This is a genomic window from Campylobacter felis (genome assembly GCF_030250085.1).
In the GTDB taxonomy this organism is placed as follows: Bacteria; Campylobacterota; Campylobacteria; order Campylobacterales; family Campylobacteraceae; genus Campylobacter_D; species Campylobacter_D upsaliensis.
Map to the genome: position 1 here is coordinate 56,845 of NZ_JANURX010000004.1, position 85,851 is coordinate 142,695.

The 85,851-nt window shown below is 35.0% G+C and carries 79 protein-coding genes and 2 pseudogenes (1 of these 81 only partly in view); 45 read left to right on the top strand and 36 right to left on the bottom strand.

Going from position 1 to position 85,851, the window contains the following annotated elements; all coding sequences use genetic code 11:
* From NYG92_RS03425 to NYG92_RS03490, 14 genes are all read right to left on the bottom strand, one after another.
* A protein-coding gene (locus NYG92_RS03425; RefSeq protein ID WP_004274889.1) for an amino acid ABC transporter permease crosses the window boundary here: on the bottom strand, window positions 1-150 show its start. The gene continues 510 nt to the left of window position 1, outside the view; the window shows 150 of its 660 coding nt (coding positions 1-150); its start codon is at window positions 148-150; its stop codon lies beyond the left edge, outside the window.
* Between the two features lie 2 nt (window positions 151-152).
* Window positions 153-905: an amino acid ABC transporter permease gene (locus tag NYG92_RS03430; protein ID WP_004276970.1), complete on the bottom strand. Its 753-nt coding sequence runs from the start codon at window positions 903-905 to the stop codon at window positions 153-155.
* A gap of 1 nt (window position 906) precedes the next feature.
* Complete coding sequence (locus NYG92_RS03435; RefSeq protein WP_270984784.1) at window positions 907-1,680, bottom strand: transporter substrate-binding domain-containing protein; 774 nt, start codon at window positions 1,678-1,680, stop codon at window positions 907-909.
* A 22-nt stretch (window positions 1,681-1,702) separates the two neighbouring features.
* Window positions 1,703-2,431 carry an amino acid ABC transporter ATP-binding protein gene (locus NYG92_RS03440; protein ID WP_027304105.1) on the bottom strand — a complete coding sequence of 243 codons (729 nt, stop codon included), beginning with the start codon at window positions 2,429-2,431 and terminating at the stop codon, window positions 1,703-1,705.
* 114 nt (window positions 2,432-2,545) lie between these two features.
* The gene (locus NYG92_RS03445; protein ID WP_289233532.1) at window positions 2,546-3,343 is read right to left on the bottom strand and encodes a CheR family methyltransferase; all 798 of its coding nucleotides are present in this window, start codon (window positions 3,341-3,343) and stop codon (window positions 2,546-2,548) included.
* Window positions 3,343-3,897 (bottom strand): CheB methylesterase domain-containing protein, encoded by a 555-nt coding sequence (locus tag NYG92_RS03450; protein WP_289233533.1) that lies wholly within the window; start codon window positions 3,895-3,897, stop codon window positions 3,343-3,345. Before NYG92_RS03450 ends, NYG92_RS03445 begins: the two co-directional genes overlap by 1 nt.
* 88 nt (window positions 3,898-3,985) lie before the next feature.
* Complete coding sequence (gene dnaK / locus NYG92_RS03455; protein ID WP_082200341.1) at window positions 3,986-5,848, bottom strand: molecular chaperone DnaK; 1,863 nt, start codon at window positions 5,846-5,848, stop codon at window positions 3,986-3,988.
* Window positions 5,849-5,869: 21 nt separating this feature from the next.
* Window positions 5,870-6,367, bottom strand: coding sequence for a nucleotide exchange factor GrpE (gene grpE / locus NYG92_RS03460; protein ID WP_289233534.1), 498 nt, complete (start codon window positions 6,365-6,367; stop codon window positions 5,870-5,872).
* Window positions 6,364-7,149, bottom strand: a complete 786-nt coding sequence (locus NYG92_RS03465; RefSeq protein ID WP_289233535.1) for an HrcA family transcriptional regulator — start codon at window positions 7,147-7,149, stop codon at window positions 6,364-6,366. The genes grpE and NYG92_RS03465 overlap by 4 nt, the downstream gene beginning before the upstream one ends.
* Before the next feature lie 160 nt (window positions 7,150-7,309).
* Window positions 7,310-7,942 carry a leucyl/phenylalanyl-tRNA--protein transferase gene (aat, locus tag NYG92_RS03470; protein WP_027304110.1) on the bottom strand — a complete coding sequence of 211 codons (633 nt, stop codon included), beginning with the start codon at window positions 7,940-7,942 and terminating at the stop codon, window positions 7,310-7,312.
* A gap of 9 nt (window positions 7,943-7,951) precedes the next feature.
* Window positions 7,952-9,790 (bottom strand): primosomal protein N', encoded by a 1,839-nt coding sequence (locus NYG92_RS03475; RefSeq protein ID WP_289233536.1) that lies wholly within the window; start codon window positions 9,788-9,790, stop codon window positions 7,952-7,954.
* Entirely contained in the window at window positions 9,787-10,215 is a 429-nt protein-coding gene (locus NYG92_RS03480; RefSeq protein ID WP_289233537.1) for a type II secretion system protein, read from the bottom strand. The genes NYG92_RS03475 and NYG92_RS03480 overlap by 4 nt, the downstream gene beginning before the upstream one ends.
* Window positions 10,205-10,465, bottom strand: coding sequence for a hypothetical protein (locus NYG92_RS03485; RefSeq protein ID WP_082200335.1), 261 nt, complete (start codon window positions 10,463-10,465; stop codon window positions 10,205-10,207). Before NYG92_RS03485 ends, NYG92_RS03480 begins: the two co-directional genes overlap by 11 nt.
* A complete protein-coding gene (locus tag NYG92_RS03490) occupies window positions 10,455-10,685 on the bottom strand; it encodes a hypothetical protein (protein WP_082200334.1) in 231 nt (76 codons plus the stop codon). The genes NYG92_RS03485 and NYG92_RS03490 overlap by 11 nt, the downstream gene beginning before the upstream one ends.
* A 115-nt stretch (window positions 10,686-10,800) precedes the next feature.
* Here NYG92_RS03490 and uvrB point away from each other — a divergent pair, with 115 nt between their 5' ends.
* The 4 genes from uvrB to NYG92_RS03510 are packed head-to-tail and all read left to right on the top strand — an operon-like array spanning window position 10,801 to window position 16,601.
* On the top strand, window positions 10,801-12,771 hold the full coding sequence (gene uvrB / locus NYG92_RS03495) for an excinuclease ABC subunit UvrB (RefSeq protein ID WP_289233538.1): 1,971 nt from the start codon (window positions 10,801-10,803) through the stop codon (window positions 12,769-12,771).
* A gap of 50 nt (window positions 12,772-12,821) precedes the next feature.
* Window positions 12,822-14,768 (top strand): LTA synthase family protein, encoded by a 1,947-nt coding sequence (locus NYG92_RS03500; protein WP_289233539.1) that lies wholly within the window; start codon window positions 12,822-12,824, stop codon window positions 14,766-14,768.
* 48 nt (window positions 14,769-14,816) lie between these two features.
* Window positions 14,817-16,244: an anaerobic C4-dicarboxylate transporter gene (locus tag NYG92_RS03505; protein ID WP_270977036.1), complete on the top strand. Its 1,428-nt coding sequence runs from the start codon at window positions 14,817-14,819 to the stop codon at window positions 16,242-16,244.
* Between the two features lie 9 nt (window positions 16,245-16,253).
* The gene (locus NYG92_RS03510) at window positions 16,254-16,601 is read left to right on the top strand and encodes a histidine triad nucleotide-binding protein (protein ID WP_270977034.1); all 348 of its coding nucleotides are present in this window, start codon (window positions 16,254-16,256) and stop codon (window positions 16,599-16,601) included.
* Here the strand turns inward: NYG92_RS03510 and argH are convergent.
* The 6 genes from argH to surE all read right to left on the bottom strand — a co-directional run bounded on the left by argH (window position 16,598) and on the right by surE (window position 24,259).
* Window positions 16,598-17,986: an argininosuccinate lyase gene (argH, locus tag NYG92_RS03515; RefSeq protein ID WP_289233540.1), complete on the bottom strand. Its 1,389-nt coding sequence runs from the start codon at window positions 17,984-17,986 to the stop codon at window positions 16,598-16,600. The two genes, NYG92_RS03510 and argH, sit on opposite strands and share 4 nt — an antisense overlap.
* Window positions 17,983-19,560 carry a phosphoenolpyruvate carboxykinase (ATP) gene (gene pckA / locus NYG92_RS03520; RefSeq protein WP_289233541.1) on the bottom strand — a complete coding sequence of 526 codons (1,578 nt, stop codon included), beginning with the start codon at window positions 19,558-19,560 and terminating at the stop codon, window positions 17,983-17,985. The genes argH and pckA overlap by 4 nt, the downstream gene beginning before the upstream one ends.
* A gap of 10 nt (window positions 19,561-19,570) precedes the next feature.
* On the bottom strand, window positions 19,571-21,337 hold the full coding sequence (locus NYG92_RS03525; protein WP_289233542.1) for a biotin/lipoyl-containing protein: 1,767 nt from the start codon (window positions 21,335-21,337) through the stop codon (window positions 19,571-19,573).
* A 77-nt stretch (window positions 21,338-21,414) separates the two neighbouring features.
* Window positions 21,415-22,746 carry a sodium-dependent transporter gene (locus NYG92_RS03530; protein ID WP_027304122.1) on the bottom strand — a complete coding sequence of 444 codons (1,332 nt, stop codon included), beginning with the start codon at window positions 22,744-22,746 and terminating at the stop codon, window positions 21,415-21,417.
* An 87-nt stretch (window positions 22,747-22,833) separates the two neighbouring features.
* Window positions 22,834-23,487 carry a tRNA threonylcarbamoyladenosine dehydratase gene (locus tag NYG92_RS03535; RefSeq protein WP_289233543.1) on the bottom strand — a complete coding sequence of 218 codons (654 nt, stop codon included), beginning with the start codon at window positions 23,485-23,487 and terminating at the stop codon, window positions 22,834-22,836.
* A gap of 1 nt (window position 23,488) precedes the next feature.
* Window positions 23,489-24,259, bottom strand: coding sequence for a 5'/3'-nucleotidase SurE (gene surE / locus NYG92_RS03540; protein ID WP_289233544.1), 771 nt, complete (start codon window positions 24,257-24,259; stop codon window positions 23,489-23,491).
* 102 nt (window positions 24,260-24,361) lie between these two features.
* Here surE and NYG92_RS03545 point away from each other — a divergent pair, with 102 nt between their 5' ends.
* The 15 genes from NYG92_RS03545 (at window position 24,362) to lysA (ending at window position 41,039) form a co-directional block, all read left to right on the top strand.
* Window positions 24,362-25,105 (top strand): Asp23/Gls24 family envelope stress response protein, encoded by a 744-nt coding sequence (locus tag NYG92_RS03545; RefSeq protein WP_289233545.1) that lies wholly within the window; start codon window positions 24,362-24,364, stop codon window positions 25,103-25,105.
* 63 nt (window positions 25,106-25,168) lie between these two features.
* A complete protein-coding gene (locus NYG92_RS03550; protein ID WP_289233546.1) occupies window positions 25,169-28,042 on the top strand; it encodes a restriction endonuclease in 2,874 nt (957 codons plus the stop codon).
* Entirely contained in the window at window positions 28,032-29,930 is a 1,899-nt protein-coding gene (locus NYG92_RS03555) for a site-specific DNA-methyltransferase (protein WP_289233547.1), read from the top strand. The genes NYG92_RS03550 and NYG92_RS03555 overlap by 11 nt, the downstream gene beginning before the upstream one ends.
* Window positions 29,927-31,036 (top strand): lipid-A-disaccharide synthase, encoded by a 1,110-nt coding sequence (gene lpxB, locus NYG92_RS03560; protein WP_289233548.1) that lies wholly within the window; start codon window positions 29,927-29,929, stop codon window positions 31,034-31,036. The genes NYG92_RS03555 and lpxB overlap by 4 nt, the downstream gene beginning before the upstream one ends.
* A gap of 9 nt (window positions 31,037-31,045) precedes the next feature.
* Window positions 31,046-31,531 carry a transcription elongation factor GreA gene (gene greA / locus NYG92_RS03565; RefSeq protein WP_289233549.1) on the top strand — a complete coding sequence of 162 codons (486 nt, stop codon included), beginning with the start codon at window positions 31,046-31,048 and terminating at the stop codon, window positions 31,529-31,531.
* Entirely contained in the window at window positions 31,531-32,271 is a 741-nt protein-coding gene (locus NYG92_RS03570) for a metallophosphoesterase (protein ID WP_349252764.1), read from the top strand. Before greA ends, NYG92_RS03570 begins: the two co-directional genes overlap by 1 nt.
* Window positions 32,264-33,214, top strand: a complete 951-nt coding sequence (locus tag NYG92_RS03575) for a chemotaxis protein (protein ID WP_289233550.1) — start codon at window positions 32,264-32,266, stop codon at window positions 33,212-33,214. Before NYG92_RS03570 ends, NYG92_RS03575 begins: the two co-directional genes overlap by 8 nt.
* A gap of 3 nt (window positions 33,215-33,217) precedes the next feature.
* Window positions 33,218-35,509 (top strand): hybrid sensor histidine kinase/response regulator, encoded by a 2,292-nt coding sequence (locus tag NYG92_RS03580; protein ID WP_289233551.1) that lies wholly within the window; start codon window positions 33,218-33,220, stop codon window positions 35,507-35,509.
* 4 nt (window positions 35,510-35,513) lie between these two features.
* The gene (locus NYG92_RS03585) at window positions 35,514-36,035 is read left to right on the top strand and encodes a chemotaxis protein CheW (RefSeq protein ID WP_270977006.1); all 522 of its coding nucleotides are present in this window, start codon (window positions 35,514-35,516) and stop codon (window positions 36,033-36,035) included.
* Window positions 36,035-36,658: a phosphoserine phosphatase SerB gene (gene serB / locus NYG92_RS03590; RefSeq protein WP_289233552.1), complete on the top strand. Its 624-nt coding sequence runs from the start codon at window positions 36,035-36,037 to the stop codon at window positions 36,656-36,658. The genes NYG92_RS03585 and serB overlap by 1 nt, the downstream gene beginning before the upstream one ends.
* On the top strand, window positions 36,658-37,629 hold the full coding sequence (locus NYG92_RS03595; RefSeq protein ID WP_289233553.1) for a transaldolase: 972 nt from the start codon (window positions 36,658-36,660) through the stop codon (window positions 37,627-37,629). Before serB ends, NYG92_RS03595 begins: the two co-directional genes overlap by 1 nt.
* A 57-nt stretch (window positions 37,630-37,686) precedes the next feature.
* Window positions 37,687-38,223 carry a 50S ribosomal protein L25/general stress protein Ctc gene (locus tag NYG92_RS03600; RefSeq protein ID WP_289233554.1) on the top strand — a complete coding sequence of 179 codons (537 nt, stop codon included), beginning with the start codon at window positions 37,687-37,689 and terminating at the stop codon, window positions 38,221-38,223.
* Entirely contained in the window at window positions 38,220-38,765 is a 546-nt protein-coding gene (gene pth, locus NYG92_RS03605) for an aminoacyl-tRNA hydrolase (protein ID WP_289233555.1), read from the top strand. The genes NYG92_RS03600 and pth overlap by 4 nt, the downstream gene beginning before the upstream one ends.
* A 2-nt stretch (window positions 38,766-38,767) precedes the next feature.
* On the top strand, window positions 38,768-39,820 hold the full coding sequence (locus tag NYG92_RS03610) for an LptF/LptG family permease (RefSeq protein WP_270976997.1): 1,053 nt from the start codon (window positions 38,768-38,770) through the stop codon (window positions 39,818-39,820).
* 10 nt (window positions 39,821-39,830) lie between these two features.
* Entirely contained in the window at window positions 39,831-41,039 is a 1,209-nt protein-coding gene (gene lysA / locus NYG92_RS03615) for a diaminopimelate decarboxylase (protein WP_289233556.1), read from the top strand.
* Window positions 41,040-41,066: 27 nt separating this feature from the next.
* Here lysA and ftsA read toward each other — a convergent pair whose 3' ends face one another.
* Complete coding sequence (ftsA, locus tag NYG92_RS03620) at window positions 41,067-42,446, bottom strand: cell division protein FtsA (RefSeq protein WP_214141179.1); 1,380 nt, start codon at window positions 42,444-42,446, stop codon at window positions 41,067-41,069.
* A gap of 10 nt (window positions 42,447-42,456) precedes the next feature.
* A complete protein-coding gene (locus NYG92_RS03625) occupies window positions 42,457-43,962 on the bottom strand; it encodes a peptidylprolyl isomerase (RefSeq protein WP_270976993.1) in 1,506 nt (501 codons plus the stop codon).
* A 243-nt stretch (window positions 43,963-44,205) separates the two neighbouring features.
* Here NYG92_RS03625 and rsmH point away from each other — a divergent pair, with 243 nt between their 5' ends.
* Both rsmH and NYG92_RS03635 read left to right on the top strand, forming a co-directional pair.
* A complete protein-coding gene (gene rsmH / locus NYG92_RS03630; protein ID WP_289233557.1) occupies window positions 44,206-45,120 on the top strand; it encodes a 16S rRNA (cytosine(1402)-N(4))-methyltransferase RsmH in 915 nt (304 codons plus the stop codon).
* A gap of 6 nt (window positions 45,121-45,126) precedes the next feature.
* Window positions 45,127-46,014 (top strand): hypothetical protein, encoded by an 888-nt coding sequence (locus NYG92_RS03635; protein ID WP_270966015.1) that lies wholly within the window; start codon window positions 45,127-45,129, stop codon window positions 46,012-46,014.
* Here the strand turns inward: NYG92_RS03635 and NYG92_RS03640 are convergent.
* On the bottom strand, window positions 46,002-46,499 hold the full coding sequence (locus tag NYG92_RS03640) for a hypothetical protein (protein WP_289233558.1): 498 nt from the start codon (window positions 46,497-46,499) through the stop codon (window positions 46,002-46,004). The genes NYG92_RS03635 and NYG92_RS03640 overlap by 13 nt on opposite strands.
* Before the next feature lie 75 nt (window positions 46,500-46,574).
* Between NYG92_RS03640 and NYG92_RS03645 the strand changes: the two genes are divergently transcribed.
* On the top strand, window positions 46,575-47,438 hold the full coding sequence (locus NYG92_RS03645; RefSeq protein ID WP_289233559.1) for a D-amino acid aminotransferase: 864 nt from the start codon (window positions 46,575-46,577) through the stop codon (window positions 47,436-47,438).
* Here NYG92_RS03645 and NYG92_RS03650 read toward each other — a convergent pair.
* On the bottom strand, window positions 47,413-48,750 hold the full coding sequence (locus NYG92_RS03650; RefSeq protein ID WP_027304144.1) for an SH3 domain-containing C40 family peptidase: 1,338 nt from the start codon (window positions 48,748-48,750) through the stop codon (window positions 47,413-47,415). The two genes, NYG92_RS03645 and NYG92_RS03650, sit on opposite strands and share 26 nt — an antisense overlap.
* Window positions 48,751-48,799: 49 nt before the next feature.
* Here NYG92_RS03650 and NYG92_RS03655 point away from each other — a divergent pair, with 49 nt between their 5' ends.
* Window positions 48,800-50,122 (top strand): ATP-dependent DNA helicase, encoded by a 1,323-nt coding sequence (locus NYG92_RS03655; protein WP_270965405.1) that lies wholly within the window; start codon window positions 48,800-48,802, stop codon window positions 50,120-50,122.
* Between the two features lie 13 nt (window positions 50,123-50,135).
* Complete coding sequence (locus NYG92_RS03660; protein ID WP_289233560.1) at window positions 50,136-50,819, top strand: hypothetical protein; 684 nt, start codon at window positions 50,136-50,138, stop codon at window positions 50,817-50,819.
* On the opposite strand, the gene lolA is transcribed toward NYG92_RS03660, so the two are convergent.
* Window positions 50,816-51,322, bottom strand: a complete 507-nt coding sequence (gene lolA / locus NYG92_RS03665) for a LolA-like outer membrane lipoprotein chaperone (RefSeq protein ID WP_289233561.1) — start codon at window positions 51,320-51,322, stop codon at window positions 50,816-50,818. The two genes, NYG92_RS03660 and lolA, sit on opposite strands and share 4 nt — an antisense overlap.
* Before the next feature lie 160 nt (window positions 51,323-51,482).
* On the opposite strand from lolA, the gene secA reads away from it, so the two are divergent.
* The 7 genes from secA to NYG92_RS03700 all read left to right on the top strand — a co-directional run bounded on the left by secA (window position 51,483) and on the right by NYG92_RS03700 (window position 59,711).
* On the top strand, window positions 51,483-54,086 hold the full coding sequence (gene secA, locus NYG92_RS03670; RefSeq protein ID WP_289233562.1) for a preprotein translocase subunit SecA: 2,604 nt from the start codon (window positions 51,483-51,485) through the stop codon (window positions 54,084-54,086).
* Between the two features lie 31 nt (window positions 54,087-54,117).
* Window positions 54,118-54,600, top strand: coding sequence for a hypothetical protein (locus tag NYG92_RS03675; protein WP_289233563.1), 483 nt, complete (start codon window positions 54,118-54,120; stop codon window positions 54,598-54,600).
* Window positions 54,601-54,776: 176 nt separating this feature from the next.
* Window positions 54,777-55,253, top strand: a complete 477-nt coding sequence (locus NYG92_RS03680; RefSeq protein ID WP_233705519.1) for a hypothetical protein — start codon at window positions 54,777-54,779, stop codon at window positions 55,251-55,253.
* Entirely contained in the window at window positions 55,243-56,499 is a 1,257-nt protein-coding gene (locus tag NYG92_RS03685) for a DNA cytosine methyltransferase (RefSeq protein ID WP_289233564.1), read from the top strand. Before NYG92_RS03680 ends, NYG92_RS03685 begins: the two co-directional genes overlap by 11 nt.
* A gap of 96 nt (window positions 56,500-56,595) precedes the next feature.
* Window positions 56,596-57,783: an ABC transporter permease gene (locus tag NYG92_RS03690; protein ID WP_289233565.1), complete on the top strand. Its 1,188-nt coding sequence runs from the start codon at window positions 56,596-56,598 to the stop codon at window positions 57,781-57,783.
* 18 nt (window positions 57,784-57,801) lie between these two features.
* Window positions 57,802-58,824: a uroporphyrinogen decarboxylase gene (gene hemE, locus NYG92_RS03695; protein ID WP_289233566.1), complete on the top strand. Its 1,023-nt coding sequence runs from the start codon at window positions 57,802-57,804 to the stop codon at window positions 58,822-58,824.
* On the top strand, window positions 58,821-59,711 hold the full coding sequence (locus NYG92_RS03700; RefSeq protein WP_289233567.1) for a radical SAM protein: 891 nt from the start codon (window positions 58,821-58,823) through the stop codon (window positions 59,709-59,711). Before hemE ends, NYG92_RS03700 begins: the two co-directional genes overlap by 4 nt.
* On the opposite strand, the gene NYG92_RS03705 is transcribed toward NYG92_RS03700, so the two are convergent.
* Genes NYG92_RS03705 through NYG92_RS03750 form a run of 10 tightly spaced genes read right to left on the bottom strand, consistent with a single transcriptional unit; the run spans window position 59,677 to window position 69,883 of the window.
* Window positions 59,677-60,321, bottom strand: a complete 645-nt coding sequence (locus tag NYG92_RS03705) for a uroporphyrinogen-III synthase (RefSeq protein WP_027304154.1) — start codon at window positions 60,319-60,321, stop codon at window positions 59,677-59,679. The two genes, NYG92_RS03700 and NYG92_RS03705, sit on opposite strands and share 35 nt — an antisense overlap.
* A complete protein-coding gene (thiE, locus tag NYG92_RS03710) occupies window positions 60,299-60,922 on the bottom strand; it encodes a thiamine phosphate synthase (RefSeq protein ID WP_270966025.1) in 624 nt (207 codons plus the stop codon). Before thiE ends, NYG92_RS03705 begins: the two co-directional genes overlap by 23 nt.
* On the bottom strand, window positions 60,915-61,721 hold the full coding sequence (gene thiD, locus NYG92_RS03715; RefSeq protein WP_289233568.1) for a bifunctional hydroxymethylpyrimidine kinase/phosphomethylpyrimidine kinase: 807 nt from the start codon (window positions 61,719-61,721) through the stop codon (window positions 60,915-60,917). Before thiD ends, thiE begins: the two co-directional genes overlap by 8 nt.
* 10 nt (window positions 61,722-61,731) lie before the next feature.
* Window positions 61,732-63,324: an ATP-dependent metallopeptidase FtsH/Yme1/Tma family protein gene (locus tag NYG92_RS03720; protein ID WP_270987993.1), complete on the bottom strand. Its 1,593-nt coding sequence runs from the start codon at window positions 63,322-63,324 to the stop codon at window positions 61,732-61,734.
* Entirely contained in the window at window positions 63,324-64,565 is a 1,242-nt protein-coding gene (gene mtaB, locus NYG92_RS03725; RefSeq protein WP_416346620.1) for a tRNA (N(6)-L-threonylcarbamoyladenosine(37)-C(2))-methylthiotransferase MtaB, read from the bottom strand. The genes NYG92_RS03720 and mtaB overlap by 1 nt, the downstream gene beginning before the upstream one ends.
* Window positions 64,558-66,114, bottom strand: a complete 1,557-nt coding sequence (locus NYG92_RS03730) for a mechanosensitive ion channel domain-containing protein (protein ID WP_289233569.1) — start codon at window positions 66,112-66,114, stop codon at window positions 64,558-64,560. The genes mtaB and NYG92_RS03730 overlap by 8 nt, the downstream gene beginning before the upstream one ends.
* The gene (aroB, locus tag NYG92_RS03735) at window positions 66,111-67,163 is read right to left on the bottom strand and encodes a 3-dehydroquinate synthase (RefSeq protein WP_270967362.1); all 1,053 of its coding nucleotides are present in this window, start codon (window positions 67,161-67,163) and stop codon (window positions 66,111-66,113) included. The genes NYG92_RS03730 and aroB overlap by 4 nt, the downstream gene beginning before the upstream one ends.
* Before the next feature lie 36 nt (window positions 67,164-67,199).
* Window positions 67,200-68,072, bottom strand: coding sequence for a DMT family transporter (locus tag NYG92_RS03740; RefSeq protein WP_289233570.1), 873 nt, complete (start codon window positions 68,070-68,072; stop codon window positions 67,200-67,202).
* A gap of 37 nt (window positions 68,073-68,109) precedes the next feature.
* Window positions 68,110-69,804, bottom strand: a complete 1,695-nt coding sequence (locus tag NYG92_RS03745) for a DUF2972 domain-containing protein (protein ID WP_489752803.1) — start codon at window positions 69,802-69,804, stop codon at window positions 68,110-68,112.
* A complete protein-coding gene (locus tag NYG92_RS03750) occupies window positions 69,764-69,883 on the bottom strand; it encodes a DUF8374 domain-containing protein (RefSeq protein ID WP_039882932.1) in 120 nt (39 codons plus the stop codon). The genes NYG92_RS03745 and NYG92_RS03750 overlap by 41 nt, the downstream gene beginning before the upstream one ends.
* A gap of 288 nt (window positions 69,884-70,171) precedes the next feature.
* On the opposite strand from NYG92_RS03750, the gene NYG92_RS03755 reads away from it, so the two are divergent.
* The 14 genes and pseudogenes from NYG92_RS03755 to NYG92_RS03820 all read left to right on the top strand — a co-directional run.
* On the top strand, window positions 70,172-70,666 hold the full coding sequence (locus NYG92_RS03755) for a ferritin (protein ID WP_289233572.1): 495 nt from the start codon (window positions 70,172-70,174) through the stop codon (window positions 70,664-70,666).
* 33 nt (window positions 70,667-70,699) lie between these two features.
* On the top strand, window positions 70,700-72,073 hold the full coding sequence (locus NYG92_RS03760) for an MBOAT family O-acyltransferase (RefSeq protein WP_289233573.1): 1,374 nt from the start codon (window positions 70,700-70,702) through the stop codon (window positions 72,071-72,073).
* Complete coding sequence (locus tag NYG92_RS03765) at window positions 72,073-73,044, top strand: SGNH/GDSL hydrolase family protein (RefSeq protein ID WP_289233574.1); 972 nt, start codon at window positions 72,073-72,075, stop codon at window positions 73,042-73,044. Before NYG92_RS03760 ends, NYG92_RS03765 begins: the two co-directional genes overlap by 1 nt.
* Window positions 73,031-74,188 (top strand): GDSL-type esterase/lipase family protein, encoded by a 1,158-nt coding sequence (locus NYG92_RS03770; protein ID WP_270977952.1) that lies wholly within the window; start codon window positions 73,031-73,033, stop codon window positions 74,186-74,188. The genes NYG92_RS03765 and NYG92_RS03770 overlap by 14 nt, the downstream gene beginning before the upstream one ends.
* A 23-nt stretch (window positions 74,189-74,211) precedes the next feature.
* Window positions 74,212-75,399: a M48 family metallopeptidase gene (locus tag NYG92_RS03775; protein ID WP_289233575.1), complete on the top strand. Its 1,188-nt coding sequence runs from the start codon at window positions 74,212-74,214 to the stop codon at window positions 75,397-75,399.
* Window positions 75,396-76,202 (top strand): HemK/PrmC family methyltransferase, encoded by an 807-nt coding sequence (locus NYG92_RS03780; protein WP_289233576.1) that lies wholly within the window; start codon window positions 75,396-75,398, stop codon window positions 76,200-76,202. Before NYG92_RS03775 ends, NYG92_RS03780 begins: the two co-directional genes overlap by 4 nt.
* A 27-nt stretch (window positions 76,203-76,229) precedes the next feature.
* A complete protein-coding gene (panD, locus tag NYG92_RS03785) occupies window positions 76,230-76,610 on the top strand; it encodes an aspartate 1-decarboxylase (protein ID WP_289233577.1) in 381 nt (126 codons plus the stop codon).
* Between the two features lie 53 nt (window positions 76,611-76,663).
* Window positions 76,664-77,827, top strand: a complete 1,164-nt coding sequence (locus tag NYG92_RS03790; protein WP_289233578.1) for an efflux RND transporter periplasmic adaptor subunit — start codon at window positions 76,664-76,666, stop codon at window positions 77,825-77,827.
* On the top strand, window positions 77,827-79,752 hold the full coding sequence (locus NYG92_RS03795) for an ABC transporter permease (protein WP_289233579.1): 1,926 nt from the start codon (window positions 77,827-77,829) through the stop codon (window positions 79,750-79,752). Before NYG92_RS03790 ends, NYG92_RS03795 begins: the two co-directional genes overlap by 1 nt.
* Window position 79,753: 1 nt before the next feature.
* Window positions 79,754-81,112, top strand: a complete 1,359-nt coding sequence (locus NYG92_RS03800) for a TolC family protein (protein WP_289233580.1) — start codon at window positions 79,754-79,756, stop codon at window positions 81,110-81,112.
* Window positions 81,102-81,706, top strand: a pseudogene (locus NYG92_RS03805) (NAD(P)H-dependent oxidoreductase). The gene NYG92_RS03800 and the pseudogene NYG92_RS03805 overlap by 11 nt, the downstream one beginning before the upstream one ends.
* Window positions 81,703-82,305, top strand: a complete 603-nt coding sequence (locus NYG92_RS03810) for a nitroreductase family protein (protein WP_289233581.1) — start codon at window positions 81,703-81,705, stop codon at window positions 82,303-82,305. Before NYG92_RS03805 ends, NYG92_RS03810 begins: the two are co-directional and overlap by 4 nt.
* 71 nt (window positions 82,306-82,376) lie before the next feature.
* Window positions 82,377-83,318 (top strand): NAD(P)-binding domain-containing protein, encoded by a 942-nt coding sequence (locus tag NYG92_RS03815; protein WP_289233582.1) that lies wholly within the window; start codon window positions 82,377-82,379, stop codon window positions 83,316-83,318.
* 157 nt (window positions 83,319-83,475) lie between these two features.
* Window positions 83,476-83,748: pseudogene (locus tag NYG92_RS03820) on the top strand (Cj0814 family flagellar-dependent secreted protein); the annotation flags it as partial.
* A gap of 102 nt (window positions 83,749-83,850) precedes the next feature.
* Here NYG92_RS03820 and NYG92_RS03825 read toward each other — a convergent pair.
* Window positions 83,851-85,851, bottom strand: a 2,001-nt coding sequence (locus NYG92_RS03825; protein WP_432264798.1) for a hypothetical protein, incomplete at its 5' end; no start/stop codon positions are given.

Genomic DNA, 85,851 nt, shown 5'->3' on the forward strand with positions numbered 1-85,851 from the left:
GCGACTAAAACGATCGCCATAATTTTTTGTGATAGCTAAAAAAGTGCCAAAAAGTATAGAAATCACACAAGTCGCAAGGGCAATTTTAAGCGTAAGGGCTAAACCCTGCATTAAAAAATTGATATTTTGAGCGTTAAAAACTTCGTTCATTTTTACCTCGCTAGATGAGCTTTTTTAAGCTTTTCTTCATAAAATTTTGCAAAATATGCCAAAGGATAACATACAATAAAATATAAAAATGCCGCAAAAATATACGCGGGTGCATAGTTTCCATAATCAGCCGCATAGCTATCTGCTGTGCTCATAAGCTCCACACCACCCACAATTAAAAGCACAGAAGTGTTTTTGATGAGATTTATCATTTGATTACTCATAGGAGGAAGAATAATTTTGATTGTTTGTGGCACGATGATATAACGCATTTGCTGCGTGTAAGTAAAGCCTTGTGAGGCGGAGGCTTCAAATTGCCCTTTTGGAACGGCTAAAATTCCACTTCTTACAACTTCGCTTACATAAGCACCGTGGTAAGCTCCTATGCCCAAAACACCTATTGTAAAAAGATCTAAATTTATTCCTAAATGTGGCAAACCATAATATAAAAAGAAAATTTGTATAACTAAAGGAGTATTTTGAAAAATTTCTACATAAATTCTAGTGTAAGCCCTAAGCACGGCTATTTTGCTTGTCGCCATAACGCCACCTATGGTGCCAAAAACAACTGCTATCAATAAAGCCAAAACACTTACTTGCAGTGTATAGATAAAACCATCCATAAAAGTTTGTGTTTGCTCTAGTGTGTCTAGGAATTTCCATAGGGCAAAAGGACTTATGCTTTCCTCATCATAAAGTCCAAGGGAGTTAAAAAACTCCCTTAGCCAAGCTACAAAGCCTACACTATCATTCATATTATAAGCCCCATTTTTTCGCTAAGTCGTCTATTTGTGCTTTGTTTTGTCCTACAAATTTGTCAATAAAAGCGGCAAATTCTACATCATCTTTTTTGCTCACAATACCATAATCTTGCGGTTCGAAAGAATCTGGCAAAATTTCGCTTTTTTCATCAACATAACCTAGCAAAATAGACTTATCCACAGAGAATACATCAACTCTTTTAGCATCAAGAGCTGCTTTTATGCTGGGATAATCTGGGAATTCACTAAAACTTACACTTACTCCGGCTTTTTTTGCTGCTTCGCCTATGACTCTTTTGGTTGTGGCAGCTTGTGCTACTCCTATTTTAGCACCTTTCATATCAGCCAAAGACTTATAGCCTTTTTCTTTTAAGACTAACAAACCGATAGCATCTTGGTAATAAGGCTGAGAAAAATTATAAATTTTCTTTCTTTCAGGCGTGATTGTAAAAGTGGCAATGACTACATCTAAAGTGCCATTGTCAAGTAGAGGTCCTCTTGTTTTGGCACTAACAGCGACAAGTTTGATTTTGTTTTCATCGCCTAAAATTTCCTTAGCTAATTTTTTAGCAACATCGATTTCAAAACCTTTAATTTCGCCTGTTTTTTGGTCAAGTAAAGCATAATGTGGGACATCATTTTTAACGCCCACGACTAAAGTGCCTTTAGCCTTAATGTCTTCTAATTTTCCAGCATTTGCTGAAGTGAAAGCAAGAGCTGCTCCTAAGGCAAGAGTTGCCAACTTAAGTAAAGAATTTCTTAAAACCATTTTTTCTCCTTTCAAATTTGGTTTAATGTTGCAAAATTTTCCCTAAAAAGAGTTTGGCTCTTTCTGTTTTGGGATTTTTAAAAAATTCGGCAGGGATATTTTCCTCGACTATGGCACCATCTTCCATAAAGATAATGCGATCTGCCACTTCCCTCGCAAAGCCCATTTCGTGGGTTACCACAACCATAGTTGTATTACTTTGATGAGAAATTTCTTTCATTACATCTAAAACTTCTTGTATGGTTTCAGGATCAAGTGCTGAGGTTGGCTCGTCAAATAAAATATAAGGCTTTTTCGTGCAAAGACTTCTTGCTATGGCAACTCTTTGCTGCTGTCCTCCTGAAAGTGTGGCAGGATAAACCTTAGCCTTATCGACAAGTCCTACTACTTTAAGATAATGATATGCTGTTTCCTCCGCTTCTTTTCTGCTCTTTTTTTGCAATTTCATCGGAGCAAGGGTTAAATTTTCTAAAACGCTCATATGTGGATAAAGGTTAAAATGCTGAAAAACCATAGCACAATATTTTCTGCAAATCTCAGTTTTATTTTTGTGCGTTAAAACGAGATTATTAACAATGACTTCGCCAGAGCTTACCTCTTCAAGTCCGTTCATACAGCGTATCGTTGTGCTTTTGCCACTTCCACTTGGTCCTATAATGACAAGTTTTTCGCCCTCTTTTATGGTAAGATTAATATCTTTTAAAACATGATGTTTGCCATAATATTTATTAACATTTTTTAATTCAATCAAGTTTTTCCTTTTTGAAACATTTACTTAAGAAATTCTAATATTTTTCTTTACAAAAAAAGCTGAATTTGGTAACTTTAAATTTTACAATGTAACTTTTTGAAACAAATTTAAAAATTAAATTTTTTCATAATAAGTCCCTCTAGCAGAAAAGACTTTTTTAAAATAAACATTTTCTGGGATCAAATCCGCACTTCCTATATAAAGCCTACCTTCATCGCTTAAGAGACTATAAAAGCGTTCTAAAAGCTTAAGTTTGGAGTCGTAATCAAAATAAATAATCATATTTCTTGACATAATAATATCAAATTTTCCAAGCTGCATAAAAGCATTATCAAAAACATTGCAAAGAGTGAATTTGCAGGGGCAAAGCTCACTTTTGTTGATGGTATAAATTCCATTGTCTTCTTTGAAAAATTTTCTTTTTTCGTGCTCACTTAAATTTTGTAAGGTTCTGCCTTGATATTTTCCAAGCTTTGCTTTTTCTATCACTTTGGAATTAATATCCACGCCCACCACATACATATCTTTAATGCAATGTTGCGCTCCTAGCATCGCTATAGAATACACTTCCTCCCCACTACTGCAAGGCACACTTAAAACGCTCGTTCTTTTATCTAAACTTTTAATGTAAAAAGCGATGTCTTTAAGTTGTGCCAATTCCCTATGAAAATATGTTTCCCCTATGGTAACAAAGTCTAAGGTTTCCTGCCTTAGAATTCTATTGACTTTAATTTTTGCTAAAAATTCAGCAAAATTTTTAATTTTCATAGTTTGAAGAAAGCTTGGGAGTTTTAATGATAGGGTTGTTTTTTTATCTTGTATATCCATACCGCTAAGTTCATTGATGATTTTGATAAATTCATTAAGCTCTAGGTCGCTAAAATGTATTTTTTCTTCTTTGTTTATTTGCATTAATCTTCCTCTATGAAGCGAGTAATTTCGCTTTTGATTTCTTTTAAGCTCATCGGTCTTAGGTTAGGATTTAAATCCTTTGCCCTTTTTGGCATACCATAAACGATACTATCTGTTTCATTTTCGCATAGACACCTTACTCCGGCTTTATAAAGCTCGAGTAGTCCTTTGGCTCCATCATCTCCCATTCCTGTTAATACAACGGCTAGAATTTTATTAGTTTTGGCTAAATCTACGGCTGAGCGGAAGAGCAAATCAACACTAGGTTTAAAGGCGCTTTCAACATCTTGCCATAAAGCGACTAGGGAGAGATTTCCTGTAAGGATAGTATTTTTTTTACAAATGTAAATTTTATTCCCCAAAAGTTCCTTGTCTTCAAGCAAACAAACTTCACTGACACTTTCTTCGTTAAATTTATTGACAAAAGAGGATAGGTAATTGCTACTCATATGTTGAGCGATTACGACGCAAGTGTTTTTGATGTTTAAATCTTTTAGTAAAAACTTAAGTTGATTTGGTCCCCCTGTCGAAGAACCTATAAGAAGAAGTTTCATCTCTTTCCTTAATAATTTAAAGGATTAATTCTAACATAGAAAATTTAAAATTTGGTAGAAAAGCCCTAATCATTTTAGGGCTTTAAGCTTACTCGACTTCAGCGTCGATGACATCATCATCTTTTTTCTTTGTATCTGCACCCTCATCTTTTTTATACATATTTTCGGCTAATTTATGAGAGACTTCGCTTAAAGCTTTCATCTTGCTTTCAATTTCCTCTTTACTTGCATTTTCATTTTTAAGCGTCTCGCGTAAATCATCAAGAGCTTTTTGGATATTAGCTTTATCTTCCTCCGCCACTTTTTCGCCAAGTTCATTAAGGGATTTTTCTACTTGATGTGCTAAAGAATCAGCTTGATTTCTCATTTCTACCGCTTCTTTACGTTTTTTATCCTCTTCTTTGTGAAGTTCGGCGTCTTTAACCATATTATTAATTTCTTCTTCACTTAAGCCACTTGAGCCTGTGATTTTAATTTCTTGCGCCTTACCTGTAGCCTTATCTTTTGCCGAAACGGTTAAAATTCCATTAGCGTCAATGTCAAAAGTAACTTCGATTTGAGGCATACCGCGTGGAGCCGGTGGAATTCCTTCAAGATTGAAATTTCCTAAGCTTTTATTATCGCGGCTAAATTCCCTCTCACCTTGCAAGACATTGATGGTAACGGCATTTTGATTATCCTCTGCTGTGGAGAAAACCTGTTCTTTTTTAGTTGGTATGGTTGTGCCTTTTTCGATGATTTTAGTCATCACACCACCAAGTGTTTCTATGCCTAAAGAAAGAGGTGTTACATCAAGCAAAAGCACATCTTTAACATCGCCTTTAATAACCGCACCTTGAATTGCTGCTCCTATGGCTACGACTTCATCAGGATTGACTGATTTATTTAAATCTTTACCAAAGGCTTTTTTCACTTCATCTTGCACCAAAGGCACACGCGTAGAGCCACCGACCATAACGATTTCTTTGATTTCATCTTTTTTAAGCCCTGCATCGCTAACGACTTCATTAATTTTAGTGATGGTTTCGCTAACGAGTTTTTCTATCATACTTTCAAATTTAGCTCTTGTGATTTTTTTCACTAAATGCTTAGGACCTGAGGCGTCTGCTGTGATGAAAGGTAAGTTTATCTCTGTTTCATTAGCCGAGCTTAGTTCTTTTTTAGCGTTTTCTGCCGCTTCTTTAAGGCGTTGTAAAGCCATCACATCATTTTTTAAATCAATGCCATTTTCGCTTTTAAATTCCTCCGCTAAAAAGTCGATGAGCTTATTATCAAAATCATCGCCCCCTAAAAAGGCATTACCACCTGTAGCTAAAACTTCTACGACATTATCCCCAGTTTCAAGCACGGTAACATCAAAAGTCCCTCCACCTAAATCATACACGACAATCTTTTCACTATCTTTTTTATCAAGCCCGTAAGCTAAAGCTGCTGAGGTAGGCTCGTTGATAATCCTTAGCACATTAAGCCCTGCTATTGTCCCTGCTTCTTTTGTTGCCTTTCTTTGAGCATCATTAAAATACGCAGGCACGGTAATGACCGCATCCACCACCGCTTCACCTAAAAAGGCTTCTGCATCTTCTTTAAGCTTCATCAAAACCTTAGCTGAAATTTCTTGCGGAGTGTAAATTTTACCAGCGATTTCAATCGCGCACGCCCCATTTCTTTCGGTAATGTGATAAGGCAGACGATTTTTTGCTTCTTTAGCTGCGTCCTCATTTATCATTAAACCCATAATTCTTTTAATAGAATAAATTGTTTTTTCAGGGTTTGTTACCGCTTGACGCTTAGCACTATCACCGACTAAAACTTCGCCTTTATCGGTAAAGGCAACGACCGAAGGAGTAGTATTTTTACCCTCTTTATTAGGGATAACTTTACTTTCCCCTCTCTCATACACAGCGACACAAGAATTTGTCGTTCCTAAATCTATACCTATAACTTTTGCCATTTTTTATCCTTTTAATTAAATTTATTTTGCAACACTAACTTTTGTAGGGCGTATTACTCTTTCACCAAGTTTATAACCCTTTTGAAGCACCTGCACCACAGCTCCGCTTTGATGTTCGGCACTTTCTATATGAAACATAGCTTCGTGTAAATTTGGATCAAACTCACAAGCCGCCTCTATCTCTTTAACTCCGTGCTTTTCAAGCTTTTTCAAAAATAAATCTAAAGTATTTTGCACTCCTTCTTTGATTTTTAAACTTACTTCATCATTTGCTTCGACTTTAACCGCCGCTTCTAAAGCATCTAAAACATCTAGCAAATCTTTAGCAAAACCTTCGTTTGCATAAGCCATAGCGTTGATTTTTTCTTTTTCAAGACGCTTTTTGATGTTTTCAAATTCGGCATTTGCTCTTAAATATTGGTCTTTTAAAGCGTTGTATTCTGCTTCATAGTCTTTTTCTTCCGTTTCGTTTTCAAGCTCTTCTTTTGCTTGTTCTTCTATTTTTTCTTCTTCGCTCACGCTACCTCCTTGATTTGTTTTAGGATTTTTTTATAATTGGTATAAACACTGCCAGCGACGATAAGATTGGCTTGTTTTCCTAAAAAATTTGTATCGATTTTAAGCCCCATAAAGCCTTCTTTAAATAAAGGCTCAAACTGCAAATTTTCACTAAAATAGTGATGAATCTCACAGTCTAAAAGCTTAACAAATTCATCGTTTTGATAAATTTGATAAGCTTTTTTTTCGTTTGTTCTATAACAAGTTAAACTTTTTTTAAGAGTGGAAATTTTTTTTACCAACTCATAAAAATGCACTTTTATGGCTATATTTTCTATATCAAAAATATTAAGCCCTACAAGACTTTTAAGAAAACCATAGCTTTCTTTTTGATACTTTAAAGCTAACTCATTTGCTCCAAAATCCAAAACAATAAAGCGGTCATTTAAGTTACAAATTTCTTTTAAAATCAATTCACGCCCCTCATAAGCAAGGCAATAAATTTCAAATTCCTCACTCAAAGTGCGTAAAAAATCCGTATTTTTTATTTGCAATTCCTCGCTAATATTTAGCTCATTTTGCCAATAAGTTTGCATTGTTTTTACAGCTGGAATGCGACCGCTACTGATATGAATTTGAGTGATTAAGCCCTCATCACTTAGTCTTTTAAGATAAACTCTTATTGTCGAAGCGGGAATGCAAAGATTTGAATTGAGTTCGTTTGAACCTATGGGCGTATTATCTAACAAATAGGCTTCAATAATGGACTCAAGTATCAAGTCTCTTTTACTTTGGCTTCTCATCGCTTTTATCCTTTAAATTAGCACTCTTATTTTTGATTGCTAAGAGTATTATATAACATTTAGTGTTATTTTGTCAAGTATAATATAAAAAAAATTATTTAATTTAATTTAGTCTATAAGACTAAAGATTAGTTAGTCAAAATATATAAAGATTTAAAATTTAAGTAAGCAAATCTTTAAAAGCATTAAAGCCACTGGGATTGTGGCATTTTTCATCAAGTATATTTAAAAATTCTTTTCTGCTGATATTTTTTGCTCCCATAAATTCTAAGTGCTTATTATGCACTTGGCAGTCGATTAAAAAATCATAAGGTTCCAAAAGCTGACAAAGTTTTATCATAGCGATTTTAGAAGCGTTTTTTCTAAGACTTACCATACTTTCTCCAAAAAACATTTTGCCGATAATTAGTCCATAAATACCGCCAACAAGCTCATTTCCTTCATAAAGTTCGAGGCTGTGTGCATAGCCTCTTTTAAAAAGATTATGATAAATTTGTATAAATTCCTCATCGATCCAGCTTCTAACTCTTGCATTTTTACAAAGTGTGATTAAGCTTAAAAAATCGAAATCCAGTCTTATCTCATAAAGATTTAGAGCTTTTTTCATATTTTTTTGAATATGAATTTGGTAAGGTTCTAGCACACATCTAGGATCGGGACACCACCAATTAACAGGCTTAGTCGTCCAAGGAAAAAGCCCTGCCATATAAGCTTTTAGGAGAAATTCTTCTTCAAGCTTAGGACTTAAAAAAACAGGAGCGTCTTTGGGAGCATTTAAAAGTTCGTTAAGCAAATTGGTCCTTTAGGAAAAGTCTATGGGGTCAATATCGGCACTTATAGTAGGAAAATTTAGAGCGTATTCTTGGATTTTAATAAGATTTTTATGCGTATGGCTCCTTAAAAGGATATAAAAGCGGAATTTAAGATGAAGCATTTCAATCGCACAAGCGCCGTAACCTACAAGCTCCACGCTTTTAAGCTCTTTAAATTCTAAGGCGAGACTTTCGCAAAGCCTTCTTGCTTTTGTCTCGCTTTCATCTTCTATAATGAGTCTTAAAAGCCTTTTAAATGGTGGGTAAAGCTCCTTTCTAAATTCTAGTTCATCTTGCAAAAAGGTATCGTAATTATCAATGTATCTTTCAAAAAAAGCCTTATTTTTACTTTGAAGTAAAACCCTAGCTTCACCCTTTCTACCAGCTCTTCCAGCCACTTGCATCGCTAAAGCCAAACACTCTTCGCTCGCTCTAAAGCTAGGTCGCATTAAAAATTCATCTAAGCCCATAATGACGCTTAAATCCACACTATGATAATCGTGTCCCTTCGCAAGCATAGAAGTGCCGACTAAGATGTCGATTTGATGGTCATTAAAGTCTTTTAAAAGGGCGTTGAGTTTTTTAACGCTTGTAATTTCATCTCTATCAAATTTGGCTATTTTTGCTTCGCTAAAAGTATTTTGTAAAAGCTCACATAGCTCGCTTGTGCCCATTTTTTTAGCTTCTAACATAGTGCCATTGCAGTTTGGGCAGGAGAAATTGATGATGGTGCTAAAATTACAATAATGACATTTAAGCATTTTTTTCTTTTTATGCAAACTCATCGCTATGGAGCAAAAAGGACACCTTATGCTAGAACCACAATCTTTACAAAGAATTTGCCTAAAATTTGCGCGGTTAGGTAAAAAGATTATGGCTTGTTTGTGATTGTTTAAACTTTTTTCAAGCTCATTTAAAAGCATAGGTGTGAGAGCTAAATCATTTTCATCATACAAAAAGTGCTTTTTACTTTCAAAAAATGTGCCTTTTAATCTAAAATGTTTTTGTTTATAAAAGCTTGTAAGGCTCGGTGTAGCAGAGCCTAGAACGACATTAATATTTAATTTTGCTCCCAAAAAAAGAGCCAAATCTCTTGCATTATAATAAGGCTTATTAGAAGCCTTATAAGAATTATCGTGCTCTTCATCAACGATTATAAGCCCTAAATTTCTAAAAGGTAAAAAAAGAGCCGAACGCGCCCCAGCGACTAAAAGAACTTTACCTTCATTAAATTTTTCAAGGCTTTCCTTCTTTTTTTTCTTAGAAATTTTAGAATGCCACATAAAAAAATCTTCACCAAAATAAAGACTAAGGCGTTTTTGCATTTGCGGAGTGAGTGAAATTTCTGGCATTAAAAGTAACACTTGACGCCCTTTTTCTAAACTCTCTTTGATGAGAGTGATGTAAATTTCTGTTTTGCCACTCCCTGTATCTGCAAAAAGTAGGGCGGATTGTTGTGTTTTTAAGAAATTTAAGGCTTCTTGTTGTTTCGGGCTTAGGGTAGGGGAGTCTTTGGCTTTAAAAATTTCGCATTGGTAGGGTTTTGAGCTTTCAAAAAGAGAAAGAGTGAAGCCGAGTTTAGAAGAGTGGTAATGGCTTATAAACTCCGCTAAGATAAATTGCTCTTTGCTTAAACTAAGGGGCGTGATTTCTTTAATGTCTTTTGTGGTAAAGTTTGGTTTTTCGCATTGTTTTAGCACTATAGCTTTGCAATTTTTACGCGTTTTTAAATCAACAATAACCTCACTTAAAGGAGAAATTTCACTTTCACTTTGAAAGATAAGATTATCTAAATATAAGCCCTTAATGGCTAATTCATAGTATTTCATAAAAGCTCTTTGCAATTTTTAAGGCATTTTAAAAGCCCATTTTCATAGATAAATTCCACACTTTTTTGAGGGTTGAGAAAAAAGCGGTATTGATTAATCCCACTTTTTATCCAGCCTGTTTTGCTAGAGTAAATAGGGCTACTTAAAAGACTAAAAGAGCAGTTTTGACAATAAAACAAACTTTCATTTTCTTTTAAAATTTGTGCCTTGTCTAGTTCATTGATATAGCTTAAATTTTTCAAATCCGCCTCATTTCGCATTAAGCTTAGAGCAGAATTTAGCATTTCATAGTCCATTTTAAGTTTTAAAAGTTTAGCTTCTTCTTTATTTTGGTTGAGGTAGGGCAGAGCGATTCCTGTTAAAATGGCGATGATAATGATGACAAAAACAAGCTCGAGGAGACTAAAGGCTTTTTTAAGGCTCATTTTTCAAGGGAGTGGTGTTTAAATTTTCATTCATTGTTTTGATGAGTTTTTGCAATTTTTTTTGCAAAGTATAGTTTTGATAGCTTTTTTTTACAAAGGCATCAACAAAACTTTTAAGTTCCATTTTCTTTGTGCCATTGGAAAGTAGGGCAATATCATCTTCTAAAAAATCCGCAAATTCATCACTGCATTTAATAACAAAATCCTTTGCGGAAATGTTGATGATAACTTGTTTGAGATTATTTGCCAAGAACAGCCTCTATTTTTTTATAAATATCTTCGCTTTCTATATTGCGAGATTTAAGCTCTTCTTCTAGGCGTAGAATTTGATTACTTTTGGCTTCATTTTGTGCCTTGACGCTTACGAGTTCATTTCTTAAATTTTCATTGATTTCACAGACTTCGTTGTATTTTTCGATTAATTCATTAACCTTGTCTGTCATTGTGTTAATAATTTTTTCATCAAACATAATTTTGCCTTCTTGTAATTTTAAATGATTTTGCCATTTTAGCAAATTAAATTTAATGATTTATTTTTATTTTAGTTTTTTTTTCTACAATTTTGCTTTATTTTTAGGGTGTGAGATGTTTCAACTGCAAAGCGAATTTAAGCCAAGTTTTGACCAAAAAGAAGCGATTGAAGGTATAATTAAAAGTATTAAAGCTGGGCATAAATATCAAACCTTACTCGGCGTTACGGGTAGTGGTAAGACCTTTACAATGGCAAATGTGATTAAAGAACTTGCTATGCCTACTTTAATTATGAGTCATAATAAAAGCCTTTGCGCTCAACTTTATAGCGAATTTAAAAGTTTTTTCCCACACAATCATATAGAATATTTCATCTCTTATTATGATTATTATCAGCCAGAAGCTTATATCCCACGCACTGATGTTTTTATCGAAAAAGATAGCTCGACTAATGAAGACTTAGAGCGTTTAAGGCTAAGTGCCACAGCTTCGCTTTTAAGCTATGAAGATGTAGTTTGTATCGCTTCTGTTTCGGCAAATTATGGCTTAGGAAATCCTAGTGAATATGAGGGGATGGTTTTGATTTTTGAGGAAAATATGCAAATTTCTCAAAAAGATTTGCTTAAAAAGCTTGTAGATATGGGCTATAAACGCAATGATAATTTTTTTGATAGGGCAGATTTTCGTGTTAATGGTGATATAGTCGATATTTACCCTGCTTATTATGAGGATGAGGTGGTAAGGCTTGAGTTTTTTGGCGATGATTTGGAGAGAATTTATCATTATAATGTTTTAGAGAATAAAAAAACAAAAGATTTAAAACGCTTTATTTTATATCCTACAAGTCAATTTAGCGTAGGTGAGGCAAGACTTAAAGAGGCGATAAAAGAGATAAAAGAAGAGCTAAATTCTCGCCTTGCTTATTTTGAAAATGAAAACAAGCTTGTGGAGTATCAACGCCTTAAGCAAAGGGTGGAATTTGACCTTGAAATGTTGCAAAGCACGGGTATGTGTAAGGGCGTGGAAAATTACGCAAGACATTTAACAGGACTTAAAGAAGGACAAACTCCTTACACGCTTTTTGATTATTATGCGATTAAAAAACGCCCTTTTTTAGTCATCGTTGATGAAAGTCATGTGTCTTTACCCCAGTTTCGTGGAATGTTTGCTGGGGATAGAAGTAGAAAGCAAACTTTGGTTGATTATGGCTTTCGTTTGCCCTCCGCCCTTGATAATCGTCCCTTAATGTTTGATGAATTTATTCACAAAAATTGTCAATTTCTTTTCGTCTCTGCCACTCCAGCACCTTTAGAGCTTGAGCTAAGTGGGAAAAATATCTTTCATCAAATTATGCGTCCTACGGGTTTGCTTGACCCTATCATTGAGTTAAAAGATAGTGGTAATCAAGTGGAAATTCTTTATGATGAAGCTAAAAAAGTCATAGCAAGAAATGAGCGAATTTTAGTTACGGTGCTTACAAAAAAGTTAGCTGAAGAGCTAAGTCGCTATTATTTAGAGCTTGGGCTTAGGGTCAAATATATGCACTCAGACATTGATGCGATTGAGCGTAATGAGCTTATCCGTGGGCTTAGGAGCGGGGAATTTGATATGCTTATAGGCATTAATTTACTAAGAGAGGGGCTTGACCTGCCCGAAGTTTCACTTATAGCTGTAATGGATGCGGATAAAGAGGGCTTTTTGCGTAGCACCACAAGCCTGATACAGACGATGGGAAGAGCTGCTAGAAATGTTAATGGTAAGGTTTTGCTTTTTTGTCAAAAAATCACAAAATCAATGCAAGAGGCAATGGATATTACAAATGAGCGTAGAAAACTTCAAGAAGAATACAATAAAAAGCATAAAATCACCCCCACTTCAGTCAAAAGAAATTTAGAACAAAGTCTTAAAAATGAAGATATGGGTGAGATTTACCGAAAAAGTGCGAAGCTAGAAAAAATGCCAGCAAGTGAAAGAGCAAAAATAGTAAAAGAACTGCGTAAAGAAATGCTTGAAGCGGCTAAAAATTTGGAATTTGAGAAGGCTGCAGCTTTAAGAGATGAGATTAAAAAGCTTAAGGATTTGTAATTTAGTTTTTTGCTATACTGCGAATCTTATTTTCATTATGAGGAAAGCAAATGAGAAAAGTTTTACTTCAAATTCTTATTTTTAGTGCAATTTTTATTGTCATTTCTAATCTTACGCGTGTTTTAATGCATCTTGCTTTTATCCCACAAAGTGCCGATAAAATAGAACTTTTAAAAATGTATCTTTTTGGAAGCTATCACGATGTGCGTTTTTTAAGTGCGGCGTTTTTACCCTTACTTTTGTGCGGATTTTTGAGCTATTTTGCCCCATTATTAAAAATTAAGGGGGGGGGGGGGGTAAGGGTTCAAATTGTTAAATTTTACTCCATCTTTTCTTCATTTTATATCGCTTTGATAGCTTTGCTTTGTGTGGCTTTTTCTTTTATTAAGTATTATTATTATGAAATGTATAAAAGCAAGATTGATCTTTTTATCTTTAGTGTTTTAAATGAGAATTTAGGAACAATTTTTAGCATCATTTATAAGGATTATCCGCTTTTTAGTGGAATTTTTGCTTTGATTTTGATAAGTATTTTTTGCTTTTTACTTAATAATCGAATTCTTAAAAGCCCTTTTAAACCCCTAAAATTAAAACCTATAAGTTTTATTTTTGTTAATTTGCTTTTAATAGGTATTTACATTATAGCTTTAAGAGGAGTTAATCATCATGTTTTTATGAACGAAAGAAATTATCGCTTTGCAAATTTGGAGGTGATTAACGATATCGCACTTAATCCTATTATGGCTTTTTCTTGGGCAAGAAAAGCCTCAAAAGAGCTTCAAGAACTTCCTTATATTAGCGAGGAAGAGGGGCAAGTTTTACAAAAAGAACTTTTTTCTCTTTTTGCCACAACGCCTTATAATCCCCAAAATAAACCGCATATTTTTGTTAATCTTATGGAAAGTTTTGCGAATAATGCTTTAGAATTTCATAGCTTAGAGCTTAATCTTTTAGGAGAGCTTGAGAAGCATTTTAAGGAGGATTTTGTTTTTGAGCGTTTTTTAAGCAGTGGAAATTGGACTGCACCATCATTTTTTTATCTCTATTTTAATAGTCCTATCATTTTAACAAAAAGCAAATATTTTAAAACAAATTTAACGCAAAATCCAACCGAGCCTTTTACAAAGCAGGGCTATGAGGTCATTTTTCTTACTTCAGGGAATAGAACTTGGTATGAATTTGGTGCCTTTTTAGAAAAGCAAGATATTGAAGTCATTGACGCTATCAGTCTTCTTAAAGACTATCCAAACGCCCAAAAAACAGCTTATGGAATTTTAGATGAGTATATGTATTATAAGGCTTATGAGCTTTTTAAAGGGGCAGAAAAACCTCTGCTTATCATCGCCCTTAGCACGAGTAATCACCCTCCTTACCCTAAAGTTTATGAAAGCATTTCTAAGGCAAATTTAAGCGGAAAAATTAATGAAAAACTTCCTAAAAATACCTATGAAAATCTTAATAATTATGCTTACGCTAATAGTGAATTTGGCAAATTTGTAAGTAAAATAAAAGCAAGTGATTTAAAAGATAAAATCATCATCGCCGCTACTGGAGACCACAGAGTAAGAGATATGAAAATAGACTTTGAGAAAGAAAAAGCCTTTGCTTATAGTGTTCCATTTTATCTTTATGTGCCTCAAAATTATCAAAAAAATCTTTATTATGATAAATACCGCCTTGCCTCTCACAAGGACATTTTTCCTACGCTTTATGAGTTAAGTTTAAGCGAGACGACTTATTATAGTTTAGGTGGTCGAAATTTATTAGCCGCTCCTAGCGATGAAAAACTTGAATTTGCTTTTAATGAAGTCGTTTGGGCGGATAATTTTGGCGTGTATCCTTTAGAAAATACTAAGGGTTATTTTTATGAAAATAATACCACCTTAAAAGATACAAATGAGGCTTTTGAGCTTGATGATTATCATAAAAAATTCGCAAAGTCTTATCACTCTTTGATGTTTTATCAGCTTAGCTTAAGATTAAAAGATGATATTTAATAAAAATTTAGATATAATTAAAAGTTTATTTCATTAAAAGGAGTTTTTATGGACTTTTTAACAAGTCTTAATGAGAGCACTCAGTTTCTCATACAAATCATCGTTGTATTGATTTGTCTATTTTACGGAGCAAAAAAAGGCGGCATCGCTCTTGGTTTGCTCGGTGGTATAGGCATTTTAATGCTAGTTTTTGCTTTTCATATAAAGCCAGGGAAACCTGCCATTGATGTAATGCTAACCATTTTAGCCGTAGTTGTAGCAAGTGCAACTTTGCAAGCAAGTGGCGGACTTGATGTTATGCTTCAAATTGCCGAACGCATTTTAAGGCGTAATCCTAAATTCCTAACGATTTTAGCACCTTTTGTAACTTGCTTTTTAACCATACTTTGCGGAACGGGACATGTCGTTTATACTATAATGCCTATTATTTATGACATTGCTATTAAAAATGGAATTCGCCCAGAACGCCCTATGGCAGCTGCTTCTATAAGTTCTCAAATGGGTATTATTGCTTCGCCTGTGAGTGTAGCGGTTGTGAGTTTAACTGCCTTGCTTTTAAATGCGGACAATAAACTAGCCGGCTTTGATGGCTATATCAATCTTCTTCAAATCACTATCCCTAGCACCTTAGCTGGAGTTTTGTGTATAGGAATTTTTTCTTGGTTTAGGGGTAAGGATTTGGATAAAGATGAGGAATTTCAAAACAAACTTAAAGACCCTGAATTTAAACAATATGTCTATGGAGATAGCAAAACCCTATTAGGCGTTAAACTTGCTAACAGCCAGTGGGTAGCGATGTGGATCTTTTTAGGTGCTATTGCTTTAGTGGCTTTGCTTGGCGTGTTTGATAATCTAAGACCAAATTGGGGTCAAGTGGTAAAAAATGGCGTCCCACAAACAGACGCTTTGGGTAATCCTAAGCTTGACACGCTTTCAATGGTTGCCGTGATTCAAATGTTTATGCTAATTGCCGGTTCTTTGATTATCATCTTTACTAAAACAGAGGCGAAGAAAATTGCGTCAAATGAAATTTTTAAATCGGGTATGATAGCGCTTGTGGCGGTATTTGGAATTTCTTGGATGGCGGATACTATGTTTGCCGTGCATACGCCGATGATGAAGGCTGCACTTGGCGATGTGGTAAAAGAGCATTCTTGGACTTATGCAATTATGCTTTTATTAATCTCTAAATTTGTTAATTCTCAAGCTGCGGCAATCGCTGCTTTTGTGCCTTTGGCTTTAGGTATTGGCGTGGAGCCTGGTATTATTGTCGCCTTTGCGGCTGCTTGTTATGGTTATTATATTTTACCAACTTATCCAAGCGATTTGGCAACCATACAATTTGACCGCTCAGGGACAACTAGAATAGGCAAATTTGTTATTAACCATAGCTTTATTATACCGGGGCTTATCGGCGTTTCTAGCTCTTGTGTGTTTGGCTATCTTTTAGTTTTAGTCGCTGGTTATATTAAATAAGGAGTTTATATGCGAGAAAAGAGTGTTTTTGAACTTATTGTTGAAGGTAAGGTGCCTTGTAATAAAGTCCTAGAGGATAATGATTTTCTCGCTTTTGAGGATATCAATCCACGAGCACCTATTCATATTTTAGTAATCCCTAAAAAGCATTTTAGGGATTTTCAAGAATTTGAGCCCGAGCTTATGGCTAAAATGACGCGTTTTATTCAAGAATTAGCCGTGCTTTTGGGCTTAGATAAAAGAGGCTACCGTCTAGTGAGTAATTGCGGTAAAAATAGCGGTCAAGAAGTTTTTCATTTGCATTTTCACATTTTAAGCGGTTTTGAAAAAACTAGCAAAACTTCAACACTTTTTTAAAGGCTTTTTGCCTTTAAAAAATCTTCTAAATTTTGAATTTGTTTCTCTACGCTTGAAATGGAGCTTGAGCCTTGACTTTGTTTAGCGTTGAGCGAGTGTTTAAAGTCTAAAATTTGCATCGCTTCTTCGTCAAAAATGCTATCAATTTGAGCCAAATTTGAAATTTCGCTAAGATCAATGCCCTCATTTTCGGCATAAGCGACAACCTTACCCACGATAAAATGTGCCTCTCTAAAAGGGATATTTTTCTTTCTCACTAAATAATCTGCTAAATCAGTCGCTAACAAATGACCATTTTTACAAGCTTTAAGCATATTTTCTTTTTTGATTTTAATTTCTTTAAGCATAGCATTGAGGATAATGAGTGAATTTTGAGCTGTTTTAACGCTATCAAAAACGCCTTCTTTATCTTCTTGCATATCTTTATTATAAGCTAGGGGCAAAGCTTTCATCGTGGTAAAAAGGGCGATTAAATTTCCATACACGCGTCCTGTTTTACCGCGTATAAGCTCACATACATCAGGATTTTTCTTTTGAGGCATAATGGAGCTTCCCGTAGAAAAACTATCGCTTATAGAGATAAAATTAAATTCCGCACTTGAAAAAAGAATAAGCTCCTCGCAAAGTCTTGAAGTATGAGTAAAAATCACACTGATATTATAAAGTAAATCTAGAGCAAAGTCCCTATCACTCACCCCGTCCATAGCATTTTGCATAGGATTTTTAAAGCCAAGCATTTTAGCACTTAAAGCTCTATTTGTAGGATAGCTAGTCCCCGCACAAGCACAACTTCCAAGCGGACATTCATCGACTAATTCAAGGGCATTTTCAAGCCTTAAAATATCTCTTTTAAACATAAAAGCATAGCTTAAAATCCAAAAAGAAAAGCTTATAGGCTGGGCGTGTTGAAGATGTGTAAAAGAAGGCATAATGCTTTCTTTATGTTTTTTAGCGTGTGCGATGAGAGTTATGATGAGCTCTTTAAGTAAAAGCATAAGTTCCCCTGTTTTTTCTTTGACAAAGAGTTTAAAGTCTGTCGCAACTTGATCGTTTCTACTTCTTGCCGTGTGAAGTTTGCCGCCTATTTCTTTGCCTATAATTTCACTTAAGCGTTTTTCCACAGCCATATGAATATCTTCATCGTCAATGTTAAAAATAAAATCGTTATTTTGAATTTCGCTTTCTATCTGTTTTAAGCCTTTTAAAATAGCATCAAGCTCGTCTTTTTTTAAAATTCCACAACTCTCAAGCATAGTTGCGTGTGCTATGGAACCTCTTATATCTTGCTTGAAAAGCTCTTTATCGACATTTAAGCTAGCATTAAATTCCTTTAAAAGCGTATCGCTAGCAGTGCTAAAACGCCCAGACCACATTTGATTTTTCATAAAAGTTCAGGTCCAAATTTGCTAAATTCAACGCCTTCTTTGACATCTTCATAACGCTTGAAATTTTCTATAAACATTTTAGCTAGTTTATCGCGTGTGCTTAGATAAGCGTTTTGATCTTCCCAAGTATTGATAGGATTTAAAAGTTTTGTTTCTACACCTTCTAAGGATTTTGGCACGGCAAGATTGAAAATCTCTAAATTTTCAAATTCACATTGTTCTATACTGCCACTTAAAATCGCATTAATGCAAGCCCTAGTCGCCTTAATGCTCATTCTCTTTCCCACCCCATAGCTTCCGCCACTCCAGCCTGTATTGACAAGATAGACATTAACTTGATGTTTTTGAATTTTCTCACCCAACAAACGCGCGTAAATCGTAGGATGTAAAGGCATAAAAGGCTCACCAAAACACGCTGAAAAAGTTGCTTGAGGCTCTGTGATGCCGCGTTCAGTTCCTGCAACTTTAGCCGTGTAACCACTTAAAAAATAATACATCGCTTGCTCGGGACTTAATTTGCTAACGGGAGGTAAAACTCCAAAAGCATCGGCACTTAAAAAGATGATGTTTTGTGGATGTCCAGCTTTTAGGCTTGGCTCGTGATTAATAATATGCTCAATAGGATAAGAAACTCTTGTATTTTCAGTCTTAGAAGCATCATTATAATCGACACTTTTATCTGCCCTTAAAACGACATTTTCTAAAAGGGCATTTTTCTTAATGGCTGCGTAAATTTCAGGCTCGTTATTAGGGTCTAAATTGATGGTTTTAGCATAACAACCACCCTCAAAATTAAACACGCCCTCATCGTCCCAGCCGTGCTCATCATCGCCAATAAGTTTGCGTTTAGGGTCTGTTGAAAGGGTTGTTTTACCTGTCCCACTTAAGCCGAAAAATAAAGCCACATCGCCCTTTTCGCCGACATTAGCACTGCAATGCATCGAAAGTTTATTTTCTAAAGGTAGCCAATAATTCATCATAGAAAAAATTCCCTTTTTCATCTCACCACCATACCAAGTGCCTCCAATTACGGCGACATTTTCTTCTATATTAAAAATCACAAAAACTTCTGAATTTAATCCGTCTTTTTTATAATCATCATTAACGCATTTGCAAGCATTATAAACGATAAAATCGGGCTTAAAATTTGCCAATTCTTCTTGCTCGGGTCTTATAAACATATTTTTGACAAAATGGGCTTGCCACGCAATTTCTGTTACAAAACGCACCGCCTTACGACTCTGTAAGCTTGCCCCACAATAAGCATCTTGAATGTAGATATTTTTCCCACTTAGTGTTTTTTGAGCCTTAGTTAAAAGCTTGTCAAAAAGCTCTTTGCTAATGGGCTGATTGATCTTGCCCCAAGCAAGATATTTTTGCGAAGGGTCTTGCTTGACAAAATATTTATCCTTAGGACTTCTACCTGTGAAAATTCCTGTATCAACACTAAAAGTTCCATTTTGAGTGCATTCGCCCTCTTGATTTTGCATTTCGTGCTTAAAAAGCTCTTCATAGCTTAGATTATAAAACACTTCTTTGACATTTTCTAAGCCTAAATTTTCTATATTTTTCATTGTTTTTCCTTTATTCTTTATAAATAGCAAGAGCATCACTCTCACTTACCGCATCGCCCACCCCCACACAAATTTGCTCTATAATGCCATCTTTTTGGGCTTGCACTTCTATTTCCATTTTCATAGCTTCTAAAATCATTATGGTTTGCCCCTTTTTAATCTCATCATTTTCTTTAATGAGAATTTTAAAGACATTGCCTGAAATTCCGGCTTGAATAGCATTTTCACTTACGCTTTCATTGTGCGGAATTTTTTGGACATTTTTAACATTGACATCTTTATCAAATCCTGCGTGAAGCTCGACATGATATTTGTTACCATTGACAGAGACGGTAAATTTGTTTTCTTCAGCACTTATGGGCTTTGGCATAGTGCTAAGTTTGCGGACATTGACCTTAGCTTCGCCTTTTAAAAAGGCTATACCTTTTTCCTTACAAGCTCCAGCGATGAAAAGATTTTCCTCACTTGTTTCTAAGCCCTCTTTTTCTAAAAGAGTTTTGATGTAGGCTAGACTTTTGCTTTCATCTTTATCGGCTAAATCTATGGCTAATTCCGTAGTAGGTTCTAAATTGAGTTGTTCTGCGGCTAGTTTAACGATAGCTTCATCAGGTGCGACAGGGGTTTTTCCAAAATAGCCTAAAACCATTTTTCCATACCCATCGGCTATTTTTTTCCATTTTCCAAACATCACATTATTAAAAGCTTGTTGGAAATAAAATTGCGAAACAGGCGTTACTGAAGTGCCGTAACCTCCCTTTTCTACGACTTCACGCATAGCTTTAATTACTTCTGGGAATTTATCTAAGATATTGTTATCTCTCATCATTTGAGTATTTGCCGTTAAAGCCCCTCCGGGCATAGGAGAAAATGGTATGAGAGGGCTTACCATAGTCGATTCTGGTGGTAAAAAATAATCCGCCATACACTCCTTAAACACTTCTTCATACTTTAAAATCTTTTCTAAATCTAAGCCCAAATCATAATTTTTTCCTTTAATAGCGTGCATCATTGTCAAAATATCAGGTTGAGAAGTGCCACCACTTACAGGCGAAGCGGCTAAATCTATCCCATCTGCACCTGCTTCTAAAGCTGCTAAATAGCACGCTATACTAACGCCAGCACTCTCGTGGGTGTGAAGTCTTATGTGGGTTTGGCTTGGCAAAATGCTTCTTGCCATTTTGATAGTTTGATAAATTTTTTCAGGATTTGAAGTGCCACTTGCATCCTTAAAACAAAGGCTTGAGAAAGGAATTTCAGCACTCAAAATTTCTCTTAGAATTTTTTCATAAAAAGGCACATCGTGTGCGCCAGAACAATTCGGCGGTAAATCCATAAGCGTGATGACTATCTCGTGCTTTAAGCCGTGCTTTGTGATACACTCTCCACTGAATTTAAGATTATTCACATCATTGAGTGCGTCAAAATTTCTTATGGTTGTTGTTCCGTGTTTGGCAAAAAGCTTCGCGTGTAGGTCGATAAGCTCACGACTTCCTGTGTCTAGGGTTACGGTATTAACCCCTCTTGAAAGGGTTTGTAAATTTGCTTCTTCTCCCACGATTTTGCGGAATTTATCCATCATCAAAAAAGCATCTTCGTTAAGATAAAAATAAAGACTTTGAAAACGCGCTCCGCCACCAAATTCAAAATGTCTAATCCCCGCCTCTTTTGCCGCTTCAAGGGCTGGGATAAAATCGTCCATTAAAACCCTTGCCCCATAAACGGACTGAAAGCCGTCTCTAAAGCTTGTATCCATCACATCTATGAATTTTTTTGCCATAATCGTCCTTCAAAATTCAAATTTACAAGAATTTTACAATTTAATTTTTAATACTAGGAATTTCATAGTATTTTTCATTAAAAAGCATTGACGGCGATGATAATGATAGCTAAAGGTGCGATAAATCTTAAAAAGAAATACCACACTTTAAAAAATACTCCGCTCATATAAGGCTCAAATAAGATTTCTAAAGCTTTTCTTTTCATAACAAAGCCCACAAAAATCGCTGCTAAAATTCCACCCAAAGGCATAATAATTTTACCAGAAATATAATCAAGCACATCAAAAAAGCTCATATCATAAATCATAAATGCAGTCGCACTCAAACTTGATAAAATACACAAATTTCCTAAAATATAAACAATAATGCCGATGAAAATTAAAGCTTTTTTACGGCTCATATTAAAGCTATTAATAAGATAAAAAGCAAAAGGCTCTATCATAGAAATAGCAGAGGTAATCCCCGCAAAAATCAAAGATAAGAAAAAGGTCGCTCCAAGTATGTATCCTACAACACCAAGTTTAGCAAAAAGCGTTGTAAGAGAGATGAATATAAGTCCCGGTCCTGCTTGGTTAGGGTTTGCTCCAAATTCAAAGATAAAGGTAAAGACAATAAGTCCCATCATAAGCCCAATAAGCACATTGATAAATATAATATTAAGTGTGCTTGTGATGAAATTTGTGCGATCAGGTAAAGAAGCGGAGTAGGTAATAATCGTCCCCACACCTAAAGAAAGGCTAAAAAAGGCAAGGGCTAAGGCTTCTAAAATAGAAGAGCCTGTGATTTTTGAAAAATCAGGCACGAAAAGAAATTGCAAAGCTTCACTAAAACCATTTGTATGACTTAAAGCGTAAAAAAGCATTAAGATAAGTAAGATAAATAAGGTCGGCATCATCCATACATTAAGCTTTTCAATCCCATTTTTAACGCCTTTTGAAACCACATAAAAAACAATGAGAAAAATAATGCTAAAGCAGACAAATTGACCTATAAAATCATAATGTAAAAGTTGATTAAACTGCTTTTCGCTTTCTTCTAAAGTTTGACTTAAATTCCCTGTGGCGCTAAAATACATATATTTAACAACCCAGCCTATCACAAGACTATAAAATGAGACAATTAAAATCGCTCCAAGCATAGTAAAACCAGCCATAGACCATATTTTTTTATTATTAGGAGCGAGAGCTTTATAGCCATTGACAGGGTCTTTTTCGCTTAATTTTCCTATGCTAAGTTCAGCTAAGAAGACCACAAAAGCAACTCCCAAAGTAAGCACTAAATATAAAAGCACGAAAGCAGAGCCTCCATTTTGACCGACTAAGGTAGGAAATTTCCACGCATTTCCAAGCCCCACAGCAGAGCCAGCTACGGCTAAAACAAAGCCTATTTTTGAGAATTTAGAACCCATTTATAAACCTTAAATTTAAAATAAAGCCTTATTAAAACAAAAAAAGTTTTAAGATTTACTAAAAAAGCGTTTTTTAAACGAAATGAGTTAAAATTTGTCCGTATTTAACACCTTTTTTAAGGCTAAACTTGCCAAAGCCAAACCAAAAGACGCCGTTACTCCCATAAAAGAACCTAAATTTTTACATTTTGCCTCTTCGTTAGAAAACACCACTTCAAAATCTCCCCTAAAGCCCGCCTTTCTAAGCTCATAGCGGAATTTTTTCGCTAGGGCATCGCCGTGCGTTTTGAAGATGCTAGCCGTTTTGATGCGCGTGGGGTCAAGTTTGCGCGCCCCGCCCGTGCTTGAGATGAAAATTTGACGGCTAAAATCCACGCGCCCGGCTAGGGCTACCTTTGCGGGGATGTCATCAATGGCATCGATGATTAAATCAAATTTGCTTAAGTCAAATGTGCTTAAAAATTCTTCATCGACTTTAGCCACCACGCCTTTTACTTTATAAATTTTTGCAAAAACTTCTGCCTTATTTTCGCCTATGTGCTCGCTGTGAAGTTGGCGGTTTTGATTTGTGATTTCAAAGCTATCTGCGTCTATGAGGGTTAGCTTTGTAAAGCCTGTGCGAAAAAGCGCGTCCGTGCAAATTCCACCCACTCCCCCTAGCCCAAAAATAAGCACTCTCGTCCTAGAAATCTTTTCATAATTTTCATCGCCAACAAGCCATTTTACTCTTGTGTATCGCATTTTAGTCCTTTAGCCATTTTTTAAGATTTTGCATTTTTTTATAAGCGGTAAGATCCAGCATTATGGGCGTTATGGTCGCATAGCCTTGCTTTAAAAGAGCGATATCTGAATTTTTTTCATCCTCAAAATCTAAATTCACACTTGCTAACCAAAAATATTCCACGCCTCTTGGATTAGTATTGGCGTGGGCTTTGAAATTATAAACCCTCTTGCCTGCTTTACAAATTTTAATGCCCTTAAATTTGCTTTTAGGGCTTGGGAAATTGACATTTAAAAACTCTTTTTTATCAAGCGGAAAGCCTTGATTAAAGATTTTTGCAACGAGTTCTTTTGTGATGTTTAGGGCGTTTTTGAAATTAAGTTCTTTTTCGTTTGTTTTGTAAAACTGCGAAAGTGCAAGAGCGGGAATTCCTTGTAAAACCGCCTCCATAGCCCCCGCACAAGTGCCTGAATAAGTAATATCCTCTCCCACATTTGCCCCCATATTTATCCCACTTATGACAAGATCGGGAAGCCTATTTTTATAAAGTGTGGCTAAGGCTAGATATACGCAGTCTGCTGGTGTGCCGTCATCAAGTTTGTAAAAGCGTTTGCCTACCTTGACAAAACGCAAGGGTTTGGTTAGGGTGATAGAGTGTGAACAGGCGGATTTTTCAGTCGCTGGAGCGACTACTGTGATTTTTGCTTTAAATTCTTTTTTAAGCATTTTAACAAGCTTTTTAAGCCCCTCACTTTCGAATCCGTCATCATTTGTGATTAAAATTTCTTTCATTAAAAGCCTTTCAAAAACGAGATTTTAGCAAATTTTTTTTAAATGAATTGCTTTTTAGTTTTCTTTGTGTAAAATAAGCTTTTAAAATTTTCACAAGGTTTAATGATGAAAAAAGACTTTTTTAAACTCACCGCTTTCACGCCGAAATATTTCAAATTCATCATCACTTTTACATTAAGTTTTTGCGCTTTATGTTTGTTTATTTTCGTTATCACTTATATGAGAATGAATGAATTTTTTTCTTTTGAGTTGCTTTCTTTTGATAATTTATGGCTTTTTCTTTTCGCTTTTGTGTATCTTTTAGTTTTTGCGTTTTTAGCTTTGCCTTTTAATTTAGTGGCACATTACATTTTTTATAAAAAAAAGAAAAATGACTTTTTGTTTTCATCGAGTTTGTCTGGTGCTTTGATTGTATTTTTAAGTTTTCTTGGGGTTTTAAATGAAAAATTTGACGAAATCAACCTCCACTGGTTAGCGTTTTGCGGCTTTATAGCTTGTATTTATTTTCTTTTTATCGGTGCTTGTTTGTGTTTTTATGAAAGGCAGAATTTTAAGAATTTTTTTATTGCGGTATTTGTGGGATTAGTGCTTTTAGTTTATATGGCGATTTTATTTCCAAATCTTTTTAAAACAGGCTTTGAACGCTTTTTAAAAACAAAAGGCTTAAGTGCGAAGAGGGTAGAAATTTATCTTAAAGATAAGCAAAAATTTGTCATCGGTGAGCTTATTTTTAGAGATAGCAAATTCGCCTATGTGCGTTTTATAGATACCGCACAAGGTTTAAATGATGAAAAAAATATTAGCAAAATCGTTTCAATCGAAAATATTTCTATCGTTAAGGATTGAAGATATGCTTTTAAATTTAATCAAAAAAGATACAATATTTAAAATATTTAAGTGGGAAAAATAATGATCTTTGAAAAGCAAGATTACCAGCAAAGCTGCATTGACAACATCACAAGCCTTTTGGCAAATTTTGATTTTAAAAAGCAAGATAATCTAAAAGAGTGCTTGAAAAAATTTTACAAGCACACCCCCATGCCCGTGCAGACCATCAGCGAGAAGCTAAATTTAGATATTTTAATGGAAACAGGCACGGGCAAAACTTTCACTTATCTTAATCTCATCTTTGAGCTTAACAAGCATTTTAAGCAAAATAAATTCATCATCTTCGTGCCAAGAAAGGCGATTTTAGAATCAGTCAAGCAAAATATCAAGCTTACAAAAGACTACTTTTATAGCGAGTATCAACAATATTTAAGAGTGTATGACTCTACTAGCAAAAGTGCCATTACTAATCGTTATGTTGAAAATCAAGACGAGCTATCTGTGCTTATTTTGACAAATAGTGCCATTGATAAACAAAGCAATATCCTCAACAAAACAAATGAAAATGCCAATCCGCAACAATTATTCCAAGTGCCACAAAGCATTTTTGAAAACATAGCCGCGCGCAAACCCATCGCCATCCTCGATGAGCCACATTTGCTAAAGGGCGAAGCGTTTAATCGCTACTTTTCTAAGCTTAATTCTCTTTACTTTCGCTTTGGTGCGACCTTCCCCAAAGAGGGCAAAAAGCCAAATGACAAAGAATTTGCACTTAGCAATATGATCTACTGCCTTGATTCTATCTCTGCATTTAGAGCATATCTTGTCAAGCAAGTCAAAGTCCATACTATAGGCTCAAGCTCCACGCAAATTTTCCTAAAGTCCTACAAAGGCAAAAAAGCCATTTTCTCCTACACACAAAGCGGCATAGAAAAAGAGCAAGAGCTAAGACTTAATGAAAGCTTTAGTCAGCTCAATGGTGCGACCTTACTCAAGGTAGAAAAAGACAAAGCCTACTTTAGCGATCAATCAATCCTAGACAAAAAGGGCGAAAGCTATCATTTAGATGAAGATGAGCTTACCGCCCTTTTAGGCAAGGCTATTGATTTGCATTTTGAAAAAGAGCAAAGGCTTTTTGCCAAGGGCATTAAGGCTTTAAGCTTATTTTTTATCCCAAATATCGCGGATTTTAGAGGCGAAAAGCCCTTTATCAAAAGCACTTTTGAAGAGCTTTATAAGGCAAAAAGAGAGGAGCTTTTAAAACAGGATTTAGATGAAAATTATAGAGCATATCTAGCGCAAGACTTTGATGAAAGCGGAAATTTACGCGTGCATCAAGGCTATTTTAGCGGCGATAAAGGCAGTAAAGATGACAAAGAAGCCGCAGGGGTTAAGATGATTTTAGAAGAGAAAGAAAAGCTTTTATCTCTTAACACGCCCTTGCGTTTTATCTTTAGCGTATGGGCTTTGCAAGAGGGTTGGGATAGTCCAAATATTTTTACTCTTACCAAGCTTGCAAGCTCAAGTAGCGATATAAGCATACATCAGCAAGTAGGCAGGGGACTTCGCTTATGTGTCAATGACAAAGGCAAAAGGATCACCCATAGATTTATGGACTTTGATGATGATAGCTTTTATAGGCTTAATTACCTTGATATCATCGTAAGCGCAAAGGAGTCAAACTACATAGGCAATTTGCAAAAAGAAATAGAAGATTCTAGCTATATCCTTAGTGATAAGGCTATCAATCAAGATGAGCTTAATACGCTTCTAAACAACCAACGCCTAGCCTCTCGCTTGCTATCCACCCTAGAAGATTTAGAGCTAATCGCCTTTGATGAGAGTGATAATACCTACATCATACAAGCCCCCATTTATGAGAGTATCAAAGATGATGATAAAATCAAAAAGCTTTTAGGAGAGAGCTTTGATAAAGTGCTAAAATTTTTCAAAGCCAAAGAAAGTCAAAGCCCAAACAAGCACGATCAAATAGAAAACGGCGACAAAAAGTCAGATCAAGTTACCATCCGCCCCGATTTAGCCAAAGACTTCAAAGAGCTATGGGAGAAAATCAACCAAAAAGCCAAGATCACCTACCAAGACATTAAAGAGCAAGACATCATAAACCAAGCCGCCAAAGAATTTAAGAAAACAAATATAGAAAAAGAAAGCTACACCTATGAGAGGAAACGCTACGACGCCCAGCAAAACATTATCATCACAGAAGACTCCATAACACTAGGCGATATAGACTACCAAGCAAGCTTTGCCAAAGATATGCAAAATCTACTCCTAGACTTTAGCAAAGAAGCCAAGCTTCCTCTACGATTTTTGCTACAAATTTATGCCAAATGCGACAAAGAGAAGTTTAAAAACTCTCCTAAAAAGGCTTTCGCCACACTAAAAAACATCATCAATGACCAAATTCACCACAATTTACTTCAATGTATAAGCTATGATTTTTCTACCGCTAAAAATGAGAGTAAAAGTATCTTTTCTAGCGGGACTCTCCCACGCCACAAGCTAGGGCGTTACTATGAAAGCGGCAAGCCAGCGAATAATTATCTTTATGAAGAGATCGTTTATGACTCTAAGATAGAACGCACCATCATCACAGAAGATAATGAAAAAGTGGATTCTAAGACTATAAAAGTCTTTGCCAAGCTGCCTAAGCTTAGCATCCCCACGCCTTATAAGCACTATGAGCCAGACTTCGCCTACTTTTTAGAAGATAGCAATGGCAAGAAGATCTTTTTTGTCTGTGAGAGTAAGGGCTATAATGATGAAAACGAGATTTCAAAAAATGAAATGCAAAAGATCAAATACGCTGAAAAATTTTTCGCCCAACTAAGCCAAAAGCTAGAAAATGACAATATCCAAATCATTTTCAAAAAACGCATAAACAAGCAGACCCTACTAGAGTGCCTAACACAAGGAGAAAACAATGCCAACTAAGCAAAGACTAACCAAACAACACATCACACAAGCCCACATCATTGATAGCACCAAAGAGCATAACCCTCTTTTAGACTATCTTGCAAAGCACCACCCCCAAACCATAAGCGAAGAGCGACTAAACCTAGACGCCTTAAGCCAAGCACTAGGCTTTAGCCCTAGCTCTATGCAAGGCTATGGGCTAAGCTTCATCGGCAAACCTCTAGCAAACGCCCTATACTCCACCCCCACCACAAAAGAGCTAAAAGAGCTAGACCCCAAACACTCACAAAACATCATCATCAAAGGCGACAATCTCCACGCCCTAAAGCTCCTAAAATCCGCCTATGATGGCAAGATAAAGATGATCTACATCGACCCTCCCTACAACACAAAAAACGAGAAATTTATCTATGATGATAACTTTGTCAAAGAGTATCAAAAGCTCTTAGTCGAGCTAGATTTACTAAAGCTTGATAGCAATGGCAAAGTGCTAGAAAAAAGCGAAGTGCTACACTTCCTAACCAATCCTAGCGGAGATAAAACCCATAGCGGCTGGCTAAGCTTTATGCTGCCACGACTTAAACTCGCTAGAGATTTACTCAAAGATGATGGCGTGATTTTCATAAGCATCGATGATAACGAACAAGCAAATTTAAAAATTCTCTGTGATGAAATTTTTGGGGAAGAGAATTTTGTTTGTAATGTAATTTGGCAAAAGAAAAAAGGTGGCAGTCAAGATTCTCAACATTTAGCAAAAGAACACGAATATATTTTGTGTTATCAAAAACAAGATTGGGAAATAAACGAGCAAACACAAGAACAAAATGAAAAAGATTTTAGCAAAATTATCAATGGCAAAAAAGCAAAGATTTTAAAACTTGAAAAATGGGGTAACCACTCTTTAAGAACAGATAGACCAACTCTTTATTATGCGATTAAAGACCCAAATGGAAACGATTTTTATCCTGTTGCACCAAATGGGGCAGATGGCTGTTGGCGAAAAAAGCCTGAAAATTTAGATAAAGAACATATTTTTTGGCAAGAAGATTCTAAAGGAAGATTAACGCCTTATGAAGTGATATATTTTGATGAAGTGTTAGATAAACAAAAAATAATAAAAACACGCACAATTTTTACCGAATTTGGCACAACAACGGACGCTACAAAAGAAATACAAGCGATTTTTGGAGATAAAGTTTTTGACACTCCAAAACCTGTAAATTTAATAAAACATTTACTCAAAATATCCACAACAACCCCTAGCACTTCTGCGGGGGAGGAGGGCGATATAGTGCTTGACTTTTTTGCCGGCAGTGGCACGACAGCCCACGCTGTAATGGAGCTAAATAAAGAAGACGGGGGCAATCGTAAATTTATCCTAGTGCAGCTTGATGAGCTTATCGATGAGAAAAAGAGCAAAACAGCGTATGACTTTTGCAAAAATACCCTAAAAAGCAAAACGCCCGTGATAAGCGACATCACCATCGAGCGCGTCAAAAGAGCGGCGGCTAAAATCGCTAAACAAGATTTACTAAGCGCAAAAGAGCTAGACCTAGACTTCCGCCTTTTTACTATGGTGCAAAAGCCAGAGCTTGTAAGCGAAGAAAATGATAGTCTAAGGCTAATCATCCACGCAGACCTAAGCCCACAAGATAAAGCCCTAAACCTAGCTTTGCAAGATAGCAAAATGCTCCATAAAAAGCTAGAATCCATTATAAAAGATAAGCTCTATCAATGTGAAAATAGCCTTTATATCGTCAAAATGGATAAAGAAGTGCTTGACTACATCAAAAACAAAACACACAATGAAGAAGTCCATCTAAACGCTTTTGATGATATTGACTTACAAGAGTATCTTAACCTTGAAAGCCACCTAAAAGCACGCTTAAAAGTGGTGCTTCAATGAAAAGCTTTATTGTTTGTGCGCTTGAGCCTTCAGCAAATTTACATTTAAAAGAAGTGTTAAGGGCTTATCAAAAAGAGTATGGAAAATTTGAGCTTTGGGGGATTTATGATGAAAATTTATGTAAGGAGCTAAATTTAAGCTCTAAGCCTCTTTATAGCTCACACGAGTTTAGTGCTATGGGTTTTGTGGAGGTTTTACCGCTTATTTTTAAGGCAAAAAGAGCGATTAAGGAGCTAGTGAGTTTAGCTTTAGAAAGAGAAAAAGAGGACGGAGGCTTTAATGCCGTGCTTTGCATCGACTCACCCGCCTTTAATATACCCCTTGCAAAGGCTTTGAAAAAAGCGGGGGTTAGGGCGAAAAAAATTTACTATATCCTGCCGCAAGTGTGGGCGTGGAAAAGAGGGCGAATCCCCGTGATAGAGGCGCATTTTGATGTTTTAGCTTCTATTTTGCCTTTTGATAGGGAATTTTTTACAAAAAGCATTTATGTAGGACACCCCTTACTTGATGAAATTTGCGAATTTAAAGACAACTTTAATATGCAAAAAATCCTCACAAAAAAAGAGGAGGAAAAAATCATAGCTTTTTTGCCGGGCTCAAGGGCGAGTGAAATCACGCGTTTAATGCCTGTTTTTAGGGAGCTTTCTAAAAATTTTCAAGGCGAAAAAGTGCTTTGTGTGCCACCCTTTAATTTAGACAAAATGCACCTTTATGGCGATGTGGAGGGCTTTAAAATAGAAAGCAGTGCGCCAAATTTGCTTAAAAGAGCCGATTTTGCTTTTATTTGCAGTGGGACGGCGACTTTGGAGGCGGCTTTGGTGGGAACGCCCTTTATTTTAGCTTATAAGGCTAGGGCGGTGGATGTTTTCATCGCGCGCCGCTTTGTGAAGCTAAAGCACATAGGACTTGCAAATATTTTTTGCGACTTTGCAGGAAAAGAGCCACTAAATCCTGAATTTTTACAAGATGAAGTGAGTGTGGAAAATCTTTTAAATGCTTATAATAAATTTGCTTATAAGCCTTTTTTTGCTAAAGTGGGCTTTTTAAAAGAGTATTTAGGCTTTGGCAGTGCGAAAAATATGGCAAAAATACTTGATGAAATTTAAAGGAAAACTATGGAAAAAGAAGCGATGAGTAGCTTTGGCTTTGAAAAATTAAGTGCGGAATTAAAAGATTTAAAGGACAATCAACGCCCAGCCGTTGTCGTAGAAATCGATGTAGCAAGAAGTCATGGCGACTTAAAAGAAAACGCCGAATACCACGCCGCAAGAGAAAAACAAGCTCTTATAGAAAGCCGTATAGCAGAACTTGGAGGCATACTTTCAAGAGCGCAAGTGATAGACCCCGCAAGTTATGAGCACGATAGTGTGAAATTTGGCTCAAGTGTTGTCATTATGGACTTAGAAAGCGAAAAAGAGAGTAAATACACCCTTGTAGGCACTTGTGAGGGGGACCTTGAGAGGGGCTATATCTCCATAGCCTCCCCGCTGGCAAAGGCCATGCTGGGTAAGGGCGAGGGCGATGAATTTAAGGTGCGACTGCCTAAGGGGGAGAGCGAATTTGAGATTATTAGTATAGCTTATGAGCCTTTGAAATTTTGATGCTTACACTTAAAGAGGGGGCATTTTTTGTAGCCGATGCGCACGAAAATGAGGATAGGAGGGGTTTTTGGGATTTTTTACAAGCATTAGAAAAGGGTGAAATTCACACGCCCCAGCTTTTTTTAATGGGGGATATTTTTGATCTTTTGGTTTGGGAAGTAAGTGCTAGCCACTCCTTTGCTATGCCCTATATCGTTTTGCTTGAAAAATTATGCGAGAAAATGGAAATTTATTATCTTGAGGGCAATCACGATTTTAATTTAAACAGATTTTTTAAAAAAGTGCAAGTTGTAAGCCTACAAAATCAACCTTTAATTTTGCATACAAGTAAAGGTAAAAATGAGAAATTTTTTTTAGCGCACGGCGATATTTTTTTAAATCCATTTTTGCAATTTTTACTTAAAAGCTTGAGAAATAGATTTTTACTTCGCTTTTTAAATGTGCTAAATTTCTTAACTTTTTCTAGTATAAGTAAGCAAATTTTGGCAAGACAAAAGAGAAAGAATCTTTTTTATCCCATTGCAAATTTTAAAAATTTAGCTTATGAAAGATACGCAAAATACCAAGCTAATGGTGCTTGGGTGGTAGAGGGACATTACCATCAAAATTTGCTTTTGAAGGAGGAGAGAGTGAAATATTTTAATTTGCCAAGTTTTGCATATAAGAGAAGTTTTTTTGTAGTAAAATTTTCGCCAGAAGTCAAATTCGAAAAACAAAAATTGAGAGGTCAAGATGTTTGATGAAAATATTGTGAAAACGGGCTCAAATGAGATGGAGCTTGTCGATTTCCGTATCTTCAAGCAAGGACACGAGAAAATTTATGAGGGAATTTACGGAGTGAATGTCTCTAAGGTGAGGGAGATTATCAAAATCCCAAGTCTTACGGAGTTGCCCGGTGTGCCCGATTATATCGAGGGGATTTTTGACCTGCGTGGCGTGGTTATCCCCGTTGTCAATCTTGCGAAGTGGATGCAGATTACCGAGCCTGAGAGTGCTTTGTTAAAGCCTAGGGTTATTATTACGGAGTTTTCTAATATACTTATTGGATTTATAGTTCATGAAGCTAAAAGAATTCGCCGTATTAATTGGAAAGATATAGAGCCAGCAAGTTTTTCCTCGGGTTCTGGAGCTTTGGATAAGGGAAAAATTACGGGTGTTACGCGCATAGAAAATGATGAAGTTTTGCTTATACTTGACCTTGAAAGCGTGGTTGAGGATTTGGGAATTTATGCACCTAAGACTGAGCTTGAGATAGGAGAGGCGGAGAAATTTAGCGGAATTGCACTTATTTTAGATGATAGTATGACAGCTAGAAGGCGTGTAAAAGATATGATGCAGCAAATGGGCTTTACCGTTGTTGAGGCAAAAGATGGTGTCGAGGGACTTAATAAGCTTGAAGAACTTAGCCAAGTTTATGGAGAAAATTTAAAAGATAATCTTAAAATTATCATTAGCGATGTTGAAATGCCACAAATGGATGGTTTCAATTTTGCTGCACACATAAAAGAAGATGAAAGGTTTGAGGGAATTCCATTGATATTTAATTCTTCTTTATCAAACGAATTTATGAATGAAAAAGGCGTGAAAGAAGCCGGCGGAGAGGGTTATTTGGTGAAATTTAATGCAAGTGATTTCTTCTCTGAGATAACACGCGTTTTGAAGAAAGCACAAGGAGAGGAGTAAGATATGGAAGATATGCAAGAAATACTTGAAGACTTTTTAGTTGAGGCTTTTGAGCTTGTCGAGCAAATCGACCATGATTTAGTAGAGCTTGAGTCTAATCCTGAGGATTTGGAGTTGCTCAATAGAATTTTTCGTGTTGCTCACACGGTAAAAGGTTCATCAAGCTTTTTAAATTTTGATGTTTTGACAAAATTAACACATCATATGGAAGATGTGTTAAACAAGGCAAGACACGGTGAGCTTAAGATCACCCCTGATATTATGGATGTGGTTTTGGAGTCTATCGATAGAATGAAAACTTTGTTGAATTCCATTCGTGATAATGGCAATGATAGCGCCATTGGTATGGATATAGAACCTATTTGTGCGAAGCTTACGGCTATTTCAGAGGGCGATGTTTCAGCAGTTGCGTCTGTAAGCGAAGAGCCTAAAGTGGAGCCTAAGGAGGAAGTCGTCCCAGCTACACCTGAGCCAAGTGTTGAACCTGATGTTGATGTGAATCAGCTTAGCGATTCTGAAATTGAAGCGGAGATTGAAAGATTGCTTAAAGTGCGTAAGGCGGAAGATCAAGCAAGACGCGCTCAAAAAAAGAAAAGTGCAGCTCCAACTACATCTAAACCTGCAACTGAAACAGGCGGAGAAAAGAAAGTTCCAGCTTCTGGTAGTGGTGGTGGTATGGACCAAACTATACGCGTAGAGGTTAAAAGACTTGACCATTTGATGAATTTAATCGGTGAGCTTGTTTTGGGTAAAAACCGCTTGTTGAAAATTTATGATGATGTTGAAGAGCGTTATGAGGGAGAGAAATTCCTTGAGGAGTTGAATCAAGTTGTTTCTCAACTGAGCATTATTACAACTGATGTGCAACTTGCTGTGATGAAAACAAGAATGCAGCCTATTGCTAAAGTTTTCAATAAATTCCCACGTGTTGTTAGAGATTTAAGCCGTGAGCTTGGAAAACAAATTGAGCTTGAGATTACAGGTGAGGAAACTGAACTTGATAAATCCATAGTTGAAGAAATAGGCGATCCTATTATGCATATGATTAGGAATTCGTGCGACCACGGCGTTGAAGATCCTACTACGCGTAAGGCAAATGGTAAGCCAGAAAGAGGGGTGGTGCAGCTTAAGGCATATAACGAGGGTAATCATATCGTTGTTGAAATTATCGATGATGGTAAAGGACTTGATGTAAATGAACTTAAGATAAAAGCGCTTGAAAAGAATTTGATTACTGAAAAAGAAGCAGGGCAAATGACGGATAAAGAGGCTTTTACCTTGATTTTCAAGCCGGGCTTCTCTACCGCTGCGAAAGTTACAAATGTGTCCGGTCGCGGTGTGGGTATGGATGTCGTTAAGACAAATATCGAAAAATTAAACGGGGTAATTGAGATAGATAGTGAGCTGGGTAAGGGAAGTTCCTTTAAGCTTAAAATTCCTCTTACTTTGGCAATTATCCAGTCTTTGCTTGTGGGAACGCAAGAAGAATTTTATGCGATACCACTTGCTTCAGTTCTTGAAACTGTTAGAGTGCCTATTGATAATATTTATACTATCGAGGGTAAAAATGTTTTACGCTTAAGAGAAGAAGTGCTTTCTCTTGTGAGACTTTCAGATGTTTTTGGCGTCAAACAGGTGCTTGAAAGTGGCGACCAAACTTATGTTGTGATTATAGGTGTGGCAGAGTCTAAGCTTGGAATTATAGTCGATACCCTTGTGGGGCAAGAAGAAATTGTTATTAAATCAATGGGTGATTATTTGCAAAATATCCAAGGTATAGCAGGTGCGACTATACGAGGTGATGGTAGGGTTACGCTCATTATTGATGTTGGCGCTATGATGGATATAGCAAAAGAGATTAAGGTCGATATCAAAGCTCAACTTGAATCTAGCGTGAAAAAGCCTAAAGAACAGCCGAGCGATTATAAGGTTTTAATAGTAGATGATTCTAAAATGGATAGGACTTTGATGCAAAAAGCTTTAGAGCCGCTTGGTATCAGTCTGCTTGAAGCAACTAATGGCGTTGAGGCACTTAATATTGTCAAATCGGGCGAACACGAGATTGACGCTATGTTAATTGACATTGAGATGCCAAGAATGGATGGTTATACTTTAGCAGGTGAGATTCGTAAATATTCTAAATACCGCCAACTTCCTCTTATAGCCGTCACTTCAAGGACAAGTAAGACGGACCGCTTAAGAGGCGTGGAAGTCGGTATGACTGAGTATATTACTAAGCCTTATTCTCCTGAATATTTGGAAAATGTGGTGCGTAAAAATTTGAAACTAGGATAAGATGATGAGTAATGAAAAATTAAATCAGGTCTTACAAAGACAACAATCTCAAATGGTCGATCGTGATGAGACTAGAAAAGAAGATGATATTGTCCAACTTGTTGGTTTTGTGGTTGGAGATGAGGAATATGCTATTCCCATTTTAAATATCCAAGAAATTATTAAGCCTATAGAATTTACTAGGGTGCCTAGTGTGCCTGATTATGTTTTGGGCGTATTTAATATGAGGGGTAATGTAATGCCACTTATCGACCTTGCCCAGCGTTTTAATTTGGGGAGTTCTAAAATGACCCCACAAACGCGTTATATCGTGCTTCGTGGTGATATAAATGGCAGTGGGGTTAGTAGTAATGCTGGCTTTGTTATTGATAGACTTACAGAAGCGATTAAAATTCATAGGAACAAAATCGATCCGCCACCTGAAACTTTAGCTAAGGAAAAGGGTATGATCTATGGTATAGGAAAGAGAGATGAAAATATCCTTACGATTTTAAAGGTTGAAGCCCTATTAAAGCGTGAATTTTAATGATAAAACTCTGCGTTTTTGACTTTGATTCCACTTTGATGGATGGAGAAACCATAGATATTTTAGCAAATGCTTATGGCGTGGGTGATGAGGTAAAGATCATCACCCAAAAAGCTATGAACGGAGAGCTTGATTTTTTCGAAAGTTTGCATCAAAGGGTGGCCTTACTCAAGGGCATGCCCTGCGAGGAGGTTTTAGCCATCAGCGCGAATTTACCCCTTATGCCCGGCTCTTTTGAACTCATTGAATTTTTAAAGTCCAAAAACATCTCCATCGTGGTTTTCAGCGGCGGCTTTCATGAGGGCATCGATGCGACTATGGAAAGGCTTAAATTTGACCTAGGCTTTGCAAACTACCTACACCACAAGGACGGCAAACTCACAGGACTTGTGGGTGGAGAGATGATGTTTTCAAATTCCAAAGGTTTAATGCTAGAAAGACTTAAGCAATTTTTAAATTTAAGTCAAGAAGAAGTGATGTGCGTTGGAGATGGAGCAAATGACTTGGCGATGTTTGAGCATAGTGGCTTTAAAATCGCTTTTTGTGCTAAGGAAATTCTAAGGGCAAATGCTAGTGTGTGTATTGATGTGAAAGATTTGAGAGAAATTATAAAGGTAATGTGATGAAACAATTTTCTTTATGGTGTGATTTTGTTGAGGATAATTTTTTGGATAATGAATTTGTCGAGTTGTTGCACTCTAAAATTAATGGTGCGACTTCAAACCCTCTTATTTTAAAAAATGTGATTTTAACTCCAGCTTATAAAAATAAAATTGCAAATTTAAAAGGAAAAAAGCCTAAGGAAATTTATGAAAATATAGCAATGAGCGACATTTGTAAGGCGGCAGATAGACTTGCTTATAAATTTGAAAGAGGAGATGATGGCTTTATTAGCCTTGAGATCGATCCTAGAATTTACGATAATGCTAGTCTTAGCATAGGTGAGGCAAAAAGATTGCATAGTGCTATGGGGCGACAAAATATTATGATGAAAATTCCAGCCACTAAGGCTTCTTATGAGGTTATGTATGAATTGATGAAAAGTGGTATTAGTGTCAATGCAACTCTTGTTTTTTCTGGAGAGCAAAATAAAAAATGTTTTGAAGCTTTAAATGAGGGCTTGAAAGCTTTTCGCAAGATGCAAATTTATTCTAAGGCGAAAGAGCCGCAAGCTGTGATTAGCGTTTTTGTCAGTCGTTTGGATAGAATTTTAAATGAAAGAGTAAATGAGCCAAATCAAATCGGCGTTTTAAATGCGAAATTAGCCTACAATTACATTATGGCACAAAATGAGCCAAATATCCGTGCCTTATTTGCCAGCACGGGTGTAAAAGGCGATGATTTGGCGAAAGATTATTATATTAGAGAGCTTTATTTAGATAAAGCCTTAAATACTGCTCCTTTGGATGCTATTAGGGCTTTTAATGGAGAGTGTGAATTTAAGCAAACTTTAAGCGATGAAGAGCTTCAAAAAAGACTTGACAAACTAGTCTCCAAAGAACTTTTAGATGAAACTTGCAGCTATTTAATTGACGGAGCTTTGAAGAATTTTTGTTTTGAATTTGATGATTTGTTGGCAAAATTATCAAATTAAGCGTTTTTAAATGATTTTAAGCTATAATTTCGCTTTATTTTTTTAGAAAGGAAAGAGATGTTAGAAGGTATTATTAGAGAGAGTATCGGTAGAAAAGCGGCTAAGGCTTTAAAAAGAGATGGTTATCTAATTGCAAACATCTATGGAAAGGGTTTGGAGAACATCCACGCAGCTTTTAAGGTGAATGATTTTATTAAAGAGGTGCGTAAAAAGACCACTCTTATTTTTGATGTTAAAGTTGGTGCTAAGATTTTGAGTGTTGTGGTGGTGGATTATCAAAAGGACCCTGTTACAAGTGATTTAAAACATGTGGATTTAAAGGTCGCACAAAAGGGTGTAGTTTCTAAATATATGGTGCCAGTGAAAGTTGTCGGCACTGCTATAGGTCTTAAAAATAAGGGCGTTTTAATCCAGTCTAAAAGACGCTTAAAGGTCAAATGTGCGGCTGAAAATTTACCAAATTTCTTTGAGCTTGATGTCAGTAAGCTTGATGTTGGCGATGCTTTGCTTGTTAAAGACATTGTTGTGCCACAGGGAGTGAGCATTATTGAAGCAGATAGGGTGGCGGTTGTCGGCGTAGAAAAAGCACGATGACCTTAGTCGTAGGACTTGGAAATATAGGGCGAGAGTATGAAAATACCCGTCATAATGTAGGCTTTATGCTTATCGATATGATTTTGAGTGAGGAAAACCAAGCTAAGATTTTATCTCACTCGAAATTTAAGGGGGAGCTTTATAAGATAGACTCCTCCCTACTTCTTAAACCTCATACTTATATGAATCATTCCGGGATTAGCGTTAAGGCTGTTTGTGATTTTTACAAATGTGAGCGTTTGATTGTCATTCACGATGATATAGACTTAAATTTGGGAACTTTGCGTTTTAAAAAGGGAGGTTCTAGTGGCGGACATAATGGACTTAAAAGCATAGATCATTTGTGTGGAAATAATTATGAAAGAGTGCGTATAGGTGTAGGAAGAGGTAAAGATACTATATCGCATGTTTTAGGTCAATTTACAAGCGAGGAGAGTGCGGTTTTAGATACGATTTTATCAAGGGCTAAGGAGGCTTTGCTTGAGCTTATGCAAGGCGATGATTTGTCAAAAATTTCTTCACTTTATAGCTTTAGGACTTGATAATGAGCATATTTTTTCATTTTATTTCTTCCATTTATCTTAAAAATTTTTTCATTTTATTTTTTGCCTTGGTTGGATTTTATTGCGGTATAGATTTGCTTTTAAATTTTAAAGATTTACCCGCATCTGCAAATTTAATTTTACTTTATGTTTTATTTGTTGGTTTTAGTGCTATTACTTATATTTTACCCATTTCTTTGATATTTGCACTCGTTTTATCTTTTTTAACTATGATAAGAAATAATGAATTTGTTAGCCTCTATGCTTTAGGACTTAGTAAAAATAGGGTTATTATTTATCCTTTTTTGTGGGCTTTATTATTTTGTTTTATTTATGTTGGACTGAATTTTACATCTTTTGCGTATGCAAATGAATATAAAAGAAGCATACTTAAAAATGGTGTTTTAAACAAAAAAAGTAGTGATATTTTTTTGAAATTTAATGAAGAATTTGTTTATGTCAAAAGCTTAGATGAATGGTTGGCTAAGGAGCTTAAAATTTTTTCTTTAAAGGATGGAAATTTGAGCCATTTGATTCAAGCAAAGCGTGCTTTATTTAATGAAAATTCTTGGCTTTTAGAGGAGGGAAATATCACTTACATACCGAAAGAATTTGCTTTAGGGGAAAATGGCTATAAGAGTGAGCATTTTGCTAATTTAGAGACACTGGAGGGTTTTAAACCAAAGCTTGCTAAAAGTGTGGCAAGTGGCAAGGAATATTCCATATATGATGCTTATCAAAGTTTGATTTTGTTTGACTCTCAAGGGCTTAATACAAGAAATGTAAAAATCACTCTATACAAGCTCATTTTTGCACCCTTTTTTGCACCCTTTTTGATGCTTATAATGTATTATTATTTTCCAGTGATTGCGCGTTTTTTTAATTTAGCCTTTGTAGCCTTTGTAGCCTTTGTAGTTACTTTGGTGGTTTGGGGAGGATTATTTGTATTTTTAAGACTGAGTGAAAATGGCGTTATAAGTGGAGAATTTGGCATTATTTTACCGAATTTACTTTTGGCTTTTTTTGCCTTATTTATATCATATAAAAAGTGTTAAGGAGAGATTTGTGGATTATATAAAATTAAAAGAAGAATTTAAAACCCCTTTTTATCTTTATGATTTTGATTTGATAAAAAGTCGTTTTTTGCAGCTTAAAAACGCCTTTAAGGCAAGGAAATCTCAAATTTTTTATGCTATGAAGGCAAATTCAAATTTAAGCTTATTGCAAATGTTAGCAAGACTTGATAGCGGCTTTGATTGTGTTAGCATAGGTGAGGTTAAAAGAGCGTTGAGGGTAGGAGTAAAACCCTATAAAATCATATTTAGTGGAGTTGGAAAAAGCGAAGAAGAGCTAGAGCAGGCTTTAAAATTTGATATTTTGTATATTAATTTAGAAAGTGAAGAAGAAATGCTACTTTTAGAAAATGTAGCGAAAAGACTTGATTTAAAGGCTAGAATTTCCATAAGAGTCAATCCTAATGTCGATGCCAAAACGCATCCTTACATCTCCACAGGGCTTAATGAAAATAAATTTGGTGTAGAGCTTGAAGTGGCGAGAAAGATGTATTTATATGCTGCAAAAAGCGAATTTTTAGAGCCTGTGGGGGTGCATTTTCATATAGGCTCACAATTACTTGACATTAGCCCTATCCACGATGCAGCTTTGATTGTGGCAAAATTATTAAGAGAACTGAAGGCTTTGAAAATCGAGCTTAAATTCTTTGATGTGGGTGGGGGATTAGGTGTAGGCTATGAGGGGGAAGAAGAGCCTTGTTTGTATCATTATGCACAAGGAATTTTGGCAAATTTGAGCGGACTTGATGTAACAATAGGCTTAGAGCCGGGACGCTTTTTGGTAGCACAAAGTGGAGTGCTTGTGTGTAGTGTTTTGTATGAAAAGATAACGCCTAAAAAACGCTTTATGATTGTTGATGCGGCGATGAACGATTTGATTCGCCCAAGTTTGTATGATGCTTACCACGAGATTGTTTTACCTTACACAAAAGGAGAGGTAAGCCCTTGTGATGTTGTTGGGGGAATTTGTGAAAGTGGGGATTTTTTTGCTCAAGATCGTAGGCTTGCAAAAAGTAAGAGCGGGGATATCGTTTTGATTAAAGAAGCTGGGGCGTATGGCTTTAGTATGAGTAGTAATTATAATACCCGTCCTAGAATTTGTGAGCTTGCTTTGGAAAATGGAGCTGTTAAAATGGTGCGTAAAAGAGAAAAATTTGAAGATTTAATTGCCTTAGAAGAAGAATTTTTAGAAAATTTATAGCTTCTTGGGTGAAGCTATAAATTGATTTTAGAATTGATTCATAATTTTATGCCAAATATTACTAAAGACACTTGGCTTTTTTTCTTTTCGCTCTTTAAAATTTAACTGCTCTTGTATGCTTATTGTGTCGTTTTCTTGCAAATCTTCATTAAAAATTTCATTTTGAATTTCCTCTTCTTCTTTTTGAGGAGTTAAATCTTGCTTGATTTGACGATTGAAATTTTCAATTTCACCCTTATATCTTAATTTTTCATTAGAGTCTAGTTCATAAGGCGTGAAATGTCCAGCACCATAGAGACAAAGACCTATTGCACAAGTATTTTCTGGATCGCTAAAGATCTCACTAAAGCCACTAATTAAATCTTTTCTAGCACTTGCAAAGCGAACGGATTTATTATCAAAAATGGTAGATGCTAACTCATCAAGTCCTGCAAGTTTTGTCATACCTCCCGTTAGCACAACGCCTCCACCTACGCTATTAGCATGGCGATTATCACTTAAAATTTTAGCTAAAATCATTAAGGTTTCTTCTACTCTTGCATAAATTATATTAGAAATAACATCAGGCGAGTATTCGGTAAATTTCTTTTCATCGCCTATATTTGGAATTTGTATGAGGGTATTAGGCTGCATAGAAAAGGCAGCATAATTAAGCTTAACTTTTTCCGCTTCTTTTAGTGGGGTATGCAAAGCCATAGATAAATCTTGAGTAATATTAATTGAGCCGATTTGTAAGCAATCATTGTAGCGAATTGAATTTCCCATATGCATTACAATATCACAAATCGCTCCCCCCATATCAATCAAAACAGCCCCCAACTCTTTTTCGCTATCATCTAAACAAGCTATGGAAGAAGCATAGCCAGAAAGGACAATATTATCCACGCGTAAATCGGCTAATTCTACGGCTTTTTTTAAATTTTTAATGTGCGATTCTTGTGAAATGACAATGTGTGTTGAGACTTCAAGACGGTTCCCACTCATTCCCAAAGGGTCGTCAATATGCTCTAAGTCATTGACCTTAAAATTATAAGGTAAAACATGGATAATCTCATATCCACTCGGTAAATTCGCGGTGTGCTTTGCTGTGCTAACGGCTCTATGAATTTCTTTAATGCCTATTTCGTGGTTAGGGATATTGACAACGCCTACACTATCTACACTCTTAGTATAAGCACCAGAAATGGACACAACAACCTTATCATAATGCACCCCACTCATCATTTCAGCACTGCTAACCGCTTCTTCTATGGATTTAGAGGCAAGCTCTATATTTGTAATGGCACCCTTTTTAACTCCGCTTGTTTTTGTTTTGGCAAAGCCTATGATTTTTAGTCCATCTTCATCTTTTTGAGCGATAATAGCACAAGTTTGCGTTGAGCCTAAGTCGATTCCTAGTATATTCACAATTTTCCTTTTAGTGATAAATTTTAATCTTATATGTTTTTTTCAATTCTTCTAAAAGCTCCTGTTTTATTTCACTGCTTTTAAGAGTTTTTAGACTCGATTCTAGCATAGTTTGATATTGATTAAAATCTTGCTTGTTTGGATTTAATTTTTGCTTTTTAATACGATAAAGTATAGTTTTTGAGTCATTGATTAAAACATAAGAGCTATTTTGGTCTGTGTTAAAAACCTGCGAGAGGAAAAAGCTAAATTCAGCATTATTTAAAATTTCATCACTAACTTTTTTGGCGTCTTTGATGGAATTTCTATCGACAAATTCTAATTCTATACCTTTAAAAGTCGGTAGGGCTTTTTGCGCTTTTTCTTCAAGGGCTTTTTGCGCTACTTCACTATAATACATCGGCAAAACTTCCGCTCTTGCTTCTTCGAAATTTTTAACACGCACAGGATTTGTTTGATTTAAACGCAAGATTATAAAGCCATCTTTGCAAATTTTATTTTCACATTTTTGCCAAATGATAGGCTTTAAAATATCCTTATTTTTAGCTTTTGCTAAGAGTTCGAGAGGGTAATTTTGATCATCTTCGCTAATGTTAAAATCTTTTTGAAAATCATCTTTTTGATTTCTTAAAGCGACAAATTTTTCATTAGCTAAATTTTTTGTCTTTTCAAGGCTAAGATCTTTTATGACCATTTCTTTAGCTAATTCAAAGTCTAAAATTTTACCATCTTGGGCTTTATATTTAAATTTATTGTTTTCATTTTGGTAAAAAGCTCTAAGCTCATCTTGGGAAAAATTTGACTTTTTCGCTTCGATGAAGTAGCTAGAAAGCTCGTAACTTTTTTGTGTTTTAAAGTCGTTTTTGTGTGCTTCCCAAAGTTGTTTAAGAGCGTTTTCATCGACAACTAAGTCTTTTTTATCAAAAGTGATTTTAGCAATTTCTAGGGCATCTTGCATAAAATAACTTGCCGCTAACATTTGCAATTCATTTTCCTTAGCAGGGAATTCAAAAATTTTATTAAGTTTATTAAGAATAATTCTATCACCTAAAATCTGCTCATAATTTTTGGAAAGTATATTATTTTGCTTTAAAATGGCGTAGTAAATATTTTTATCAAAAATTCCATTGACATTTTGAAATTCCTCTGCCGCAGAAAGCTCTTGTATCACTTCATTTTCATTAGCCCAAAGTCCCAAATTTTTTGCAAAATTAAGTAAAAGTTTATCTTCGATAAGCGAATTAAGGGCTATATCTTTAAGACCTAATTTTTCTGCATTTTCTTCACTTAAGGCACCATTGCTGATTTGATTGTAGTAGCCATAAATTTGATTATATCTTAGATTAAATTCCACAAAAGAGATTTTTTCATTACCTACGATAGCAACGGAACTATTTCTATTTTGATTATAATCATAAGCCCCCCAGCCCACAACACCTGCTCCAACAAAGGCAATAACGCTAATCCATATCGTTACGACTAAATACTTTTTATGGTGTTGCATCCAAGTAAGCATATTTTTCCTTATCATTTTTTTAAAACCTTTATTCTATCAAGTTAAGTTTTAAATAGGCTTTAATTGTAGAATATTTTGGTATTTTTTTTAAATATTTAAAATTGAATTTAAAGCATAATTGAGAGAATTTTTAAGAAAAATCAATTAAAAAGCTTTTAGTTTTTTGTTAAATTTTTGCTTGCAATTAAGATTTTATTTTGAATAGAATATTAAAATTAGGGCAAAAAACCTTAAGGATAAAATTTGCAAATTCCACATATTCCCGTTTTACCCAAAGAAGTTAATCATCTTTTTGAAAAGCTCAATGAAGGACTTTTTTTAGACTGCACTTTGGGTTATGGTGGTCATAGTGAAAATTTGCTTAAAATGCATCCTAATTTGCATTTAATCGCCTGCGATCAAGATGAGGAGGCATTACAATTTTCTAAAGAGCGTTTAAGAGAATTTGACGCGAGAATAAAGTTGTATCACTCAAATTTTTCGCAAATTTTAGAGCGGATTGATTTGAAAAATTTAAGAGGAATTTTAGCGGACATAGGTGTTTCTTCTTTGCATTTAGATAAAGATGAAAGAGGCTTTTCATTGCGTTCAAATTTTTTAGATATGAGAATGGATAAAAGCCAATCTTTAAGTGCTTTTGATGTGATTAACACCTACTCAAAAGAAAAACTTGCAAATATTTTTAAGATTTATGGAGAGCTAAAAGATGGAGCTTTTTTAGCGGAGAAAATCATTAAGGCTAGGGTAAAAAAGCAAATTATAAGTGCTAAGGAGCTTTGTGAAATTTTAGGTGAAACAAGGCTTAAAAATCGAAAAATTTCTCGTGCGATTTTAGCCTTTCAAGCTTTAAGAATAGAGGTTAATAAAGAGCTTGAAGTTTTGGAACTTTTTTTACAAAAGCTTGAAAAAGCACATTTGAGAGATTGTATTTTAGCTATAATTTGCTTTCATTCTTTAGAGGATAGGATAGTAAAAAATTATTTTAAAAAATGGGCTAAAGCTTGTATTTGTGATGAAAGGGCGATTCGTTGCGAGTGCGGGGCAAATCATAATTTAGGCGAAATTTTAAGCAAAAAGCCCATTATGCCAGATAAAGAGGAGATAAAAGCTAATCCGCGTTCATCTTGTGCAAAAATGCGAGCCTTTTATTTTAAGTGAGTTAGGATGCTAGAGGAAGATTTTTTAAAAGAAAAGCAAAATATACGCCAAAAAATGCTTAAATATTCACGAGCTATGACTCGGGGAATTCCTATGGATGAGGAGCTTAAAAAAGAAATTTCTAGTGATGATATTTTAAGAAGGCGTGTGAAAAATAAGCGTCAAAATTTATTTGATGATGAATTGTTTGAGACAAATTCATCGAAAAAATCAAATATCTATCTTAAAGAAGACTTAATTAATGTAAGATTAGAGGAAAAACAGCCTTTAAGCTCGCGATTTTTTGTCTATTTTAAGCAAAAAAAGAAGCAAAAAAATGAAAGTAAAAAAGAAAAGTCCGAAAAAAAGAAAAGCCTTATTTTTAATTTTAAAAAATTTAAAAAAGCGGAGAAAGAGCTTAAAAAAAAGCCTTTAGAGCAAGTTGTTACCACAAAAACTTCCACTTTAAATTCAAGTCAAAATCCTCTCCTTAAAGACAAAAAGCCCCAGTCAAAAATACCACTTGAAAAAGAAAATCCTCCCAAAAAGCTAGAAATTAAAGAGGAAAAAAAGCCCTTAGATATTGAAACCTTTCAGCCACAAACAGAGCCTTTAAAAGAGCCACAAAATGAAAGCATAGAGGCTAAAGATACTCTACTTGAAGGCTTTAGCAAGGCTACAAAAGAGGAGAGAAATTTAAATGCAAATCATTTGCTTTTTGCGAGTTTATTTTTAAGTTTTGCTTTATTTTTGTTTGTTCCGCAAATTTATATACGCAATCAAATTTATTATTTAAGCAGGGAAATCGCTACATTAAAAGCAGAAGAAAGTGTGTTAAATGAAGAAAATAAAGAGCTTAAAAGACGCTTGGAAAATCGGCGTTTTCAAAATCAAATTTTAGATTATTTAGAGTGATAATGGACGATTTTTTCAAGCACATATTGCTCAAGGGCGTTTTTAGAGACTTCTTCTTCTAGGGCTTGTTTGTAAATTTCTTCTACGATTTTGGAATATTTTTCATAGCTAAAGCAGGGGAAGTGATTTTGCCACGCTTTTAAGATAAGCTTTTTTGATATGATTTTCCTTGCGTAAAGCTTAAAAATATCAAAACCTATAAATACAAAAGCGGTAACCAAAACCGCACTAATGATGCTGATATGAAAGTCTAAAAGCGTGAAAAAATAGTGCGTTATTACAAGTAGAGGCAGTAAAATCACAAGGCATAAAATTCCATAATAAAAATAAGCATTGAGTGTTTTAATTTTAAAATTGAGTTTGGCAGGGTCTATAAGCATACCTTCATTAAATAAAACATTTGCTTCTAGTAAATCTCTCAAAAGCACAGGATGTTTAGAAATTTTAAAAAGAAAATTGAGACTAAAATTTTTAAATTTTTTCATTTTTGCTTCTTTTTGATTTAAATTTGGCGTATTTTAGCATAAATTTGGAGTATAATTTAGCAAAAAAGGCTTTGAATGATGCGAGAAAAAGAATTTGTTTTTTTAAATGGAGAATTTTTACACAAAGATCAGGCTAAAATTAGCATTTTTGATAGGGGTTTTATTTTTGGCGATGGGATTTATGAAGTTGTGCCTGTTGTTTTTTCTAAAATGGTCGATAAGGAGGAATTTTGGCAGAGATTTGAGAGAAGCTTGGGGGCGATTAAGCTTAGTTTGCCTTACAAAAAAGAGGAATTTGAAGATATTTTAAAAGATTTGATTGCTAAAAATTCCTTAAAAGAAGGCGGAGTTTATATGCAAATAACCAGAGGCGTGGCGTCTAGGGAATTTAGCTTTGTGAAAAATCTTAAGCCTACTATTATGGCTTTTGCTTTTGAGTGCAGTGTTTTAAAGAGCGAATTTGAAGAGGGGGTGAGTGTGATTAGTGTGCCTGATTTGCGTTGGAAGAGGCGTGATATAAAAGCCATATCCCTTTTAGCACAGTGCTATGCTAAAGAACAAGCCGTTGAGGCTGGGGCATTTGAGGCTTTTATGATAGAAGATGGTAAGGTTAATGAGGCTTCAAGTGCTTCTGCTTTTATCATTAAAGATCAAACTCTCATTACTAAACCTTTTTCAAACGCTATTTTGCCGGGGATTAGAAGGCAAAATATCCTTAAATTTGCTAAAGAGCTTGGCTTAAAAATCGAACAAAGAGCCTTTAGTATGCAAGAGGTCTATGAGGCTGATGAGGTCTTTATCTCAGCAGCCACACTTTTGCTTCTTAGCGTGGTAAAAGCGGATGGAAAGCTTATAAATGGTGGAAAGGTGGGCAAATATGTCCCAAAACTTAGAGCTAAATATATCGAAAAAATCACAAAGGAGGCTTTAGCCCAGTAAGATAATCACTAAGCTCTAAAGCTTCATAGTCGCTAAGTTCTAAAAAGCTAAGGTGTGAGAGTTTGCTAAGGAGTAAATTTTCTTTTGGAATTTGATTTTTGCCTATTTCTAGGCTTGTGAAGACGCTTTGTCCTATTAAAAGTCTTTGCTTTTCATCTAAACGCAAGCCCCAAATGCTATGTAATGCTACGCTTTTATGGTCGATTTCTCCTGCATAAAGCATAATGTGTCCTCTCATATAAAGAAGCGTTGCATAAGGCTTTGCGAAGCGTTTTAAAACCGCCTTTTTTTCTTCATTGCTTAAAAAACTAATATCGAAATTTTTAAAGCTTTTATTTTGAGCTAAAGAATTTCGCGGTAAATAAATTCCAAAAGCCGCGAAAATATCTCTTAAAAATAAGGAGCAATCACGCTCATAATCATACCCACCCCAGCCATAAGGTAAAGCCAAAAGCTCGGCGACTTGGTTTTTTAAATTGACTTCATTTAATTTTAACGGAAAGGGCGAAGCGATTTTTTTGGCGATTTTATATTTTCTAGCGCCTATTTTTCCATAATAATGTGTCGCATCGCTTTTGTAATAAGGATACAATGCTCCCATTCTCGTTTCAAAAAAGAATTGTCCTCTTTCATCTAAAATAGGCATTTTTTCTTTAAGTGGGGTGATGAAATTGAGTTTTTCATAAATTTTAGCTCTTCTATCGTCAAAAAGTTCTAAATTTTTTCTCTCCACAAAGCCAAAGCCACTTTCACTCATCACAAAAGCATAGCGTTTATCTAAACTCAAATGCGAGATCAAAACGGCACTTCCAGCATTTAAAACAGAATCGCTTGCATAATCAAAGGGAATTCCCTCCCCTTGTAAAAAAGGATTTTTCAAAATCGCTTTTTGAGTGGGGAAATTTTTTAAAATGCTATTTTGCACGACTAGGGCTTTTTGATTGAGTGAATTTAGGGCTTTGATGTTGGCATTTTTGATTTGAGTGTTGAACCACGAAAGGGGGATTTTTTGTTTATTGAAAAAATAATAATTTCCGCTTTTATATCCGCTAAAAGACCAAAATAAATTCGTATTTTTAAATTGTTTAAAATGACTATGCCAAGGGGCAAAAAAGGCTGTTTTGAATTTTTGCGGATTAGTTTTTATGGTGCTATTTAGAGCAGGAAGCATACTTAAATTTTGTTCAAATTCTAGGGTAGCATAAGGGGAATTGACTTTTTGTAAGCTTTGATTTTCTAAAGGTTTTTGAGGAGCTTTGTGAGTGGAGCAAGCCATAAATAAAAAAGCTACAAAACACAAAATATAACGCATAATAAACCTTTTACAAAAAATAGTTATAATTATACTTTAAGGAAATATAATGCTTGATAAATTAGAAAAAATTTTACAAGATCGTAATGTTTTTTTAAGTGGTGGGGCTGGTGTTGGCAAGAGTTTTTTAACAAATCAACTCAAATTTTCTTATAGAAAACAAAATAAGAAACTCGTAGCTTTAGGCTCTAGTGCTTTGAGTGCTTTTAATGTAGGCGGAGTTACTTTGCATAGCTTTTTTTGTTTAGGGCGAATGGAAAATTTTGAGGATTTGAAAAATTATGATAGATTGCAAAAAAATAAGCTAAAAAAGCTTGAAAAAGTGCTTTCTAAACTCGATTTAATTATTATTGATGAAATTTCTATGGTAAGTGCGACTATTTTTGATATGGTAGCGTTAAGGCTTAAAAATTCAGGCTTTTCTGGGAAAATTTTGCTTGTGGGCGATTTTTTTCAGTTGCCCCCTGTGGTTAAAGAAAAGCAAAATTCTCTATTTGTCAATACTTACTACGCTTTTGCTTCGCTTTTTTGGGAGGAATTAAGGCTTAAAAATGTCAAACTTTCCGTGCCAAAACGAACGGATAATGCCGAATTTTATGAGCATTTATCGCTCTTGCGTGAGGGTTATTTAAGCGAACAAACACTTGATTATTTTGAAAAAATGCTTATTAAAACTTGGGATTTAGAAACTTTAGATGATGGTTTTACTTTGCTTTGCGGGATTAATAAGAGGGTTAATGCAATCAATGAGCAAAAATTAGCCAAAATCAACGCACCCCTATTAAATTTCAAGGCTAAATTTGAAAAAAAAGATGAAAATTTAAGCGATGGGCAATTTATGGCGTGGGTGAGTGGGCTTGGAATTTTGGAGGAGCTTAAGATAAAAGTGGGTGCTAGAATTATTTTTTGTATGAATAATTTTGAGCAAAATTATTATAATGGCGAGCAAGGAATTATCGAAGATATTGTGGAAGATGAGCGAGGAATTTTATTGCAAATTATGAAAAATAACGGACAAATGATACTTTTAGAGCCTTATATTTTTGAGCTTAGTGAATTTAAAGAGGAGGGCGAGGAGCTTGATTTAAACATTAGAGCTAGTGTGGTGCAGTATCCCATAAAATTAGCTTATGCGATTACAATTCACAAATCGCAAGGAATGAGTATAGAAAAGCTTGTGTGTGATATTGACCATATTTTTGAAAATGGACAGCTTTATGTGGCACTTTCAAGAGCGACTAATCCTCAAAGTCTTAAAATTTTGTATTCTAAAAATTGGGATTTTAGAAGCTATTTTGAAAGAGCGTTAAAATTTGATGAAAATGTAAGTTGTTTTTATAAAGAAAATGATTTTATTGATTTGGAATTGTGAATAAGGATTTGTGATGAAAAAAATAATATTAAGCTTAATATTACCTTTATTTTTGAGTGCTGAGGTAGTAGAACTTGAGAAATTAAGAACGGAACTTTACTCAAAAAGTGGGACAAATGTGCTTAAAAAAATAGAAATAAGCCTAGAATTTGAGGGGAAAAATCTTAAGGCAAATGAAAAAAAACTTATCGATAGTGTTAATACGGTCATTTCTGGCTTCTTTTATGAGGATATTTTTACAGAGCTTGGTAAAAATAATTTTAAAAAAACCCTCAGCAAATTTGTAGATAAAAAATATAAAATTAAACTTAATGACATTTATATCCTTTCTTTAAGTGGAGTGGAGAAATTTGACATTGAAGAATTTAAGCGTTTTTTGGAAAGCACGGAGGCAAAGGATAGAAATTTAAAAGAAGAAGTTAAGGAAAGTGTGAAAGATTTAGAAAATTCACCACAGCTTGAAATTCCAAAGCTAGAAATGCCTAAAATAGAAAATAATCTTAGTGAGCAAAATCATAATTTAACCCTGCCTAAAATCTTTGAAAATGAAGAGATGAAGGATGACGAGGACGCGATAAATCCTAAGCTTTTTGAAATTTCTAGGGATATTGAAGAAAGGATTAAGAAAGATTTAATTCAAGAAAGCAATACCACAGGTTTTAAGCTCGAATTTGACTCAAATTCTACGCAAAATTAGCGTAAGATATCGTAATTTTGCGGAAATTTTGGTTTGAAAATTTGAGAATTGATTTTGGTATTTTTTTGAGGTTTGTGAAGCGTAATGAGGACTTTATTTTCAAATTCGTCATTGTAGCTTATGCTCTTAACCTCGCCATTAAAAAGCGTGATGATGTAGTCTGTGTTTTCGTAAGTGGCTTTGAGCTTGTTTGGGGAGATTTCTTTTGCTTGTTTGAAAATGGCATTTAAATTTGGGATTTTTTCAAGTCTTGCAAAGCTCACTTGCTCCAAATCGTGCTCGACTATGACAATTTCATTTTTATTAATATAAATTTCTTTTTTGCTTGGTTTTTCATAAGACCAAAAAGCTCTATCTTTTTCCAAAATGAAATGTCCCTCATAATCAAGTTTGCTCTGTTTAGAACTCACGCTTTGAGTAAATTTGCTGGTGTAATTTTCATAATCTAAATCGTAAGCAAAAACGAAACCACAAATTAGGCTTAAAAGGATAAAAAATTTCATCTTACCTCCTTAATTTTTAGGCGATTTTAATGAAACTTGGTTAATAAAAGCCTTTGGCGATTATTTAAAATATGCTTTAAGTTTGCCTTATGATGTGCGTTAAATTTAACAATTAATCGTTATAATTACGCTTTAAAATAAAATAATAAAAAGGTTTCAAATGTTTTTAAATACCCTAAAAAATATCTTTGGCACGAAAAATGAACGCGAGGTTAAAAAATATTTTAAAAGAGTAGCACAAATTAACGCCTTAGAAAGCAAATATCAAGCTTTAAATGATGAGGCGCTAAAGGCTGAATTTGCAAAATTTAAAGAGCAAATTTTAAGCGGAGAGAAAAAAGAAAATGATATTTTAAATGATGTTTTTGCTATCGTTAGGGAAGTGGGAAAAAGAACGCTTAATATGCGTCATTTTGATGTGCAACTCATCGGTGGTATGGTGCTTTGTGAGGGTAAAATAGCCGAGATGAAAACGGGCGAAGGTAAAACTTTAGTGGCGACTTTACCTGTGGTTTTAAATGCGATGAGTGGCAAGGGTGTGCATGTGGTAACGGTGAATGACTATCTTGCTAAAAGAGATGCTGAGCAAATGAGTGCGATTTATCATTTTTTAGGCTTTAGCGTTGGGGTGGTGCTGTCTTCACAAAATAGCGATTTAGAACATAAAAAAGCCTATGAATGCGATATTACTTACGGCACAAATAATGAATTTGGCTTTGATTATTTACGCGATAATATGAAATTTTCTAAAGCGGAAAAGGTGCAAAGGGGGCATCATTTTGTCATCGTTGATGAGGTCGATAGCATTTTGATTGATGAGGCGAGGACGCCTTTGATTATCTCAGGTCCTACGAACCGCACACTTGATGGCTATATTAAAGCAAATGAAGTGGCAAAAGCCCTTAAAAGGGGAGAGTCATTAGAGGCTAAAGATTTGGCTAAGGGCGTTAAGGCTAGTGGCGATTTTATAGTCGATGAGAAAAATCGTAATATTTTAATCACAGAAGAAGGTATAGCAAAGGCGGAAAAGCTTTTTGGCGTGGAGAATTTATACAGCCTTGATAATGCGATTTTAGCACATCAGCTTGATCAAGCCCTAAAGGCACATAATCTTTTTGAAAAAGATGTGCATTATGTTTTAAGAGGTAATGAAGTCGTCATTGTCGATGAATTTACGGGGCGTTTAAGTGAGGGGAGGCGTTTTAGCGAAGGGCTTCATCAGGCTTTAGAGGCGAAAGAGGGCGTGAAAATCCAAGAAGAAAGCCAAACTTTAGCCGATATTACCTTTCAAAATTATTTTAGAATGTATGATAAATTAGCAGGTATGACAGGCACAGCTCAAACAGAAGCGACAGAATTTTCACAAATTTATAATTTAGATGTTGTTTCTATCCCCACAAATATCCCTATTAAAAGGCAGGATAAGGACGATTTAATTTATAAAACTCAAGAGGAAAAATTTAAAGCCGTGATTGATGAGATTAAAAAAGCAAATGCTAAGGGACAGCCTGTGCTTGTGGGAACGGCTAGTATTGAAAGAAGTGAGGTTTTTCACTCTATGCTTGCAAAAGAAAAAATCCCTCATTATGTGCTAAACGCTAAAAACCACGAGCAAGAAGCCCTAATCATAGCCGATGCAGGTAAAAAAGGAGCCGTTACCATAGCGACAAATATGGCAGGGCGTGGAGTGGATATAAAAATCAATGATGAGGTTAGAGAGCTTGGGGGGCTTTACATCATCGGCACGGAAAGGCACGAGAGCCGTAGAATAGATAATCAACTTCGCGGTCGCGCGGGGCGTCAAGGAGACCCTGGTGTGAGTCGTTTTTATCTAAGCCTTGAGGATAATCTTTTGCGAATTTTTGGGGGCGATAAGATTAAGAGCATTATGGAAAGACTTGGCATTAAAGAGGGCGAGAGTATTGAAAGTCGCATTGTTACAAGGGCGGTGGAAAATGCACAAAAAAAGGTGGAAAGTTTGCATTTTGAAAGCCGTAAGCACTTATTAGAATATGATGATGTGGCAAATGAGCAAAGAAAGAGCATTTATCGTTACCGCAATGAGCTTTTAGATGAAAATTATGACATTAGGGCAAAAATTTCGCAAAATATTAAAGAATACGCACAAAATACCCTAAATTCTATGATGATGGGTGAGAGTTTGGACGATTTTGAAGCCTTAAGGCAAAAAATAGCTCACGATTTTGCGACTGAGATTAATGAGGCGGATTTTAAGGAGCTTGATTTGATCGCTTTGGAGGAGAAATTAAGCGAAATTTTAGAACGCTCTTATGAAGAGAAAATGGCGCAAATTTCAAGTGAGCAGTTAAGAAATATCGAGAGAATTTTGTATTTGCAAGTTTTGGATAATGCTTGGAGAGAGCATTTGTATCAAATGGATATTTTAAAAACGGGCATAGGGCTTCGTGGGTATAATCAAAAGGATCCTTTGGTGGAATATAAAAAAGAAAGCTATAATCTTTTCTTAGAGCTTGTGGAGCGCATTAAATTTGATAGCATTAAGCTACTTTTTAGCGTGCAGTTTTCACAAAAAGAAGCGGAAAATTTAGAGCAAAAGGTAAGCAAGGAAAATGAGGAATTTTTGGAAAATACTGCACAAATAGGTGCGAGTGAGGATAATTTAGGCGAAGCGGAATTTAAAAAAGTGCCAAGAAACGCACCTTGTCCTTGCGGAAGCGGAAAGAAATTTAAAGAATGCCACGGAAAAAGCGGTCCTAAGAGGGGGCTAGTTAGCACTAGTTAGGGTTAGCATAAGGTTTATTTAAAGGTATTTAATGGATTTTACGCAAGAAAAAGACTTGCAAAATGAGATTGCGAATAATCAAAGCTTGCAAAGAGATATTTGCTCCGTGCTTGATATGGACTTTTATCAAACCAAGTTCCATAAAGAGACAAAGTTTATCAACGGAATCACGGCGGATTTCACGCTTTTTGAAAAAGATAGAATCAAAGCCCTTATGGAGTGCAAAGGCGGTAATATCGGCGTAACTGACTATGTTAGGGGCATAGGACAGATTTTTCAATATGAGTATTTTGCAGAAAAGGGCTTATCTATAAGAGATTATGAGTTTTACCCTTTGTGCGAGTTTTCTAGCGTGTATATTTTCCCAGATTCTGTTTTGAGAAATAATGAGTTTAATATAGGGCTTTTCAAATACCCACAAACTAAGAAAATTTTAGAAGTTAATTCCCACTCTCTAGCAGTGCGTTTGATTGATGAAAATGAGTTTGCTAAATATGCGGGGGGGGGGGGGTAAAATCTCGTAAGCTACTTTCTCAATACTATATCCACGATACCCGCATTTTTGAACTCTATTTTCTTATTAAAATTTTAGCTATTTATCAACTTAAGCAAGAAAATATCCACAGAAAACAGCTTGAGCTTCAACTCGCACAGAATCTACAAACGCCAAATTCTGGCGGTTGGCGAAATATGTTTATCACGCTATCAACGCTGGGACTTATTAGCAAAGGAAATAATCTAACACAAGCGGGATTTAACCTTTCACAACTCCCTTATCCGCAATTTGCCTTAGAACTTTTTAAGTATCTAAAGCCCTTTTTCTCGTATTTGCTTGAAACCCTATACAAGAAATCAAATGGTAAAAAAGAATTTGATTGTAGTAATAAAGAGCTATTTGAAATTATGTATAAACAATATGGCGAAATAGCCTATCTCATAGAATACCAAGACAAAGATTCTAAGCCAAACACACGCTACATATCAAGCTATCTTAATATCTTAAAAGATGATTATGGTGTGATTGATTTTCAGCCCAAAAGTAGCTTACGCACACTTCTTTATAACCCTTTTGATTTAAATGAAAAAGCCTTTTTAGAACATATTGAAAAAGCTTCACTGATTCAAGCTTATCAAACAAACTTTCAAAGGATTGTCAATGCAATATAACATAGTAGAGTTTTTTGTAGGGGCTGGTGGGTCGCATTTAGGCTTTATGCAAGAGGGCTTTAACACGCTTTATGCAAATGACTTTGATAGCAATGCGCTAAAAACTTTAGAACACAACAATAAAAAGCATTTGCAAAACGCTATTTTAGATAGCACAGATATAACGCAAATTAACCCAAAAGAGCTAAAGAAAAAGCTAGATTCTAGCGTAGATGTGATGTTTGGGGGCATTGTTTGTAAAGGATTTTCTCTAGCAGGGGAGCGAAGCCCAGCTGATGAGAGAAATCAATTTTACCGCTACTATTTAGATATTGTTAAAGAGCTTAGACCAAAAGTAAGCGTGATAGAAAATGTCAAAGGAATGCTAAATGCTAGAATCTTAAATCCAAACGCACCAAGTGAAATATGGCAAGAAGTGGGCAATATTTGGAAGCAATTAGAGCTTTTGAAGGGCGAAAAATCAGCACTAAGAAAAAAGGATAAAATCACACAACAAATCATTCAAAAAGGCGAAATGCTACGAAAGCAAAAGCAAAATTTATTAGAAAAAATTAAGCCTTATCAAATCTCTGTGCTAGATGATATATATAAAATCTATGAAGCTATGGGCTATAAAATCCAGCATAAAGTCTTAAATGCGGCGTGGTATGGAGCAGCGACAAAACGAGAGCGGCTTATCATCGTCGCCACAAGGGCTGACTTACAAGGCGGCTTTCACTACCCACTGCCTAGATTCTATGATGAAAGCATAGGCACGAAGCTTGATTTTAGCGATGATGAGCTAGCTAAATGCAAGTTTAAAAAGCCTTTGACTTTACGCGAAGTGCTAGCAAAGATTGATTACACAGATGAAAACGACATAGATAATCTCCCTATGCAGCACAATGCCAAGACCATTGAGCGATTTAGGTATATCAAAGAGGGTTGCAATATCGCAGATTCCCTAGATTCACTGCCTAAGCATTTGCAAATTTCTAAATTCTACTCAAGGGGTGGCAATATGAGGCTGCATTTTGATAGATTAGCCCCTACACTAGTGCCAGGACATAGTGCTTTCCCCTTGCACCCAAAAGAGCATAGAAGCATCACTATAAGAGAGGCAGCGGCTATTACAGGCTTTCCGCTTGATTATAAATTCTTTGGCTCTCATACAAAAAGATGTGAGCAAGTAGGCAACGCCGTCCCACCGCCACTAGCAAAAGCGATAGCAAAGAGCGTGAAGGAATTTTTAGATAGACAAATTTAAGCAACAAAAAAGAGTGTATTTTGACAGTTTCAACGCTTACAAATTTTAAACTAATTGATGTTAAAATAATGGCTATTTTAATTTGCAAGAGTTTATATGACGCGTTATCTACTTTTTAAATACCTTCGTTTTGATAAAGAGCAACCTTTTATCAATCTTTCTATGCTTTTGGCGTTTTTGGGTGTGTGCGTGGGGCTTTGTGTGCTTTTGGTCGCTATGGCGATAATGAATGGCTTTGATAAGGAATTTCAAAAACGCTTTTTTGTGATGAATTATCCCATTACCCTTTTGCCGAAATTTTATGCACCTGTTGATGATGAATTTGTGGCGGAGTTAAGAGGGCGGTTTCCGCATTTGCTTTTTAGCCCTTATTTAAGCACTCAAGTGATAGCCAAAGGGGATAATCGCTTTGAGGGCGGAATTGTTTTTGGTGTGAATTTTGAAGAGGAAAAGAAAATTAACGAAGTTGTCCAAAATGCTCTTAAAGATACAAATTTAAGCGGTTATGACATACTTATAGGGGGGGCTTTAGCTGATGAGTTTCGCCTTCAAAAAAACGATAAACTTTCTTTAATCTTTTCAAATTTGAACCCTAGCGGTTTCTCTTTGACCCCTACCACAAAGCGTTTTGATGTGAAGGCTAAGTTTAATTCCGGGCTTATTTTTTACGATAAGGCTTATATGTATGTGGAGGCTAAGGCACTTAGGAAAGTTTTAGGTGTGAAAGAGGGCTATGATGGTGTGCATATTTATAGCCAAGAAGCCTTTAAGGATATAGAAAAGCTTAGGGCTTATTTGGGGCAGGATTATGCCGCCATAGGCTGGTGGGAGCAAAATCAAAATTTCTTCTCCGCCCTAGAGCTTGAAAAGCGCGCACTTTTCATCGTTTTAATGCTCATTATCCTTGTTGCTGGGCTTAATATAGTAAGCTCACTTTTGATGATAGTGATGAACCGCCGCAGTGAAATAGCCCTTTTGCTTGCACTTGGAGCAAGCAAAGCGGAGGTAAAAAAAAGCTTTTTTGCTTTGGGTATGTTAATAGGCGGTAGCGGTATGGTGTGCGGGGTGATTTTAGCCTTTATCACGCTTTGGCTTTTGGGAAATTTCGACATTATCTCTTTACCAGCTGATGTTTATGGCACTTCGAAATTACCGCTTGATTTATCTATTTTAGATTTTATTTTAACCTTAATGGGAGCTTTATTTATCATTGCACTTTCTTCGTTTTACCCTGCGAAAAAGGCGACCGAAGTAAATATTTTGGATACTTTGCGAAATGAATAAATTTATAAAGGAAAGAAAATGATTTTTATTGATGCGTGTTTTAAAAGGCAAACGCCCTATACTCCTGTGTGGATGATGCGTCAAGCAGGGCGGTATTTAAGTGAGTATATGGCAGTTAGAAAGAGTGCTGGAGATTTTCTTTCGCTTTGTAAGGATTATAAAAAGGCTAGTGAAGTGAGCTTACAGCCTGTGGATATTTTGGGTGTGGATGCGGCAATTATTTTTTCTGACATTTTAGTTGTTCCTTTGGAAATGGGGCTTGAGCTGCATTTTGAAAAAGGCGAGGGACCCGTTTTTAGCACTCCACTTCAAAATAAGGAGGATTTAGAGAGGCTTGATGATTTAAGTGCGGTTAAAAAGCTTCATTATGTCTACGACGCTCTTTCTTTGACAAGGGAAAAACTCCCAAAAGATAAAGCTTTGATAGGATTTTGCGGAAGTGCTTGGACGATAGCTACTTATATGATAGAGGGTAGGGGGAGTAAAAATTATGCAAAATGCAAAAAAATGCTTTATCAAAATCCTGAGTTTTTACATCAAATTTTAAGAAAATTAAATGAAGTTTTGAAAGCTTATTTGGAAGAGCAAATTAAAGCGGGGGCAAATGCGGTGCAGATTTTTGACAGCTGGGCTGGGGCTTTAGAGGAGGGGGCGTTTTTCGAATTTTCTTTCGCTTATATGAAAGAGCTTGCTGCTTATCTTAAACAAAAATATCCACATATCCCCATGATAGTTTTTCCAAAAGGCGTGAGCGGGTATTTAGAAAGAATTGATGGGGAATTTGATGTGTTTGGGGTGGATTGGAGCACTCCGCTTGATTTAGCAAGAGATAAGCTTTCTCATAAATTTACTTTGCAAGGTAATATGGAGCCTTGCAGACTTTATGATAAAAATGCCATAAAAAAGGGCGTAGAGCAAATTTTGCAAATAATGCAGGGCAAGGCGCATATTTTTAACTTAGGACACGGAATTCTTCCTGATATCCCTGTGGAAAATGCGAAATATTTCATTAAACTTGTGCAAGAAAGCTCGGTTAAATGATGATTTTTGGTCCTGTGAATTCAAGGCGTTTTGGACTTTCTTTGGGGGTGGATTTAAGCAGAGCAAAAAAGCAGTGTAATTTTGACTGCGTGTATTGTGAGCTTGAAGCGGCAAAGCCTATGAAAGAGCAAGAGAGTGTTTTGAGCGTTGAGGAAATTCTAACAGAACTTAAAGCTGTTTTAAAAAAAGATGTGAAATTTGATGTTTTGACCCTGACTGCTAATGGCGAACCTAGTCTTTATCCGCATTTAAAAGAGTTGATTTTAGAGCTTAAAAAGCTTACTAGTGATAAAAAAATTCTCATCTTAAGCAACGGCACGGCTGTTTTAGATGAGGAAAAAATACAAGCTTTAATGCTATGCGACATTGTTAAATTTAGCTTAGATAGTGCAAATGAAAAAACTTTTTATAAGATAGATAGAGCTTTAAAAGGGATTGATTTAAGCACGATGATAGAAAAAATGGCGGAATTTAGAGCTAAGTTTAGCGGTGCTTTGGTAATGGAAATTTTGGTGGTTAAGGGCTTTAATGATAATGAGGAGGAATTTATCTTGCTTAACGATGCTCTAGCTAAAATCGCACCTATGAGAGTGGATTTAAGTAGCATTGATAGACCTCCAGCTTATGCGGTGAGTGGGGTCGATGAAATGAGGCTTTTGGAGCTTAGTGGGCTTATTAGCTCTGTGCCTGTTTTTATAGCAAAAAGACATAAAACCATTTTAAGCTTTAGTGAGGAAGAGCTTTTAAAAACTTTGCGTTTGCGTCCTCAAAGTGAGCTTGATGTGGAGTGTTTTGATACAAAGAGTAAGAGAAATTTGCAAACTTTGCTTGAAAAAGGACAAATAAAAAGCGTTAATCTTGCTGGAGTGAAGTTTTATAAAGCCTAGCTAAATCAACACAAGCTTTTATCGTTGCTTCTTTGGCTAGACTAAATTGCAAGCCTTTAAGATTTTTTGCTGTGCTTTGTCCTATGGCGATGAAGTGATCTTTTGGGTGTGCTTTGTAAGTTTTTAAAAAATTTAAGACACTATGTGGAGAGGTTAAGATAAAAATAGCGGGTTGTTTTAGCTCTATTTTGCAGGCTTTAAAGACATTTTCATAAACAATTACTTCTTTTAGCTTTACGCCGTAGTTTTGTAAATCTTCGTTGAGCTTTGAGGCGATATTTTTGCCCCTAAGATAAAGACATTTTTGTCCTTTTAATTCGTCCTTAAATTCGTCAAAGAGTGTTTTTCCATAGGCAAGTGATGGAATTTTTATCTTTGTGAAGCCGAGTTTTTTTGCTTCTTTTGCCGTTTTTTCTCCCACGGCATAAATTTGTAAGGTAAAATTAAGCTTTATTTTTGCTCTTTCTAAGGCTTTGACGGCGTTTTTTGATGTTAAAATAAGAGCATTAAAATCTTTTAAATTGACATTAAAATCGAAAAAATTTATCTCATTTAAGATAAGATTTTCCACGCCCTTAAATTTCGCTTCATTTAAGAGATAAATTTTCACACACAGCCTTTTTTAAAGTTTTTGCGGCTTGATAAGGATTTTTAGCGTTCATAATCGCCCTTACCACCGCCACCCCACCAAGCTTAATGCCTCTTAAATCCTTAATAACCTCCTCATCAATACCACCGATTGCCACGACACTTATGGGTGAGTTTTCACAAATTTCACGCAAATTTTGAAGACTTAAAACGCTACTTTCTTTAGTCGGCGTTTTCTTAATCGCCCCACAGCCTAAATAATCCGCCCCCTCAATGCTTTCAAGTTGTTTTAAGCTTTTAAGACTTAAGCCTATGATTTTATCTTTTCCTAAAATTTTTCTTGCGATTTGTAGGGGTAAATCCTCTTGTCCCAAATGCACTCCATCAGCATCTAAGGCTAGAGCAAGGTCGATTCTATCGTTGATGATGAGAGGAATTTGGTATTTTTGGCAGAGTTTTTGAGCTTTTAAACCTAGAGCAAAAAAATCTCTTGCGTTAAGATTTTTTTCTCTAAGTTGTATAAGGCTAACCCCTCCTTTTATCGCACTTTCAAGCACATTTAAAAATTTTTCATCGCTTAAATTTCCACGGCTTGCGACAAGATATAAACTTAAATCAAGCATTAAAAGCCCAAAAATGATTTGTCGGTCCGCAACCCTTACCCAAATTCAAACTATAATCAATCGCCCCCCTCACATAGTCCTTAGCCTCTCTTACACTCTCAAGCTCTGTTTTACCAAGTGCTAGATTTGAAGCTATGGCAGAGCTTAGTGTGCAGCCTGTGCCGTGTGTGTTTTTGGTTTCTATGCGTTCGCCTTTTAAAATGTGAATTTGCTCTCCGTCAAAAAAAACATCGTTGGCGTTTTGGTGATGGTGTCCGCCCTTGATTAAAACGGCTTTTGCACCCTTAGTGTGAAGATATTTAGCCGCTTTTATCATCTCTTCTTCATTTTGGATTTTAAAGCCACTTAGAAACTGCGCTTCTGGGATATTTGGCGTGAGTATATCGGCAAATTGCAGGATATTTTCTTTAAAAAATTCGCAGCACTCATTAGGCATTAAGGCAAAGCCATTTTTAGCAAACATCACAGGGTCAATCACGACATTTTCAATCTTATAACGCTCTAAATTTTCCCTTACGCAAAGCATTAGCTCCTTGCTTCCTATCATACCGATTTTAACAGCCTTAGGAGGGATATCCTCAAACACCGCTAAAAACTGCTCTTCAACGCACCTAATTGGCACATTATGCACGCTAATCACTCTTGCGGTATTTTCCGCTACTACGCTTAAAATCACACTCATACCAAAAAGCTTATACGCACTAAAGGTTTTTAAATCTGCTTGCACACCAGCCCCTCCGCTACAATCGCTTCCTGCTATGGTTAAAATAGGGATTAATTCACTTCCTTTTGCTTTCATTATATATCCTTTATAAACTTATTTGTTTGACATCTTCGTAAGTTAAACTTTCTTTTTCTAATAAAAGTTTAGCTAAATTTGCAATGAGTTCTTTTCGTGTTTTTAGAAATTCCTTCACTTCACTTTTTTCTTTTTCTAAATTTTTCTCTTCTATCATATTAAAGCTTAACATAAATTCGACAAGTTCTTTGATTTTCATAAAGTCTTGTTGTGAATTTGTGTAGCTTTCATTATATAAAAGTTTCATCGCCATAAAGCCTGCAAGGTGTGTTTTGATTTTATTTAAAAGTTCTGATTTTGACTTAAGATTAGATTCATATTCTTTAAAGCGGTCCTCAATGAGCGTGATTTTATCAAATTTCACATCAAAATAATACGCACATAAGGCTTTTGCCGCTTGGTAATGGGCTTGAATTTGCTTTTCTTTTTCGCTTAAATTTAGAATTTTTCTCTTGCCTAAAAGCACCTTATTTAAAACTGCGTAAAAATCATTATCCTCGACTAAATCGCTCCCCCGTCTTAACGCATTAATAGCGGCTTCATTGACAAGGGTTTCAAGTCCTGCACCGCTAAAGCCTACGCTTAATTTAGCTATTTTCTCTAAATCAACTTGATTTTTCTTATTTTTCATATAAATTTCTAGGATTTTAAAGCGGTCTTTAAAGTCTGGTAAAGAAAGAAAAATGCGTCTATCAAAGCGTCCTGAGCGCAGCAGTGCTTCGTCCATTAGTTCGATTTTATTTGTCGCGGCGATGACGATGACGCCGCTATTATCCTCAAAGCCGTCCATTTGGGTTAAGAGTTGATTAAGCGTGCTATCTCTTTCGCCGTTTGAAAGCTCATTTCTAGCCTTACCCACTGCGTCAATCTCATCGATAAAAATGATGCTTGGCGCCATCATCTTAGCACGAGAGAAAAGTTCTCTCACCCTTTTTGCACCCATTCCTACATAAATTTCGACAAAACTTGAGCCTGATTGGTAAAAAAATGGCACTCCAGCCTCACCAGCCACAGCTTTTGCGATGAGTGTTTTACCAACTCCTGGTGGTCCTATCATTAAAACGCCTTTTGGCATTTTGACGCCGAATTCTTTGTATTTTTGAGGATTTTTAAGAAAATCGACAAGCTCATTAAGTTCCATTTTGACTTCATTAACTCCTGCGACATCATTAAAGGTAACGCCTGAAATGACGGGCTTTATGGAGTTAAGTGGTTCTTGTAAAGAGGAAGTTTGGGTAGGATTTATGGGAAATTTTTGCATTTCTTTTTTACGACGAAAAAGATTAAAGCTAATTAGCAGAGCAAATAAAAATATTAAAAATATAAATAGCACCCAAGCGCTATAATCTCTTTTCACCTCCACAGGCACATTTGCTAAAAGCTCTTTAAGATCTACGCCGTCTTTTATGATGACATAATGATCTCCTGCGGCTTTGAGTAAAATTTCATCTCCATCAATAATGGCTTTTTGGATAAGCTTTTGCTCCAAAAGGCTTTGATATAGAGCTTTATCTATGAATTTGGGCTCATTTTTAAAATACACTATGGCTAAAAGCACACATAAAATTCCAAAAGAAAAAAATATGATTTTGTTATTTTTCATTATATCCTCGTTTCGTTAAATTCCTCTTTGACTTCGTAATTTTCGATATTTAGCCACATTTTGCTTAATTCTTTTTCACTTTTGATTTTGATTTTATTAAAAAATTGATCATAGCCTTCATAAAAGCCGTTTTTTTCACTTTCTATTAGCACTTCAAGTTTGATTTTATTTGCCTTTCTAAATTCAAAATTATTTTTTTGCACTATGGCTTTAAGGGTGTTAAGCCTTTCTTTAGCAAGGTCGCCTTTTATGGTATTTTTAAGGGTGGCGGAGTGGGTATTATTACGCGGAGAAAAGATAAAAGCGTGAAGATGAGTGAGCTTAAATTCTGTAAAATTTCTCAAAGCTTCTTGCCAAAGCTCCTCGCTTTCTCCGGGATGCCCTACGATAAAATCCGTCCCTAAAGCAAAGCCCTTAAAAGCAAGGGTTTGAAAAAGCTTTAAGTCATCTTTTGTATGACTTCTGCGTCTCATAATGCGTAACATCGTCTCGCTTGTGTGTTGCAAAGCTATATGAAGATGTCTTTCAAGCAATTTTTCATCTAAAATTTCCATAAAGCTCGCGTCAATTTGTGCAGGCTCTAAGCTCCCTAAACGAATGCGTTTTAGCCCTGAAATTTGCATCATTTTTTGTAAAAGTTTGCCTAAAGTTGTGCCGTCTTTTAAGCCGTAAGAGCCTATATTTGTGCCTGTTAGGACGATTTCTGTGTAGCCATTTTGAATTAAAATTTTAATTTGTTCTAACAAATCGCTTTCTTTGACGCTTCTTGACCTGCCGCGAACACTAGGTATAATGCAATAAGAGCAGTTAAAATCGCAGCCTTCTTGAATTTTCACAAAGGCTTTTGTATGATTTTCATAATCTTTAACGATGTCCTTGTCGATGAAATTTAAATTGCCAAGTTCATAAAAACGCTTTTTTTCTTTTAAAAATTCATTGATTTTAGCTTTATTTGACGCACCCAAAACGCCAAAAATCGCCCCACTATCTAAAAGTTCCTTCCCCTTGCTAACTGCCGCACAGCCCGTTAAAATGACCTTGATATTGTTTTTCTTAAGATGATTGATATAAGTTTTTAAGCCGCTATCAGCACCATTTGTTACTGTGCAAGAATTAATAAGGACAATGTCGGCTTCTTTTTCATCATTTGTCAGCTCAAAGTCTTTAATATAGCCCTTTATCAGCTCACTATCATAAATATTTGTCCTGCAACCAAAGGTTTTTAAAAAAATTTTAGGCATCAAAATCCTTTAAAGGCTCTTTTGGCATAGCATTTTGCCTTTTGTCTAAATAGAGATTTTGACTTGGATAGGCGATTTTAATATCCTCGTGTTTGACTAGTTCGGTAATTAATTCTTTGCTTATCACGCTTCTTAAATTTAATGCGGCATAAGAATTTGTCATATACCAAGCAGAAAGCCTTATCCCCCAGTGTTCGAAAAAAATGTAAATTTTAGGCTCGACTTTGGGATTTTTAATGCTATATTCATTTTGTAATCTATACATTGCCTTTTTAGCGAGTTCGGTGTAGGGTTTGGCTTGTTTGGTAACGATTTGCTCCATAATGTCCTTAGCCTTTTCTAAATTTGAGTCAAAACTTATGGTAATATCAATGCCATCTAGCACGGTTTTCATTCCGTGATGGGTATAATTTGCGATTAATTGCGTAAAAACATAATTGTTTGGGATAAAGATAATCCGCCCACTGCGGCGATTTTTCATATAAGTTTCTAAGGTCAGGGTCTCATAAATGGTAATTCTTAAAAAAGAAATGTCAATAATATCGCCTATATAAGTGATGTCATTTTGTATGACTTTAATGCGGTCTCCTACCCTCATACTCCCCCCAAAAATAATCACGCACCACCCAAGCATAGACATAAACATATCTTTCATCGCGATGGCAAGTCCAGCCGAAGCGAAGCCTAGTATGGTAACAAGATAAGTGATATTTTCTATATAAGCAAAAAGGAGGATTAAAAAGATGATGTTGATATTAATGAAATTAATCACCTTTGTAGCAGTGTAATAACGCTCATTGTCCTTAATGTATTTTTTAGCGATGAATTTTAAAGAAAAAGAAGCGATGATAACTAGGATAATGGCGATGAGGATATTGACCGCTCTTAGCGTTTGCACCTTAATTTCAGCATTAACGCGTGCAATCTCATCTTCGATCTTCTTCTCATACACAGAAAAAGACACTTGCGTAAATTGCAAAGCGTTTTCAAATTCGCTTAATTTTTTGTTTGATTCTTTAAGGGCGTTTAAATTTGCTTTATTATTATCAAGCTTGAGTAGTTCCTTAAGTTCGATATTTTTTTCTTTAATTTTTAAAACTAAATTTTCAAATTCTTGGATCTTTAAAATATGTTCATCTCTTTCATCTTTTAATTTTTTAATGTGAGAAAAAGCACCGATGATGGCGAGTGGATTTGTGAGCTTGGGGAGAATTTCTATATTTTCATTAATGCTTAGACTTTGGGTAAAATTGAGATTTTTATAATCTTTTAAAAGTTTGAGTTGTTCTTCTAAATTTGCTATTTTACTCTGTGTAGCGTCTTTTTGTTCGTAGCTTAAATGCTCTTTGTCTAGTTCCTCTCTTAAAACGATAAGCTCATCACTGATTTGCTGATATTTGATGAAATTGTTATAGCGTATATTATAAATACTAGCATCGATAATGGTATTAAGCGTATTGATTTTAGTTTTGCTTTCTAAAATTAAGCTTGTATTAAGCTCAGCAAAGCAAAGCGTGGCTAAAAAAGCTAAGAAAATGATTTTTTTCATATAAAATGCTCCAAGCTTTTTAAAAGTGTTGCTTTTGGTATATCTTCTTTTATAACGCCCCTGCCAAGTGGTGCGGCTAAGATGAAGCGAATTTTGTGATTTGCACTTTTTTTATCCAAAAAGAAGGCATTATAAAATTCGTGTATGTTTTGAATTTTATAGTGTGTAGGTAGGGCGAATTTTTGCAGAATTTGCTCTATTCTTTCACACTCTTTTTGACTTAAAAGACCAAGTTCATAGCTTAAATGATTAGCCATATTTATACCTATGGCTACGGCTTCTCCGTGAAGATAGCTTTTATAATGTGTCTCATTTTCTATGATATGAGCGAAAGTGTGTCCGTAATTAAGTAGCATTCTAACTCCACCTTCTTTTTCATCTTCGGCGACTATTTTGGATTTTAATTCTATGCTTTTTGCGATGATTTTGACTAAAATCGCATCAGCACATTTTGCTTGTAAAAATTCTTGTGCGTCAATTTTTTCTATAAAATCGAGCAAATCCGCCTCAAACATAATTGCCATTTTGATAAATTCTGCCAAACCAGCACTAAGCTCCCTTTGCCCTAAAGTCCTTAAAAACGCACTTTCACAATATACAGCCTTAGGTTGATAAAAAGTGCCGATGAGATTTTTACCAAAATGATTATTAACTCCCGTTTTACCGCCCACAGCCGCATCTACGCAAGCTAAAAGAGTGGTAGGGATATTTATAAATTCAATACCTCTTTGATAAATACTCGCCGCAAAGCCCCCCATATCGCTTATCACGCCCCCACCAAAGCTAATTAAAAGGCTTTTTCTATCAAGCTTAATATTACACATTTGATTTAAAATTTCTTCAATGGTGCTTAAATTTTTATACTCTTCGCCGTCTTTAACACTGATGATAAAAAGCTCTTCGCACTTGATTTTTTCAAGCAAACTTTTAAGATGAAGCCCTGCGATTTTTGGGTTAGTTAAAATGGCAACTTTACCTTTAAAATTTAAATTCAAACCCTCATCAATGAAGACTTTATAAGGATTTTTGACTTTTACTTCTACTTGCATTTTTTTCCTTGTCTAAAAAGCAAATTATAACAAGCTTTAGTCAATTTTTGGTTTTACTTTCATCGCATTTAAAAAGACACTAACGATAATAAGGCTAAAAGCGAAAAGCTCTAGAAAGCTATATTGTGTTTTAAGAAAGAAATGCGACATAAAAGCCGCCGCTACTGGCTCAATACACGCTATCATACTAGCCCTTAATGCACCGATATATTCGACCCCTTTTAAATAAAGACAAAATGCTCCTATCGTGCCTATAAAAATGATCCCAGCCAAGGCTAAATAGCCCTTTAAATCAAAGTCATAAGAAGGAATTTTACCAAGCAGTAAAATGAGTAAAATTCCACTAGCAATTAAACTTGCCCAACCCATAAGTAAAAAAATGCCATATTTTTCTATGATATTTCTCGCACAAAGTGAGTAAAATGCTATCCCCAAAGCAGCACCCAAAGCCCAAAAAAGTCCCCAAAAGCTTATTTTAAATTCACTTAAATTCCCTCCTGTTGCGATTAAAAAAAGTGCGCTTAAGATGAGAATAAGGGCAAATATTTCAAGTGTTTTAGGCAAGATTTTGTTTTTAAAGCAAAGAAAGAGCATAATGATTAAGGGGGCGCTATATTGTATCATCGTAGCTGTGCCAGCATCCGTGTAGAAAATAGCCTTAAAATAGCCATATTGCGTTAGCAAAAGTCCAAAAAAAGCGTAGATTAAAAGAGAGAGTAAATGACTTTTTTGCGTGAGAATTTGCACCTCAAAACGCTTTAAACTTACGATAATCAGCAAAATTCCTGTGCAAAAAAGGCGGTAAAAACTTACCCACTCAACACTATAATGATTTTCAAAAAGATATTCCGCTAACACCCCACTTACAGCCCAAAAAATCCCTCCCAAAACGACAAGAAAAACGCCCATTTTTGTCCTAAATTTAATGTATTTTTGCAATTATACATTAATTTTGGTTTTCAAACTCCTCACACATTTTTTCGAACTCCTTATAATACTTCCACGAAGCTACGATGTCAGGACGCGTGGCTTTTAAATCTTTACTTTCATAATCAAGCACTCCTTTTAACTCTTTGCAACACGCTTCATTTTTTTTCAAATGCTCTAAAATATCCTCTGGTTTTAGCATTAGCTCATCTTCTAGCTTAATTCTTTCAAGTAATTTATTATAGAAGTTTTGGATATAATGAAAGGTTTCTTCATAAAGCTTATGATTCTTTAAAAGCTTTTTATAATCGCTCTTTAAAATATAAATGCCTAATTGATTTTGACTTTCTTTTAGTTCGAATTCTTTGCGAAGATCAAGCAAATTTTCATCTTTTTTTAAAATACTAAATTCTATTTTAATCTTACCAATTTTCAAAGTTAGAGGCAGTAAAAAGTTTAAATTTCCTGCAAACATATTTTTGACAAACATATTTTCTTGTTCTTCTGTTGAGAGCTTAATGTTAAAACCAAATTCTAAGGCTAATTTTTGCATAGTTTTTATGGTATTTTGACCCGTAAATTCTCTTACATCTAAGTATTTAAAATCAAGATAAGGAAAATGCTCTTTAAAGGTGTTCCATAAAAAGCATTGATTTTCTAAATGTTTATAGCTTGATGGAAAGTCATATTTGTAAGGCTCTGGAGCTTTAATCACATCTTCAAAATTATGCTTCAAAGTAAATTCCTTAAGCCTAGCCCACGAAGTTCCCCATTTTCTACCATAGCAATGCTTAATAAGCTCAATGGGGTCTCGCACTAAAACTAAAGCTTTGACTTTTTTATCCATTAAAGACCATAATTTATTTCTATTTTCTATGCTACCATATAAAAGCTCGGAAGTATCGCTAATGCCTACTATATTATTATTTTCTTTAAGTAATCTTTGATAAAAATTACCATATCTTACTTCAGCTACCCCTCCATAAAAATATTCAATTAAATTAAATTGTGCTGACCAAAATAAAAAATGATTCATCGCTAAAGCTCCAGCTCCGTGTGAAAACATCAACACAAACTCATACCTCCTCGGCAAAGGCAAGTTCATCTCCCAAGCTTTTTCAGCAGGAATTTTCTCATAATTTAAAATATAATTTTCATCATTAAGCTTGTCAGGGTTTAACAAAGGAGGATAAGGGTGATTAATATCTTCATATTTTTCTTTAAATTCTTTAGAATTAAGCCATAAAGAAACTTCATCAAAATGCTCTAATACAAAAGCCTTATTTAACACAATGACTTCATTTAAAGCCTCATAATGTGTAAGTAAATTTTCTATCAAAGCATAGTTTTTAATGAAAAAATCAAAATCTTCTTCATTTTTAAATTTCAGTTTATCTTTGAGCCTATAAACCCTACTTTCTTTTAAGGCTTTAAATTCTTTTTTAGCTTGTTTGATTTTAGAGAAAAATTTAAAATAGCCTCCCTTCAATTTATCTCTATCACACTCAAGCAAGACCCTGCCAAGTCTATAAGTAAGCCAAGTTTTTACCCATAAAGCTTCATTATAATCAAAACATTGTCTAAGGGGAGGATAGGCTAGATCTGCTCTTGCAAGCTCAAGTGTTTTTCTAAATTGAGTGAGTTTATGATGAGTTTTTTTGATGTGGTAGAGTTTAAAGAGTAAGGATATTACCCCCCCCCCCCCCCGTGTTATATTTGATTAATTCTTGACCAAGTTTATAAGAAAGATGATTTTTGATTCTTTGTGTGGCGGAGTTTGGATTGGTGATCATTAGTGTTCCTTTTGTCTAAATTAAAAGCGGTATTTTATCAAAAAAAAGGAATCAATGCGGTTTAAGTTTAAAAAAAATCATATTTTATTCACAGGCTTTTCACGCTGTGAAAATTGCCTTAAGATACTATAAAATAGAACTTTAAGTTTTGAAAAATATGAAAAAAAATTTATTGTTTTTTAAGTTTTATTATGAATTTGTGAAAAATCGTATTTCAATCAAGCTTTAAAACAAATTTAAATAATCTTAAAGTATCATTGCAAGATTATTTTACATAAAGGAGAATTAATGTTATCAAGTGAAGTGGTGAAGCTTTTAAATGAGCAGATTAACAAAGAAATGTATGCTGCAAATTTGTATCTTGCTATGAGTTCTTGGTGCTATGAAAATAGCTTTGATGGTGCGGGAGCGTTTTTGTTTGCCCACGCGAGTGAGGAGAGTGAGCATGCTAAACGCCTTATTACTTATCTTAATGAGACAGATTCTAAGGTCGAGCTTGAGGCTGTAGGAAAGCCTGAACAAAATTTTGCCTCTTTGCTTGATGTTTTTGAAAAAACTTTCGCACACGAGCAAGACATTACTAAGTCTATTAATAATCTAGTTGAGCATATGTTGACACATAAAGATTATGCGACTTTTAATTTCTTGCAGTGGTATGTGAGTGAGCAGCACGAGGAGGAGGCTCTTTTTCGTGGGATAGTCGATAAAATCAAGCTTATGAGTGATAATGGCAATGGACTTTACTTAGCCGATCAATACATCAAAACTTTACTTTCCAAATAAGTCCTATTTTTAGGACTTAGCCTTAGGTTTGCTATGATTTATTTTTCTTTAGAATTTAGCATTTTAATGATAGTGTTTTTTGCCTGCTATTGGTTTTTTAAAGATAGCTTTAGACTGCAAAATGCTATGATTTTGGGTTTTTCTTATTGTGTTTATAGTTTGATTAATCCGCTTTTTTCGCTAATTTTACTTGTTTATACCTTTTTTATTCATTATTTTGCCCTTTTAATTTTTGTGAGGCGTAAAAAATACATTTTTTTAACTTGTCTATTTTTTATAATTTTAAATCTTTGCGTGTTTAAGTATTTCCCTAGTATTAAGGGTGATTTGGATACGCTTTTATTTTATCTTGGTTTGGATTTTATTAATTTTGATATTATTTTTCCTATCGGTATAAGTTTTTATGTGTTTAATTCTATAACCTATCTTGTCAGCGTTTATAAAAATCATAAGCTGGTAAGCTTTTTTGACCTTGCTTTTTATCTTTCTTTTTTTCCAACATTGCTTTTAGGTCCTATTATGAGGAGCGATTATTTCTTCTCTCAAGCCCATCAAACGCGTGAATTTAAAAATGCAAATCTTATCATCGTTTTGCTACTTTTTGGGATTGTTAAAAAGGTTTTGATTGCGAATTATTTGGGGATTTATGCAAAAAAGATTCTTAATGACCCAGATTCTTATAATTTTGCCGAGCTTTTAAGTGCGATTTATGCTTATGCGGTGCAAATTTATTGTGATTTTAGCGGTTATGTGGATTTGGTCTGTGCTTTTGCTTTGATGTTAGGTTTTGTTTTGCCGATAAACTTTAATATGCCTTATCTTGCGAGAAATCTTAAGGATTTTTGGGCGAGGTGGCACATTAGTCTTTCGACTTTTATAAGAGATTATATTTATATTCCTTTAGGGGGTAATAAAAAGGGCTTAGTTAGGACAAATGTTAATATACTTATCGCTTTTATACTTTCTGGAATTTGGCACGGAAATACGATTAATTTTCTCATTTGGGGTATTTTGCACGGCTTTGGAGTTGTGTTTTTGCATTTGGTAGCTCTCACGCCTTTTAGTCTTAAAAAATTTGCCTTTGTGGGGCGTTTTATAACCTTTCATTTTGTTTGTTTTGCGTGGATCTTTTTTTATTATAAGGACTTAAATGAAGCTCTTGATTATCTTAATTCTTGCTATGAGAATTTTTTCTTACCTTTAAAATATGAGGATATTTATATTTTAATTGCCTTTGTAGTGCTTTTCATCACCTATCCTTTGTTTATTAATTTTAAGGATTATTGTGTGAGAATTTTAAATCTTACGCCGTTTTTGCTAAAGCCTTTCATCATCGCTTTTATTTTACTTTTGGTGTTTGCTTTTATGCCAAGCGGAATGCCTGAATTTATTTATTCGAGTTTTTAATGCAAGTTATTAAATTTTTATTTATCTTGATTGTGGTTTTTGTTTTGGTCGTTTTGGTGATGAATAAAAGCATTAGTTCTTATTTAGAGCAAAAATATCACATTATTTTTTATCCACAAAATGACATTTTAAACGAAGCAAATGCCTTAAAAGTTAAGCTCGAGCAGGTGCGTATGATCTTGAGTAATGAAAGCATAAGCACAGAATTTGAAACGGAAAAAGAAGAAAATTTAAATGTCAAAGAAGAGCAGAATTTAAGCCTAGCTTTAGAAAATCCTGAAGCTATCATAGAGCCTGAAGCAAATATTAGTTTTATTGATAATACCAAATTTGAAATTAGCCTTAATGAGGAATTTTTACTCATAGGCGATTCTTTAATGCAAGGCGTTGCGGTGGCGTTAAACAAGGACTTGAAAAAATTAGGCTTAAAGGTTGTGGATTTAAGTAAGCAAAATACAGGACTTTCCTACAAGTCCTATTTTGACTGGGCTAAGGAGACGACTAAGACCTTGCAAAATAATAAAAATATTAAATATTTGGTTGTTTTGCTTGGGGCGAATGACCCTTGGGATATTAAAAAGGGCGGAATTTATCATCATTTTAATTCTAAATCGTGGCTTGAAATTTACACCCAAAGGGTTGATGAAATTTTAAAAATCGCCACAGAACACAATATAAAAGTTTTATGGTATGAAATCCCCCCTGTAAAAAAGGAGGATTTAAATAAAAAACTTAGTATTTTAAATCAAATTTATAGCCAAGAAATCTTAAAAAATAAGGGCATTTTCATTAACACTAAGCTCTTTTTTAGTAAAAATGACGCTTATTCAGCCTATATCAAAGATGAAAATAATAAAAGCATTAAAGTAAGAAGTGATGATGGGGTGCATTTTACGCCAAGTGGAGCAAAAAAAATGTCAAAACTTCTGCTTGAATATATCAAATTAAAGGACAATAATGCGAGTTTTTAGGCTTTTGATTCTTATTTTAAGCCTTAGCTTAAGTCTTAAGGCGGATTTAAATGAAGAAATTGAAAGCATTTTAAAGCAAAGTACGGATTCTAAGGCTTTTAAAAATTATGTTGCAAAAAAAGATCTTAAAAAACTTGAGAAAAAATACAAAGCAAAAAAGGACTTTGGCATACGAATTTACGGCGATTCTCATATGGCGGCGGATTTTTTCCCTAGAGTGATAAGGGATTATTTATTACGCTCAAATGCCGTTGGTTTTGCCTATGCTTTACAACCTAAATACCAGCAAAATCTTAATTTAACTTATGAATTTAAAAATTTTAGTCTTTTAAATTCTAAAAATGATAAGCAGCATAATTACCCCTTAGGAGGTATCATTGCAAGAGCCGATAAAAAGGGTGCCATAATTAAATTAAATACTAAGTTAGAAACAAAGGAATTTAAGGTCGGCTTTCTTTTTAAAGCTCCATTTTCTCAAAATGCTTTTAGTGTAAAAGATGCGAAAGATAAAAGCTTTATTCTACGCTCAAATGTTAAGGATAAATGGTCGTATAAAGAAGTCATTTCCACTTTTCCCTTAAAAATCACTGCCTTACAAGAAAAAGCCGAGCTTGGAGGCTATTTCATAATGGATAAAAATGAGCGTAATATCTTCTTAGATACCATAGCGATTAATGGTGCAAGAAGCAATTTGTGGAAAGACTGGAATTTAGATGTTGTAAAAAAAGAATTAGGCGTTTTAAAAAATGACTTAATTATTCTTGCTTATGGCTCAAATGATGCCTTATTAAAGGACTTTAATGCAGTGGAATTTAAGAAAAATTATAAAGATTTTTTTAAAATTTTAAGAAGAGAAAATAAAAATGCCATTTTTATGCTTATCTCCCCTCCAACCGTAACGCAAAAAAAGGGTAAAAACTATATCTTAAGCCCTAATTTTCATGCTGTTAAAAAGGCTATTTATGAATTAGCTAAGGAGGAAAAAACGCTTTTGTTTGATATGCACGAATTTATGCAAGAAAGTGGCACTAAAGCCCTTTGGATAGAAAAAAAACTTTCTTTAAAAGATGTGCATTTAAGCGTTAAGGGTTATGAGCTTATGGCGAAAAAAATGCTTGATGAGCTTAGAAAATTTTTTGATTAGTGAAATTATTTTAAGGAAAATAGATGTTATTAATTGCGATTTTATGTCTTTATACAGCTTTTTTTGCTTTGATTTCTTATCTACAAATTCGTTTTTTGGAGCAAGAAAGAGAGAAAAAAGCAGAAATTTTAAATGAGGAAGAGTATAAAAGGGCGGCAGATATTGCCATTGAAAATGAAAAATTTGAACTTTTTTCTAATTTTTATAGCCTTATCGTCAATATAGCTTGGCTTGGCTTTGGCTTTGCTTATCTTAAAAGTCTTTTGATTAGCGAAAATTCAAAGCTTGAAAATACCTTATTTTTATTAGCTTTTTTGGTGCTAATGGCTTTATTTAATTTGCCTTTAAGCATTTATAAAGATTTTGTGAAAAATAAAGCACAAGGCTTTTCAAATATGAGCGTGAGCCTTTTTATAAAAGATAGTTTGAAATCTTTAGCCTTGCTTCTTATCTTTGGTTTTGCAATTATTTATGTTTTGCTTTTATGCTATGAATTTTTAGGAGCTTTATGGTGGCTTGGGGCTTTTGCTTTTTCTTTTTGTGTGATTTTAGTGATCAATCTTATTTATCCTACTTTAATCGCCCCACTTTTTAATAAAATGCAAAAGCTTGATGATGAAAATTTATTAAGTAAAATTGAAAATTTAATGAAACAGTGCGGCTTTAGTGCAAACGGCGTTTATGTCATCGATGCAAGTAAGAGAGATAAGAGGCTTAATGCTTATTTTGGCGGACTTTTTAAGAGCAAAAGAGTGGTGCTTTTTGACACGCTTTTAAAGGCTTTGAGTGAAAAAGAGCTTTTAGCCGTTTTGGGACACGAGCTTGGACATTTTGTGCATAAGGATATTTTAAAAGCCCTTATAAGTGGAGCTTTGATGCTTTTTATACTTTTCTTTCTTTTTGCTAATTTGCCTGAATTTTTTTACACTCAAAGTGGTTTAGAGGGCGTTAATGCAGGCGTTTTTGCTCTTTTGCTTATTTTTGGCTCTATTTTTACTTCTCTTGTGTTTCCTTTACTCAATCTTTTAAGCCGTAAAAATGAATTTGCGGCTGATTTACACGGAGCAAAATTAAGCTCAAAAGAAGATATGAAAAATGCCCTAATCGCCCTTGCAAAGGAAAATAAAGCCTTTGTGAAAACAAGTCAAATCTACACTATTTTTCATCTTTCACATCCTAGCATTAGCGAGAGACTTAAGGCGCTTTCTTGAAAATTAAAGAGGCTTTAAGTCTTGCTAAAATAGAGCTTAAAGAAAAGGCTAATGAGGCTTTATTTATCTTATGTGAGCTTTTGCAAAAAGACCGCACTTGGCTTTTTTTAAATGAAAATTTGGACTTTGATGAAAGAGAGTATTTTGAGCTTATAAGGCGTTTTAAGGAGGGTGAGCCTTATGAATATCTTTTTAAAAAAGCAGATTTTTACGGCTTGGAATTTTACATCGAAAAGGGCGTTTTAATCCCGCGTTATGATAGTGAAATTTTACTCGTTAAGCTTTTGGAATTAGCCCAAAAAGAAAAATTACAAAATGCCCTTGAAATAGGCTTTGGAAGTGGAATTTTAAGCATTATTTTGGCTAAGAATTTAAAGCTTAATATTAAGGCTTGCGATATTAATGAAAAGGCTTTAAAAATCGCCCTTAAAAATGCTAAAAAACATGAAGTTTTAATCGATTTTGTTTTAAGTGATTTTGAAAAGCTAGAATTAAGAAAGGGAGAATTTGATTTAATTTTTTCTAATCCTCCCTATATTAAAAATTCCTATCCTCTTGATAAATGGGTGCAAAATGAGCCTAAAAACGCTCTTTTGGGGGGAGAGAAGGGTTATGAAATTTTAGAAAAAATCATCATCTTTGCTTATCAAAAAGAAGCGAAATTTCTAGCCTGTGAATTTGGCTATGATCAAAAAGAAATTTTAAGTCAAATTTTAGAAAAATACAATTTTAAGGCTGAATTTTTTAAAGATGAAAATGGCTTTGATAGGGCTTTTGTGGCAAAAAGGATTGAAATTAGCTAAAATGCCAACTAAAAATAAAGGATAAAAATGCAAATCATAATGTTAAAATCCAAAATTCACCGCGCAAGTGTGAGTGAGGCGAGGCTTGATTATGTGGGGAGTATTAGCATAGATGAGGAGCTTCTTAAAGCAAGTGGAATGCTTGAGTATGAAAAGGTGCAAGTGGTTAATGTCAATAACGGCGTAAGGTTTGAGACCTATACCATAGCGACTAAAGAAAAAGGGGCGATCTGTCTTAATGGTGCTGCGGCTAGACAGGTGCAAGTGGGTGATAAAATTATCATTATGGCGTATGCGAATTTAGAGGAGAAAGAATTAAAAGAGCATAAGCCTAAGGTTGTTTTTGTTGATGAAAATAACGCCATTACTAAAATAAGCCATTATGAAACGCACGGAGAATTGTTTTAAATTCACAAAAAATTCACTTTAGCCAAGTAGAATAGACACATCAAGGTGGAATAATGAAGAAAAAATTAATTGCTAGTTTGCTTATTTGTATCGTGCTGTGTTTTGGAATTTGGGTTTATTTTTATTTTTCTGCGGAAAAAGTGGAGTATCTCACGCAAAAAATTTCACGCAAAAATATCTCTCAAACCATAGAAGCTGTGGGTAAGGTCTATGCTAAAGAGCAAGTTGATGTCGGCGCGCAAGTTAGCGGACAAATCATAAAACTTTATGTTGATGTGGGGGATAGGGTTAAGCAGGGAGATTTGATTGCTCAAATTGATAAGGATAAGCAGCAAAATGACCTTGACATCACTAAGGCTAGACTTGAGAGTGCGAAAGCGAATTTGGAAAGTAAAAAAGTCGCCCTAAATATCGCTTCTAAGCAGTATGTAAGAGAGCAAAAGCTTTATGATAAAAAGGCGACTTCGCTTGAAAGCCTTGAAACGCTTAAGGATAATTATTTTGCCCTTAAGGCGTCTGTGGCGGCTTTAAATGCGGAGGTGATTGAGCTTGAAATCACGCTTAAAAATGCACAAAAAGATTTGGATTATACCATTATCACCGCTCCTATGGATGGAGTGATAATCAATGTCGCGGTTGATGAGGGGCAAACTGTAAATGCAAATCAAAATACACCGACCCTTGTAAGAATTGCCAATTTAGAACAAATGGAAGTGAAAATGGAAATCGCAGAAGCTGATGTGAGTAAAATTAAAATCGGCACTAAGCTTGATTTTTCTTTACTTAGTAATCCTGAAAAAACTTATGAAGCACAAATTGCTAGCATAGACCCAGCCGATACGCAAATTAGCGATTCAAATTCGCAGCAAAATAGCTCCAATAGTTCAAATTCCACGAGTAATGCCATTTATTATTATGCGAAATTTTTTGTGGATAATAAGGACGATTTATTGCGTATAGGTATGAGCATACAAAATGAGATTGTGGTCGCTCACGCACAAAATGTCCTTGCTGTGCCAACTTATGCGATTAAAAATGATAGTGGGGGCTATTTTGTCGAAATTTTAGAAAAGGATAGGGTGCGTAAGGCTTATGTCAAGCTTGGTATAAAAGATGCGTTAAATACCGAAATTTTAGACGGCGTGAGTGAGGGAGAGAATTTAATCATCTCTTCAAGTCTTGAAGCCTTAGCTCCAGCGATGAAATTTGGATTTTAATGATAAAGCTTGAAAATATCAGCAAAAAAATAGGGCAAAATACTATTTTAAAGCAGATTAATTTACAAATAGAAAAGGGCGAATTTGTCGCTATTATCGGGCAAAGTGGGAGTGGAAAAACTTCGCTTTTAAACATTATAGGAACGCTTGATGAGCCAAGTGGAGGGCGTTTTTTCTTTGAAAATTATGAGCTAACAAATTTAAACAAGGACGAAAAGGCAAGATTAAGGCGTGAGAAAATAGGCTTTATCTTTCAGCGTTATAATTTATTACCTCTTTTAAGTGCGAAAGAAAATGTCGCTTTACCAAGCGTTTATGCGGGTAAAAAAAGCGAAGAGAGAAATCAAAGAGCCACAAACTTGCTTGAGAATTTGGAACTTTCTCACAAAATAAATTCTAAGCCTAATGAATTAAGTGGCGGACAGCAGCAAAGAGTGAGCATTGCTAGGGCTTTGATGAACGGCGGAGAGTTAATTTTAGCTGATGAGCCAACGGGAGCACTTGATAGTAAAAGTGGGGTAATGGTGCTTGAAATTTTACAAAAGCTCAACACTCAAGGACACACCATCATACTTGTAACGCACGATCCAAAAATCGCCGCAAAGGCAGGGCGTGTGATAGAGATAAAAGACGGCGAAATTTTAAGCGATACTAAGCAAAATTCAAAGATGAGAGAATTTGAAATCAAAACGATGTTAAAGGAAAAAAAGAGTTTCAATTTGCTTAAAAATCAAGTCTTTGAATGCTTTAAAATCGCCTATTCTTCCATTATAGCACATAAGTTAAGATCGCTTTTGACTATGCTTGGTATTATCATAGGCATAGCCTCTGTGGTTTGTGTAGTCGCACTTGGACTTGGCTCACAAGCTAAGGTTTTACAAACGACTTCATCTCTAGGCACAAATACCATAGAAATAAGACCCGGACGGGGTTTTGGAGATTTGCGTTCGGGAAGAACAAGGCTTAATTTTAGCGATTTAGAAACGCTAAAAAGTTTGGAATATTTAGAAGCTGTTGAGGCGAGTGAGGGGACTTCTGGGGTGCTAACCTACACAAACAAGTCTTTAAACGCAAGGGCTGAGGGTGTGGGGGTAAATAGCTTTAATATGGACGGCTTAAAGCTTGAAGTGGGGCGAATTTTAGACGAGAAGGATTTAAGTGAGAGTGCTAATGTGGCTGTGCTTGATTTTAACGCGAAGAAAAACATTTTCCCTAATGTAAAAAGTGAGGAGCTTTTGGGTAAGATTGTGATTTTTAATTCCACGCCTTTTAAAATCATAGGCATTTTACAAAAAGACACGAGGCGTCCTATTAGTGATAATATAGTCCGCCTTTATATCCCTTATACGACTTTGATGAATAAATTAACAGGAGATAGAAAATTAAGAGAAATCATCGTAAAAGTTAAAGATGATGTGAGTTCTAGCTTGGCTGAAAATGCTATTATAAGGGTTTTGGAGCTTAAAAGAGGGCAAAGGGACTTTTTCACTTTTAATATCGATAGTTTTAAAGAAGCCATCACGGCGAATAAACGCACAACGACCATTTTAACTATTTGCGTAGCACTTATTGCTTTAGTCGTGGGTGGTATAGGGGTGATGAATATTATGCTAGTGTCTGTGAGCGAGAGAACGAGGGAAATTGGCATAAGAATGGCAGTGGGAGCAAGAAGAGAGGATATTTTAATGCAGTTTTTAATCGAAGCTGTGATGATATGCGTTATCGGCGCTTTTATGGGGGTGGCGCTTTCTTTTGGAGTGATTTTTGTTTTTAATCTTTTTGCGAGTGATTTTTTGATGATATTTTCAGGGAGTGCTGTGCTAACTGGGCTTTTAAGCTCTGTTTTAATCGGGCTTATTTTTGGTTTTTTTCCTGCAAAAAATGCAGCAAATTTAAATCCCATTAACGCTCTATCAAAGGAATAAGATGAAAAAAATAAGTTTTTTGTTTTTAATGCTTTTGTTTTTAAGTGGGTGCGGAGCTAAGATAGAGCCTGTAAAAGAGGTGTTTTTAAGCGAAGAGGAGCTAAAAAAAGCAAATGTAAAATCCCAGTGGTGGCAAGCCTATGAAAATGCAAATTTACAAGAATTTTTAGCCTTTGTTTTGGAAAATAATAAGGACATTAAAGTCGCTAGAACTTCGCTTTTGAGTGCTTTGGCTAGGGCGGATTTGATTGATTATGATTTGTATCCTAGTTTAGATGGCACTTTAGGCTTTAATCGAATGAAAAATTTGCACAAAGGCACTAATAATAAAGGCTATTCTAATGGCTTAAATTTGAATTATGAGCTTGATATTTATGGTAAGATTTTAGATAGCGTGAGGGCGGAGGAGTTAAGAGCTAAGGCTAGTGCTTATGATTTAGCGAGTTTAAAACTAAGCGTTATTAATACAAGCTTAAATAGCGTTTTTAAATTGGCTTATTTTAATGATGTGAAAATAATGCTAGAAAATTATGTGAGCAATTTGAAAAAAATGAGTGAGCTTTATGCTCTAAAATACGAGCTTGGAAAGATAGAGGAACTTGACTTTTTAAATGTGGAGCAAAGTTTATTAAAAGCGCGTCAAAATTTGCTAACAAACGAGCAAAATCGTAATTTAATCCTTAAAAATTTACAAGATTTATTGGGTAAAAAGGAGGGCTTTTTTTATTTAAAGTATTTTGAAAAGGCGAGTTTGGAAGATTTTAAGCTTTTAAAGCCTGATTTTAACATACCCTTGCAAAGTTTAGCTTATCGTCCTGATGTAAGGGCAAAATTAAATGCCTTAAAAGCGGCTTTTAAGGATTATAATAGTGTCCAAAAGTCCATTTTGCCTAGCATTTCTTTAGGTGGTGCTTTAAGGGGAGAGGCTGAGGAATTTAAAGAGAGTTTTAAGCTAGAAATTCTAAGCGGTAATGTCCAAATTTCTTTGCCTTTTTTAGATTATGGTAGGGTAAGGCAAAATATCAAAATTTCGCAATTTGCCTACGAGGCTTTACTCTTTGAATATGAGCAGAACTTGCAAGGTGCTTTTAATGAATTTCATTTAGTGTTTAAGGACTATGAGAGCGATTTAAAGCTTTTGTCAAATTTAAGCTTGATTAAGGATAAGCAGGAATTTATCACAAGAGCCTATTTGCAAAAATATGAGCTTGGAAAGAGTGAGTTAAAAGATTATTTAGACGCTTCAAATGCCCTTATTAACGCAGAACAAGAGCTTTTAAGAGCGAGGTATAACCTATTAGAAACTATTAATTTATATTATCAAATCACAAGTTTAAAAGGAGAAGAAAATGAATTTTAAAGAAATGCTAGAAAAACGCCACGCGTGTAAGCTTTTTGATGGTAGGAAAATCCCAGAAGAGGATTTGAGATTTATCTTAGAAAGCGGAGTTTTAGCTCCTAGCTCTCACGGCTTTGAGCCTTGGAAATTTTTTGTTTTAAAAGATAGGCAAGAAGAGCTTTCCAAACTTTGCTTTAATCAGCAAAATGTCGCTACGGCTAGTCATAATATCATTTTAGTTGCTAGAAAAGATTTACAAGAAAAAGACGCCTTTGCAAGGTCGCAAATTCGCCGTTTTAGCGGAAGTAGCGAGGAAAATTTTCAAAAAATCTTACAAATTTACACACATAAAACTAATCAAATGAGCGATAAAGAGCTTTACCATTATGCTTCTTTGCAGTGCTATTTAGCCTTAATGCAAATGAGTTTAGCTGCCATTAGTATAGGTGTAGATAGCTGTATGATAGGGGGTTTTGAAAAAGAAAAAGTCGATGCATTTTTAAAACTTAAAGAGCCTTTTGAAAGTGCTGTTATTTTGTCTTTGGGCTATAAAAAAATGAGCCAAAATATGCTAAAATTCGCTTAAAATTTGATGAGGTGGTGGAGTATTTATGAGTTTGGAGCTTTTTAAAACAAGATATTCTTGTAGGAATTTTAAAAAAGAAACGATTGAAGATGAAATTTTGAAAGAAATTTTAGAGGTGGCTAGGCTAAGTCCTAGCTCTTTGGGGCTTGAGCCTTGGAAATTTTTAGTCATTAAGGACGCTAAAAAAAGAGAAGAATTAAGCCTCATAGCAAATCATCAAAGCCATGTAAAAAACGCTGCGGCTATTGTTATTATCGTTTCTAGGCTTGATTTTGCTGAGTATTTTGAAGAAAAACTAAAAAAGCGAAAGATGAGCGAAGAGGAAATTCAAAAACGCATTATGCTTTATAAGCCTTTTTTGCAGGGTATGGATGAAAGAGCTAAAATAGCCTATTCAAGAGAGCAAGCACACATTGCTTTGGCTGGGATTTTATATGCCGCAAATACCCTAAATATCGCTACTTGCACCATAGGAGGCTTTGATAGTGCTAAATTAAATGCTTATTTAAATTTGGATACTAAAAAAGAGCTTTCTACCCTAATGATAGCACTTGGTTATAATGATGATGAGGAAATTCAAGCTAAAAGTCGTTTTGAATTTGATGAAGTGGTGCGTTTTTTGGATTGAGAATTTGATGTTTTAACTCTTTATTTGCAAAAAATTTGTTAAATTTAAAAATTAAATTATGAAGGAAAATTATGAAAAAATTAGATCTAATCATCATCGGTGCTGGTCCAGCTGGTATAGGCTGTGCTGTGGAGGCAAAGCTTAAAAATAAAGAGCTTTTGCTTTTAGAAAAGACAAATTCGATTTGCCAAACCTTAGTGCAGTATTATAAAGATGGCAAGCGCGTGGATAAGGCTTATAAGGGCTGCGAGGGGACAAATTATGGACATATCCCTTTTGAGGACGGCACGAAAGAAAGCACCATAGTATGCTTTGAGGAGGCTTTGAAAACGCACAATATAGAAGTGGAGTTTAATAGCGAGGTTGAAAGCGTGAAAAAGCAGGAGGAAGGTTTTATCGTCCAAACGGCTAAAGAGGCTTATTTGTGTGATAATATCATCATAGCCATAGGGCGTATGGGTAAGCCTAATAAGCCTGATTATAAGCTTCCTATGAGCTTAACCAAGAAGATTAATTTTAACGCAAATTCCGTGCTAGGAAATGAAAAAATCCTTGTTGTTGGTGGGGGAAATTCTGCGGCTGAGTATGCTGTGGATTTAGCAAATCATAATAAAATCACACTTTGCTACCGCAAAAAAGAATTTACAAGGCTTAATGATATTAACCTAAAAGATATTATGGAGGCTGGAAATTCTGGTAGGGTTGAGCTGAAACTGGGCGTGGATATTAATGAGGTGCTTGATGAAGAGGGCAAGGCTAGGATTAATTTTAATGATAATTCTAGTGAGCTTTATGATAGGATAATTTATGCGATTGGTGGTTCAACCCCTCTTGATTTTTTACAAAAATGTGGTATCAATGTCGATGAAAAGGGCGTTCCTTTAATGGACGAAAATAAACAAAGCAATGTGAGTGGAATTTTCGTAGCCGGGGATATAGCGACTAAAAATGGTGCTAGCATAGTTACGGGTTTAAATGACGCTTTTAGAATTATGGAGCATTTAAAAGGCTAAAATTAATAAAATTTTGATGAGGTTAAGAGAGCATAAGGGTGGCTTTAGATCTTTATATCAATACTAACCTCCTTTTGTTCCATTTACCCGAACAGATCTTGCTTGTATTTCTTTGAATTTGGATTGAAGGCAAAAAAATCTAAATTAAGGAATTAATATGAGTATCTTTAGTATCAATGATAACTCAAACTATGGTTCTATACTTTCACAAAGTAAAGCTAATAAAGAAAGTAAAGAAAATTCTAAAATAAGTTTTGCCAATGCTTTTTTAAAACAAAATGCTAGTAAATTAAATGAAATTCAAAGTGCTAATTCACAAACTCTAATAAAAAGTGAAGTTTTAAATAGTGGCTCAAATTCCACTCTTGACACAAACTATGGCTTATTTAGCGAATTTCAAAATACCGTTCATACTCTAAGCAATAAAAGAGTCAAAACAAAAAGGTAAAATCTAAAAAACCTAAAATCAAACAAAAAAGAAGTCAAAAAGCAAATAAAAACTCATAAGGACACAAGCCTTAGCTTATATCCTTTAAAAAGTCTTATGCAGTCTTAAATTAGCAGTGTGTGATGTAGCACTTTCTCCAAAGAGGAATTTATAGCCTAAGCTTATATCTACTCCATAAGGATTTATCCACATAAAAGCTCCCCCTAATTGTGAATAGTATTTTGATGCTTCAAAATGATTGGTAAAGTTTTGATTATTGATTCTAGTTTGGGTATTGATTTCATTATTAAGATTGACCCTTACACCTCCATCAAGCTGAATGGCAACATTATCTTTTCTTTTAAACCAATTCAAACTTGCTGTTGCATAAGTGATACCATAAGTCATATCATCTAAGCTTTCTTTATAAGCTAATCTATCCCCTTTCATATCAAAGCCTTTTAACTTAGCTCCTACATGACCTATGCCTATTTGAGGAGTAAGATATTTACTATGATCTTGTAAATCATAATAAATAATAGAAGCTAAAAATACTCTAGCATCATAAGCATAGTTTTTTGCATCTCCTTGAGATTTAAAACCACTTACTGGTTCTCTTTCAAGATCTGCTTTAGTATAAGAGCCTCTTATATCCACTCCACCAAAAAGTTGTCCTATATGACTTTGAGCTAGTTCTATGCTATATTTTGAACCAAGTAAGAAGGTATCATTATTAAAATTAAAGACATCATCAGCTAAATTTGTTTTATTCTTTTCAACCGCACCATAAAGCATTAATAAGCTATTATCAAAATATGTATGTCCTCCTGCTAAGATACCAGAGCTTGTTCCATCTGCTTTTTCTGGTATATCTGTTAAATCTGTTTTAATCTTAGAATAATAAGGACGCACAAAGATATCAAAATTTGTATCAGGCTGGGTTCTTTTATATCTTAAAGAAGCACGACTAGCTTCATTTAAGAAAGAATCAAATAATAAAGAACGACGCCCTAATTGATTAATAAAGACTTGAGAGAATAAACCTGCCGCACCAAGATTAGAATTAAAGCGTGTGTCTACGGTTTGAGTGTATAGATTAAATTTCCCATAAAAGCCACTTTCTTTAAGTCTTTGTGAAAAGTCTGCACTTTTAATATAAATATTTCCAACCCCACCATTAGCAGCGCCTGATACTGAATTAGCTAAAGAAACACTTTTACCAATTTGTGTATCCTCACCCACTAAGCTTATGATAAGTTTATCTATGGCTACTTTTGCTTGAGTTTGATTAGCATTACTTGTATTTACAAGCTTAACAGTTGGATAGGTTTCTTGTGCTGTGATGGCTGTTCTTACTACACCAAAATTTAAAGTAGGAGTAGCACCATTTGCTATTTTAAAGGTAGAAACTCCATCATTATAGCCTATATTCATATTATCATTAATATTAATATTACCACTTCCACCTATTTCTATATCAGCAATTTTACCTTGCCCCGTATTATTTAGTTCAAAATCACCTGAAGTAATTTTAAGATTTTCAATAGTGCCTGAATTTGTGATCTTACTTAAAGTTCCATTATTAGTGATGTTTTGCATAGTGCCTGAATTTGTGATACTACTTAAAGTTCCATTATTAGTGATGTTTTTCATAGTTCCCTCATTATTAATCGCTTCTACGCTTCCACCACTATTAATAGTAATGTCATTACTTATCGTTCCGCCTTGCTTATTTTCAATTGTTCCCACTTTATTGCTTAAAGTTAAAGTGCTATTAAAAGTTCCAGCATTGCTGATTGTTCCTACTTCGCCTTTTAAATCAAGCGTTCCGCCCATCGTAGAATTTGCATTATTTGAAATGCCTCCTAGTTTGGAGTTTTGTTCTAGGGTAATGTTACTTGTGAAATTTGCGCCGTTTTGATTAACGATAGAGCCACTTACATTACTTGTTCCTGTGATGTTGATATTGCCCGTGCTAGCGTTAGTGCCTGAATTGACGATATTGCCATTTACCGTGCCATTACTCACGCTAATGCTTCCCATAGTGCGGTTATTAGTGATACCTCCATTAATAGTCCCGCTATTGATAGTTAAGGTTTGTATAGT

Excerpts from the sequence above, each read along its gene's own strand:
- NYG92_RS03430 (WP_004276970.1), bottom strand. The coding sequence starts at position 905 with ATGAATGATAGTGTAGGCTTTGTAGCTTGGCTAAGGGAGTTTTTTAAC.
- NYG92_RS03435 (WP_270984784.1), bottom strand. The coding sequence starts at position 1,680 with ATGGTTTTAAGAAATTCTTTACTTAAGTTGGCAACTCTTGCCTTAGGA.
- NYG92_RS03445 (WP_289233532.1), bottom strand. The coding sequence starts at position 3,343 with ATGCAAATAAACAAAGAAGAAAAAATACATTTTAGCGACCTAGAGCTT.
- NYG92_RS03450 (WP_289233533.1), bottom strand. The coding sequence starts at position 3,897 with ATGAAACTTCTTCTTATAGGTTCTTCGACAGGGGGACCAAATCAACTT.
- dnaK (WP_082200341.1), bottom strand. The coding sequence starts at position 5,848 with ATGGCAAAAGTTATAGGTATAGATTTAGGAACGACAAATTCTTGTGTC.
- NYG92_RS03465 (WP_289233535.1), bottom strand. The coding sequence starts at position 7,149 with ATGAGAAGCCAAAGTAAAAGAGACTTGATACTTGAGTCCATTATTGAA.
- NYG92_RS03475 (WP_289233536.1), bottom strand. The coding sequence starts at position 9,790 with ATGAAATACTATGAATTAGCCATTAAGGGCTTATATTTAGATAATCTT.
- NYG92_RS03480 (WP_289233537.1), bottom strand. The coding sequence starts at position 10,215 with ATGAGCCTTAAAAAAGCCTTTAGTCTCCTCGAGCTTGTTTTTGTCATC.
- NYG92_RS03490 (WP_082200334.1), bottom strand. The coding sequence starts at position 10,685 with ATGTTTGATGAAAAAATTATTAACACAATGACAGACAAGGTTAATGAA.
- uvrB (WP_289233538.1), top strand. The coding sequence starts at position 10,801 with ATGTTTCAACTGCAAAGCGAATTTAAGCCAAGTTTTGACCAAAAAGAA.
- NYG92_RS03500 (WP_289233539.1), top strand. The coding sequence starts at position 12,822 with ATGAGAAAAGTTTTACTTCAAATTCTTATTTTTAGTGCAATTTTTATT.
- NYG92_RS03505 (WP_270977036.1), top strand. The coding sequence starts at position 14,817 with ATGGACTTTTTAACAAGTCTTAATGAGAGCACTCAGTTTCTCATACAA.
- NYG92_RS03510 (WP_270977034.1), top strand. The coding sequence starts at position 16,254 with ATGCGAGAAAAGAGTGTTTTTGAACTTATTGTTGAAGGTAAGGTGCCT.
- argH (WP_289233540.1), bottom strand. The coding sequence starts at position 17,986 with ATGAAAAATCAAATGTGGTCTGGGCGTTTTAGCACTGCTAGCGATACG.
- pckA (WP_289233541.1), bottom strand. The coding sequence starts at position 19,560 with ATGAAAAATATAGAAAATTTAGGCTTAGAAAATGTCAAAGAAGTGTTT.
- NYG92_RS03525 (WP_289233542.1), bottom strand. The coding sequence starts at position 21,337 with ATGGCAAAAAAATTCATAGATGTGATGGATACAAGCTTTAGAGACGGC.
- NYG92_RS03530 (WP_027304122.1), bottom strand. The coding sequence starts at position 22,746 with ATGGGTTCTAAATTCTCAAAAATAGGCTTTGTTTTAGCCGTAGCTGGC.
- NYG92_RS03535 (WP_289233543.1), bottom strand. The coding sequence starts at position 23,487 with ATGCGATACACAAGAGTAAAATGGCTTGTTGGCGATGAAAATTATGAA.
- surE (WP_289233544.1), bottom strand. The coding sequence starts at position 24,259 with ATGAAAGAAATTTTAATCACAAATGATGACGGATTCGAAAGTGAGGGG.
- NYG92_RS03545 (WP_289233545.1), top strand. The coding sequence starts at position 24,362 with ATGATGAAAAAAGACTTTTTTAAACTCACCGCTTTCACGCCGAAATAT.
- NYG92_RS03550 (WP_289233546.1), top strand. The coding sequence starts at position 25,169 with ATGATCTTTGAAAAGCAAGATTACCAGCAAAGCTGCATTGACAACATC.
- NYG92_RS03555 (WP_289233547.1), top strand. The coding sequence starts at position 28,032 with ATGCCAACTAAGCAAAGACTAACCAAACAACACATCACACAAGCCCAC.
- lpxB (WP_289233548.1), top strand. The coding sequence starts at position 29,927 with ATGAAAAGCTTTATTGTTTGTGCGCTTGAGCCTTCAGCAAATTTACAT.
- greA (WP_289233549.1), top strand. The coding sequence starts at position 31,046 with ATGGAAAAAGAAGCGATGAGTAGCTTTGGCTTTGAAAAATTAAGTGCG.
- NYG92_RS03570 (WP_349252764.1), top strand. The coding sequence starts at position 31,531 with ATGCTTACACTTAAAGAGGGGGCATTTTTTGTAGCCGATGCGCACGAA.
- NYG92_RS03575 (WP_289233550.1), top strand. The coding sequence starts at position 32,264 with ATGTTTGATGAAAATATTGTGAAAACGGGCTCAAATGAGATGGAGCTT.
- NYG92_RS03580 (WP_289233551.1), top strand. The coding sequence starts at position 33,218 with ATGGAAGATATGCAAGAAATACTTGAAGACTTTTTAGTTGAGGCTTTT.
- NYG92_RS03585 (WP_270977006.1), top strand. The coding sequence starts at position 35,514 with ATGAGTAATGAAAAATTAAATCAGGTCTTACAAAGACAACAATCTCAA.
- serB (WP_289233552.1), top strand. The coding sequence starts at position 36,035 with ATGATAAAACTCTGCGTTTTTGACTTTGATTCCACTTTGATGGATGGA.
- NYG92_RS03595 (WP_289233553.1), top strand. The coding sequence starts at position 36,658 with ATGAAACAATTTTCTTTATGGTGTGATTTTGTTGAGGATAATTTTTTG.
- NYG92_RS03600 (WP_289233554.1), top strand. The coding sequence starts at position 37,687 with ATGTTAGAAGGTATTATTAGAGAGAGTATCGGTAGAAAAGCGGCTAAG.
- pth (WP_289233555.1), top strand. The coding sequence starts at position 38,220 with ATGACCTTAGTCGTAGGACTTGGAAATATAGGGCGAGAGTATGAAAAT.
- NYG92_RS03610 (WP_270976997.1), top strand. The coding sequence starts at position 38,768 with ATGAGCATATTTTTTCATTTTATTTCTTCCATTTATCTTAAAAATTTT.
- NYG92_RS03625 (WP_270976993.1), bottom strand. The coding sequence starts at position 43,962 with ATGCTTACTTGGATGCAACACCATAAAAAGTATTTAGTCGTAACGATA.
- NYG92_RS03635 (WP_270966015.1), top strand. The coding sequence starts at position 45,127 with ATGCTAGAGGAAGATTTTTTAAAAGAAAAGCAAAATATACGCCAAAAA.
- NYG92_RS03640 (WP_289233558.1), bottom strand. The coding sequence starts at position 46,499 with ATGAAAAAATTTAAAAATTTTAGTCTCAATTTTCTTTTTAAAATTTCT.
- NYG92_RS03645 (WP_289233559.1), top strand. The coding sequence starts at position 46,575 with ATGATGCGAGAAAAAGAATTTGTTTTTTTAAATGGAGAATTTTTACAC.
- NYG92_RS03650 (WP_027304144.1), bottom strand. The coding sequence starts at position 48,750 with ATGCGTTATATTTTGTGTTTTGTAGCTTTTTTATTTATGGCTTGCTCC.
- NYG92_RS03655 (WP_270965405.1), top strand. The coding sequence starts at position 48,800 with ATGCTTGATAAATTAGAAAAAATTTTACAAGATCGTAATGTTTTTTTA.
- NYG92_RS03660 (WP_289233560.1), top strand. The coding sequence starts at position 50,136 with ATGAAAAAAATAATATTAAGCTTAATATTACCTTTATTTTTGAGTGCT.
- lolA (WP_289233561.1), bottom strand. The coding sequence starts at position 51,322 with ATGAAATTTTTTATCCTTTTAAGCCTAATTTGTGGTTTCGTTTTTGCT.
- secA (WP_289233562.1), top strand. The coding sequence starts at position 51,483 with ATGTTTTTAAATACCCTAAAAAATATCTTTGGCACGAAAAATGAACGC.
- NYG92_RS03675 (WP_289233563.1), top strand. The coding sequence starts at position 54,118 with ATGGATTTTACGCAAGAAAAAGACTTGCAAAATGAGATTGCGAATAAT.
- NYG92_RS03680 (WP_233705519.1), top strand. The coding sequence starts at position 54,777 with ATGTTTATCACGCTATCAACGCTGGGACTTATTAGCAAAGGAAATAAT.
- NYG92_RS03685 (WP_289233564.1), top strand. The coding sequence starts at position 55,243 with ATGCAATATAACATAGTAGAGTTTTTTGTAGGGGCTGGTGGGTCGCAT.
- NYG92_RS03690 (WP_289233565.1), top strand. The coding sequence starts at position 56,596 with ATGACGCGTTATCTACTTTTTAAATACCTTCGTTTTGATAAAGAGCAA.
- hemE (WP_289233566.1), top strand. The coding sequence starts at position 57,802 with ATGATTTTTATTGATGCGTGTTTTAAAAGGCAAACGCCCTATACTCCT.
- NYG92_RS03700 (WP_289233567.1), top strand. The coding sequence starts at position 58,821 with ATGATGATTTTTGGTCCTGTGAATTCAAGGCGTTTTGGACTTTCTTTG.
- thiE (WP_270966025.1), bottom strand. The coding sequence starts at position 60,922 with ATGCTTGATTTAAGTTTATATCTTGTCGCAAGCCGTGGAAATTTAAGC.
- thiD (WP_289233568.1), bottom strand. The coding sequence starts at position 61,721 with ATGAAAGCAAAAGGAAGTGAATTAATCCCTATTTTAACCATAGCAGGA.
- NYG92_RS03720 (WP_270987993.1), bottom strand. The coding sequence starts at position 63,324 with ATGAAAAATAACAAAATCATATTTTTTTCTTTTGGAATTTTATGTGTG.
- mtaB (WP_416346620.1), bottom strand. The coding sequence starts at position 64,565 with ATGCCTAAAATTTTTTTAAAAACCTTTGGTTGCAGGACAAATATTTAT.
- NYG92_RS03730 (WP_289233569.1), bottom strand. The coding sequence starts at position 66,114 with ATGAAAAAAATCATTTTCTTAGCTTTTTTAGCCACGCTTTGCTTTGCT.
- aroB (WP_270967362.1), bottom strand. The coding sequence starts at position 67,163 with ATGCAAGTAGAAGTAAAAGTCAAAAATCCTTATAAAGTCTTCATTGAT.
- NYG92_RS03740 (WP_289233570.1), bottom strand. The coding sequence starts at position 68,072 with ATGGGCGTTTTTCTTGTCGTTTTGGGAGGGATTTTTTGGGCTGTAAGT.
- NYG92_RS03750 (WP_039882932.1), bottom strand. The coding sequence starts at position 69,883 with ATGATCACCAATCCAAACTCCGCCACACAAAGAATCAAAAATCATCTT.
- NYG92_RS03755 (WP_289233572.1), top strand. The coding sequence starts at position 70,172 with ATGTTATCAAGTGAAGTGGTGAAGCTTTTAAATGAGCAGATTAACAAA.
- NYG92_RS03760 (WP_289233573.1), top strand. The coding sequence starts at position 70,700 with ATGATTTATTTTTCTTTAGAATTTAGCATTTTAATGATAGTGTTTTTT.
- NYG92_RS03765 (WP_289233574.1), top strand. The coding sequence starts at position 72,073 with ATGCAAGTTATTAAATTTTTATTTATCTTGATTGTGGTTTTTGTTTTG.
- NYG92_RS03770 (WP_270977952.1), top strand. The coding sequence starts at position 73,031 with ATGCGAGTTTTTAGGCTTTTGATTCTTATTTTAAGCCTTAGCTTAAGT.
- NYG92_RS03775 (WP_289233575.1), top strand. The coding sequence starts at position 74,212 with ATGTTATTAATTGCGATTTTATGTCTTTATACAGCTTTTTTTGCTTTG.
- panD (WP_289233577.1), top strand. The coding sequence starts at position 76,230 with ATGCAAATCATAATGTTAAAATCCAAAATTCACCGCGCAAGTGTGAGT.
- NYG92_RS03790 (WP_289233578.1), top strand. The coding sequence starts at position 76,664 with ATGAAGAAAAAATTAATTGCTAGTTTGCTTATTTGTATCGTGCTGTGT.
- NYG92_RS03795 (WP_289233579.1), top strand. The coding sequence starts at position 77,827 with ATGATAAAGCTTGAAAATATCAGCAAAAAAATAGGGCAAAATACTATT.
- NYG92_RS03800 (WP_289233580.1), top strand. The coding sequence starts at position 79,754 with ATGAAAAAAATAAGTTTTTTGTTTTTAATGCTTTTGTTTTTAAGTGGG.
- NYG92_RS03810 (WP_289233581.1), top strand. The coding sequence starts at position 81,703 with ATGAGTTTGGAGCTTTTTAAAACAAGATATTCTTGTAGGAATTTTAAA.
- NYG92_RS03815 (WP_289233582.1), top strand. The coding sequence starts at position 82,377 with ATGAAAAAATTAGATCTAATCATCATCGGTGCTGGTCCAGCTGGTATA.